Origin of the sequence: Bradyrhizobium jicamae, from assembly GCF_018130215.1 — a bacterium.
Classification (GTDB): Bacteria; Pseudomonadota; Alphaproteobacteria; order Rhizobiales; family Xanthobacteraceae; genus Bradyrhizobium; species Bradyrhizobium jicamae_A.
Map to the genome: position 1 here is coordinate 1 of NZ_JAFCKQ010000009.1, position 115,343 is coordinate 115,343.

The window sequence follows — 115,343 nt, forward strand, 5'->3', positions numbered from 1 at the left end:
CCCGCTTACGCAGATCATTGGAAATTGGTCGGACCATCGGATGCTGGCCTCCAGCCCAGCCAGCATCTTGAATCATATTCGTCCGAAATCGGGAATCCCTTCCGATTCAATCAAGCCGTGAACCGCTCTAGTGTGGCGAGCGTCTTGGCCCCATGCCCACAAACTGGCCCTTGATCAGGATGTCACGGCCCATGCCCTCGGTCAGCTTATCGAGGGCTTCCCTCGTTCGGCTGAGAGCATGTTCCACGACCACAAGCCGTTAAATGATCACGGTTTGAAGTCGTGCTGGATCTACCGGGGTACGCTCAAGATGGTTTTGACGCGACCATGACCCTGGGGCAGATGCCCCGGGTCGATTTTCAGTTCAACAGCATGCGTTAGCTCGTCAAGGCGCATCAGGAGCAGTTGCGCGTCAAATGATCTGACGACGTAGGTGCTCCCATTCACGCCGATTCAGGCCGGCGCTTTAGGCCTGCGCCTCGTTGCGACCTTGGATCCAGACGTGACGTGATCTCTCCAAATGTCGCTGCATCAGCGCGACCGCGCCGGCCTCGTCGCGCTTCGACAGGCAATCAAGTAGCTGGAAGTGCTCACCAGCCGAGTGAGTGATGTATTCGCCGCTCTTGCCGCCCTTAAATCCGTGCAGCCGGACCCGATCGCGGAGGGTCTCCACGAGGTCGGCGAGGGGCTTGTTGCCGAGCGTGGCGATCAGCTCGACATGAAACTTGCGGTCGGCTTCGAGAAACTCGATCAGATTGCCCGCATCGGCGGCGCGTTTGGTCACCGTCGCAAGTTCGTGCAATTGCTCCAGCTGCGCAGGCGCAAGACCGGCGCGTGCGATCTCTGCGATGCTCGGCACTTCGAGCATCGTGCGGATGGCGTAGATGTCCTTCAGCTCGTTTGGCGAGAGTGCGACCACGCGGAATCCGCGATTTCGCACCGCCTCAAGCAGACCTTCGCGCGCGAGGTCCAGTAGGGCCTCGCGCACAGGCGTCGCCGAGACGCCGAGCTCGGTCGCCAGCCGCGGCACTGAATAAAGCTGATCTGGCTGCATCTGCCCGGTGATGATCATCCCGCGGATCACCTTCCGCGCCTGCTCACGCAGGCTCGGGCCGGACACCAAGCTGAGTGCGCCGCCAAGTCTCTCATCCATGCTCAAGCCCTATCCATGATTCTGGTCAGAGTAAATGTCATATGTAACATATTACTCCTGACTGGCGCGGTGTGATGTGTGATATTTTACTCCAAGACCAGAACAAAGGGAGGTAAATCGTGGTAGATCGCATCCTCATGATCGTGTCCGACACCGTCCGTTGGGACATGCTCGGTTACAACGGGGGCGGGGTCAGAACCCCGAACCTCGACCGGCTCGCCGCCCGATCGATGGTGTTCGACCGTTATTATGCGTCGAGCTTTCCGACGGTCCCCGCGCGCTACGATTATCTCACCGGAAAACCTGCGTTCGCCGGCGTCGGTTGGGGCGCGTTGCCGCGCTCGGATCGCTCGATTGCCACCGCATTGACCGAAGTTGGCTACACCACACTCGGAGTGGTCGATACGCCGTTCTATCAGGTCAACGGCTATCAATATGATCGCGGCTTCAACTACTTCTACGACATGAAGTCCCAGCTTCTGGGAACGCCGCATTACAGTTCGTACAGCGCGCCCAACAAGACCAAGCGTCAGGGCGAGGGCAAGCTGCCGCAATGGCCGATCACCGGCAAGGTGAAACCCGACCCGCGCAGCGGCGAGATGGACTGTCCGGCGCCGCTCACAATGGTGCAGGCAGCGAAATGCCTGGAGCAGGTCTACGAGGACAAGTTCTTTGCGCTGGTCGACACCTGGGATCCGCACGAGCCGTGGGACCCGCCGGCCTATTACACCCGCCACTATCTTCCCGATTATGCAGGCGAACGTGTGCATCCGCCCTACGGGGAGTGCAAGAAGCACGGCATGACCGATCGCGACATCGCTGTCGCACGCGCTCTCTACAGTGGCGAGCTCGAGCTTGTCGATCGATGGATTGGGTATCTGCTCGACCAGCTCGTCTATCTCGGCATCCAAGATTCGACCGCGATCATCTTCGTCTCCGACCACGGCTTCCTGTTGGGAGAGCATGGGCTCATGGGCAAGATGGTTCGCCGCGCGCCCGGCGAGGCCACATGGATGCGATCGCCGCTCTACGAGGAAATCGCGAGGGTGCCGTTGTTGATCCACGTGCCCGGCGCCAAGCCCGGACGAACCAACAAACTTGCCTGTGCGCTCGACATCGCGCCCACGATCTGCGACATGGCCGGCTTGCCGCGTCAGCCAGAGATGCAGGGTCTCTCGCTGCTTCCGGGTGTGCTTGGCCAGCCCTTCGAGGGGCGCGACCATGTCCTGACCGCGCTGCCGCTCGCCAATCCCGGCGATACAGTCGAAGTCGTCGACGATCTGATGCGGACCGTGGTCGAGTGGCAACCGGTCACGATCACGACGCAACAATGGTCGCTGCTCTATGCGACCTCGAGCGAGCCGGTCGAGCTCTACGACCTGCGTACCGATCCGAAGCAGACCACCAACGTCGCGTCCAGGCACCCCGACGTGATCCGATCCCTGCTGGAGCTTTACGCGCAAGACCTGCGCCGCGCCGGCGTTACGAAGAAATATGCAGATCCGCGCCTCGCCAGTTCGCTCGAACCTGCATCCTAGTCTTCTTGGCTGCCGAAAGAGCGTGGCTGGCTGGAATCTCGATCGATCTGATGGAGAAGAGGCATGAGGGCGGACATCTCGCGAAGGCAATTCCTCGGCTCCGCTGGGATTGGAGTTGCCGCCCTCGGCTACGGTTCGGGCTTTCCCGCCTTGGCCGCAGATGATGAGGCGTCGGCGCCGAAGCGCGGCGGTGTGCTCACAATCGGCCAGGACGAGAACCCGATCGGGCTCGATCCGCACAAGACAGCGGCATTCTCGACAGATAACATTGTCGAGCACATCTATACCTGCCTGCTGAGGTGGGACGCGACGGCCAGCCAGGTCGAGCCTGATCTTGCCGTCGCGTGGGAGAGCCCGGACCCGCAGACCTTCGTGTTCCATCTGCGTGAGGGCGTGAAATTCCATAATGGCGACGCGCTCGCGAGCGAGGACGTCAAGTTCACGTTCCAGCGTCTTGTAGATCCCGCGACGCGCTCGCCGTGGGTGTCGATCTTCTCGGTCATCAGCGCGATCGAGACGCCCGATCCACGGACGGTTGTTTTCCGCCTCGCCAAGCCTTTCGCACCATTCCTCAACTATCTCGCCACTCTCAAATATGCCGCGATCGTCAGCCGCGAAGACGTCAAGCGGCGAGGTGACCTGATCAAGGGTGGCGTTGGCACCGGGCCATTCATGCTGGAGGATTTCCAGCCGGATTCTCTCGTGAGGCTGAAGCGCAACCCCGACTATTACGAGCTCGGATTGCCTTACCTCGACGGACTGGATTTCCGAATCATTCCCGATGAAGGCAGCCGCATGGCAGCGCTGCGAGCGGGCAGCGTCCAAATGACCTGGCTCAGCTCGCCAGACTCGGCGGCGCAAATGCGTAGCGTGAGCAACATCGTCGCGCCCGAACCAGAAGCGTTTTCGAAGCTGCTGCTGCTCGAGTTCGACCAACGTGGTCCACCCTTCAACGATGTACGCGTGCGGCGCGCCTTCAGCCTCGCTCTGAACCGGGAGCTCATCATCAAGGTGGTCTGGCGTGGCCGCGCCGGCTTGGCTGCAGCTTTGCCGCCGGTGCAGTCACCCTTCGCGGTTCCGAGCGGCGACGTCCTTGGTTTGCCCTATACCAAGGAAGACGTCGCCGCGGCCAAGGCGCTCATGGCGGAAGCCGGATATGCCGCCGGCTTTGACACGACCTTCGCGGTTTCCCCATCGAACTATGGCGACGTCCAGATCGCGCAGATCGTCCAGCAGTTGGTCGGACGCATCGGCATCAGGATCAAGATCCTGCAGAAGGAATGGGGCAATCTGGTCACTGATTTTCAGTCGACGGAATCACCGATCTCGATGGCCGGGTTGGTCTGGGGTCCCGATCCCGACACCAATATTTCGATACGTCTCGACTCGCACTCCACGGTCAATCCCGGCAAGACGGCCGATCCAGTGCTGGACGATATGCTTGCCAAGGCGCGGCAGAGCTACGACGCCGCGGAGCGAGTGAAGCTTTATCGCGCAGTTCAGCAGCGTGTTGCCGATATGGCCTACGTCATCACGCCCTGTGCCTCCGCGCTGCGATGGGAGATGTGGTCGAACAAACTGCAGGGCTATCGCACATTACCATCGACGCAGCGCGTCTATCTTCGCCAGGCCTGGTTCCAATAGCGCACGCAACGGATTCGAATGGAGTCGTCGATGCTCAGATATGCCGCCGGGCGCATCGTTCTCACCGCCCCAGTGCTGATCGGCGTTTCGCTCATGAGCTTTGCGATCATTCATATGATCCCGGGCGATATCGTGAGCGTGCTCGCCGGCCCCGCTGTGGCGCTCGATTCCGAAGCTGCGCAAAATATTCGTCATGCGCTTCATCTCGATCAGTCGTTGCCGGTACAATACGGTATCTGGCTCGTCAGCGCGCTTCACGGCGATTTCGGCAATTCGCTGGTGATGGGGCTGCCGGTCGGGCCGCAGATTGCTTCCCACCTTCCGGTGACCCTCGTACTGACGGCATTTTCCCTGGCCTTTACGATCCTGATCGGCTTGCCCGCAGGCGTTGTCGCCGCGACAACGCGCGGACGCTGGCCCGATTTCGTCATCCGTGGCGCTGCACTGATCGGACTCTCCACGCCTGCATTCCTCGTCGGTGTGGCTGCCGTGCTGCTGGTATCGATCTATATGCCGTCCTTCAAAACCCTTGGCATCGTCGATCTGCGCAATGATCCGCTCGGCGGCACGCAGATGCTGCTGCTACCGGCCTTCCTGCTGTCGCTGCCCTCGGCGACGACAGTGATGCGCTATACCCGCGCCGCCATGCTGGAGGTGCTGGCCGAACCTTACATGGCAACGGCGCGCGCCAAGGGTGCCGGTCGCATCCGCGTTCTGATCCGGCATGGTCTTCGCAACGCGCTGTTGCCGGTGGTCACTGCACTGGGCGTCACCGCTGCCCAGCTGGTTGCAGGTGCCGTCGTGATCGAGCAGGTGTTCGGCCTGCCTGGCGTTGGACAGTTGATGCTCAATGCCATCTATCACCGCGACTACACCCAAGTGCAGGCTACGGTGCTCGTCGTCACGACACTTGTGGTCTTGATTAACATTGTGGTCGACCTCAGTTACTACCTCCTCGATCCGAGGATCCAGCATCATGGCTGACGCGCACGCGACAATGATCGACGCGCCGGACAGGTCAGGCGTGCAACTGAATGACCCAGCGGCAGGCGACCAAACTGACGTCGTGTCCGGCCGATCACGACTTCGCCTAAATCTCCCGCTCGTCATCGGTGCCGCTATCGTGCTGTTGTCGATCGGGCTCGCGCTCGCAGCGCCCTGGATTACCGCGCATGATCCCTTGGAGATCGCCGACGCGTCGCTCTCGCCGCCCTCAAGCCAGTATCTGCTGGGGACGGACCAGCTAGGGCGCGACGTCCTGACGCGCATTCTCTACGCGGCGCGCACTTCCCTGGCTGTGGCCTGCCTGAGTGCTGTGCTCGCCTTTGCGTCCGGAACGCTGATCGGACTCCTCGCGGGGTGCTCGAGCGGACTGATCGATGGCTGCCTGATGCGCATTCTCGATATTCTGCAGGCCTTTCCCGCGCTGCTATTGGCAATTGCACTCGTCGCCGCGCTTGGAGCGAACCTGCCCAATCTTGTTCTTACGATGGGTCTCCTGTTCATGCCGAGGTTCGCCCGCGTCGCGCGCGCCTCGACGCTGTCGGTGCGGGAGCGTGACTACATTATCGCGGCGATCGGGCTCGGTGTGTCGCGGATGCGGACGATGTACCGGCACGTACTTCCGAACGTCGCCGCGCCGCTGATCGTCGAGACCTCGCTGACGGTGACGCTTGCCATCCTGACCGAGGCCTCGCTGTCCTTTCTTGGGCTCGGCGTGCAGCCGCCTGATCCGACCTGGGGCGGGATGATTGCCGAATCAACCTCGGTGATGGCGCTCGCGCCATGGCTCGCGCTCGGCCCGGGATTTGCAATCGTGTTCGTCGTCGTCGGCTTCAATCTCATCGGCGATGGCCTGCGCGATGCGCTGGATCCGCGAGGTTGATCGATGCGGAAAATACAAGAGGTGACGCGATGACCGACCTGTCCTCGGATCTCCATTGGGCACCCGGCTGGCAAATCCGCGAGGCCATCATGACGCGACGTGTGTCGGCGACCGAAGTCGCGACCCGTTTCATCGAAAGGATCGAGGCGCTCGATCGGGGCCTCCACGCGTTCTTTACGCTATCGGCGGACGTCGCTCTCGGCCAGGCCAGGGCGATTGATCGGCGGATCGATCGCGGCGAGCCTGTCGGCGCGCTGGCGGGTGTTCCGGTCTCGATCAAGGATCAATTCTGGACCAAGGGCATCCGCACCACCAGCGGCTCGCATATCTACGCCGACCACGTACCGGAGGAGGATTCGCTACACGTCGCGCGCGTGAAGGCGGCGGACGGCCTAATCATCGGCAAGACCGCTACGCCCGAATTCGGGACGTTCTGGCGCACCGCCGGCCGCGTCGCGCCCGAATGCGTCAATCCTTGGGATTCCCGACGCACGTCTGGAGGATCGAGCGGAGGGGCGGCGGCGAGTGTCGCAGCCGGCTTCGGCCCATTGGCGCTCGGCAGCGATTCAGGTGGATCGATCCGGCTGCCCTCGGCGATGTGCGGGGTGCTTGGCGTGCTGCCGAGCAACGGCCGGGTGCCGAATCACGGCTCGTTCGGATCCACGCTGTTCCTTTCCCGTGTGGGCCCGATCAGTCGCGACGTCCGCGATGCTGGCACGCTGTTGCAGCTACTGGCACGACCATCAGTCGACGATCCCCTGTGCCGGCTGGATGAGCCGCCCGACTATCTTTCCGGACTCGATGACGGCATCGCGGGACTGCGGCTCGGATGGTGGGAGGATCAGAGCATTTCGGGGCAGGTCGATGCCGCCGTGATCACCGCGATCAAGAAAGCTGCGTGTGGTCTTAGCTCGCTCGGCGCAGACTTTGTCGATGACGCCGTGACGTTCGACACGCAGGGTGTGGACGAAGCCTGGCGGGTGCTCGACTTCGTCGATCGTTACGCCGAGCTCGGCGAGTCGCTCTATACTGACCCGCTGGCGCGGCGCAAATTGACCCCATATGCGCGGGAGAGATTTGCCTGGGCCAAGCGGGTGAGCGGCGCTGAGTATTCGCGCGCGGTGCGCCGGCGCGCCGAATTCATCCGCTCGTTCGAGGCGGCTTTCCGCAGTTGTGATCTGGTGCTCTCGCCGACACTGGGCTTTACCGCGCCGGTCATCGAATCGGTCGGCCCCACCCAGCGGATTCCGACACTCGTCGCCTACACGCTGGCCGTGAATCTCGCCGGCTTCGCGGCGGCTTCAATTCCATGCGGCTTCGTCGGGGGCATGCCGATAGGGTTACAGGTCATCGCACCACCCAATCAGGAAGCTCTCGTGCTGCGCGCCGCCCGTGCCTTCGAGCAGGCCTGGCCATGGGTCGAACGCAAACCCGCGATATGAACGAGAGGACGCGACAATGCCGCTGCTCCGGGTCAGAAACCTGCGGACGCATTTTCACACCCGAATGGGCGTGATGAAAGCCGTTGACGGCGTCGACCTGGAGGTCGGTGAAGGAAAGACGCTCGGGATCGTCGGCGAGTCCGGCAGTGGCAAGAGCGTCACTGCGCTCTCGATCATGGGCCTGATTGAGAGCCCTGGACACGTCGTCGAAGACAGTCGGATCCTGTTCGATGGACGTGATCTCGCAAGGTTGCCCGAACCGGAGATGCAGGCGATCCGCGGCAACGCAATCTCGATGATCTTCCAGGAGCCCATGACGTCGCTCAATCCCGTCTATACCGCAGGCAATCAGATCATCGAAGCCATCCGGCTGCATCGGAAGATCGGAGCGAAAGAGGCTCGAGAGTGTGCGATCGAGCTCCTGAGGCTGGTGGGCATTCCCTCGCCCGAGCAACGCTTCTCTGCCTACCCGCACCAGTTGTCCGGAGGGATGCGGCAGCGCGTGATGATTGCGATGGCGCTTGCCTGCGAGCCGCGCCTGCTGATCGCGGACGAGCCAACGACGGCGCTCGATGTGACCATCCAGGCGCAAATCCTCGAACTGTTACGCGAGCTTCGCCAGCGGCTCGGCATGTCGATGATCCTGATCACCCATGATCTCGGCGTAGTCGCCGAGATATGCGACGACGTCGCCGTGATGTATGCCGGACGGGTGGTCGAGCGCGGCCCCGTCAGCGCGATCTTCCGTAACCCGCAACATCCCTACACCGAGGCGCTGCTCCGCTCGATCCCGCTGCTGGGGATGACGCAGGCAATGCCGCTCAACGTCATTCCGGGTAAGGTTCCGAGCCCGCTCCACTGGCCGCGGGGCTGCCGCTTTGCGGCGCGTTGCAACTATGCCGTCGAGCGCTGCCGCTGCGAGGAGCCGGCTCTTGCCGAGTCAGGAGAGGGGTGGGCGGCATGCTGGCTGCGCGAGCAGCGGCCGCGATCGAGATCCGAGGGAGCGCTTCATGCGTGAGCCGCTGCTCAGTGCCCGCAATGTCGTCCGTCATTTTCCGGTGCGTCGCGGATTGTTGCAGCGCGTTGTTGGGCAGGTACGCGCGGTCGATGGAGTAAGCTTCGATATCCTGCCCGGCGAGACCCTCGGCGTTGTCGGCGAATCAGGCTGCGGCAAATCCACCCTCGGCAGGGTTCTGGCTGGCCTGCTTCGAGCAAGTTCGGGCGAGCTCTGGTTCGAAGGAAAGAGCGTTGACGCGCAAACCGGCGCGGAGCTGAAGCGGCTCCGGCGTGACATGCAGTTCATCTTCCAGGATCCGACCAGCTCGCTCGATCCGCGCATGACCGTGCGGGACATCATCGCCGAAGGGCTCGATGCCCAAGGTATCGCGACGGGGCGCACCAGGGAGAAGCTGGTGCACCACATACTCGACAAGGTCGGGATGCAGCAGGACACGGCACAGCGATATCCGCATGAATTCTCAGGTGGACAGCGTCAACGCATCGGAATAGCGCGTGCGCTGGTGTTGCGACCGAAACTGGTCGTCGCGGACGAGCCGGTGTCGGCGCTCGACGTATCGGTCCAATCGCAAGTGCTGAACCTGCTCGTCGAGCTCAAGCGGGAATTGCGACTCACTTATGTTTTCGTCGCGCATAATCTCGCCGTCGTCAGCTACATCAGCGACCGGATCGCGGTGATGTATCTCGGCAGGATTGTCGAAATCGGTGAAGCCGCAACGCTCTATCGCAGTCCCCGTCATCCCTACACGAAGGCGCTGCTGTCGGCGATGCCGCAGCCGCTCCCTGGCAACAGGCCGGAGCGCATCGTTCTGCGCGGAGATGTTCCTTCCCCGATCGATCCGCCTTCGGGGTGTCGTTTCCGGACGCGCTGTCCGATCGCGCGGGAGATCTGTGCGAAGCGAGAGCCATCGCTCGAAAGAGCGAGCGAGACAGCGGAGCACTTCGTCGCCTGTCACTTCGCCTGAGGTTTGCCCCGAACCGGATCGTTCGACCTTCAAATCCTTGATCGGCCTTGTCGGCGCAGTCAGCCGATGCGGATTACCATGTCGCCGACCCCGTTTCGTTTGCTGGTCGACAGCCGCGGACTGCGGTCGATCATGTTGGATCAGATTGGTTCGGATGTTGAATTCTTGGGGGCGACCCCGGCGCGCGTGAAACCATCGTGGCGCATGCTTGGGTGAGTTTCACAATGGAAGCTTCGGAGGCGAGGTAAGGGTTGGTCCTATCTGCGCTCAATCAATGCCGTGTGCGACCGACCCTTCTTGCGATCGCTTTTTTTCCCGCGCTGGCGTCAACGATTTGGTGTGGGAGGCGCGGCTGGTCGCGGTTTTATTTTGAATGGATGGAGGATGAGCGCGAGTAATCGTGCTTTGCTCTCGCGACACACGCAGCCTGCCATAAAGCGCGGCCATGACGGCCTCAAGGCTGTCCAGCCGCATTCGACCGAAGAGGTGGTCCGACACGCGCAGCTTCTTTCTGTCCTTCGTCAATGGAAGCGCAGCGGTTGGGAGAAGGAAATAGTCTTGAATGCAGTTATTGCCGTGGTCCATTCGAATGAGAAGCGTGAGTGCGGCCTTTTGGTACTTGAGCTTCCGCACTTCCCATCGACGAGCCCTGACGTCACCGTCCGAAACGGAGCGCGCCACTTTCGCGCGCTTCAGGCTCTTGAGCATGACCGACGACAGGCTGCCATCGTTCTCAAACTCATCGGCACAATAGTGAACCTGTATTCCAGCTCGTTTGCAGATGAATTCGTAGTAGGCGCTTTCGTCGGTGTCCTGAAAGCGCCCCCAACGGCTCGCATCGAAGACGAGGACACAATCAAAACCTGGCTGCCCGCTCTCGACGTCATTAATGAGTTGCTGGAGACCCTGAGGGCGAGCAATGGTGAGACCGCTGCGTCCGGGATCGGAATAGTTGCGAACGATTTCTATGCCTCGGCGCGCTGCATAGGCAGCGATGGCGGCGGCCTGAATTTCAATCGAGTATTGTTGGGGATTGGACGACATCCGTACATATTGTGCAGCGCGTAGCATCGAAGGCTAATGCTGATCCGCTTGCACCGTGGCGGTGTTTGCAGTCGTCCGATCGCGCGACACAATGGCGCGTTCTTTTTGCTTCGGTGAAGGTGATTGTCTCTCGGGCACTGTCGAAGACCTGTGATATCGCCGCAGGCGTGCAGCCGTCGCAGGTCGGTAATGCCGAGCATGCCCCTGTGGTTCCCTGCGGAACTAAAGTCGTTATAAAGGGTTGCCAACGTGGTGATTGACGACGCGGAAAACACCATCCCCCAAAAAAGTGCGCCAATACCTCGATTATATCACAGATTGTGCAAGTCGAAGTATGGCCTGCCTTACTCTTGAGGGCCGGGACGGCTGCCTCGCTACTTGCCGTCGACGAGCTTGACGCCGATTCTGTCCGCGAGAGTGACGAGGTCTGCGTACACGGCGTCAACTTTCAGCAGGTCCAGCGGAGCGCCTACGGACGATAGATCCGCGGCGGCGACACGGTCGCCGAAGATCACGATCGCCAAAGCACGATCGTCCTGGCGAGACACCCAGCAAAGTCCCTCAGCATGTGAGCAAGAAGCGTGGATAGCTTCTGCCCATTTCCGGGTGTTCGGATACTCGCTCTTTTCGGTATCGATGAGCTGACTGCGTTGAATCCCGAGCCTTTTGAGTGGCGTCACGCTGAGGTCGACGAGTTTGAGGTCTCGTTTCGGCGTCACTTGCGAATAAACGTGGCTGGCCAGCTTTTGCTTGTCGAAGGTCTTTAGTCCGGCGACAAACGGCACGTCATGAAAGACGGCTTCCATGGCCGCGCATTCGAACGCCGTGCCGCCATAAATAGTAGGGATGTTCGCGCCGCTTGAAGCCTTGATTGGACTGAACCGGGCACTGCCATGCGGGCCCGGATTAAATTGGCTGCTGCCATAGGCCTTGGGGTGGATCCGATGAATGACCTGGCCTTTCGGCCAGGTCGTCATGTTCACCAGATTGGCAAGGCCGGCGGGCGGAGCCGGTACGACCGGGGACGGGGAAGGCGGGGCTGGCCGCGGCTTGGCGGCCTTCGTCCGGGCAGCCGGGCGGCGTACGCCGGCCTTCTTCTTAGCCATGGAGCACGCCGGCTACCTCGTCCTCGGCCGCTGCGACAACGCGATCGGGCTCGCTAATCAGCAAGTCCTGCGGCCGCTTGCCACCGAGGAAGCTGTTGACCGACGCAAACCAATAGGCAAGTCCCCAATCGTCCTTCTTTCCGCGGAAGACCACCAGCACTCGTGCCAGGTCTTTCGCCGGCCGATAATCCGTCGATGGACCGAAAGCATAGCCCGGAAAATAGTCGACCCCGTGGTGGCGCACGGCGAAGATCTGCCCATCCTTTTTCCATTTGTTCGGTTGAGCGCTGGGATTGCTTGCACTGAACCCCGCCATCTCCGCAACCTCAGCTGCCGTCATCCATTCGCCCGTTTCCAGCACGCCCTTGCGGGCCTCGGCTGTCATCCGGGCCTCAATCAGCTTGTGTTGGGGCATCGGAACGTCGGGCACGATAGCCTCGATGATCGACCGGTATTTAGCCTCGTGACGGCGCTCAATAATGCTGGGGATCAGCGCAGCGAGGCCGGCAACCGCATCTAGAAGCACGTGAGCAAGCGCTTTGTTGCTATGCTGCAATGTCAAAGCGATAACTTGATCCACCGGCAGATGGGCAAGTTTTTTTCGAACTTCGTCGGGGGTCCCGGTAACGGTTCCGACACCCGAGCGCTGAAGGGCTTTTTCTGCGGTTGTCATGGCTTCATTCCGGTTATCTCGGTTATCAATATAATACGATAACCGTCATAATCAAGAGCATTCGACCGCAGCGCCGATCCCGTCGCGGAGGGCACTTTTCGCCTTTTGGACCTCTTGAACGCCTCAGCCAATTGGGAAGCCAAGGATCAGAGCGCACCGCTAACTGGTTTTGCCGCGAGCGCTCTAATTCTATCCTCAATCATGTCGGCGTCGGCGATGCCCGTCGCGTCGCCTGACGCGGTGGGAGGCTCGGACAATGCTGCCGTCATTCAAGTCAAAGGTGGGCATGGTCATGGACACGGCTGGGGTCATCACGGCGGCCGCGGCCATCACTACGGATGGGGTCGTGGTCATCACTACGGTTGGTGGCACCATCACCACTGGTGAGGCGTTCAACCTAGTACGTATCGTACGTGATGGACGCGTGAGAGTGCCGCTCATCGTCTGCTGGCGGAAAACTCCGTTGGGCAATCCGGACATGCGCCGGCTTTTCGCTCACCCTTCCAAGCCAGAAGGGCCGCGAGCAGCAACGCCGTGACGACCAGCTTGGCCAAAGTGTCGTTGCTCAACAAATGTGCTCACCCCCGCTGTTGCAGAGGTTACTTTTCACGTTCAGTCCGATCTCGACAAGGTGACGGATTGCCTCGGGTTTGGACCGCATCACCAGTCAAGAAACAAACACAGCGATCCGATTACGAGAGAGGCGACGACGAAGAGGACAAGGCAGAAAAGAACGGTCCGCCGCCGTGATGGGTTGCGCTGTAACGACAGCTCCAGCTCTCCCGGGATAACATGAAAGCGGAGTTGGTCGTGGCGGATGTTTTCGCGCTCAAGCATTTCGCGAATCCGCATTCGCCGCTCGTCAGTCCAGAATTCGTCGTTGTCGTCTTCCATCAGCCACCGCTAAGCGCCGGTTCGTCCGACAACTTCAGCCTCGTCCCCCAAAAGAAGCGGCCCCGTGATGTGGGGGACAAACGCGGGGCCGCAGGAAAGGTTGGTGACTTACCGGATCATAGGCCCGGCCGGATTGCCCCGCTTCGTCCCTGATGGAGTATCACTGAAGTGATACGGGAACTTTTCCGGGGTTGGGGCACAACCCTATTGACCAGGATTTTGCCACCACCCTATTGGGCTGGCCCAGCGCCGCCCGCTTGAAATCCCGCACGCGGGCGGCGTTGCTGTTGTCAGGTAATCCGGACAGCAAAAGAGCCTCGACGGGCGGCCGGCACGTCGAGGCCCTCACGCTTTCATCCCATCATGAACAAGCCTACGCCGACGACCAGCGCGACCACGGCCACGCCCGTACATACGATGAAAGCGAACTCTACGCTGTCGAACTCCACCATCCAATCAACACTAGGGCCGGCCCAGAAGCGCCGCATTCAAATATGAAAGCCAGCGAGGGTGTCCTAATTTGAAGGGACGGGTATCCTTGGCGGCGGCTAGACCACGCGATACCCCATGCCACCGATCGGCCCCTTGATGTCCCAGTTGAAGTTCGGCCTGACGTCAGCGCCGCGCTTACCGCAGGCGCTGCAGACCAGGCGGGGTTCAATGTCGGACAGCCGCTGATCATCACTCCAACGGTCGGCCATGATCGCAATCGAATGGCTGCAACCGCAGTCGGCGCAGTAGATCAAGACGCCGTGAGCGCCTATCGAGCGCATGTCGCCGAAGGTGATTTTTTGGGGGCGCGTCATGATCCATGATTGCGCCAAACGAGTGTCGAATGAAGCCGCTAGAAACTGGGCCGGTCGCAGGTGCCGAAACCCACGGATTGGTCAAGGCCGCGCCGAGAGGCCGCCAACTGAGGCACCCCTTACTCTATGGATGTCGGCTGGTGGTCTGCTTGCAGACGCGCCTCTAGCCAATCAGCGAGAACCTTGTACTCGCGCTCCATCTTTTCGAGTTCTGCTCTCGTCTCTTTGTGCGAAGTGATGGCGGCTTGGAGACGGCACTCACGCTCCAATGCGCGGTACATACAGGGCGGCATCGTCCTGATCCCGTTGTCCGCGAAGCCTAACCGGTGTTCCCAAGTCTGGGCATTTAACTATGTGGGTCGCCTGAGGGTGGTTTCTTCTCTTTTGGGAAAGGTTCTCGTGTTTTCCGCCCGATGAAAGTGTCGGGCATGGGAACCCGGTTCAGGAGTTCGGCAGCTTCACTGGCGTACTCTCGCAGGATCTTCAAGTTGTCAGCATCTCGCTCGGATGGACGATAGATTCCGTGCTCTAATCGCATGGCTGCGCTCCCTGATTATGTAGGCGGGAGCACGCTCGGTCTCTCAGCCACCGACGCCTACGGACGTGTCTCGTGATGCAAACTCAATAGCAGTGCGGCGGGATTGTTCCGAGGACGCTAGGAAACCACGACGCTGCGGCCTTACTGTTCCTGATACGGAAGGGGAACGGAATCGTGGTTGGCGCGCCCAAGGAAGGTGTCCGGAAGTGGCTGCTTCAGCACCTCGGCGGCTCTCGCAAGCACTTCCAATGCCTGTGAATGACACTCCGCGATCTCGAACGCCAGATCGTGGACTCGGTATATGTGGCGCTGGAGATCGGGGGCTCGCATGGCATCATAACGCTTGGCGAGGGAACCCAGTTCCGGCCATAGATTAATTTCAAACTGAGGCATTACCGACGACGAACGGTTATCCCTGTTCAGAGCGCATGCTGTACCGTTGGCAGCACAGCGCTAGGCTCTATCTCGGAGATAAAACGGGGCGGCCAAGCTCAAACGCTTCCCCCGGCGCATCTCCTTCTCTCTCATGCACACAGAGAGAGCGAAGCCGCCTTTCGACAGGGGCGGCTTCGTCATGTATGGCGGAGAATGACGCGCCAACCTTGTGCAAAGTCTCCTTACTTTCTTGCCTGGCTAGTTCCTCAAGCTCGTCCAAAGGCCGGCGCGCCGCCCGAAAGAAGCGGCCCCAGCGGTTGGAGGGCGCTGAGGCCAAAGGTTGCAACAGGGAACCGTCCGTGCGGGTGCCTAAATCAATACGGCCCCAGTCCTTGCGGGCTGAGGCCGGGGGCAGCCGTAGGCTATGGGAAAGATTCAGGACACCCCGGACATTTCAGTTAAGGCCAAACGGGGGACGCGGCATTTGCATATGTTAGGTCAGGTCATGAACCTTCGGGGTGCCGCGCCGACTTATCAGAGCCAGGATTTTGCCACGACCTTCCTGGGGCTAGGAAACGACGCCGTCCGTGTGCGTATATTTCGAGCGGGCGGCGTTGTGTTGTCTGTGTTGCTACTTCGCACCCAGACGAAAGTAGAGCGCGCCGAAGCCCGTGAGCGCTGCAACAACTTTTAGAGTATTCGGGTCGCTTGCTACGAGACCGATTGAGCCGCCTCCGCGATCAGGTCCGTGACTTCCTTCGGACGGGACGCCAGTGACGCATGGCTCGCGTCGAGCGTGATGACCTTCTTCGGGTTTAGACGTGCCGACATCATTTTTTCGTTCTCAGGGTTGATCATGCGATCCTGACTTGAGATCTGATACCAGCTCGGCTTGCTCTTCCAGGCAGGTTTGCTGATTGCATCGCCAAAGGTGGTGCCGAGAGGTGCTTTCTGCGTGACGGCCATGACGAGTGCTTCATCCTCGGTCAGGTCTTGACAGAAGCTTTCGTGATACTTGTCAGCCTTGATCCAAAGATAGCCGTCGTTGTCAGGAGCGATATTTGCGAATGCCGCCGGAGGATTTTCCTGCGAGATGCTGCCAGGGCTTTCGCCCGCATCGGGGGCGAACGCAGCGATGTAGACGAGGCCGACCACATTCGGCTCGTTCCCGGCCTGCGTGATTACCGCGCCGCCGTAGGAGTGGCCGACCAGCAGCACATTGCCCCTCTGTTGCGCGATCATTTTCTTTAGTCGTCCGGCGTCATCGGCCAGCGAAGTTAGCGGCATTTCAACCGCATGCAGGTCCGAATAGCCACGTTTCGCGAGCTCGGGAATCGCCTTGGCCCAATGTGCCGCGCCGCCCCAGAAGCCATGGACGAGAATGATTGCAGGCTTTGTCATGAGAACTGTCTCCCTCGAAATCGTTCAGCGGAGTCTGCATTACATCCAGAAGCCAACGTTTCAGCTCCCCTTGCTTCAGCAAAGGGCCGACAACGAACTCATGCGCTGGAATAGAAACAGCTAGGGCGACGGTGACACAATAGTAACGACGATCCCGGCGGCGATGATACCGTATTCGATGCGACCCGGGAAGCTCTTGGACGAACGCAAAAAGTAGTGCGCCTTCAGTCGGCGGCATTACTCATTTTGAAGTGAAGACCGAGTCGGCATCGCGGCCGCCGTCCGAGCCATTCAGCATTGTGCTGTTGAAACGGACGAGCGCGGCGGTTGCAATGGCCTCCTTTATTTGAGCATCGGTCGCGCCAGCGGCTTTTGCCGCCTTAGTGTGACCATAGACGCAATACGTACAAGGAATTTGGGCTGCCACAGCGAGGGCAATGAGGTGCTTGGTTTTCCCGTCCAAAGCTCCCGTGGGATTCATCACGGCCAGCTGTTCGTCCCAATGCGGTTTCAGTGCCTGGTCAGGAAGTGTCTGTTTCATCCATCCAGGGGCCTCCTGAGCGCTCACGCTTGGTTCCGTTGCCAAGGCCAACAACAGCGCTAGACCGGCACTCGCTAGTAGCGTTCTCATGACTGATCTCCCTAAAAATAAGATGCCTTAGACCAGAAAAGCGAAGCCTGCTGAAAGCTGCCGATGCCTGCTGGCGGAAGAGCAGACATCTCTCAACCGCTGCGTAGGCCCAATCGTGGCATCATGCTCGGCTGACGGCGCACCGTTGTAATGCGGCCCCGCTATCGCTCCACTGGATCAAGCGCGTGCTTCGAAGATTAGGTTGAAGGGCGTCTCGGTTGCCCGCCGGAAGCGCTTGAAGCCTGCCTCAGTTGCGACCTGCCGTAGTCTGCGTTCGCCCGCCTGAGCTCCAAGTCCGAGCCCAACTTCCTGGGAAAGCGACGCAGGCGTGCAAATGAAGGTCGAGGCGTGATAGTAAACGCGGCCCACCGGGTTAAGGTTGTCTTTCAGGTCGTCACAAGCAAACGGCTCGACGATCATCCACGCCCCGTCAATTGCCAACGTTTCCTTTACATGTTTGCCGGCGCCAACGGGATCACCCATGTCATGCAGGCAATCGAAGAATGCCACGAGGTCATAATCTTGCCCCGGAAAATCCTTGGCGCTTGCCTGTGCGAAGGTGATGCGGTCGCCAACGCCCGCTTCTTGCGCCAGGAGTTTTGCGCGCTCGATTGAAGGCTTGTGATAGTCGAAGGCGAAGAACTCAGAATTCGGATAAGCCTGTGCCATCACGATCGTTGAAGCGCCGTGGCCGCACCCTACGTCCGCGACTTTTGCGCCGGCCTTCAGTTTCGCCTCGACGCCGTCAAGCGCGGGAATCCAATTCGGTACCAGATTGGCATTGTAACCGGGCCTGAAGAAGCGTTCGGTGCCCGAGAACAGACACTTTGAATGCTCATGCCAGCCAACCCCTTTGCCCGTCCGGAATGCTTCGGCGACCTTGGCTTCGTCGAGATAAGTGGATTGCACCACGTCGAAGGCACCGGCGAAGAACGCAGGCGATCCTTCTTCGGCAAACGCCATAGCCTGCTCTGGCGAGAGCGAAAATGTATCGTTCTCAGAATCATAGTCGATATATCCGGACGCAGCTTGACCGGACAGCCATTCGCGCACATATCGCTCGTGTAGATCGGTCTTCTTCGCCAGTTCGGATGGAGTAGTCGGCTTGCCCTGTGCCATTGCTTTGTAGAGCCCAAGGCGGTCGCCCAGCAGTATACTTGCGCCGCCAAGCGCGATGCCGAGGTCTCCGACCAGTTTCCCGACGAGCGCGTTCAATCTTTCAGGATTTGGTTCACGCATTGCAGCCTCCTTTGGTTGTCGCGAGTGCGCACTGTCTTTCAGACATTCCACTAATCGACGGGGCCAACTCGATTGCGCCGGCCGCCCGCGATCGAGGCAAAGGCCGGTATGATGGCCGCAAAGGTCTGCCGGAGGCGACCCGGCGAGCGATCAAACGTCAGGTTATCGAGTAGCGCCGGGCACATTTGAGTCCGTCGGACCCAGAAAAACGGCGGTTGGGAGCCTCAGATTAGTCGAAATACCAAATAGAAGGTTCAGCGCTTCGAGGTCGTCGGCTTGTCAATCCAGGACGTTCGAGGGGCATGTGCGTCGTTTCGAGCGTACGCGGCACGTCCGAACTGACGGTCATCGCTCCCCGGTCACCACACCGACGGCGGGTTCATCGCCGAAATCTTGTTGGTTCGTAGGGTAACCAGATGGCTCCCCTTGAACGGATGCCCGGTCCGCCGCGAGCAATCCTTGCAGCGCATGTACCGCTCCAGCCGCAGCGCCGCATCGAGCAAATCCCCCATGGCCAAACCGCTCAAGCGATTCCAAGCGCTGGCGTGGCGGCGGCTTTGTTCGAAGCGTAACGGGCGTGCTATTAGCTGTCGATTGGGCCGATGTCCGCAGCGGGGGTCAAACCCGCCGGCGGCCGTCAGTCCGACCGCTATGCTAGAATTTGAGGCTCCAGGAGAAGGGAGGGCGACATGCCAAAGGGCTATTTTCTGAGTGAAGTCGACGTTGCAAACACAGAAGCTTACGAAGCTTATCGCACGCGAGTGCTTCCGACCGTCGAAAAGTTTGGCGGACGCTTTCTGGTACGAGGTGGCCAGCCCCAGGCGATCGAGGGCGGAGGATTCGCCAACCGTGTCATCGTCATCGAGTTTGACAGTCCAGAACAAGTGATGGCTTGGTATAATTGCTCCGAATATCAGGCGATTGTGCCGATCCGGCATGCCAACGCGATAACGCGTGCGGCCTGTCTGATAGGGGCCTGATCCGGAGAGGCCGTCGCTCAGTTGGGTCATCTGAGGCGTCGTTTTGCATGCGGGCGGTCCAGGCTTGGCAGGCTATGGCGTCGGCCTCTCTGCGCGCATCCGTGGCCCGTTCGGCGAGGTGCCGGACGGTAGCGCCGAATAGATGCTCGCGTGATTTGGTGCCCATGTGCCGACTAACGCGGGCGTCCGCCGGCTGCGCAAATCGTCCAGATATTGGGGGAGCGGATGATCTCGGGCCACTTGAGGTGGCATTCGGATCATCAGTAGTTCTCTAGACAGTGTTGGTTACGCGATCATGCCCGCGCGAGCTAAGGGCACCACCATGGATATTGGAGATTGGCTGAGGAGCCTTGGTCTCGGACAGTATGAGGCTGCCTTCCGCGAGAACGAAATAAACGAACAGGTCCTTCCAAGACTCACGCAGGAGAACTTGAAGGAGATTGGTGTTGGCCCTGTCGGCCATCGCCGCATCCTCCTCGAGGCTATCACTGCGCTGCGCGAAGAAAGTAGACCCTCCAATGCAGCGGCGGCGTCGGGCTCCGGCAAGCGTGATCCCGGTGTGGATGCCCCAAATGCAGACATCAAGGTTGCATTCGATGGCTCGATGGAGCCGTCTTCTGCATCGAAGGCAGCGCGGACAGGGAATTCATCCAATTGGCGAGTTGCTGGCGGCCGGTAGTGAGATCGCCAAGCCCGCGTTTACGCGCAACATCAAGAGCCACGGCGAGAATCAACTGGGCCATGTTTGGCGCTCCTAGGATCACCGGGTCGGCCATTCGTCCCTCAAATACATCGGCCATGCGTTGGGCTCGGGCTACCTCATGCGCCAAAGTAGTCGGCGAACGCTCGCCTGCGGGTCGAGCCATTTCACGTACCCACACGCAGATCCCTTCGCACATGTTGCGCGCCGCGAACTCAAGCCGTTGGTAAGCCCAGTCCGTTTGGCGGCGGGGGTCGTGAAAACGAGGCTTACCGTCCAGGTTGTCAAGATAGGCACAGATGAGTTGGCTATCCTCCATGCCAACGCCTGAATCATCGATAAGATACGGTACGCGCCCAGATGGATTGACTTGATAGTAAGGACTGTCAACGGCACGCGTTTTTGCCGCGATGATCTCTACGCGATCCTCAAGCGCCTTTTCCAGCACGAGAATGCGTGCCAGCCGCGCGTAGGGTGAGGTGAACGTGACATACAGCTTCATCGAAAACTCTGGCATGAAGGCCGAGGGTCCCTACCTGAAGAAATCGATCCTATCAGTGCATGAGCGACCCAGCCATCACTTCCGAGGCGTTATGGGTCAAGGCGATGCGATGCCCTGAACGCCGGATACCGCTACCTCGAGGTCAATTGTGTTGGCTGCGAGACCTACCAAACCGTCGCTCTCGACATCGCACGCCGACCGAAGTGGACGCCGGTTCACGAGCTGGAGCGCTATAATGCGGCAAACGACAACTCCCGCGAAAGCTCGACAGCATTCCGTATTGCTCCGGCGCTCATCGCGACCGTTGCGTATTCCCGGTCCGATGCGCCAACGCCATCAGTATTTGCTTGGCTTCCATTGATTTAGATCAATCGCCGAATATCCTGACAAACTTACTGGCAAAAGGCTTGTTCAGGTCTTTGGAGGAAACATGAAATACATGCTCGAGTACACTGTACGCACAGCAGGTCTTTCCCATGACCAAAACTTTGCCGGGTCGCAGTCTCTTCTCACCGCGTTCAGTAGATGGAAGCCAGACGAAGAGAAGGGTTTGACGATCCACGCCTTCGTCGCAAACTTGAGCGGACGGGGTGGTTATGTCTTGGTAGAAGCCAACGATCCCAAGATCATTACCACGTTTGTTTCGAAGTACAACTTCTGGAATGACATCAGTGTTGTTCCTGTCATCGATATTGGCGAGTCGGTGCCGATAATCGCGAGTTCGCTCGCGTGGGCGCAGAGTGCGTCCAAGAGCTGATACGACGCGCCCCGATAAGGTAATCGGGGCGCCTTTTTCTGATCCTGCCAAGGGCGTGATAACATGAGTAAGGTCCTTTCATAGCCGTTTCCGTCGTGACAGGCGCCTGCCGAATGTCTGGTGTAGGGGGTGAACCGGACTGTCACGGTTGCAGGTTCTGTGCTTCCGAGTGTGACCTTGTCCTCCGTTCAGCGATCTGGAATCGCGAAGGTCCAATCATTCGGCTATTGTCTGAAGAACGAGTTTATCGCGTTCCGGCAAGATAGCGAGGACGTGCCATGGTGCCTGAGATTCGCTATGCGAAAAGTGGCGGAGTTCACATCGCCTACCAAGTCTTTGGAAGTGGTCCTGTTGATTTAGTCATCATCCCTGGCTTCATCTCGAATATTGAACACTATTGGGACTGGCCCGAAGCAGCCAACTGGCTGAGCTATTTGGCAGGCCGCGCACGAGTCATAATATTCGATAAGCGCGGTACGGGTCTTTCTGATCGGCTCGGCCAGTTACCCAGCCTTGAACAGCGCATGGAAGATGCACGAGCCGTGATGGATGCCGTGGGAGTGCGGCGTGCGGCCGTCATGGGTTTTTCCGAGGGCGGATCGCTGGCCGTGCTCCTTGCCGCGGTTCATCCCGAGCGCTGTTCGGCGCTCGTCCTCTACGGTGCTTTTGCACGATTTTCGGACTGGTTCCCGACCAAGCAGAAGTTTGAGGCGTTCCTTAACTACGTCGAGACCTCATGGGGGACCGGCGAGAGCTTCGCAGCGTTTGCCCCCTCGAAAAAAGACAACGTTGAATTCAAGAAGTGGTGGGGGCGGTGGGAAAGGCTGGGCGGCAGTCCATCCGCTGTGGCGAGCCTGATGCGGTTGAACAGCGGCATCAACATTGACGGCATCCTTCCAACGCTTCGCGTCCCTACTCTCGTGCTGCACCGAACTGAGGATCCGACCGTCAGCATCCAGGCCGGACGGTTCTTGGCGAAGAACGTTCCGCACGCGGCTCTGGTCGAGTTGGAAGGGGCCGACCATATGTGCTGGTTCGGGGAAAATGCGATGCAGATTGCCGATACGATCCTCGATTTCATCGTGACGCCGGGCGGCGACACGCGAAACACCGTGAGTTCGAGGCGAGTCCTGGCGACTATCCTATTCACGGATATTGTCGGCTCAACCGAGCGCGCCCATAAGCTCGGCGACAGAAGTTGGCGGGAGCTGCTCCAAGCTCATGATGCAACCGTCCGGCGGGAGATCCTGCGGTTTCGCGGTAACGAAGTGAAATCGACTGGCGACGGGTTCCTGGCCGAGTTCGACGGTCCGGCGCGCGCCATCCGTTGTGCCGTGGCGATCACGGAAGCGATGGCACCCCTTGGCATTCATGTCCGGGCGGGACTGCATGCTGGAGAAGTGGAGCGCAGCGATACTGACGTGCATGGGATCGCCGTTCATCTTGCCGCGCGCATCATGGATACGGCACCCCCAGGCGGAGTTGTTGTCTCCCGAACCGTGAAGGACCTGATAGCCGGATCAGGCATCGAACTCGAAGCGGCCGGCGAGCACATTCTGAAGGGATTGCAAGAGAAGTGGGAGCTCTTCAGAGTGAAGTCCGTAGCGTAGCGCGCCAACTGCCCAAGCGTAACGCTTGTCGCACGAGAAGGGAGACTACCCATGTGGCAGCCGGACGGATGGGGTTGGCAGGCGCGAATAGGCCTGCTGACTCCGCACGCAGACATTTGTCCGGAGTCCGAATTCCGCGCTATGGCGCCGGAAGGCGTCTCGATTCATGCAACGCGGGTGCTACTCGGCGTCTACTCTCCAGGTGGCATCATGGATCCAACGATTGCAGCTGGTCCTGTACGCGCTTTCGCCGATCCGCCGGAGGTTGACGATGCAGCCGAGCTGCTGGCGGCGGCCCCGTTGGATGCAATTGTCTACGGCTTTACCAGTAGCAGCTATGTGCGGGGCGCGGCCGACGATGCCGTCCTGATGCGCCGCCTGGAAACACGCACGCGCGGTGTTCCCGTGGTCGTACCGTGTGCAGCTGCTGCCGAGGCGCTGACTGTGCTGGGTGTCAAGGCGCTCGCCCTGATCAACCCCCCCTGGTTCTCTGCAGAGCTGAGCGGGCAAGGCGCCAGTTACTTTGAAGGGCTGGGATTTGAGGTCGTTTATCACGGCCCCGCCGGGCTGCCATCAAATCAGCAGGCGATTGAACCTGCCGAAGTTTATGAATGGGTCAGACGGCATACGCCGGTGAATGCTGACGCGGTATTCATTGGAGGTAATGGATTTCGCGCTGTGGCGACCATTCACGCTCTGGAACGGGACCTTTCGCGGCCCGTGTTGACGGCAAATCAGGTGGCATTTTGGCATGCCCTGCGCGTTTCGAAAAAGCGTATCACCGTCACCGGCTACGGCAGAATTTTCGATTCGCAACGGTGACCAGCGCAAGAGCGATCCAACATCTTCAGTTTCAAGGGATTAACCGGCCGCGCTGCAAGCCCGGGCGGAAGGGGGGATCGAACAGAGCGTTCGTTGCGACCAAGACGGTCGAGCAGCAAAGCAGCCCTGGCAACCGGTGTCCTTGCCTTCGAGTGTGCCTTCAGCTCCTTGACGTCGTTCTTAGTCCATTACCGCCGTTTGACGCGTTTTTTCGTTACTGTCTTTGCCATCATGGCTCCTCTTGGTTAGGGGCGGCCAATCGATCATTGCGCGTTTGTGCCGCAGCGGCATCAAGCGCAAACGCCGTGGAGGATCGGAGTGACCATTCGCTCCCGTTGGCTCGCAGTGCCCAATGGGTGATGCTACCAAAATCGCGGCTCAGCACTCATGCCTCCGTCGCTGCTTCCGGGATCCTTGCCGTGTCCGCAGTGTCGTTCATGTCGCTGCTTCTCGCCGGCGGATCCTGGGCATAAATCAGTTGCCGAAGTTCACCACAGGTGCCAGATTTTGCTGCTGTATCGAATGTGTCGATAGGACAGAGAGCAGGCCGTCAATTACCGCATTGTCCAAAATGACATATAGCTTCAGCACCGGTGCATCCGGCCGCATCGGAGGCTGTTGCGCTATCTAAAACCCCGCCACGCTAAGGAAGCCCGCGTATGAGCACCACACGGCCCACCATCATCTACACGCTGACCGATGAAGCCCCGGCGCTCGCGACGGTAGCGTTCTTGCCGATCGTGCGGGTATTCGCGACGGCGGCCGGGATCAACGTTGCTACCAGCGATATCTCGGTAGCAGCTAGGATCCTCGGTGAATTTCCCGAATTCCTGACCGAAGAGCAGCGTGTGCCTGACAACCTGGCCGAGTTGGGCCGGCTGACGCTGTTACCCGGCACCAACATTATCAAACTGCCAAATATCAGCGCTTCGGTGGCGCAGTTGATGGCGGCGATCAAGGAGCTCAAGGGTAAGGGGTACAATATCCCGGACTATCCCGAGAACCCCACGTCGGACGAACAGAAGGCGATCCGAGCACGTTACGCCAAATGCACCGGCAGCGCAGTAAACCCGGTGCTGCGCGAGGGCAATTCCGATCGCCGCGCGCCGCTGGCGGTGAAGAACTATGCGCGCAAGAATCCGCACACCATGGCCGAATGGAGCCAAGCCTCGCGTTCACACGTCTCGCACATGCACCATGGCGACTTTTACCACGGCGAAAAATCCATGACGCTGGACAAGGCGCGCGACGTGAAGATGGAGCTGATTACCAACAGTGGAAAGACGGTTGTGCTCAAGCCCAAGGTGACGTTGCAAGAGCGCGAGGTGATCGATTCGATGTTCATGAGCAAGAAGGTGCTCCTGGAATTCTACGAGCAACAGATTGAGGACGCGCACAAGACTGGTGTGATGTTCTCGCTGCACGTGAAGGCCACCATGATGAAGGTGTCTCATCCAATTGTGTTCGGCCACTGCGTGAAGATCTTCTATCGCGATGCCTTCGCCAAGCACGGCCAATTGTTCGACGAGATAGGGGTGAACGTCAACAACGGTATGGTCGACTTGTACAACAAGATCGCGAGCCTGCCAGAGAGCAAGCAGGACGAGATCAAGCGCGACCTGCATGCGTGCCATGAGCATCGGCCTGAGCTTGCGATGGTCGACTCGACCAAGGGCATCACCAACTTCCATTCGCCCAATGACGTCATCGTCGACGCATCCATGCCGGCCATGATCCGCAATGGCGGCAAGATGTGGGGGGCCGACGGGCGCCTGAAGGACGTCAAGGCCGTGATGCCGGAAAGCACCTTTGCCCGCATCTATCAAGAGATGATCAACTTCTGTAAATGGCACGGCGCGTTCGATCCGAAGACCATGGGCACCGTGCCCAACGTTGGTTTGATGGCTCAGCAGGCCGAGGAATACGGCTCGCACGACAAGACGTTTGAGATCCCCGAGGACGGCGTGGCCAACATCAGCGATCTTGCCACCGGCGAAGTGCTGCTCAGCCAGAACGTCGAACAGGGGGACATCTGGCGGATGTGCCAGGTCAAGGACGCGGCGATCCGGGACTGGGTCAAGCTCGCCGTCAACCGTGCCCGCAACTCCGGTATGCCGGTCCTGTTCTGGCTCGACCCGTATCGTCCGCACGAGGCGCAGCTCATCACGAAGGTCAAGATGTACCTGCATGAGCACGACACCACCGGCCTCGACATCCAGATCATGAGCCAGGTGCGCGCCATGCGCTATACGCTGGAGCGCGTCATTCGCGGCCTCGACACGATCAGTGCCACCGGCAACATCCTGCGCGACTATCTGACGGACCTGTTCCCCATCATGGAGCTGGGCACCTCGGCCAAGATGCTGTCCATCGTGCCGCTAATGGCGGGCGGTGGCATGTATGAAACCGGCGCTGGCGGCTCTGCACCCAAGCACGTGCAGCAACTGGCCGAGGAGAACCACCTCCGTTGGGATTCGCTGGGTGAATTTTTGGCGTTGGCCGTCTCCCTCGAAGACCTTGGCCTGAAGACCAGCAATCAGAAGGCGAAGCTGTTGGCCAGGACGCTCGATGCCGCGACAGGCAAGCTGCTGGACAACAGGAAGTCGCCATCGCCGCGGACTGGCGAATTGGACAATCGGGGCAGCCAGTTCTACCTGGCGATGTACTGGGCTCAGGAGCTTGCTAGTCAGTCGGAGGATCCGGCCCTGCAGGCGCTGTTCGGTCCGCTGGCTGAGACGCTCGCCCGCAACGAAGAGAAGATTGTCGCTGAACTTGCGGCCGTCCAGGCCAACCCCGTGGACATCGGCGGCTATTACCTGCCCGATCCAGCGAAATGCGAGGCGGTGATGCGCCCAAGCGCTACGTTCAACGCAACACTGACGCGAATGGGAGGCTCATAGGGCGCTGCGGGGGGCACCGCGGGCCTGGCCAGCGGTCGGCGAGCCATCCGATGACGAGGCAACCGCTGAACGCGCCTAGATTGAGCATGACGACCGACTGAACCGCGTCCTCGATTGTGAGCCAGGCTCGTGCCGCGACGATCGGGATCCAGTTCAGTTTGGGCGGGATGGCCGCGGCCGGTCATCCGGGTCGACAAGACGATCGCGTGCGGGACTGACACAAGCAAAAGGCGGAGCGCGGGCCTCGGCCCTGCGTTCACGCCATGGGCTGAGGCTTCTGCGCCGCTTCCTCGGCTTTGACTGATACGGCAGGTTGTTCACCCTGGCTTTTGGGCCCATGCCTTTCAGGCGCCGCCCGCAGAACCGGCTGCACGCGCCTGGCAGCCCACCGCTGTTCGCACTTCCTTTCGATGTCCAGAGGGACAATAGACATGACCCGACCTCCGGGTTCGCGGTCCTGCCCGATGTGGCCGGGTTAACGCTTCGCGGACGTTAAAGCTCCCAAACGGTCGATTGGAAAACACAAAATTCAACGCGACCGTGGCCCGCATTCTACGTGCGATAGACGGGACCGGCTGGGCCTGTGAGGCCAAGCGTCGTGGGTGTGGAAGACTTGCGGTCCCTAAGCGGGACCGTCGCCTTTGCGTCTCGCTGCGGTGCGCTCCTTGATATACCTCACGACCATTCGCGCCCGCCAATTATGACCTTAAACTTCGATCGCTTTTTGCGCACGACCTCGTCTCTTGCCTTTACGGCGATTGCGCTTGCTAGCCGCCAGGCTTCGTCCTCGGATAACCCGTAGTACATTGCTCGCTCAACAAGGTCGCGAGCGGCCTTTATGCAGTCGTCGATTTGAGCTTCCGTAGCTTTGGTCACTGCTTCGCTCTCGGTGGTGCCAATCAAATTGTGCGGCTCCACATGCCGGGCGTAGCGCCCGAGCCGATTCTCCGGCGTTTCTTTTGGCACTTATCCTCCGCCGATGCTTTTCTCAAACAAATGGACCGCAAAAGATCCTGGGCGAGACCGCCGCTTGCTCTGCGGGCGGAGCGGCGGTCCCTTATCGGGCGATACGCTTGGTCGAGGTTGGAGGGCTACGGCCAAGTCCGCACGACTGCCGAGCACGCTAAAGCTGAAATTTGTCCGGGAGGAAGGCAATATCGGAGCAGAGGCTCTGGCCCGTTGTGGGTAGCTCATGGGGTGAGTAGAACGAATTCCGAGTTTCCTAAATGCTCCCATCACTGCCGAGGCTTGCCAGGCTTCGATGGCTGAGAAACCGAGCCTGCGTCGGCCTGCATATTGAGGGCATCCGTCAACGCCTGCTTTACCTGTTCAGCCTGCTCTCTCGTGAGATTTTGGGCGAAGCGGCCATCTTTTTTTAGCTGCGCGGGACCCTTGCGCTCTCGATCATAAACCATCCAGTCGGTGCTTCCCCTCCGAACGAGAAACCTGGCCGGCGGAGGTGCTTTGCTGCTCAACGATAGATCCCCGGGTTGGTCATGTCTCAAAAAGGCACTGCCTAGCGACGTTTATCCTGAACTGGGACACCGATATCTCCAGCAGCAAGTCAACTGCACTACTCATGCCAGCGGCGAGACATGGGATCGCCACCTGTGATGCGGCTCTCCTTATGGGGTGATTTCTGTTGATGGGTATGCGCGAGATGGTCGAGGACTTAGATCGTTCCGCTGACCACCAGTGCGGTCGCGACGATCGAAAACAGGGCACGCATCGCAGTGGATCTCACTTCTTCGCCTTTGGTCAGGACGCTCATGCCGCGCAGATCCTTCACGGTGCCGTCCCAATTTGGACACTGATAGATGCGAACCCGGACATTCGCGGCGGTGTGGTGAAACGGCCTCGGCATGGCCCCGCTGGGGCCGTTTCCTTTTGCGTGAGACACCCACCCTGACATGCGTATGTGAATGTGCGCGATCGATCTCGGGGCGGAATCTGTGATCATGTTAAGTCAGCATCGCACGGACGGCGTAGAGCGCGCCTGCATTGTCTTCGCAGCGGCGTCCTTTGTTGCGCTCATTGTCTGCATGAGCCGGCTTTTCACGACGTAGGCACGGAGAAAGAAATTGCTCTTGGGGTCTAGACCTCAGATTTGATCCGTTCCTCCCGCAGCCCCAGCACCGGTCCCCCGCGCTGGGGCCGCTTTCAATTGGGTGCTGAGTACACGGCAACGCCGCCCGCTCGAAACGCACGCGGACGGCGTTGGCCCTAGCCCCAGGAAGGTCGTGGCAAAATCCTGGCCGCGAAGCGTAGCACCGCAGGCTGACACCAACCTTTCATAACCTTTCACGGACTGTGACAGAGCATACGATCGAGAATTGAAAGACGCTTTGGCCTTCTGGACGCAATCAACGTTGAAAACTCTCCATGCACAACCTGTTATCGCCTGTCTCGCATGCAGGTGCGGCGAAGCCAGAGCGCGATATCATCGCGCGCGCTTGATCTTTGCACTCGATCGATAGCGTCAGATCGGCGTGAGATCACGCGGCATCAAGGTTTTGCGGCGTTATTGAATCTGGCCCTTCGAGAGGCTCCACGGTCAGATCGCCAAAGATTGAGCGCGAAGCCGGCCGCCGCCGCGCGTCCAGCCTTTGCTGCCATAAGGTGTGCCCCCGGAACAGCGAGCCGTGCAGGTGGTACGCAAGGAGAAACAGGCCGATTACTATGCTGCCGCTAAGGTAGGACAGGTCCATGTCCAGACAGTGCCGCTGGATCTCGGTTCCGGCAAATCACCAACTCGTAGATTTTCGCGCGCAACTTGGCGATTACGGAGTAGACCGTAAGTCGGGATCTTCCCCCGGCCGCCATCACCTGATCAACGCAACCCTGTGTATAACGGGGATTATGGGGACAGCGCTTTTTCGGACCTCAGTTCGCCCAGATGATCGCTCGACAGTCAGGGCAGCGATACTTTCATTTTTTTGTATTTACCGACCCAGTGCCAATCTCTGATTTTGCGGGTGCAGCATGGACCAGTTGAATCGTTTGAACGGCGTAGAGTGCGCGTTCCTGTCCTGCGCAGCGGCCTCCTTTATCGCACTCATCCTCAGTGTGAGTTTGCTGCTGGGTGCGTGAAGCGAACCGTTGTGCGTATTTTTCCGGCGGGCGGCGGTTTGTTGTCGGCATCCATCTGGGCCACTTGAGCAGACTGACAAAAATGGCGTGTTCTCAAATGGTTAGATCGTTTGTATTTGATAATACGATCTGAGGGCGTAGCTTTAGGTGGCGCGAGGATCACGCGTCATGTCACTGGCTGCTTACAGTCACGTTACGGGAGGGGCATGCCCCAGGATCGCGCCGCAATCCATCCACGCGCAGATTATGGTTCAGTCTGAGGACCCGTCCCGCCGGTTAGATCGCCGCACAAGCCCAGCGAGTCCCACCGAAACCCACACCACGCCACCCGCTATGAGCAGATAGGCAGAGATTTCGGCCGGACTCATTTTTTTGCCTTCAACCCGATCTCGACCAGCCTACGCAAACTTATCGCGCCGAAGTAGGCAAGCGACCCCAGCAACCACTATTCGGGGTGAGGAGGCCGTTGCGGGGGCCACCCGCCAGGCCCGGTTTGGACGCGGGCCAAGTGCGCCGGCTACCAGACAAAAAGCGCGAAGCCGACAAGGACGACCGGGCTGAACCCGAGCAACACGATGCAAACGCTCTCAAGTAGGTCACTGCCCATGACACAACTCCTGCGTTGGAGTTGAAGTCTACGCTCGGTGGAACCTGGCAGGCTAGTGCAGACTGACCTTCAGCAATAATAAAAAATGCCGGTCCAACAAAACGCCACCGGCGTAGATCAAAAAAAGACGGCCTCAGCGCGTCACAGCACCGAGGCCGTTAGACGTGGGGTGCTCTGTCGCTCCAAATGGAAGCCGGTTGACAGAGCAACGTTTAGTACCAGTCCAGGCTTACATGCACCTTACAGTCTACTGCCCGCCCTGAATGGTGGTGAGCGTTGCGGAGTTGCCGTTGGCGGTGATGCGATTGTTCATATAGGACAACGCCTGCTCGCCGCTGTTGCTGACACCGATCTGGTTACTCTTGATATGATCCATTGCACTTTCCAGCGACAGTTTTCAGGAGGCTTCAATGAAATTGCGTGTTAGCCTTTGCGTTGTTTCCTTTCTCTCGAGCACCGGACTAGCGATTGCCGAACCGATCGGTAGGTACGAATGCAGCATTGTCGGACAAGTGAACCAACAACCTGTCGGGGATAAAGAAGGGCACCGGTTAGTCGACCTACTATCCTCTTGCGTTGGTGTGGACGGTCTCTTTAAGGGGGCAACCTACAGCGCTTCCTCGGTAAGCGAATGGGACGGAATGAAAGGAACGTATGTGGGAGGAACCGGCGTCGTGCGTTCACCCGGCGGTCTCGCAGTCAACCAAATCACTGAAGGCGTGGGATCCGTTGTGATGAAAGACGGCAAACCAGCTGGGAGCGAGGGGTCGGGCAAGGGGCTTTTCAAATTTGCTTCCGGTACACTTGCGGCGCTTTCAGGAAAGTCTGTTAGGTGGGAAGCCAGACCAATAGGCTTCAATCGATATAGCCTAGAAGTCACGACTGACAAATAGCGTAAAGCGGCACAGTAGCTCGTGAGACTGGTTTAAGCTTGGCGGCGTCGCGCGGCCACGCTGGCGGGATCTCGAGGGCTAAGCTCTAAGTTAAGTGGCGCGATACCCGTGCCACCGATCGGCCCTTTGCGAACTCGCGGCTGGAGGATCGAGCGGAGGTTGAAGCGAAACAGAACAAAGAGGCGGGCCTTACTCTTTTGCCCTGGCTAATTCGGCGACGCCTGAACGTTCGGCGGCCAAAAGATAGCGAAGGATAGGTCGCAGTTCTCGATTGCCGATTTACGCAACCGTAAGAGTTGCCCAGGCAGAGTTTCGGAACGGGACGGGCGGGTGTCTAGCCATTTGCATTGGTAAGGCCATCTCACATGAAACTCTGCGTTGCCTTCCTGAACGACGAATCTGCGGCGACCGCCATCGAATACGGCCTGATCGCAACCGGCATTGCCATCGCCATCATCGCCGCCGTGAACGGCGTCGGCGCGGCACTGAGCTCGACCTTCAGCTCGATCAGCACCTCGTTGAAATAGATCGACGGCGTGCCAGGGTGGGTCCATGCGGGGCCGCGGCGCTCGACTATTGAAATCTCTTATGGGTCCGAAAGTTGTTCACGGTCGGAGAACACCGGAGTGTCCCATTTGGGCCTTGTGCGTCTGGCACAAACTGCATGGTAGAGTCGCTCCCGTAGATGATCCGTAACCATACGGGTCAACGTCATGAACCTTGGCCCTTTTTGTGCGGACACAGAGGCGTCAGGATTTTTGCCACGACCTTCCTGGGGCTAGGGCCAGCGCCGTGCGCGTGTATTTCAAGCGGGTTGTGCGCAAAGGGGCAGCCATGGGCAACCTAATGTACGCGTGCATCGTGCTGCTGGGGCTGAGTCCTCTCGTCATTATCGGGATTATCATGTTCATGGAGTAAGGGCGCTCAGGGGCATTCACTGGGATCGTGATCGAGATACCCCCGCGATCCTCGTGCTCATCGCTCTGGTCATGCCTGCTCGGAACAACCTCCTCACATGGACGGCATCTCAAAAGTCAAGAAACAAGCACAGCGATCCGATTACGAGACAGGCGCCGACGAAGAGGACAAGGCAGAAAAGAAACGCCCGCCGCCGCGGTGGCTTGCGCTGTGACGACGGCTCCAGCTTTCCCGGGAAAACATGAAAGCGGAGTTGGTCGTTGCGGATGTTTTCGTGTTCAAGCATTTCGCGAATCCGCATTCGCCGCTCGTCGGTCCAGAATTCGTCGTTGTCGTCTTCCATCAGGCACCGCTAAGCGCCGGTCGGTCCGACAACTTCAGCCACGTCCCCAAAAGGAAGCGGCCCCGTGATGTGGGGGACAAGCGCGGGGCCGCAGGAGAGGTTAGTACTCCCTCGATCCTAGACCCTGGTTAGGCATTATCCCGGGCTCCTTCGGAGCACCGGAATCATACGGGCACAAGATCGATTTGGGGACATGAACCTTGGCCCAGTTCGTGCAAGAAAATACCCATCAGGATTTTGCCGTTTCCTCCTGGGGCTAGCTAACCGCCGTCCGCGATAGATTTAAGCGGACGGCGTTTTTGCTTTGACCAGATAGCGAACGGCCTCGACACGGAGGCGTAAGCGCATCGAGGCCTCTCTACCGACAAGTCTAGTGAGCACGGCGCGACGACGCCGCACTGTGCCAATTTGGTCCAGCGTATGTCCCTGAACAAGAAGCATTTGGGCCAATGCCTGCGCGACGTAAGGTCGCGTCGCGCACCGCGCGACCTGATCAGGAGACCGGAGAGACGGAGGCTCATCGAAATCCCATGCCGCCGATCGGCTCCTTGATGTCTCAATTGAAGTTTGGACGGATATCAGCGCCTCGCTAGCCGCAGACATTGGAGGCGGGATGGCAGGTCGCAAGAACCCAGCCGACCACAGTTGCTGGCGTTCTTGCCGTGCTCCGGTTTGCGAACGAGTTCGAGGACGCCGGAAACGAATGGCCCAATACAGACACGCTCGGACCCGACCGCTGGCACTACCAGTTCAGGGCAACAATCGCCGAGGCGATCGAAACCATCCTCAGCAAGCGTTCGGAGGGCTGAGCCATGGAGAAGATCACCACGCTGCCGGTTAAACGGCCCTGGGACAAGAAGTACGCCGAGGCGTATCGCGAAATGGAAGGCCCTCTCTGCGATTGCGTTCAGATGGCTCGGATTGCGGCGGACCTAATGAACGACACCGATAACGGTACGAACCCCAAGCTGGTCTTTGCCGTGTTTCACCTGCGAGACATGATGGAGAGCTTGGAGCAGCGGTATAGGGCAGACTTCGGCGAGGGCGGCACATGAAGCGCCGTCGGCGATCGCACCGGAAGCGCAACCGCCAGCGCTGGCGGCGCGTGCTCGCCGGCTGAGGCGGCAGGCAGGGCGCAGCGTCGCTAAGACTTGCGTTCATGGTGAGAGGAGCCGGCTGTGGGGGGCCTAGCCTTGCGCCAGCTCCTCTCCGGAAACGTGACCGTGCGGTATCCCCATCGGTCCCGTCCCACGAGAAGCCTGCGCCGATAGGGTTGCTGATTTGCTAAGGCGGCGGTGCCTTATCGACGAAGCCCCTCTGCTAAGATTGCGTTTAGCAATCGCGGCTACGATCAGGCCACCGGCCCCCAGGACCGGCCCGCGAGCGTTGAGTAAGAAAGGCCCCGGATTCAGCCCCGGGGCCTTTTCTTTACATGCCGCGAAACAATTTTCGGGCGGCCACGACATAGGACCGAAACAAACCGGTCCTAGCCTCCCACGATCCAGCGGTGGCTTCGTCTGCCCCGTCACTTCCCCGCTGGATTATTCAGGGCCTCGGCGCGCCCCCTGCGTCGGGGCCTTTTCTTTTACATGCGAGGAGGGCCCGGCAGCGTCAAGACGGCGTTCAGCAATCGCAGTTAAAGTCCTTGACATCAGGCATTCTTCCAGCCCCTGCCTGAGCGTTGGTAAGGAAGGCCCCGGCCAAGCCCCGGGGCCTTTCTATTTGCAGCGTCAGCGGGCGAGACGGTCGCGGTCATCCGGGTCGACACGACCGATGCATGGGGTGAGGCTTTCGGTCCCGTTCAGCCGTTCGAGACCGGCGTCGTGCGCGCTATCCACGTTCGCGACGGCCAAGCCGTCAAGGCGGGCGAGGTGTTGATCGAACTTGATCCCACCATGAATAAAGCCGAGCTTAAGCATTTTCAGAGTGATCTGATGAGTGCCGAGCTCGATGTGGCGCGGCTGAATGCCGCGCTGAGCGACGATCCACAAAGAACTTTCGCGGCACCGCCGGGGGCAAGCCCCGATGAGGTCGCAACGCAACGCCAGTTCCTCGATCGACAACTTGAAGAACAGCGTGCCAAATGCTCGTCGTTGGAGCGCCAGAGGGCACAAAAGGAGGCAGAATTTGCAACGGCGACAGCATCAATCAACAAGCTTGAGGCGATGCTTCCAATTCTTGATCAACGGGTCGAGATTCGTCGCGAACTCTATAACCACGAAATAGGCTCGAAGGTGAACTACCTTGAAGTCATGCAATCCTTTGTTGAGACTAAGCAGGAGCTGCTGGTCCAGCGAAGTCGGGCGGACGAAGCAAAGGCAGCGCTGGCGGCTCTCATCGAATCGGAGCAGCAGTCAAGAGCGGAATTCCAGCGAACTCTGTACGGAGAGCTGACTGAAGCTAAGCGAAAGGCGGCAGGGCTTCGCGAGGATGTGGTCAGGGCGACTCAAAGGACAGAACTGCGGTCCCTGATCTCGCCGGTCGATGGCGTTGTGCAGCAACTAGCCGTCCACTCTGTGGGGGGCGTGGTGACGGCTGCGCAGTCCTTGCTAGCGGTCGTTCCGGCCGACAGTGGCCTCGAAATTGAGGCGATGGTCAAGAACCGAGACATCGGGTTCCTGCATGTCAGGGCAGGGCGCCTCAATCAAGATCGATACGTTCGACTTTACTCGTTACGGACTCCTGCACGGGGAGGTCACCAGTCTGTCGCGAGACGAAATCATTAAGGATGATCCGCAGACGAAGGAGGATGGCAGGGTCGTCTCTGGTCCGAGCGGTGGAAGCGAACCCAAGGGGCAAGAGCTAATGTATGCTGCTCGGATTTCGCTCGACCGAACTGAAATGCAGATCGAAGAAAATCTGATCAAGCTCTCTCCGGGCATGGCGGTCACGGTTGAGATCAAGACTGGATCACGCTCGGTGATCAGTTATCTCCTGTCGCCGCTGTTCGCTATCGACACGAGAGCCTCAGAGAGCGCTGAACAACCGAGTCGAGCGGGGTGACTTGAGCGTCCGCGAACTTTAGGGAATGAACTTAAAAGAAGCAGAAACCCTGAATGCGATCGAAAGTAATGTCGGCTTTGACCCAAACCGGTAATTCCGGGGCCTCTGGACAGGCAGTCTCGCCAGGGGGATTATGCTCTGCAGCAGGCGAACTGGGGCGCCGTCATGGACGTCGAAAGTTGGCTACGGAGGCTGGGCCTCGACCAATATGAGGCGGCATTCCGCGAGAACGAGATTGACGAGACGGTCCTCTCAAAACTGACGGCAGAGGACCTTAAGGATCTCGGCGTCTCCATTGTCGGGCACCGCCGCAAACTCCTCGAAGCAATCGCTGCTCTGGGCGCCGATGGGGCCCGTAAACCTTCCTCCGTTGATGAAGCAAGTACATCTTCCCGGTCACGTCTGGGCACCGAGGACCGAGCCGAGCGCCGTCAGGTCACCGTGATGTTTTCGGACCTAGTCGGCTCCACGGCATTGTCCGGGCGCATGGACCCGGAGGATTTGCGCGAGGTCATTTCGGCCTATCAGAGCTGCGTCGCTGAGACGGTGCGTCGGTTCGGAGGCTTCGTCGCAAAATATATGGGCGACGGCGTTTTAATCTACTTCGGTTACCCCCAAGCTCACGAAGACGACGCAGAGCGCGCGGTGCGCGCTGGGCTCGAATTGGTTGCGGCGGTAAGTCGCCTAAACAGTCATGCACCATTACAAACCCGTGTCGGAGCCGCAACGGGTCTTGTAGTTGTCGGAGACCTGATTGGGTCGGGTGCTTCTCAGGAACAGGCAATTGTAGGCGAGACGCCAAACCTTGCTGCGCGATTGCAGGGCGTTGCGGAGCCTGACAGTGTCGTAATTGCGGACAGCACTCGAAGACTCATCGGCAATCTTTTTGAGCTTGCTGACCTTGGGACACAGGATCTCAAGGGTATCGTGGAGCCGGTCCGGGCTTGGGCAGCTGTTCGACCGAGTTCAGTCGAAAGCCGATTCGAGGCGCTGCACGCGAGCGGCATGACGGCACTTGTCGGACGGAAACAAGAAACCGACCTACTACTGCGGTGTTGGTCCAACGCAAAGGCGGGTAAAGGCCAACTGGTTTTGCTGTCCGGCGAGGCAGGCATCGGCAAATCTCGACTAACAGCGGCGCTCCTAGACCGTCTCACCAGCGAGCCGCACACGCGATTGCGGTATTTTTGTTCCCCCCAGCGCACCGACAGCGCTTTGTATCCAATCATCGGTCAGATGGAACGGGCTGCCGGATTGCAACGTGAGGACACCTTACCGGCGAAGCTTGATAAACTTGACGCTCTTCTTGCGCTGACCTCGACCTCTCGAGAAGACGTGCCCCTCCTTGCCGAGATGCTGTCACTGCCGAATGACGGGCGCTATCCAACGCTCGATCTGACGCCAGAGCAACGCCGCGAACGAACGCTTGAGGCTCTGACCAGCCAACTGACGCGATTGGCAAGCCAGCGTCCGGTGTTAATGATCTTCGAGGACGCGCATTGGATCGACCCAACGAGCCTAGAAACACTGACGCGACAGATACGTGAAATCAAAGCTGTTCCAGCTTTGCTGATTGTAACTTCCCGCCCCGAGTTCGTCGCTCCCTGGGTGAGGCAATCTCAAGTGACCAGCATAGTACTCAATCGTCTTGGAGAGCGCGATGCGGCCACTATCGTCGCAAGCCTCGCCGGTGAGAAAGAACTGCCGGCCGATGTGTTGGCGGAGATCGTGGACCGTACCGACGGTGTTCCTCTGTTTGTGGAGGAAATGACGAAGGCGGTGCTGGAAGCTCAAAGCGAAGGCGACGCACGCAAAACTGCGGCTGCCGTTCCATCGACCGCGGCTGTTCCCGCCAGCTTGCATGCCTCATTGATGGCGCGACTTGATCGGCTCGGTCCGGCCAAAGAGATAGCGCAGATCGGAGCAGTGATTGGGCGGGAGTTCTCCTACGCGCTGCTGGCTGCGGTGGTAAGTGAACCCGAGGCCGAGCTCTTGTCGACGTTGGAGCGACTCACTGCTGCTGGCCTGCTGCTGCAGCAAGGTGAGCCCCCGGGTGCAACATATCTGTTCAAGCATGCACTGATACAGGATGCTGCATACGGGACCTTGCTGCGCGGGCCGAGGCGCACGCTGCACGCGCGTATCGCCGAAACCTTCGAAAACCAATTTGCAGATATCGCCGAAACGCAGCCTGAACTTGTGGCCCGGCACTGCACCGAAGCTGGGCTGATCGAAAAGGCTGCCGGGCTGTGGGGGACGGCCGGACGGCGGTCGGTCGAACGCTCGGCACTTCTTGAGGCCGCAGAGCAGCTCACACGCGCTATCGCACAAATCAAAACCCTGCCCGCCACGCCGGCGCTGCGACGCGAAGCAATTAAGCTACAAGTGGCATTTGCGACCGTTCTGTTTCACGTCAGGGGCTATACAGCCCCCGAAACAATTGCGGCCTTTGAGCGCGCCGATGCCATGATCGAAGAAGCCGAAGCGTTAGGTGAGCGCTCGGAGGACGTGCTGCTTCGTTTCTCCGTTCTGTATGGGCAATGGACGGGCAACTTTACTTCAGGAAACCTGGAGCGCGCAGCCGCAATAGCAAAGCATTTCCTTGCGGTGGCGGAAAGACAACAACTTTCTGCAGCATTAGTAATGGCCCACCGCGTGATGGGGGGTAGCTACCTTTTTTTTGGAGAGTTGCAGACCGCCAAATCGCATCTCGATCAGGCCATTGCTCTTTACAGGCCTACGGAACACAGGGCGCTAGCAACCAGATTTGGTCAAGATATCGGGGTTGCTGCTCTGGCCTATCGCGCATACGCTCTTTGCCGCTTAGGCTATCCCGAACGCGCGCTCGCGGATACCGAACACGCTTTCCACTCTGCCCAAGACCTCGGCCAAACCGGTACCCTGGCGTATGCGCTATTGGAGGAGAGCTGGGTGAATTTCTTGTGCGGCAGGTTTGTGGTTGCTGAAGCACGAGCGCAGGAGCTATCTGACTTATCGCAAAAACATCGGTTGTCTTATTGGGGGACGTGGGGTCGGTTATTTCTCGGCTGGGTGTTTGCTGTAACCGGCAGGGGCGACGAGGCCGTCGAACTGATTTCCTCCAGTTTATCGGGGTTCGCCAGCGCGCGGACCACGCTATTTTCGCAATCCAGCCTCATCTGGCTAGCTCGTGCGCACGCATCGTGCGGCCGATTTGCCGACGCAGAAGACACCATCTCTCGAGCCGTCAGTTCCATAGAGGAGACCAATGAGAGATTGGATGAAGCCGAGATCCTTCGAACTGCCGGAGAGATCGCTAGAATGGGGCCGCTACCAGATGCAGTTAAAGCCGAGGCGTATTTCAATCGTGCACTGGCGGTAGCTTGTCAGCAGCAGGCAAGGTCATGGGAACTGCGTGCCGCGATGAGTATGGCGCGGCTATGGCGGGACCAGGCGAAGCCACAACGGGCTCTCGAATTGCTAGCTCCGGTTTACGGCTGGTTCACTGAAGGTTTTGAGTTGCCCGACCTCATGGAGGCCAAAGCGCTACTCAACGAGTTGCGGTGACCTTGAGCGGTCCTCGCGCAATGCGACGAGGGTCTAGGGAGACATTCACGGCCGATCTGGCGAAATTCAAGGAGCGACGTCATGAGCGAAGCCATCAAATTCATTCTCCCCGACGATAAACTTCCAAAGCATTGGTATAATATTCTCGCCGATCTGCCGCAACCACTGCCTCCAGTTCTCAATGCGGCAACTGGTAAGCCGGTCGGCGTGGAAGAACTCGCGCCTTTGTTTCCGCTGGAACTCATCCAGCAAGAAGTCTCAACCGAGCGCCATATCGAAATCCCCAGGCCGATTCTTGAGGTGTATAGATTGTGGCGTCCGACGCCGCTGCGACGCGCGCGATCACTCGAGCGGCTCCTAGGTACCCCGGCACGCATCTTCTACAAGGACGAAAGTGCGGCACCGACCGGCAGCTTCAAGCCCAACGAGGCAGTTGCCGAGGCTTTTTATATCCGCGAGGCAGGCGCCAAAAAGCTAGTAACGGTCACTGGTGCAGGGCAATGGGGATCGGCGATCGCGTTTGCCGGAGCGCTTTTCGGTCTTCAAGTCAAGGTTTTTATGGTCAGGGTTAGTTATGAGCAGAAGCCCTATCGGCGCGTGTTGATGGAAACTTATGGCGCAACGTGCATCCCCAGTCCCAGCAAAGAAACTGAGGCTGGCCGGCGCACGCTTGCAGCTGATCCAACTTCCTCCGGCAGCCTTGCCATCGCGGCGTCAGAAGCCATCGAACTTGCCGCAACAGATCCAGATGCGCAACTTGGGATGGGAAGCTTACTCAATTATCCGCTCTTGCATAATACGGTCATCGGGCTCGAGGCGCTGGAGCAGATGGAAATGGCGGGTTACTGGCCGGACGTCATAATCGGCTGTGTCGGCGGGGGATCTAATTTCACGGGACTGGCGGCGCCGTTTCTTGGCAAGATGCTTCGAGAGGGGCAAAAGGTGCGGGCTATAGCGGCCGAGCCTGCGGCTTGTCCATCGCTCACTCGTGGCCGGTACGCATACGATTTCCTTGACGCCGCTCACATGGGCCCAATGGCGAAGATGCATACCTTGGGGTCGAGTTTCATGCCGTCTGGAATCCACGCGGGTGGCCTCCGATTTCACGGAATGGCGCCATTGGTCAGTCATTTGAAAGAGATTGGAATTATCGAAGCAGTCGCCTTTCCACAGACGGGATGTTTCGAGGCCGGGATCATGTTCGCCCGTTGCGAAGGCATTTTACCAGGGCCTGAATCGAACCACGCGATACGAGCGGCCATCGACGAAGCGCTCAGGTGCAAGCAAGAGGGGACGGCGCGAACGATCCTGTTCAACCTCTCTGGGCATGGTAATTTCGACATGCAGGCCTACGCCGATTATCTCGCCGGCAAGGTTGATGATCGCGAACTCGACCAAAAGACCCTCGACGCCGCGTTTGCAAACTTGCCGAGCGTGCGGCCGCACAATGTGAAATAAGGGAGGGTGCCACCGCAAGCATCGTAGCAGACGAACTGTTTGCTACCGACCACAAGCTGCAAGGGATCCGACCTTGGGAGAATCGGGAGGGTGATACGTGGAAGTCGGGCAGCCGACCACCTTTTGAGTGGTCGTCAATGGCCGCCACGGCATCGATATTCTTCCCACACTTTTTGCTCTGTCAGTCATCGAAAAACGCTATATTGTGCTGCGCTGCATGAACCCGGAATTGGCCCTTTCCGACCGACCCCAACACCCGCCTGCATGTCGGCTACCAGGACGCGGGTGTAGTCGCGCCATGCCGGGCCTGAGCCTTGAGACGCTCCTGGGAGTGGGCGTCCAAGGTCCGCTGTCTGCAATGTCAAAGACCTGTTCGATTAACGATCACGCTCGCTGCGCTCGTCCGACGCAAACGATTGACCTGCCCACCAGCCCGCAAATTGCGTTCCGTTTTTCAGCGTGACCAACAGCCATTCACCTCGCGCCCGCGAAAACTTGTAGTCCCACGCGCTTGGGATGGAGTGAGCAGGGGTCAGGCCGGCGTGGTGGAGCGCCTTTCGAAAATAGTCGCGCTGGTTACAAATGCCCATTGCGGCACCTGAGACTCCTGGGATTGCTATGATCACCAAGATCCAGGCGCCCGCTTTGAAAGGTATGTTTTCGCTGTATTTGTAGACCACGTAGATGATCCAACCCCAGAGCGCAAAAGTTACTCCGCTTAGCGTGACGTAGGTGAGAAGTTGGTCTTTGCCGAGCCGACGAACTGATTTCGAATCGTCGGGAAAACGAAGCCCGGCACGATAAAGACCAGCGCTACGTAGATCTTTACCAAGCCTTCCACGAACTAACCTCATGCCCCGCTGATTCGTCTTTTCTCACGGGATAGCATGCGAGAGTCGACCGCACCAATCAACGCCGGCCAGTCGTGCGGCAACGCGCGTCACCTAACAACCCGTAAATGGCCGCTCGATCGAGCCCACAGTGCATCGCGGATGGGGAGCATTGATCGAGACAGCGGTGAGCAGCACGAACAAGCTAGCCAAAACGCAAATCGCTAAAGCGCGCATGGCACTTCTCCGTGTGTGCAAAATGCGTGCACACGGAGAATTGAAGGTTTGTCGGGAGAAGGTTCTTGGCCGTAAGTACTTGAATTTCTTTTGAGCGCGGAGGGACTCGAACTCTCGACCGCATGATTCAAAGTCATGGCCGCGCGTGCGCCGTGGTCTGAACTCCCATAGGAGCGCCGCGATCGCCCTGTTTGCGCTACGGGAAACACCACAACGTTCTCAATGGGGTTTTATCCGTTAGATTAGTCTTAAAGCCATTGATGGAGTGAGTGACTGGGAGGACGCTTGATCAGCCGGGTTCAGGTTCGAGCCCTGGTGCGCCTACCAAGCGGTCCCTTGATCTCGGATCAAGCTTGTCCTCACTGACGAAGAATGGAGGATGTTTGCCCGTCATCGCTTCGCACGTCTGCCTTCCAGTAGGGGGCTCGCAAATCTCGCTTTAAAACCTTGCCCAGAGTATTGCGCGGGAGCAAGCCCCGAACTTCGATGCTGCTCAATCTCTGGGTCTTTCCTAGCTGGCCGTTTGCCCAATCCAGGATGATTGCGGGATCGACCTGATGGCCTTCTCGCAGCACGACCAATCCGAGAGGACTTTCACCCCATTTGATGCTGGGTATGCCGATCACCGCAGCATCGCTGACAGCGGGGTGCCGACAAAGCACGGCTTCGAGGTCGGACGCATAAACATTGAACCCACCCGAGATGATCATGTCCTTCTTGCGATCAGAAAGGTGCAGGTAGCCCTCACTATCGAACCAGCCGATATCACCGGAGCGGAAATAACGTTGTCCGTCGCTGTCATTCCAAACTATGGCGGCGGATTCCACAGGACGGTTGTGGTACCCCCGCATCATGATCGGCCCACGGCCGACAATCTCTCCCACCTGGCCATCGAGGAGTTCGTTCCCAGCGTCATCAATGATCTTGATAACGCAACCGAACGCCGGCTTTCCAACCGTGTCCAACTTTCCCGCATCGGCCTTCACATCAAGGGTGCAGATGCCGCCACCCTCTGTCAATCCGTACATCTCAAGTAACGGACCGGGCCACCGGCGTACAATCTCCTCTTTCAAACGGGATTGCATCGGCGCCGATGTGGTCATCTTGAACGAGAAGGAGCGCAGATCAAATTCGTTGAACGTGGGCTCCGCAAGTATCCGCTGGTACTGGACCGGGACGAGAATGGTGTGCGTCGCGCGCTCGCGTTCAGCGAGTTCGAGATAGTCTCGCGCATTGAACTTGGGCATCACGATAACTGCGCCTCCGAGACCGAGTGTCGGCAACCAGGCGGCCAGGGTTGTATTGGAATACAGCGGCGTAGCGACGAGACTTCGACAACCGGGACCGAATCCGATGTCCTTGAACCGATCGAGCGTCGTCGTTCGGGTCGCATGGTTGTGCATGATCCCCTTTGGCGCGCCTGTCGTTCCGGATGAATAGATGATGTTGAACAGCATCCCCGGATCGATCTGTACATCTGGCATCTCGTTACTGGCGCCGATAACCAAATCGCCGTAGTTCACAAAGCCGTCCGCCGTGGCATCGAAGAGGATTGCTGCGCCGGGCAACAGAGAACTAGCAGCCGCCAACCGCCGCCCCGTCTCGATCATGTCCATCGAAACGAAAAGCACTCTGGCCCCAGAGTCAGCGACCATCAGTTCGAGCTGCTCTGGAGATGCCATGGGCGAAAGGGGACACACGCAGCCACCTGCTCGCAACGCTCCAAGAAAAGCTTGCAAGTAGGCAGCCGATGGCGAGGCCAGAATCGCGACGCGGTCTCCGGCTTCAACACCCAAGGCCCTTAATGCATTTGCGCAGCGGGTCACCGATAAGTCGAAATCGCGATAGGTGAACCGGCCGCTGTCCGCAACAACCGCCTCGGCGTCAGGGGTAGCATGTGCAAACCGCGAAATCCGGGTGCTAATGTCGATGAAGGTCGAGTCCTGCTCTTGCTCCATGTGGGTCCTCTCGCGTTCCCCGCCGCTTTTTTCTTCTGAACCGCTCGGCTATCTTTCAGGCGCGCCGCGCAAACGCTGCGGCCACCCGGATCAGCGCGCTGCTCCCCGCGGTCCGCATGACCTTATGCATTGCTTATCGCAAAGCTCTAAAGCTCGGGCGAGAGGTGAGCCGCCTCAAGCGCTCTGTTCTTGGCAGCTTCGATATCGTAGCGCCCTCTGGTCACAATTCGCTGCGCGTACAGGCCGCCTCCCGATTGCAGCATTGCGATTGACCACCAGGACCCATTGGCGCCGGCCGTAAAGTCATAGATCGCGTGAAAGAGCTTCGTCCGGTAGCTGCCGTCGACTGACTGCTTGGTTCCCATGTACTTGCGGATCAGATGTCCGACTTCCTCGTTTTCCAGATCAGCAACCGAGGGCGCGGTTTGAATCGAACCGCCTGCAATATCGTGCAAATCTCGCACCATCGTATTGAAATTATAGGCTCCGAAATACTTCCCGGCGTTTGTGTAGAGCTCGTCAGGGAATGCCGATCCATCCGAGCTATACCCGCACTTATCGATCGCCGCATCCAGGCATGCTCGCACGATCGTGGCGTTGATGATCATCGTCGAGATTTTTTCCTTGATATGGGCGATCTTGTCCAGGCCGTTTGCCTCCGCAACCAGCTGAGCGAAGCCGACCATTTTGTCATAGCCGTTCGCCATCGCGGCCAGTCCGCCAATCCGCTCCCACAACCCGAGAGAGTGCGCGAATACAGCCGCCAGCTCGGGGTGACCATCCAGAAAAATACGCTCGTTGGGAACGAAGACGTCGTCGAAAATGACGAAACTGTCCGGCGTATGTTTGCGGCTCGAAATGGGAAAGCGACGCTGGTCGACGTGCCTCGGTGCGTAGTCGACGTCGACGATTCTTACTCCCGGCGCATTCACGGGTACCATGCAGGCGATTGAATACTCGTCCTCACCCGCTTTCATGGACTTGGTTGGGATTGTCATCAACTCGTGGGCAATCGAAGCCGCCGTGATGTGCAACTTGGCGCCCCGAATGACGACGCCATCCGGCCGTCGCTCGACAACATGAACGTAAGCGTCCGGGTCGTCCTGTTGACTTGGCTTTCGTGAACGATCGCCCTTGCCATCCGTAATGCACTGGGCGATGCGAACGTCGCGCGCTTGCGCATCCTTTACCCATGCGCGGATGCGCGCGGCATTTTCCGGTAGCGCCGATTCGATGCGTCCCGCTGCGGTGAGAAGGGTCATCATCGACGCACTCGTCACCTCGAGCAGGATGTCATCCTCCTCGAGCTTGGTTGCGTGATGACGCAAATCTTCGGTCGACCTCAGTATTCGCGTGGTTGCGCGAACGGCGTCCGGGTTTGGATCGTAACCGCGGTCATACAGTTTTGCAGAAACCTCAACCGGCACCTTGAAGACCGGATGGTTCGCCATGTCGGTAACGAGCGCCCCCTCGATAAAAACTCGTCTGCCGTCGTTCAGCGATTGCTTGTATTGCTCGCCGGTCATCATCATGCTGCTGATCTCCCATCTCAAATTGTTCTAGCAATAAGTGGCAGCCCTGGCGGGGCCAGGCAGAAGCCGGCGGCGCTTGCAGAGCTCAGATCGGTGTCGCGAGCGAAGCTCTTGCGCTCTCGACAGTCGCCGGCAACATGGCGGAAGTTCCGGTAAACCCGGAAAGGCCGCTATGTGTTTCTCGTGTGCCATGGGGCCTTGGTCGCGCCAGAGGAAACCATAACTTGTGTTATCTTATATCGGAAGGGAAAAACCGTTTCAATTGCGAAGTCTGCCGGCGCGACGAACGCGGGGTGTCGTTCTCAGGCCTTTGGCGCGATCATGCGTGCGACCATGTCACCATACTGGTCCCCGAGTTCCTCGGGCAGCAGCGGACCAGCGGCCGAGAACCAGGTCGCGACCGAAACGCACAATGACATGATCGATATGCGGATGACCCTTTCGTCCTCGAAATCAAACTGGCCGCGCGCGCGACCGGCAAGCAGGCATTCAATGAAGATCTTGTTGACCTGGTGGCGCAATGCGACGATCACCTGCTGCTGATCAGGTGATAACACATCGAACTCGAAAGTCGCGGCGTGCACCGCTGTATGCATGCGGGCGCTGCACCGGGCGTAGCTGGAGACCAGGGCGCGCAGTTTCTTGGTCGGATCGATCTCAGTGGCGGCGGCCCGCTTGAGATCCACCAGCATCGCAGTCGCCAATGCTACCGTGAGCTTGAACAGGAGCTCCTGCTTACTACGAAAGTGTACGTAGAGTGCTGCGGGCGACATGTCAGCAGCGCGCGCAATATCGCGGGTGGTGGTGCCGTGAAAACCTCTGGATGCAAAGCTTTCGACGGCTGCGATCAGCAGTTTGCGCACCGAGTTGCGCTTTTGGTCATTGCTGAATTCCGCGGAAATGCCCTGATTGATCGATTCGGCGAAGGCAATGATTTCGGCGCCCGAAAATCGACGGTTGCTCGCGGGAGTAGTGAGCGCTGCGGCCGATTTGGCCGACACGCGCGCATGCGCCGCATCCGGCCTCTGTTGGCGGCGTGGCGCGATCGTAACTCCCGCCTTGGCGCCGGTCTTGGCTTTCGATTTGGTCTTAGCCTTTTGCACGTTACACCCCCGCTTGACACCCTTGGAAACATGGCGCCAAATTGAACTAAGCAAGCGCTTAGTCATAGAGCGTGACAATACCTTGGGTTGGGCCGGGGGAAAAGGGTGCGGAGACGCCGATGACCGTCGCATCGTGGATTGCACGCAATGCTGGATGGCGGCCAGACAAGCTCGCGCTCGTTTCCGGTGATCGAAGATATACTTACTCGCAGTTCAACAGCCGCGTGAACCGTCAGGTCAATGGCCTTCTGGCTGCCGGATTGAAAAAGGGCGACCGCGTCGCCGTGCTCGCCAACAATACCTCCGAAGCGGTCGAGGCGGTCGCGGCGGCAGCGAAGGGCGGGTTTGTCCACGTGCCAATCAGCTTTCGCCTGTCGCCGCGCGAGGTCGAGCAGATCCTGCGGCATAGTGGCGCGCGATTTCTGTTTCTGGAGCAGGAATTTGCGGAGACTGTGAACAAGATCGGCCAATGCCCGGATCTTGTTCGGATCGTCAGACACAATCCTGCGGATGCGGCCACCTCGGAGCACGAGGCCTGGCTCGCGGCCCAGGACGATGCCGAACCCGCGGTCGACGTGACGGGCGACGACAACTTTCTCATTGTCTACACGAGCGGCACGACAGGATCGCCGAAGGGGGCGCTGTTTCAGCAAAAGCACAGTGTTGCCCATGCGCCCGTGCCCGTCATCCTCTACGACATCAAGGAGGATAGCCGTCTGCTGATGGTCTATCCGCACAATTCGATCGCCTCGATCAACATGTACTACGTACCGGCCTGGCTGGTCGGTGGAACCATCGTTCTGGCCGATGCGCGCGGGTTCTCCGCGGAGCGCTGGCTTTCGCAGGTGCAGGCGGAGCGGATCACGCACTGCCATCTCGTGCCGACGATGCTCATTCGCGTTCTCGAAAGCGGCGCTGTCCCATCCTATGACGTGTCGTCTCTGGAGACGATCGGATACGGGTCCGCGCCGATGCCCCGTGAGCGCGTCGAGCAACTGGCCGCCACTTTCGGAGACATTCTCGTCCAGGGCTACGGCATGACCGAAACGTCTTCGCTGGCAGCCGTTCTGACTAAAGCCGATCATCTCAAGGCGCTCGCCGGGGACGGCCGGCAGCTCGCCGCCTGCGGGCGACCCGTGTTCGGGACGGAGCTGCGGGTCGTGAACGAGAACGGTGACGAGGTCAGCGGCGAGGAGGTCGGCGAGATCATCTTTCGCGGCCAGTACATTACTCCCGGCTATTGGAACGATCCGGAACGAACGGCGCAGGCAATACGCGACGGCTGGCTTCATTCCGGCGATCTCGCGCGCGTCGATCAGGATGGATACATCTATGTCGTGGACCGCAAGAGCGACATCATCATCTCTGGCGGCTACAACGTCTCGTCCAAGGAGGTCGAGGAAGTGCTGTGCTGGCACGAATCGGTACGCGAGGCGGCCGTCGTTGCGCGGCCGGACCCCGAATGGGGTGAGCGTGTTCACGCCTTTATCGTGCCGCGTGAAGGCCACAACGCCGACCAGGCTACGCTGATCGACTTCTGCCGACAGAAGCTGGCGCGGATGAAGTGTCCCGATCGCATCGAATTCGTAGCGGAATTGCCGCGCAATGCCTTGGGGAAGCTCGTAAAGGGCGAACTGCGCGCTCGCGTTTCTCGTGACACGTTGCAGGCAGCGCGAACCTGACTTTTATTTGCGAACACGCCGGCGAAGATCGGCGGACAGGACATGATCGGGAGGATGGGATGAACTTGAGGATGTTGAGAGCACTGGCAATCTGCGTCGGCGCGGTAGCCATGATTGCTGGTTCCGCGCGCGCGCAGGACGCGCCTGTCAAGATTGGCGCGGTGCTGAGCCTCAGTGGGCCGGCTGCAGTATTCGGCATTCCGGAGCGCGACGCGATCCAGGCGATCGTTGCCAAGATGAGCTCGACGACCAAAGGCGGCCGCAAATTCGAGATCTCGTTCTATGATGACAAGAGTAATCCGACGGAAGCGACACGAGCGGTCAATCAGGCGATCAATGACAAGGTTGTCGCGATCGTCGGGCCAAGCACCGGCTCCGGCATTCTTGCCGCCGGTCCGATCGCGCAAAGGCTATCTACGCCACTGATTGGCCCGGCGGGCACATTGGCGATCACCGATCCAAAGAACGAATTCTACCCGTGGATCTTCCGCGCAGCGCCGAGCGACGCTTCCGATGTGCGCGCGATCCTCCAGGATATGGCCAAGGGTAATGCGAAGAAGGTAGGCATCTTTTATCAAGAGGATGCCTACGGAAAGACCGGCGTCGATCTCGCGCGCGAAGTGGGACCATCGCTCGGGCTCAATGTCGTGGAGACGGCGAGCGCTCCCTACACGGCGACCGATCTCACGGCACAGGCGACAAAATTGCGGAACGCGGGGGCGCAGGCCGTTTTCCTGCAGATTTCCATTGCCGCCCTCGGATCCTCGTTCGTCAAAGCTGCGCGGCAGGTCGGGTTGTCCGTGCCGATCTACGCAAATGCCGGGTTGGCGCAACGGTCATTTGCCGAGAACGTCGGAAATGAAGTCGAGGGCCTGCGGATCGTCAGCATCGGCAATCTGCCCTACGATCCGACTCCAGGCGAGGCTGAACTCGCCAAAATGCTGGAGGCGGCCGGCAAGCAGCCGCAGGGATGGGGTGAGCTTACGGGTTCTAATGCCCTGATGGCTGCGCTTGGCGCCATCGACAGGCAGAAGGGCAAGGATATCACCGGCGCAAGCATGCGCGAGACGCTCGAAAGCCTTTGCGACTTCGACAAATTCGCGCGCGGACGCGTCTGCTATTCGGCCAAGGACCACGACGGATGGCACGAGGATGCTCTGGTCATCACGGAAGTCCGCAACAAGCAGTTCCGCAGCGTGCCTTGATGAGGGCGGCGTGATTCATTTTGTGGAATATGTGCTCAGGGGTGCGCTGGCCGGCGCGATCTATGCGTTGCTGGCCGCACCCATGAGTCTTCTGTTCGCCACCGCACGGACGATCGACTTTGCGGTCGGCGCCTATGCGCTGATCGCCGCAGCTGTCGCGGCCACGATCGGCGGCATCGCGGGAGCTGAGGCCGGGCTCGCCGCAGCGATGCTGAGTGCGGCAATCATGTCTCTGATTTTCGTCGGCTTGAAGCGGCTCGGATGCGAGGACGGCATCGTCTTTGCTCTGGCAAGTTTCGGACTGTCCGCGGTCATCGAGTCCTTCGTTCTCTGGTATTGGGGGGCAAGGTCTTTCATCGTCAGTTACGTCGCCGCATCGTGGTCGCTAGGCGGTATCCGTCTGGATCAACAGGGGTTGTTCAACTTGCTGATCGCTGCGATCGTCGTGGTCATCCTGCATGTCGTGGTGCGGCACTCCTCGCTCGGCCGCATGATGCGCGCGTCCGCTGTCAACGCCGTTGGCGCCACCCTCGCGGCGATCCCCGTGGAAGGGTTGCAGATGGGCGTCTACCTGGCCGGCGGTTTGCTTGCGGGACTCGCGGGCCTCCTGGTGCTTTACAGCGCTGGAATTGACTTCACCGCGCCGCTCGGATTGACCTTGAGCGGCTTTGGCGCGGCGATCGTTTTCGGCGTGGGCAGTCCGTTGCGCTGTCTGTTCGGTGGGATCGCGATGGGCGTCGCCCAGGCCTTGGCATCCGGCTATCTCTCCGAGGCCTTGTCCGCCATGACGCCGTTCCTGTTCATACTCCTGGTGCTTTCGATGAGACCCGCAGACACCGAAGCGCTGGCGGGAGGACGGCCGTGAGTTTTGTTGCACGACGCGGGAACACGCTGGTGCTGGCGATATGCGTGTTGATCGCGCTGCCCGTCGTAACGCGGAATGCGGTCTGGACGGACAGTGCAGCCTTGCTTGGCATCTATGCGTTGCTCGCACTTTCGGTCGGCCTGAGTTACGGCCAGGCCGGCATTCTGACTTTGTCGCAGGCGGCGTTTGCCAGTCTCGGTGCCTATGCGGCTGCGATTTGCACGGTTCGTTGGGGCTGGCCGCCGCTTGCAGATCTTCCGGTCGCCCTGTTACTTCCGGCGCTGATCGCATTTCCGGTCGCGCGGCTGGTCGCGCGGCTGTCGCCGTTGGCGACGGCGCTGTCCACACTGGCAATCGGATCCATCATCGCCATCGCGATCCGCAGCGCTGACGACTTCACCGGCGGATATATGGGAATTGCCGGCGTTCCGAGCATCGGCTTTGTCAAAGCTCCCGCGAGCTATGCCTGGCTCATCTGGGCGATGGTCGTCATCGTCGTCTTCCTGTACGAGAATCTCTGCCATTCGGCCTATGGTCGCGCCCTCAACGTATTGCGCTTCGATCAGGCGAGGGCTGCCGCCGATGGTGTGAACCCGCCAATGCTGGTCAGCGCGGCCTTCGCAATCTCATCGAGCATCGCAGGCGTGTCAGGCTGGCTCTATGCGCACTACATCAGCTTCGTCAGTCCGGAATCCCTCGACGCTCATCTGTCCATTTCAGCGCTGCTGATGGCTGTGGTGGGCGGCGCCGAATTCATCCTCGGTCCAATCCTGGGAACCTTGCTGCTCGACGGCCTGACCCGTCTTCTGCCGGCTGCCGAATTGCAGGGCGTCTATTACGGCATAGCGCTCATTGTGATCTTGCTGGTCGCGCGGCGGGGAATCTTCGGCCTCATCGAAGGCGGCCTGGCCCAGGTCAGGCAATTGAGACGGTCTCGCTCAGGCGAGGTGACGGCGCTCGAAATCGAGGCGAGCCGGCCATGAGCGGAGGGCTTGTCGCAAAGGGAATGGAGGTATCTTTCGGTGGCGTCCGCGCGCTCCGTGGAGTGGACATCGTGGTCTCGCCGGGCGCGGTCATGGGTTTAATCGGCCGAAACGGCTCCGGCAAGTCTACCCTGTTCAACTGCATCACGGGTTTCGTGCGACCGAGCGGCGGTCGGGTTTCGGTCGACGGTAAGGATATTACGGGGATGCGGCCGCATCAGGTGGTCGCGAAGGGCGTAGGGCGCACATTCCAGACACCGCGGCTTGAAGCCCGGACGTCGGTTTTGACCGCAGTGACCTGCGGGCTCTATGCCTCGGTCCGGTCCTCCCTTGTCGGCGCGCTGTTCGGTTCGCCCTGGGCCATGCGCGAGGAGCGACTGCTGCGCGAACGCGCCGAAGCGGAGATGGAGCGACTGGGACTTGCCAATCTGCGCCACGTCGAGGTCGGCAAGCTGTCGCTGGGCCTCCTGAGGCTTGTCGAAGTCGCTCGCTGCCTTGTGTCCGGAGCACGCTTCGTCATGCTCGATGAGCCTGCCGCCGGTCTGACCTCGGTCGAAAAGGACAAGCTCGCAGCCGAAGTCCGTGCCGTCGCGGCGCGAGGTCTCGGCGTCCTGCTGGTCGAGCACAATATCGACATGGTGCGTCAATTGTGTCGGTCCGTTGCCGTGCTCGAGACTGGAAACGTGCTGTGCCAAGGCACTCCCGACGAGGTCCTGCGCAACGATGACGTCATCCGCTCCTATCTGGGAGCGCTTGGGGACATCGAGGACGCGGCAGGAGGTTGGCAATGACCCTGACCGCGACCTCCCTCAGCGCCCACTATGGTCGGCTGCAGGTCTGCCACAACATCGACCTGTCCGTCAGTGCGGGAGAATACCTGATCGTGCTCGGTGCCAATGGTGCCGGAAAGAGCAGCCTGCTCGGCGCACTCGCGGGAATTGTCGCGTCATCGGGAGGCATCACCCTTTCGGGGCGACGCCTCGACCAGGCCTCGGCGCGCGTCCGTGCCGGCAGTGGTCTCGTACTGGTGCCCGAAGGGCGTGGCAACCTGTTCGCGCCGCTCACGGTCGAAGAAAATCTCGCAATCGCGCTTCGTCATCTGCCGGGTGCGGAACGTCGCGAGATATTGTCTGAAGTCCTCGCGCTGTTCCCGATTCTTGGCGAGCGCGGTGCGCAACCGGCGGGGATGCTGAGCGGCGGCGAGCAGCAGATGCTTGCGCTGGCGGTCGCGTTGGGCCGCCGTCCGAAGGCCTTGCTGCTCGACGAACCCTCGCAGGGGCTGGCGCCTGTGGTACTGGACGAGCTCATCGCTGCGATCAACCGGCTCCGCTCGCTGGGCATGGCGCTCCTGATCGCAGAGCAAAACGTGCGCTTTGCTGCAGCACTCGGTGACCGCTTCGTTCTGTTGCGCGGTGGCGAAATCATTCACGAGGGCGCGCCCGCCGAGCTTGCCGATCGCAGGGGAACCGCGTTTCGCCTGATGGGAACACATTGATGTCAGTCACGACAATGCTTGGGAATGAATGGAGGCCGGAATGCTTGATGTAGCGATCACGGGAACGGGAATTGTCTCTGGGCTCGGCTGCGGCTCGCGCAAGTTTCACGACGCCATGATGGCTGGCGAGATCGCGATCCGGGAGGCGCCCTGGCACAAGGGCGAGTCGGGACGGCCGAGTTGGTGGGCCATTGTGAGCGATTTCAACCCGCGGGACTGGATGGACGAGAAGATCGAGGACGGCACCGACATGTTCTCGCAGTTTGCGCTCGCTGCCGCCAAACAGGCGATCGGCGAGGCCGGCCTGGGCACATTCGACCCGCTTCGCGCCGGCGTGGTGCATGGCACGAGCATGGGCGGCACGCGCGCGTTGATGAAGGCGCAGCACCTCCTCGAGACAAATGGGCCAGGATCGGTGCCGCGCAAGACCGAGATTCAGATCTATCCCAACATGGCGGCATCGCAGATCGCAATGCAGTACGGCCTGCACGGCCCGAGCCTGACGGTCACCACAGCCTGCGCTTCGTCACTCGATGCGATTGGAACGGCGGCTCATATGATCGCGAGCGGCCGCGCGGACGTTCTGATCGCCGGCGGCACCGATGGCGGCCTGGCGCTGCCGGGTGGCTTGCCCGATCATGATTTCGTTCCAGCGCTCTACTACACCAGCACGGCCTACGGCATGGTCGCCCCGTCAAACGATCCACGTCGCGCGATGATGCCGTTCGACATCAAACGCAGCGGCATTGTGGTCGGTGAGGGGTCCGCGATGTTTGTGCTCGAACGCGGCGATCATGCGCGTGCGCGAGGAGCCGATATTCTGGGCTATGTGCGCGGCTATGGCTCGCTCGCGGATGCCTATCATCCGTCCGCGCCGGATCCATCCGGAAAATGGGAAGCGCGCGCGATCGAGATGGCACTGGCCGATGCGGGCATTGCCGCGGAGCGCGTCGACGCGCTCGTTGCCCATGCAACCGGCACGCCGAAGGGCGACACTGCCGAAATCCAGGCCATCAACCGCGTGCATGGCGATCGCAGTCGCAGGCTGCCCGTCGCTTCCGTGAAAGGTCATCTCGGCCACAGCGGCGCATCTTCCGGCGGCATGGCGCTGATCACGGGGCTGCTCGGCATGAGGCAGGACAGGTTCGTCTTCACGGCCAACACCGATGAGCCGGATCCGGAGGCGAGGTTCGATATCGTCATCTCCGAGCCGCGCAACATGAAGGTCGAAACCTTGCAGATCAACGCGTTCGGCTTCGGGGGCCAAAACGCCTCGATCGTCGTGACCCGAACGTGACGGCAATGGAAGTAACCCAACAAGGATCGCGAGCGCCGATGAAACTCGCGGAATTGCAGCAGCGGATCGGCCAGGAGACCGGCATTTCCCGATGGATCGTCGTCGACCAGAAGCGCATCGACGGCTTTGCCGAAGCGACGGGAGACCATCAGTACATTCATGTCGATCCAGTGCGTGCAGCCAACAGCCCGTTTGGGACCACCATCGCGCATGGCCTTTTGACGTTATCGCTGATGGGGGAAATGAAGGAAGTCTTTCCGGAAGTCTCTGACCTCGAGATGGGCGTGAATTACGGCTTCGACAAGATTCGATTTCTTGCACCCGTAAAGTCGGGCGCTTCGATCCGGGCACGGTGCAAACTGGTGGAGATGAAGGAGCGGGCGCCGAATTCCTGGCTTTGCCGATACCTCATCACCATCGAAATTCAGGATTCGGATCAGCCTGCTGTTATTGCCGATTGGCTGATTTTGAATGTCGCACGAGACCAAGCCGATAGGAAACACGCCGGATCGTGATGAAAAAAAGACCATTTTGCGGATGGTCCCATCTGGCTGCGGCTGACCGCCGAAGCAGCGTCGAACCGGTGGTGGAGGAAACATGAAATTCACGATAGCGGAACAGCTCGAAGTTGTGGCCGGCGCCTTTCCTGACCGCATCGCGATCGAGATCGTGGGTGGAAGGTCGTATACGTATCGCGAGCTTGTTGCGAGGATGTATGCGCTCGCCGCTGCACTTGGCGAGGTGCCGCCCGGCCGTAATGGGCGGATGGTCGCCGTCCTGCTGCCAAACGGCGTCGACTCGCTTCTGTCCTATTTGGCCTGCCAGCTTTGCGGTGTCGCCACAGTGCCGATCAACACCCGCCTCGCGCCCGCGGAGATGGGATACATCTTGAGGGACTCGGATGCCACCGTGCTGCTGTCCGGCGGCGACCAGATTGAGCGCGCCAGATCGATCGGAAGCGAGTATGGCCCGCGCTGCCTGGATTGCGATGCAGTCCCCGATGGGGTGGCCGCGGACTTCAAAAGAACACCCCTGAAAGGGTCCGACATTTCGGTGGTCTTCTACACATCCGGGACGACCGGATTTCCCAAGGGCGCCGCCGTTACGATGGATTGCTGGGTTGAGCGGTTGATGTGGTGGGGATGGGAGTTCGACGTCGCATCGCACGACGTGATGCTCGTACCAGGACCAACCTTCCACATGAGCTTCTGTTCACTGTCCCTCTGTGCCCTCTATCGTGGGGCGCGGCTGCGCATTGTCGAGCGCTTCGATGTCGCGGCCAGCTACGACGAACTGCGTGAACGATGCTCATGGTCGTTCCTGGTGCCCACGATGTCCGCGATGATGCTGGAGCTGTGGCGCGAGCGCGGACGCGAGCCCTTGTTGGGCCCGCGTAGCATTCTCAGCTCCGGCGCCGCGCTGTCACCGTCGACGCTTGAAGACATGATGGAGATGTTTCCCAACGCCCGGATCTTCGAAGCCTACGGCTGGACCGAGGGGGGCTGGGTGACCAGCGAAATCAAGCGGCGCGGTACGATCGTCCCGCACAGCGTCGGCTGGTCTGCGTTCGGCTGCGAGGTTGTCGTGCTCGACGGGAATGGCGAGCCCTGCGCGACCGGTATCGTCGGCGAGGTCGCTGCGCGCACGCCGATCCCGTTCTCGCACTATCTGAATAACCCTGAAGCGACGCGGAAGGCATGGGCTGGTCATTATCAGAAGAGCGGCGATGTCGGATTGTTTCTCGACGATGGGCGGCTGAAGCTGCTCGATCGTCGCAACGACATGATCGTGACCGGCGGCGAGAACGTGTATTCCTCGGAGGTGGAGCGCGTGCTGCACGATCACCCCGATGTGCTCGAATGTGCTGTCGTGGGCCAGCCCGATCCGCGCTGGGGCAATGCCGTCGTTGGAGTCGTCGTGCCTCGTCCCGGCAAGTCGATCGATGCGGACAAATTGCGCGCGCACTGCCGCAACGAGTTGGCGGGCTACAAGTGCCCCAAATCATTTATCGTGATTGATGCCCTGCCGCGCAATTCGATGGGCAAGGTCGAGAAGTTTCGCGTACGCGAGCGCGTGGCGGAGGCGGCGCAGGAGAAGAAGTCAGCGTGAACGATTGCACACCCGGAAAACAAACAAGGGGTAGCGAACCAAAGGAGGAATCGAATGAGCGGAATGAGGTGGAAGGGTCTTGTTGCCGGCGTGCTGACGTTCGCGCTCGCGGGATCGGCGGCCTTGGGCCAGACGGCTGGTGTCGTCAAGCTCGGTTATGTTGGGAGCCTGACTGGCCCTCATTCCGGCTGGGACGTTCCCGCGCTTGAAGGGATGCAGATGGCGGTGACCGAAATCAACGGGGCAGGCGGCTTCAAGGTCGGCGGCAAGGCCTACCGCATCGAAATCGTCCAGGAGGACGCGCAATCGAAGCCGGATGCGGCTGCGACGGCTGCGCAGAAGCTCCTGAGCGACGAGGACATTCACGTTGTCATGGGCGTGCTGACCAGCGTCCCTGGCGTGCCTGTCGCTACTCAGATGGCCAAGGCCAAGGTCATGTATATCGGCGGGTTCACGGCGATGGATGGCATCGTCGGTAAGCCAGGCAATGAGTTGTCCTTCCGGGCGCTCGATACCGACGACACGGTCGCCAAGGGTTTCGTTCCGGTCGTGGTGAAAGAACTTGGGCTCAAGAAGGTCGGAATTCTCGTCCCGAACGACGACGTCTCCAAGACCTTCGTCAAGGCCTACCAGCCGCTATTCAGCCAGGCTGGTGTCGAGGTTTCGATGGTCGAATTCTTCCAGCCGGGAACGACGGATTTCGCGCCGGTCCTGCGCAAGTTCCAAGGGAAGGGTCTCGACGGCATGTTCATCGGCTATGCCGACCCGGACGCTGAAGCGATCATTCGCCAGAGCCTCGAAGTCGGCGATCTGCCCAAGAAGTTCGTCTATCGCGGCGGCTCGGGCGCGCCCGCAGTCAAGTATGCCGACAAGATCGATGGTTTTGTCTGGCAGATCCTGACGCGCGATCTCGCCTCGTCCAGCGACGAAAAGGTCAAGGCCTGGATCGACCGGTACAAGGCCGCCACGAAAAAGGACATCGTTGCCAACACCTATTGGGCGCTGACCTTCTATGACGCGGTTTTCATGCTGGGCAAGGCGATGGATGCAGCCGGGACGACGACGGATCAGGCCGCGATCGCGGCGAAGCTCAAGGGCATGGTGTATGACGGCGTGAGACGGATGAGCTTCGACAAGGACGGTCACGCAGTCACCGACGTCGACATCGGCATCATCAAGGGCGGCAAAACCTATTCGATTCCCGAAAAGGTTCTCTGAGGCCTCATGCTGCTCGATATCATCCAGACTGGGCTTGACGGTGTCATGGTCGGCAGTCTGTACGCGATGGTGGCGCTGGGCATCACGCTGGTCTTCGGTCTCGTGGGCATCCTCAACTTTGCCCACGGCCAGAGCGTGATGCTCGGCGCCTATGTCTGCTTCTTCCTGGTGAGCGCTGGCCATTCCTTCTGGGTCGGCGCAATCGTAGCGACGCTGGCCATGGGCGTGTTCGGAGCCCTGCTCGAACGCGCCGTGTTCCGCCGCACGCTTGGTGATCCCTTCGCGGGGCTGGCTGTATCGCTGGGCCTCATCATGATCATCGAGAATGTCGCCGCGGCGGCGCTCACTCCGGACCCCCGCTTCATGGACGCTCCCGTGTCCGGCAATTTTGCGGTGGGGCCGCTCCTCCTCTCATCTCAGCGTTCGCTGGTGTTCGTGATTTCATCGGCCTTGATTTTGGGCTTCTGGCTGTTCCTGCAGTATTCGACCCTTGGCAAGGCGATCCGCGCCATGTCGCAGAGCCGACAGGGAGCGGCACTCGTCGGCGTGCGGGTCGATACTGTGAGCCGATCCATTTTCGCGGTTGGGAGCGCTCTTGCCGGGGCCGCAGGTGCTCTTTACGCGAGCCTGTTCGCAGTGACGCCGTTCATGGGGGCGGCGCCGCTCACCAAGGGGTTCATTCTCGCCGCGCTCGGCGGTCTTGGTAGTGTTCCAGGCGCCATTGCCGCGGGCTTCCTGCTTGGTCTCGCCGAGAGTTTTGGCTCACGCTATCTGTCGGCGTCGTTCCGGGACGGGTACGGCTTCATTATCCTGATTTTTGCCCTGCTGTTTCTGCCGACGGGCCTTTTCGGCGCCGGAAAGGCGCGCGTATGACGGGCGAGGTTTCAAGCGCTCGCGCGCCGGCGGCGGATGTCCCGGGCCGACAATCGCGGCTCGCGGCTTCGATGCTGCTGGCGCTGGCCGGCTGGCTCGTGCTCGCGCTCCTGCTGTCTGTTCCCGTTGTCTACCATTCGCGCTACATCGTCTATCTCGGAACCCTGCTGGCACTGCAGGCCGCGCTCGCAGTTTCGCTCAATATCGTCCTGGGCTTTGCGGGCCAGTTCGCGCTGTCGCAGTCGGCATTCTTCGGATTTGGCGCCTACGCCTCTGCGCTCCTCATCCGGGATCTGGATGTGGGATTCTGGACATCGCTGCCGCTCACGGCTCTCTTGACCTCCGTGCTTGCGGTAGCGGTCGGATATCCGGCGATGCGATTCACCGGAGGCATCCATCTTGCGCTGATCACGTTCGCTTTCGGCGAATTGTTGAGGCTCGTCACCGCCAACCTTCATGAATTGACCGGTGGTCCGCAAGGCATGCAGCTCGTCTACACGCCCGGGGTCGTCCTTGGAGTCGATTTCGGCTCGACGCGCGGCCTTTATTGTCTCGCAACCGGCTTTCTGCTGCTCTGTCTGCTGATTTCAATTCTCGTCCGCCGCAGCGATTTCGGTCGCGCGCTGTTCGCCATTCGCGACGACGAGACACTGGCTACCTCGCTTGGCATTGACGTGACGGCGCACAAGGTCGCGGCGTTCACGCTGGCTTCCACGCTCGCGGCGCTCGCTGGGGCCATCTACGCCGTCTTTACCAGCTTTATCTCGCCTGAAATGATGAACGCGTCGGATTCGATCGCGCTCGTCGGTATGCTCATCGTGGGCGGATTGGGCACGACGCCTGGGCCGATCCTGGGGACCCTGATCTTCGTTGGCTTGCCAGAATTTCTGCGCGTCGCCAAGAACTACCGGCTTGTTCTGCTCGGGATCATCATCGTCGTGATGGCACTGTATTCGCCAAAGGGCATTGCCGGTGCCGTCAATCGACTGATGACCGGCACCAGGCGGAGCGGGGCCTGAAAATGCTCCGGCTCACGAATATCAGCCATCGTTTCGGCGGTCTCGAGGTGCTCCGCAATGTCGAATTCAGCGTGGCGGAGGGTGAACTTCTTGGTCTGATCGGGCCGAATGGCGCGGGCAAGACGACGCTGTTCAACGTGATCACCGGTTTCGTGCGTCCCGGGGCGGGACGGATCTTTTTCCAGGACCGCGACGTGACCGGCTATCCCACGCACCGGCTCGCGCGGCTCGGTCTGGTGCGTACGTTCCAGGGCGCACGAAGCTTCCATAATCTCAGCGTCGAGGATTGCCTTCGGGTCGCCAGATATCGTCGCGTCGGCGATTCCGAGCGCGATCGCGAGCTCGAAAGGGTAGTCCGCCTCCTGGACCTCGAAGAGTTCGCGACAGAGGCTGCAAGCTCCCTTCCGGCCGGATTGGCCCGGCTGCTCGGGATCGCCATGGCGCTGTCGACAGGAGCGCGGCTCTTGCTGCTGGACGAGCCCGCCGCCGGTTTGAGTGCGGGGGAGACCGACGTCCTGCAGCAGTCCATACGGCGCCTGCAGCAAGCCGGAGTGACCGTCGTGGTCGTCGATCACAACCTCCATTTTCTCATGAACCTGGTGTCGCGCGCGATCGTGCTCGATGCGGGGCGGCTGATCGCCGACGGCCCGCCCGCGACCGTCACCGCGGAGCCGCGCGTCATCGAGGCCTATATCGGAGGGCGCGACCTTGCTGGAGATTGAGAATCTCTCGGTGAGCTACGGACGCAACGAAGCTGTTCGCGGCATCTCGTTTGCGGTCCCGGATGCCAGCATTGTGGCCCTGGTCGGCGCCAACGGCGCCGGCAAGACATCGACACTGAACGCGATAACAGGCCTCGTTTCGTCGAGCGGCAGGATCGTCAGCAACGGACGGGTCCTGACCGGGCTGACCACGGACAATCGCGTGCGTCTTGGCGTTGCCCAGGTGGCGGAAGGCAGACAATTGTTTCCGCTTATGTCGGTCCGCGAGAATCTCGAGCTGGGCGGCTATCTCTGCCGGGCCGCCGAAAGCCGGCAGCGACTGACAGTGCTGATGGAGCGCTTCCCGGTTCTTGCAGAGCGCGCAGATCAATTTGCGGGGACGTTGAGCGGCGGCGAGCAGCAAATGGTAGCCATTTGCCGTGCACTGATGTCGGCTCCGCAGGTCCTGCTGATCGACGAGCCTTGCCTCGGCCTTGCTCCCATCATCATCCGCAAGGTCACCGCGATTCTGCGTGAACTGCACGGCACAGGCCTGACAATCCTGATTGCCGAACAGAACGCGTCCTTCGCGGCGGCCGTCGCGGACAGGCTCATTCTGCTCGAAAATGGTCGGATCAGAGCCGAAGGTTCACCGAATGAGGTGCTTGGCCAGCCGCAATTCCGACAAGCGTATCTTGGCGTTTGACATGGCGGCTTGCTGGGTTGGCAGGCAGAAATCCTTGCAGGCGGTACGTCGCCCGCGATGGCTCTGCATCGGCGAGCTGGCGATGCAAATTGACGTGACAGCAGCGTTTGCGAGCCACGTCGTCTAGTGGACTGGATCGAGCACCACCACCGGGATCTCGCGCTCGGTCTTGAGCTGATAGTCGGCGTAGGGCGGCCAGAATTCCAATGCCTTTTTCCAGAGTCGGCTGCGTTCCTCGCCCGCCGTTGTCCTGGCCCGGGCGTTCATCTTCTTCGTCCCGACTTGGACTTCGATATTGGGGTTTGCGAGAATATTTCGATACCAGCCCGGGTGTTCGGGCGCGCCTCCCTTTGAGGCCACGATGAAGTAACTGCCGCCGTCCGTTCCGTAGAACAGCGGAAATATGTATTTGTCTCCGGACTTGCGGCCTGTGGTGGTCAGCAACAGCGCAGGGACCGTGAGCTCGCCTCGCTCGGGCACGTTGACCTTGTACATGTGCCCGTCTGCCCCGCCGCTGGAAAGATAGCGGTTCGCGTGCTCGAGCATCCAGTCCGGCAGATTCGGAGCAAGTTTTGCTTCAGACATCGTGGCCTCCTTGAGAGCTGCAGGGAACCATAGCATCGGGCGCTCGATCGGCCAATTCTGGATCCCGGAGAGTTCCCGCGATGGCTTGGCGGGAAGCCCTCGCGTGCTAGATTGCGGCGGCCATTCATCTGGAGTGCAGACGTGCTGCTTGAAACGCTTCTGCCGCTGGGCAAGGTCGACCCCGGCCTGCGCGCGCCGGAAATTCCGCTCGATCTCCATTCCATTGCCTCCGAGGCGCGCCTGCTGGAAGAGATCGGCTACGACGGGCTCGTGGTCGAGGAAACCAAGGACGATCCGTTCATCCTGCTGGCGCTGGCGGGCCAGGCGACGCGGACGTTGAAGCTTTGCACGTCGGTCGCGATTGCCTTTCCGCGCAGTCCGACCGTAACCGCGATGAGCGCCTGGACGCTGCAAAAACTGTCCCGTGGCCGCTTTACCCTTGGCCTCGGCACCCAGGTGAAGGCCCATATCGAGCGGCGTTTCGGCTTGCCGTGGACGCCCGCTGGGCCCTGGATGCGCGAATATGTGAGCGCGGTTCGCGCGGTCTGGGATTGCTGGCAGAACGGCACACCGCTCGATGTCAAGGGACCGCACTATAACATCAATCTGATGGTACCATTGTTCAATCCCGGTCCGATCGAGCATCCCGGCATCCCCATCCATCTTGCCGCGGTGAACCAGCTGATGTGCCAGGTGGCGGGCGAGGTCGCCGAGGGCGTCCGGCCGCATCCGGTCTGCACGCCGTCTTATATCGAGAAGGTGATGCTGCCGGCGGTGCGAGCGGGGGCAGAGAAGGCAGGGCGGTCGCTGGATCGTTTCCAGGTCTGCATGAAGCCGCTGGTTGCCACGGCCGCCAATGAGCAGGAGCTGGTGCCCAAGGTGCGCGACGTGCGCGCCCGGATCGCCTTCTACGCCTCCACGCCGCAATATCGAGCCGCGTTTGATCATCTCGGTCTGGGCGATCTCGCTGACCGGCTGAAATTGCTGTCGCGGGCGCAGCGCTGGGAAGAGATGCCACAGCATATCAGCGACGAGGTCCTGCACACTTTCGTGACGATTGCCACCTACGACACGATCGGCCGCAAGCTCTGCGACCGCTATGGCGGCGTGGTCACCAACTGCGAATTCTCGATCGCGGTGAAAAGCGATGCCGATCGCGAGCGGCTGCGCCAGCTCGCCAGGGACATTCAGTCCGAAGGGGACGCGCGCGCCCGGCGTACCATTCTCGGGGCCGCAGCCTGATCGCGGCCCGTTCAACCGGAGACCATGGACATGAAACTCGGACGCCTCGGCGTGTGGTACAGCACCGACAAGCTCGACGGATCGCAGCTGCGCGATTTCGTCCGTACGGTCGAGAACAATGGCTACGCAGCCCTCTGGTACCCGGAATCGCGAGGCTACGAGTCGATGTCGCTGGCAACCTATCTGCTGTCGTGCAGCGAGAAACTGATAATCGGCAGCTCGATCGCCAACATCTATGCCCGTGATTCCTACACAGCGCTGCGCGCCGTGATCTCGCTGAATGCGCTCTATGGCGGCCGCTTCATTCTCGGTCTCGGCGTCAGTCACATTCCGATGGTCGAAGGCCTGCGCGGCCATCGCTATGACAAACCGTTGGCGGCGATGGGGGCCTATCTCGACGGCATCAATAAATCAGCGCCATCTGGTGAACCGCTGCCGGTCATGGTCGCAGCACTCGGACCGAAGATGCTGGCGCTGAGCGCTGCCAAGTCGCGCGGCGCCGTCCCCTATAACGTGACGCCGCAGCATACGCGAGAGGCCGCCGCGGTTCTCGGGCCGTCGAAGTGGCTCGCGGTCGAGCAGAAAGTCACAATCGAGACCGATCCGGCCAAGGCGCGCGCGCTCGGGCGCAAGGAGCTGTCACGATACATGGTCCTGCCGAACTACCGCAACAACTGGCTGCGCCTTGGCTTCACCGAGGCCGAGCTCGCCGACGGCGGCAGCGACCGGTTCATCGATGCGATGGTGCTGTGGGGCGACGCCGACACCATCAAGCGCGGCCTGCACGCCCACTTTGAGGCCGGCGCAACGCATGTCTGTCTGCAGCCGGTTCACGCGGATGGCGATTTCGCCGCCCGCGACCGCATGCTGGCCGCGCTAGCCGATACCTGAGGCGCGCGTGGGGCTGCCCGCCGGCCTCAGAGCAGGTCGGCGACGGCGTTGCGATAGCGGCGCATCGCGTCGACATGGTCGGTCATGCTCCGGCCTGCCATGCGTTTGTGGTGGTATCCGCCAAAGGTATTATGCAGCGTGACATGCGTGACGCCCGCCTTCTTCCAGAAGATGAGTTCCTCGCGCCAGTCCTTTTCTGTGCCTGTGCCGGTCGAGGTCCAGACTTCGAGGCCAACCGAGGCAGGATCGCGTCCCTCGGCTTCCACCAGGCGGCGGAGCTTGTCGAATTCCGCGACGGCCTTGGGGCCCGGTGGCTCCGACAGCATCATCCAGCCGTCGCCCCATTTTGCGATCCGCTGCAGCGTCACGTCCATATGGCCGCCAAACCACAGTGGAATCTTGCGGCTGGGCGGCCGGGGATTGATGCCGGCGTCGGGGAGGTGGTGCCACTTGCCGTCGAACGTCACGTAGGGATCGGCCCAGAGCGCCTTCATCACCTGGACCTGTTCCTCGGACCGCTTGCCCCGGTTGTGGAAATTTTCGTTGAGGCCGACGAACTCCAGCTCATTCCAGCCCACGCCGACGCCAAACCGGAAGCGGCCGCCGCTGAGCACATCAAGACTGGCGGCCTGCTTGGCAACCAGCACCGTCTGACGCTGGGCGAGGATCAGCACCTGGGTGGAAAGTTCGACCTTTTTCGTGCAGGCCGCGATGAAGCCGAATGCCACGAAAGGGTCGTGGAACAGGCCGAGCCCGCCCGCCCGGCCGCTGGCGGGGTTTTTCGGGTTGCCCCCCAGCACATGGTCTGCCAGCGTCAGACCGTCATAACCTTCGGCCTCGGCGAGCTCGGCGAATTCACGCACGATTTTGCCATCGCCACCGATGTCGCCGAAGGGCAGGGCAAGTCCGAGATGCATGGTCGCTTCCTCGCTTTGGCTGGTTGCCGGCTTCCCGGTAGTCTATAGATTTCCGCGATCAGTACCACGGCATCCGAACTCGGGTTTACCCGAGTTCGGCAAATATCGATGGCCAAGGCGGCAACAGCGGACTTGGACCGGCAGTCAGGAGACATGAAGTGATCAAGCTCGGATACAAGGCATCGGCCGAGCAGTTCGCACCTGGCGAATTGCTGGGCTTCTCGTGCCTCGCCGAGGAAGTCGGCTTCGATTCGGTCTATATCAGCGACCACTTTCAACCATGGAAGCACATTGACGGCCATGCCCCCTTCTCGCTGACCTGGCTAGGCGCACTCGGTGCCAAGACCTCGCGCGTCGTGATGGGCACCAGCGTGTTGACGCCGACCTTCCGCTACCATCCCTCTATCGTCGCCCAGGCGTTCGGGACGATGGGCGCGATGTTTCCGGGACGCGTCGTGCTCGGCATCGGCACCGGCGAAGGACTGAACGAAGTGCCTTCGACCGGCCAGCCCTGGCCGGAATTCAAGGAGCGCTTCGCGCGCCTGCGTGAAGCCGTCACGCTGATCCGGACACTGTGGACGCAGGAGCGGGTCAGCTTCGACGGCCAGTACTACAAGACCGAGAAGGCGACGATCTACGACCGTCCCGAGACGCCGGTGCCGATCTATGTCGCAGCCGCAGGCGCCCTCGTGGCGCGTTACGCCGGTCGCTCAGGCGATGGCTTCATCTGCACCAGCGGCAAGAGCAAGGAACTCTACACGGAGACGCTGTTGCCGAAGGTCGCCGAGGGACTTGCGGCGTCGGAGAATCCGTCGCGGCCCTACGATCGCATGATCGAGGTCAAGGTGTCCTTCGACACCGACAAGGCGCGTGCACTCGAGGACACGCGCCACTGGGCGGCGCTGGCGCTGACGCCTGAGGAAAAGATGAAGGTTGAGGATCCCGTCGAGATGCAGCGCCTCTCCGAAGCGCTGCCGGTCGAGCGCGCCGCCAGTCGATGGATCGTGTCCACCGACGCCGACGAGCAGGTCGAGCGGATCGGTTATTATGTCGGTCTCGGTTTCCGCAATCTGGTGTTCCACGCGCCAGGACCGGACCAGGCGCGCTTTCTGAGACTCTATGGCGAGCACGTCCTGCCGCGGCTGCGCAAGCGCTTCGGCTGAGTGCGGCGAGATTGTTCGATGAAGCCTGTCAAGTCCGTCGAGATCCTTGCCGTCCCCGGCATTCCGCTGGTGCGCAAGGACGATGATCTTGCTCGCCTGATTGGCGAGGGAGTGGAGCACAGCGGCATCGTGCCCCGTGGCGACGACGTCTTCGTCCTGGCGCAGAAGATCGTATCCAAGGCCGAAGGGCGCATGGTCGATCTCGCGACCGTCGAACCCTCGGCGGAAGCGATCGAACTCGCCGGCAAGATCCAGAAGGATCCGCGCCTTGTCCAGCTGATCCTGTCGGAATCGGTGCGCGTCGTGCGGTCAAGGCCGGGCGTCCTGATCGTCGAGCATCGGCTGGGCTTCGTGATGGCCAACGCAGGCGTCGACCAATCCAACGTCGCCTCGCCCGATGAGCCGCAGCGAGCGCTGTTGCTGCCGATCGATCCCGACGGCAGCGCGGCGAGATTGAGGGAGCGCCTGTCGTCAAGGTTTGGCGTGCCGGTGGCTGTCATCATCAACGACAGTTTTGGCCGTGCCTGGCGACGCGGCACCTGCAGCGTCGCGATCGGGGCCGCTGGTCTCCCGTCACTGATGGATCTGCGCGGCATGCCCGATTTGTTCGGGCGTGAACTTCAGGTCAGCATCACCGGTCATGCCGACGAGATCGCCGCAGCCGCGTCGCTTGTGATGGGGCAGGGGGCCGAAGGCCTGCCTGTCGTAATCGTGCGCGGTCTGACCTGGCGCGGTCCCGACAATACTGCGTCCGAACTGGTGCGCCCGGCCGCGGAGGACATGTTCCGATGAGCAAACGGCTTGTCGTGGCGCTATCCGGCGGGATCGGCGGTGCCAAACTGGCACTCGGCCTGAGCCGCATCTTGCCATCAGACGAACTTCTCGTGATCGCGAACACCGGCGACGATTTCGAGCATCTTGGCCTCTGCATCTCGCCCGATATCGACACGCTGATCTACACGCTGGCCGGCATCAACAATCCCGTCACCGGCTGGGGTCGTCGTGACGAGACGTGGTCGTTTATGGAGAGCATCGGCGCACTCGGCGGCGAGGACTGGTTCAAGCTCGGCGATCGCGACCTCGCGCTGCATGTCGAGCGCACCCGTCGGCTGCGCATGGGACAGCCACTGTCCGAGGTGACATCAGACATTTGCCGCCGCCTCGGCATCGGTGCCCGCATCGTGCCGATGAGCGAAGACCGCGTGCGAACCCGCGTGCGCAGCGACGAAGGCTGGATCGACTTTCAGGACTACTTTGTGCGCCAGCAATGCCGGCCGGTTGTCCATGAGCTGGTCTTCGACGGCGCGCCGCTCGCCCGGCCGCAGGCCGACATCGTGGCGGCGCTGCGCTCGGGTGACGTGCGGGCCGTGATCATCTGTCCGTCCAATCCCTTCATCAGCATCGAACCGATCCTGGCGATCCCGGGCATGCGCGATGCTATCAAGGCGAGCGGCGCGCCTGTTGTCGCGGTCTCGCCCATCATCGGCGGGAAGGCGGTCAAGGGCCCGACCGCGAAAATGATGCGCGAGCTCGGACTAGAGGTCAGCGCTGCCGGCGTTGCCGCACGCTATGGCGACCTGCTCGATGGCTATGTCGTCGATTACGCCGACGCCGATGGGGTCGGCAAGATCGGCGCTCAGGTCACGCTTGCGAGCACCCTGATGACGACCCTGCATGACCGGGAGACGCTGGCACGCGCGACGCTCGAGGCGGCGGACGCGCTGGTCTCGCTGCGATGAGTGACATCTGGGCGGTCATTCCGGTCAAGGAGTTCGATGGCGCCAAGCATCGGCTGTCGAGCCTGCTGTCGCCGCCGGAACGCCGTCTTCTCGCCGAGACCATGTTGGCGGATATGCTCGATGCCGTTGCCGGCTGCCGGCTTCTCGCCGGCGTGATGATCGTGACGCTCGATCCGTACGCGACGGCTCTTGGCGAAAAGTTCGGTGCGCGGATCGTGACCGAAGGCGCGCGGGACGGACATACCGGCAGCGTCAACGTCGGCCGCCGGATTCTCGCGCGCGATGGGCGTGGCGGCATGATCACGATGCCCGGCGACATTCCAGCCACCCGCGCGGGCGAGATCGACGCGGTGCTATCGGCGCATCTCGCATCGCCCTCGTTCACGATCTCGCCGGCGCATGACGATCTCGGATCCAATGCCGTGGTCTGCTCGCCGCCGGAATCGGTGCCGCTTCGCTTCGGCGACAACAGCTACTTCCCGCACCTTGACGCCGCCCGCCGTCAGGGCATCGAGCCGACGGTGATCCGTCAGCCCGGCATCGCAATGGATATCGATCATCCCATCGATCTGGCGCTGTTCCTGCGCCTGCCGCAATCAATCGGCACGCGCACTCGCGCGCTGCTCGACGAACTCAACGTGCCCGTGCGATTGTCGGAACAACGTATCGGTTAGCCGACCGCCGCCTTCTTGCGCGGCGGCGTGAGCACGATCGGTTCCAGTTCGGCCGCGATCATGGAGGCCGTGCGACGGTCTTCCGGCACGGGCCGATAGAGCGTGTCGCGTTGCATGGGCTCGCGGCCAATTGAGCGGATCAGCGCTTCCATGTCGCGAGGCGGAAACTCCTGGCCGTGCTGCGTGCCGGCGGCGCGCGAGATGCTCTCGTTCATCAGCGTGCCGCCGAGATCGTTGGCGCCGGACTTCAGGCAGATGGCGGCGCCTGCCGGCCCCATCTTCACCCACGACGTCTGGATGTTCGGGATCAGCGGGTGCAGGGCTAGCCGCGCAACTGAATGCATGAGCACGGCTTCGCGGAAAGTCGGGCCCGGGCGCGCTGTGCCGAGGCGGTACATCGGCGCTTCCATATGGACGAAGGGAAGCGGCACGAACTCGGTGAAGCCGCCGGTCTCAGTCTGCAGGTCGCGCAGCGCAAGCAGATGCTTCGCCCACGAGCTCGGGGTCTCGACGTGGCCATACATAATGGTCGAGGTGGTGCGCAGTCCCGCCTGGTGGGCGGCGCGCTGCACATCGAGCCATTGGGCGGTGTTGATCTTGTCGGGGCAGATAAGGGCACGCACCTCGTCGTCGAGGATTTCGGCCGCCGTTCCGGGCAGGGTGGCGAGACCGGCCGCCTTCAGTTTCGCAAGGAACTTGGGGATCGGAAGCCCGAGCGTCGCGGCGCCTTGCGTCACTTCCAGGGCCGAGAAGGCGTGGATGTGCATCTTGGGGACGACCGCCTTGATCGCCTGGCAGATCGCTTCGTAGGTGGCGCCGGTGTAGTCGGGATGAATGCCGCCTTGCAGGCACACTTCCGTCGCCCCGCGATCCCAGGCCTCGATCGCGCGACGCGTGATTTCCTCGATGGCGAGATCGTAAGGCGAACCGCGCAGATCCTCGTGGGTACGGCCCTTCGAGAAGGCGCAGAACTTGCACCGGAAGTAGCAGATGTTGGTATAATTGATGTTTCGGTTCACGACGTAACGCACGACGTCGCCACTGACCGCGCGTCGCAGCGCGTCGGCGGCCTGCGTGACGTGGCGGTAGTCGGCATCGCGTGCCGCGAACAGGCGCACAATGTCATCAGCGGCGAGCCGTTGGCCCGAAGTCGCGCGCTCGACAATCCCTGCAAGGCCAGCGTCGACGCCGCGCGCGAGCACCAGTGGTACCGCCGGCGGCTTGGTGTTGCCCGGCGCCCAATCGTCGTCGCGCCCAAAACCTTCGGCGTCGCTCATGCGTCGCACGCGGGAGGCGATATCAGGGGCCAGCCACGTCTCGGCGGCGCGCACATAGGCGGGGTAGACCGGCAGGCGGTTCACCAAGAGCTTGCCGGCGCCCACGCTCTTGCGCGCGAGCTCGGCAATGGCAGGCCACGGTGCCTCGGGATTGACGTGATCGGGCGTCACCGGCGAGACGCCGCCCCAGTCGTTGAGCCCCGCGTCAACAAGCTTTTGATAAACTCCGGGCGACAGATTTGGCGGCGCCTGAATATTCATGCCCGGCCCGAGGATGAGACGCGCCACAGCGATGGTCCACAAGAGGTCGTCGAGATCGGGCTCCTCGGAATTGGCGAGCTTGGTGTCGGGCTTGGCCCGAAAGTTCTGAACGATGACTTCCTGGATATGACCGTGGACGGCGTGCAGATCGCGGATCGCTTCCAGCGCGTCGATCCGCTCGTCGCGCGTCTCGCCGATGCCGATCAGGATGCCGGTCGTGAACGGAACCTTCAGCTCGCCGGCCAGGCGCAGGGTCTCCAGCCTGACGGCGGGATTCTTGTCAGGAGAACCGTAGTGAACGCCGCCCTGCCGGCAGAGCCGCTCGCTGGTTGACTCCAGCATGAGGCCTTGGCTGGCCGTCACTTCGCGCAGGGCTGCGATCTCTTCGCGGGTCATCACGCCGGGATTGGCATGCGGCAGCAATCCGGTCTCGCGCAGCACGAGCGCGCACATCGCGGTCAGATAGGAGATCGTCGTCTCGTGGCCGAGCGCCTTCAAGGCGTCGCGCGCGGCCTGGTAGCGTAGCTCCGGCTTGTCGCCCAGCGTGAACAGCGCTTCTGTGCAACCGGCAGCCGCGCCGGCGCGCGCGATCGCGAGCACCTCTTCGGGCGAGAGGAAGAGCGGCTTGCCCGCGCGCGGCACTTCCGCGAACGTGCAGTAGTGACAAACGTCGCGGCAGAGCTTGGTCAGGGGAATGAAGACCTTGCGCGAATAGGAGATCAGCCGGCCGTGCGCGGAATCGCGCAAAGCGCCAGCTTCTGCTATGAGTTCTGCCAGCGGTGCCTCGAACCGTTGCCGCTTCGTCTGTCTATCGATCGTCGTCGTCATCCATCGTCTCCGCCCGCGGCGGGGCGCCTGCCGCCACGGGGATGCGCTTGCTGTCATCCCCGTGCTGCCGCATGGTGTCGCATCGAGGCATGCGATGCAATACAAGGGAGGACGCAACAAATGCTGATCGGCTTCAACGCACCGACCGCCGGACCCCTGTCGGCCGCGGACAACCTTGCGAAGATCGTGGTGGGCGCCGAGGCGATGGGCTTCGACTATGCGACGTTCAGCGACCATGTCGTGATTCCGACCTCGATCGCGGCCGAATATCCCTACAGTGCCTCCGGGGAGTTCCCCGCTGGCGCCCGTGCCGAGCGGCACGAACAGCTGACCGAGCTCGCCTGGATCGCCGCCAAAACAACGCGCCTGCGGCTCGTGACATCAGTCATGGTGGTGCCGCATCGGCCCGCCGTGCTAACCGCTAAAATACTGTCGACCGTCGACGTTCTCTCGGGGGGCCGGCTGACGCTCGGGATCGGCGCGGGCTGGATGCGCGAGGAGTTCGAGGCCGTCGGCGCGCCGGACTTCGATGCTCGCGGAACGGTGACCGACGAGTATGTGCGCGCTTTCGTTGAACTCTGGACCAAGGACGCGCCGAAATTCGATGGCAAGCATGTCCGATTCTCCAACATTCTCCTTGAGCCAAAGCCGGTGCAGAAGCCGCATCCGCCGATCTGGGTCGGAGGCGAGAGCGGCCCGGCGCTGCGGCGGGCTGCCCGCATCGGCGATGCCTGGTATCCGATCGGTACCAACCCGCAGAATCCGCTGGATAGCCTGACGCGTTTCAAGACCCAGGTGGCGCGACTGCGCAAGATGACCACCGAGGCGGGGCGCGATCCCAATGCGGTTGGTCTCAGCCTGCGCGTCACGGTGTTTGGCGAAACCGCGCCGGCGCAGGCCGATGATGGCGAACATCGTCTGTTCGCCGGTCCGGCCGCGATGATCGCCGCAGACATGAGGGCGCTGCGCGACATGGGCGTCAATTCCATGGATTTCGGATTTGGCGGATCGACAGCCGACGAGGTCCTGGGCGCTATGCAGAGATTCAAGGCCGAGGTCTTGCCGCTTGTGTAGCAGCGACCTGGGCCCGTCTACGCCAAGGCGCGCAGCATTTGGCGGCCTTCATGCTACAGCCGCGTCTCCCGCTAGCAGGTCATCGACCTCTTTAGCAAGATTGTCCCTTGCCTGCCGCGCAAACAGGCCGAACACATGACTTGAACCCGACCGCTCACCGAACGTCAGAGTCGTTTTGCCACGCGGGCGTCGTCCATACATGACCGTAAGTGGAATTGGGCCACCTGCCCTTCACGGAGCCTAACTTGGTGTCACGCCTGCGCGGCATAGGATTGAATATTTCTCGACAGCGTTTCCAACAGGCTATCACGTAAAGCATCACGCGAGTTTCTCATCCAGACAGCAGCCAAAGGCAGTCGACTTGCATTGGTTGACTCTTCGATCCGCAGGGGAAGAAAGGCAACGCCCTTGATTGCCATGCGAGACGTCCATCGCGGCACGATCGCGATACCGAGACCCGTCGACACCAAATTGACGATCGTCTGCTTTTCGTCCGCGACCTGCGCGACGCGCGGTTCATATCCGCTCTTTTCGAAAAGTTTGATTGTCAGATCGTGGCTGTGGGGCCTCGATCGCCGGTCCGGCACGATGAGTGGTTGATTCGCGATGTCCTTGACGCCGACTGTTGTTCGGCGGGCCAACGGATGCTTTGATGTCATCGCAACCACCGGCGTCTCATACAGGAGATGCCTGTACACGAGGTTAGGATCGCGGCCCTTAGGTGGTCGGACGAAAGCTAGATCGAGCCGGCCTGAAAGCACCCGTGGCAGAAGCCGAATTGTCTTGTCCTCGAAAAGCTGGACTGCGACCTCCGGCTGTTCTTTCCGGAAATCGTTGAGTAACAGGGGGAGCAATCCGGCTGCAGCACTGTCGATTGCGCCAACTCTGAGCTTCGCCGCCTTTGAACGAACGCCCTCCCGGAAGCGGGCATGGATTCCATCCGCAAGGGTAATAAGCTTGCGCGCATCGCGCAGCAATTGTTCTCCGTCTGCCGACAGCGCAACGCTGCGTGTCGTACGCAGGAATAGTTTCGTCCCCAAATCTTCCTCGAGAAGTCGCACATTACGGCCAAAGACCGACGGGAGGATTTCGAGTCGCCGGGCGGCCCGACCAAAATGAAGCTCCTCGGCCGCGACGACGAAACATCGCAATTGGTAAAGGTCCATGCGCCTTCTCCGTCGCTGCAGATTATAGCAATTCTTTATATAATCCTAGACTGATTGGCCGGAGCGGCGTCAGGTCGTAAATAGTTCGCACATCAATAAATGTGGGAACGGAGACGCCTTATGACCAGTTCGCTGGAACGGCAAGTCTTGCGCAAAATCTCCTGGCGCATCGTGCCGTTTATCATGCTGCTTTACTTCATATCGTTTATCGACCGCGTCAATATCGGCTTTGCGTCTTTGACGATGAACAAAGATTTAGGGTTTTCGTCTTCGGTTTTTGGGTTTGGCGCGGGCATCTTCTTCCTCGGTTACTTCCTGTTTGAAGTACCCTCGAACATTGTCCTTGATCGAGTCGGGGCCCGCCTATGGATTGCCCGCGTCATGGTCACATGGGGAATCCTCTCCGTGGCCTTCGCCTTTATCAAGGGCGAAAACAGCTTTTACGCGCTCCGCTTCTTGTTGGGAGTTGCCGAAGCGGGATTTTTTCCGGGTATCATTCTCTATCTTAGCTACTGGTTTCCGGCGCGACGACGGGCACAGGTGGTTTCGCTCTTCATGGCTGCCGCACCCATTTCCACGGTTCTCGGCTCACCGCTATCAGGCGCCTTGCTCGAAATGCACGGTATCATGGGCCTGAAGGGCTGGCAGTGGATGTTCATTCTCGAGGGAATTCCTGCCGTTCTTCTTGGGTTCGCGGTTCTCGTTTATCTGACGGATCGTCCCGAAAAGGCGACATGGCTCGCCAAAGAGGAGCGCGAGTGGCTCGTCAATACGATGAACGCCGAACATGCCGCAAAGGGAGCACGCGCGCACCACAGCATCTGGCGGGGATTGGCGGACCTGCGCGTCCTTGCGTTGTCGCTGATCTATTTTGGTACTTCGGCCGGTCTCTACACGCTCGGAATTTGGGCGCCGCAGATCATCAAGCAATTCGGTCTTTCGACCATGAATGTCGGCCTCCTCAATGCCGTGCCGCCAACGATCGCGATCGTTGCAATGATCCTTTGGGCCCGCCATTCCGACCGCACGGGTGAAAGAACGTGGCATGTCGTGATTGCGTGCCTCATCGCCGCCGTAGGTCTTGCGCTCGCCGGCATGGCCAGTTCTGTTGTGACGGTCGTGCTGGCTCTCAGTCTCGTCAATGTTGGCATCAGTTCGGCGAAGCCACCGCTCTGGAGCATGCCGACGATGTTTCTCTCCGGGCCGGCTGCTGCGGCCGGAATCGCAACGATTAATTCGATCGGCAATCTCGGCGGCTTTGTGGGCCCGTCGGCTATCGGCTGGATCAAGGACGCAACGGGAAGCTTTCTCGGCGGTCTCTACGTCGTCGCGGGACTCCTGTGCCTGTCAGCGGCTCTAACCCTGGTTCTCGCCGGCTCGCAGCGCAGGTCTCAAAGTGTCGCGGAGACCACAAACACCTAAGCTTGCTCATGAACTGACTCACTGCAACCCTGAAAAACTGATTCTTTCAAACAGGAGATCGACGATGAAAACGTACAACATTGCCGCAATGGGCGGCGACGGTATCGGGCCTGAGGTTGTTGACGCCGCTGTTGAGGCGCTGAAGGTTTGCGCCGAACGCGATGGTGGCTTCCAGCTGAAATTCCAGGACTTCGACTGGGGATCCGACTACTACAAGAAGCACGGTGTCATGATGCCAGAAGACGGCGCCGCCCAGCTCCGAAAGTTTGACGCGATCCTGTTTGGTGCCGTCGGTGCCCCCGATATCCCGGATCACATCACGCTGTGGGGTCTCCGGTTGGCTATCTGTCAGCCGCTCGATCAATACGCTAACGTGCGACCGACCCGCATTCTGCCTGGCATCACCAGCCCGCTGCGTCATGTGTCGGGCCCGGAGCTCGATTGGGTCATCGTTCGCGAGAATTCGGAAGGGGAATATTCCGGCGTCGGCGGCCGAGCACACCGGGGACTTCCGATCGAAGTGGCACAGGATGTGTCGGTGATGACGCGGCCCGGCGTGCAGCGCATCATTCGTTATGCGTTCAAACTGGCACAATCGCGTCCACGCAAGCTGCTCACGGTCGTCACAAAGTCGAACGCGCAGCGGCACGCGATGGTCATGTGGGATGAGATCGCGGCCGAAGTTGCGAAGGAATTTCCCGATGTGACCTGGGACAAGATGCTGGTGGACGCCATGACGATGCGCATGGTGATGAAGCCACAGACGCTCGATACTATCGTAGCGACCAACCTTCACGCTGACATCCTTTCGGATCTCGCGGCGGCCCTGGCGGGCTCGCTCGGTATCGCGCCGACCGCAAACATCAACCCCGAGCGCGACGCGCCCTCGATGTTCGAACCGATCCACGGATCGGCCTTCGACATCACTGGCAAGGGCGTTGCCAACCCAGTCGCGACCTTCTGGACTGCGGCCATGATGCTGGAGCACCTCGGCGAGAAGCACGCAGCCGACCGCCTCATGAAGGCTGTGGAGCGCGTGACGGCGGATCCGAAGCTCCACACGCCCGATCTTGGCGGCAGCGCGACCACCAAGCAAGTGACCGAGGCCGTCTGCGAGGCGCTTCGGACCGCTAACGACTAAAGTGTATGAGTGCGAACCTCGGCAGCAGCCTCGCGCTGCTCGCGGAGGCCCTCCTTGGGAGAAGGCGAAGGCAAATGACAATTGCGCCACGTGAATTACTGAGGGCCATGTTCGATGCGGCGGTGGACGCCGCGTCGCCTTCGCTGCGCATTCCGGCTCATTTGCCGCCGCCGCCCAAGGGTCGCACCATTGTCGTCGGCGCCGGCAAGGCGTCGGCGTCGATGGCCAAGGCTCTGGAGGAGAATTGGGCGGGACCTCTGTCGGGTCTCATCGTCACGCGGGATCACCATAGTGTGCCGTGCAATCGTATCGAGATCGTCGAAGCCGCGCATCCAGTCCCGGATGCGCGCGGCCTGAAGGCGGCCGAACGCATACGAGCGATGGTGCAGGGATTGGGTCCGGACGATCTCGTGCTTGCCCTGATCTCGGGGGGCGGATCAGCGCTTCTCACGCTTCCTGCGCCTGGTCTCACACTGGAGGACAAGCAGGCCGTGAACGCCGCGCTACTGCGGTCGGGCGCCTCGATCGGCGAAATGAACGTTGTGCGCAAACATCTGTCCGCCATAAAGGGTGGACGTTTAGCCGCAGCGGCCTATCCCGCTCAGGTCATCACCCTCGTGATTTCCGATGTGCCGGGCGACGATCCGGGGTTGATTGCGTCCGGGCCGACAATTGCCGACCCCTCGACATTCGCCGATGCCGCCGCAGTATTGCAAAAATACGACATCACTGAACCAAAATCGGTGATCGACCATCTGAGGCGCGCGCAGGAAGAAACCCCAAAAGTCGACGATGCACGGCTGGCGACAGCGCGCACAACGACGATTGCGACGCCGCAGCTGTCACTTGAGGCAGCTGCTGAAGTCGCCCGAAAAGCCGGTTTCACGCCGCTCATTTTGGGCAATGCGCTGGAGGGCGAAGCGCGCGATGTCGGCCGCGTGATGGCGGGCATCACGCGTCAGACCGTCGAATGGGCGCAGCCCGTGCGGCCTCCAGTCGTCCTGTTGTCGGGCGGCGAAACGACGGTGACGATCAAGGGGAACGGTCGCGGCGGTCGCAACGTAGAGTTCTTGCTCTCTCTCGCCCTCGAGCTCAATGGCCTGCCGAACGTCTTCGCGCTCGCCGCCGACACAGATGGCGTGGATGGGGCTGAGGAAATTGCCGGGGCAATCGCGACGCCGGATACGCTCGCGCGTGCGGCGGCATTGGGAATCGATGCCAGGGCATCTCTGGCCAACAACGACGGTCACGGCTTCTTTGAAGCTCTGAATGATCAGGTCATCACTGGTCCAACACGTACCAATGTCAACGACTTCCGCGCCATTCTGATCACCGCGGTTAACCAGGGGACGGCCAAAAGGCCGCAATAGCGATGCGCCGACAACGCAATGCCAAGATCGTCGCGACCCTGGGTCCGGCGAGTGGGACCCCGGAGATCATCCGGAGGCTGGTCGAGGCCGGCGCAGATGTGTTCAGACTGAACTTCAGTCACGGGACGCACGAGGATCACCGCAAGCGCTACGATATTATCCGCTCGGTCGAAGAAGAGACGGGGCGGCCGATCGGGGTGCTGGCCGATCTGCAAGGTCCGAAATTGCGGCTCGGAACCTTTGCCGAAGGTCGAGTTCAGCTTGCCACTGGCGATACGTTCGCCCTTGACCTGAAGGGCGGTCCCGGCACCCGGCAACGGGTCAGCTTGCCTCATCCCGAAATCTTTCAGGCGCTCGCACCCGGTGTGCAGCTGCTTCTCGATGATGGCAAAGTGCGCCTCGAGGTAGAAACGTCAGACGGAGAACGCGCTCAAACGCGGGTCGTTGTCGGCGGGCCATTATCCGATCGCAAGGGCGTGAGCGTCGTCGGGGCCGTATTGCCGTTGTCGCCTCTCACACCGAAAGATCGGGTCGATCTCGATTATGCACTTGAGCTCGGCGTCGATTGGATCGCGCTGTCGTTTGTCCAGAAACCGGAAGACGTCGAGGAGCTTCGGAGCATTGTCCGTGACCGCGCCGGCATCATGTCAAAGCTGGAAAAGCCCGCTGCTATTGAACATCTCAACGCCATCGTGGCGCTGTCTGATGCCGTAATGGTCGCGCGCGGCGATCTCGGGGTCGAGATGGCACCTGAACAAGTCCCGCCGATCCAGCGCCGAATCGTCCGCGCCTGCCGTCAGGCCGGCAAGCCGAGCATCGTCGCGACTCAGATGCTGGAATCGATGATCGGTGTTCCCACGCCTACGCGCGCGGAAGTCTCGGACGTGGCCTCGGCGATCTATCACGGCGCCGATGCCGTAATGCTATCGGCCGAGTCGGCGTCGGGCCAATTTCCTTTGGAGGCGGTAACGATGATGAACAGGATCATCACGGTGGCCGAGAATGACCACGATTATTACCGGCCCATGAGCGACGCGGCCAGGCCGGCACCGGGTGCCACGATAGCGGACGTGATTTGTGCGGGGATACGCGAGGCAACACGGTTGCTGCCGATTGCGGCTGTCGTCACCTATACGACGTCTGGATCAAGCAGCCTGCGCGCTTCACGTGAGCGACCGGCGGCATCGATCCTCAGCATGGCTACCAGCAGGAAAATTGCGCGGCGCCTGACGCTTGGATGGGGACTGCATTCGGTTGAAGCGGCTGCGGTCGCATCGGTCGACGAGATGAGCATCCGGGCGTGCGAGGCTGCAATCCGCGAAGGCTTCGCCAAAACGGGCGACACCATCGTTGTCGCAACGGGAACGCCAGTCGGAGTGTCGGGTACGACAAACACTCTTAAGATCCTCACCGCCTGAACGCACAAAGAGGCAACGATGACTGCAATTACGTCGGTTCGAGCCCGCGAAATCCTTGATAGCCGCGGCAATCCCACGGTCGAGGTCGATGTCGTGCTGGAGGATGGGTCGGTCGGCCGCGCGGCGGTGCCGTCGGGTGCCTCGACCGGTGCGCACGAGGCGGTCGAGCTGCGCGACGGCGACAAGGCGCGCTATCTCGGCAAGGGCGTGCAGAAGGCGGTCGCCGCCGTCAACGGCGAGATTTTCGAGGCGCTCAACGACCATGCGGTCGAGGACCAGGTCGCGATCGACCAGATCATGATCGATCTCGACGGCACGCCGAACAAGAGCCGGCTCGGAGCCAACGCCATCCTGGGCGTCTCGCTCGCCTGCGCCAAGGCGGCGGCCGAATCCTTCGACATGCCGCTGTATCGCTACGTTGGCGGCACCTCGGCGCGCACACTGCCGGTGCCGATGATGAACATCATCAATGGCGGCGTGCATGCCGACAATCCGATCGACTTCCAGGAGTTCATGATCCTGCCCGTGGGCGCCAAGAGCTTCGCCGAAGCACTGCGCTGCGGTTCGGAGATCTTCCACACGCTGCGCGGCGAATTGAAGAAGGCCGGCCACAACACCAATGTCGGTGACGAGGGCGGCTTCGCGCCGAACCTGCCGTCGGCGGACGCCGCGCTCGAATTCGTCATGAATTCGATCGGCAAGGCCGGCTACAAGGCGGGCAGCGACGTCGTGCTTGGCCTCGACTGCGCCTCCACCGAATTCTTCAAGGAGGGCGCCTATGTCTATGGCGGCGAAAACAAGACCCGCTCGCGCTCCGAGCAGGTCAAGTACCTGGCCGACCTCGTCTCGCGCTATCCGATCGTCACCATCGAGGACGGCATGTCCGAGGACGACATGGAGGGCTGGAAGGAGCTCACGGATGCGATCGGCAGCAAGTGCCAGCTGGTCGGCGACGACCTGTTCGTCACCAACGTCACGCGGCTTGCCGACGGCATCAAGAACGGCCGCGGCAACTCGATCCTGATCAAGGTCAACCAGATCGGCACGCTGACCGAAACGCTGGCGGCCGTCGAACTCGCCCACAAATACGGCTACACTTCCGTGATGTCGCATCGCTCCGGCGAAACCGAGGATTCGACCATCGCCGACCTCGCGGTCGCTACCAATTGCGGGCAGATCAAGACCGGATCGCTGGCGCGTTCGGACCGCACCGCCAAGTACAACCAGCTGCTGCGGATCGAGCAGCAGCTCGGCAAACAGGCGAAGTATGCCGGCAGGTCGGCCTTGAAGGCGCTGGCCTAGCCCCCAACTGTTCGAGGCCAGCAAGCCAAGGGTAAAACCAAAGGGAGGTCGGGATGAGTGACGGCAAGAGCGGTCTGCAGCTGCGTTCGCTGCTCAAGAAGAACGGCGAGCTCGAGCTATCCCTGGTCAATGTCCCGACCCCGGAGCCGGGCCCCGACGAGGTCGTGGTCCGGGTCGAGGGAGCGCCGATCAATCCATCCGATCTCGGCCTCCTGATCGGTCCGGCCGACATGACAAACGCAAAGGTCTCGGGCACGCGGGACCTGCCTGTCGTCACCGCCCGGGTCCCGGAAGCCGCGATGGGTGCGCTGGCGGCCCGGCTCGATGAATCGATGCCGGTCGGCAATGAGGGCGCGGGCGTCGTGATCCGGACCGGATCCTCCGATGCCGCCAAGGCGCTGATGGGCCGGACGGTCGCCATGATCGGCGGCGCGATGTATGCGCAGTATCGCACGCTCCGGGTCAACGAGTGCCTGCCGCTGCCCGCAGACACCACGCCCGCCGAAGGCGCCTCCTGCTTCGTCAATCCCCTGACCGCGCTCGGCATGACCGAGACGATGCGGCGCGAAGGTCACAAGGCGCTGGTGCACACGGCGGCGGCTTCCAATCTCGGCCAGATGCTCAACAGGATCTGCCTCAAGGACGGCATCGGCCTCGTCAATATCGTGCGCAGCAAGGAGCAGGCCGACATCCTGCACAGGATCGGCGCCAGGCACATCGTCGATTCCAGTGCGCCGGGCTTCATGGACGATCTCACGGCTGCTCTGGTCGACACCGGCGCCACCATCGCCTTCGACGCGATCGGCGGCGGCAGGCTCGCGGGCCAGATCCTGGTCGCGATGGAAACCGCGATCAACAAGACCGCGAAGGTCTACAGCCGCTACGGCTCGAACACCCACAAGCAGGTCTATATCTATGGCAGCCTCGACACTCATGCGATCGAGCTGCCGCGCGGCTTCGGCATGGCCTGGGGCGTCGGCGGCTGGCTGCTGTTTCCGTTCCTGATGAAGGTCGGTCCGGAGACGGGCAACAAGCTGCGCCAGCGCGTGGTCGCCGAGTTGAAGACCACCTTCGCCAGCCACTACACCAAGGTGGTGTCGTTGCAGGAGGCCCTGCAGCTCGACAACATCGCCATCTACGGCAAGCGCTCGACCGGCGAGAAATTCCTGATCGACCCCAACAAGGCGATGTGAGGAAACGGCGTATTCCCGATCGGACCGCCCGGCGGTCCGATCGGGGTGCGGTCAAGCGAAGATCCGCGAACGCTGCGTTTCAGGAATAGAACAATCCATGCACTTGCATGTTCCTCCGCGCGTCGGTAGGTGAAGGCCACCGGTTTCAAACGCAACGCCCGAGGAATCTGCAATGCCCTATAACATCGTCGTCATCGTCGGCAGCCTTCGCAAGGAGAGCTTCTCGCTGAAGATCGCCAACGCGCTCGCTAGCCTTGCGCCCGCGTCGCTCAAGCTCGACGTCACCAGGCTCAACGGCATTTCGTTCTTCAACCAGGACCTCGAGGCGGCGCCGCCGGCGGATTGGCTGGCGTTCCGGGAGAAGATCCAGAAGTCGAACGGCGTGCTGTTCGTGACCCCGGAGTACAACCGCGCGATCCCGGGTGTGCTGAAGAACGCCATCGACGTCGCCTCGCGCCCCTATGGCAAGAGCTCGTTCCTCGGCAAGCCCATCGGCATCATCTCCAACTCGCCGGGGCCGCTCGGCGGCGTCAGTGCTGCGAAAACCCTCCAGAACATCCTGCCTGGCATTTCCGGACCGATCCTCGGCCAGCCGGAAGCCTATCTTAATGCCGTGGGCGATGCGTTCGACGAGAAGGGTGAGCTGACGAAAGAGTCGCTGAAAACCGTGTTGCAGCAGTACCTCGATGCGTTTGCGGCTTTCATCGAGAAGCAGCACCGCTGAGCGATTTTAGCATTCCATTAACTCCCATGGCCGCATGCTCGTGGCCATGGTTTCCCGCACACGTCTCAAATCGATCCTGACCGGGCTCGCCCTCTACACGATGGCGGCCATGATGGTCGGTTATTTCGGCGTCAATGCCTATACCGGCAAATACGGCCTCAATGCGCGACAGGAGCTCGATCAGGAGATCATCGCGCTGACCTCGGAATTGGCCCGGCTCAAGAAGGAGCGGGCGGAGGGCGAGCAGCGGGTGTCGCTGTTGCGGTCGGACCGCGTCGATCCTGATATGCTGGATGAGCGTGCGCGCTTCCAGCTCGACTACGTCAATCCGCGGGATCTCGTGCGGATCAACAAGCCTAACTGATACGTTCGCAAAATTTCAAAATGTCTTCGCGCGCCATCACAAAAATGTCGCGCCGCGTTGCAGTGCGGCATAGCAAAATTCCATTCGGCGAACGCAATCCTTCCAAGGCGATTTGAGTTGGGTTAGAGAGGGTTTATCGACTTCTCTCATCCGGAATTGCCATGGCCGCAGCACCCAAGAAAAGCGTCGCAAAGGAAGCAGGGCAGGAGAAGGCTAGCTCTCCCCCTGAATTTACCAGGGATCAGGAGCTGCAGGCGCTGCGCGACATGCTCCTGATACGGCGCTTCGAGGAGAAGGCCGGCCAGCTCTATGGCATGGGTGCGATCGGCGGCTTCTGCCATCTCTATATCGGGCAGGAAGCCGTCGTGGTCGGCATGCAGATGGCCTTGAAGCACGGCGACGAAGTCATAACCGGATACCGGGATCACGGCCACATGCTCGCCTGCGGCATGGAGGCCAAGGGCGTGATGGCCGAGCTCACCGGACGCCGCGGCGGCTATTCCAAGGGCAAGGGCGGCTCCATGCACATGTTCAGCATGGAGAAGCACTTCTACGGCGGTCACGGTATCGTCGGCGCGCAGGTGTCGCTCGGCACCGGCCTTGCCTTCGCCAACCGCTATCGCGGCAATGATAATGTCAGCGTGACCTATTTCGGCGACGGCGCCGCCAACCAGGGCCAGGTCTACGAAAGCTTCAACATGGCCGAGCTGTGGAAGCTGCCGGTGATCTATGTGATCGAGAACAACCGCTACGCCATGGGCACGGCGGTGGCGCGCGCCTCGGCGCAGCAGGATTTCTCCAAGCGCGGCGCGTCCTTCAACATCCCGGGCAGGCAGGTCGACGGCATGGACGTGCGCGCGGTGAAGGCTGCCGCCGACGAGGCCACCGCCTGGTGCCGCGGCGGCAATGGTCCGATGATCCTGGAGATGCAGACCTATCGCTATCGCGGCCACTCGATGTCCGACCCCGCGAAGTACCGAACCCGCGAGGAGGTCGAGAAGGTTCGCCACGACCAGGATCCGATCGAGCAGGTGCGCAACCGTCTGTTGGCCGAGAAGGTGAGCGAGCAGGACCTCAAGGCGATCGACGCCGAGGTGCGCGACATCGTCAATGCGGCGGCCGATTTCGCCCAGCATGATCCGGAGCCTGATCCGTCCGAGCTCTACACCGACGTCTACCGCTGATCCCACCTGCGCAGAAGAATCCAAGACCGATTTGAAGACCGATTATCGGGAGCCGATATGCCCATTCAAGTGCTGATGCCTGCGCTGTCGCCCACCATGGAGAAGGGCAACCTCGCCAAATGGCTGAAAAAGGAAGGCGAGACCATCAAGTCCGGCGACGTGATCGCCGAGATCGAGACCGACAAGGCGACGATGGAGGTCGAGGCGACCGATGAGGGCACGCTCGGCAAGATCCTGATTCCGGAAGGCACTGCCGACGTCGCTGTCAACACGCCGATCGCGACCATCCTCGCCGACGGCGAGAGCGCCGCCGACCTCGCCAAGGCACCGGCCGCTCCTGCGCCGACGAAGGCCGAGGCGCCTGCCGAAGCCAAGGCCGAAGCGCCCGCGCCGAAGCCGGAGGCGGCGCCCGCGGCTCCGGTCGCCGTTGCCGCGCCCGATCCCGAGGTGCCGGCCGGCACCGAGATGGTCACCCAGACCATCCGCGAGGCACTGCGCGATGCGATGGCCGAGGAGATGCGCCGCGACGGCGACGTCTTCATCATGGGCGAGGAGGTCGCGGAATATCAGGGCGCCTACAAGGTGACCCAGGGCCTGTTGCAGGAATTCGGCGCACGCCGCGTGATCGACACGCCGATCACCGAGCATGGCTTTGCCGGAATCGGCGTCGGCGCGGCGATGGCCGGCCTGAAGCCGATCGTCGAGTTCATGACCTGGAATTTCGCCATGCAGGCGATCGACCAGATCATCAACTCCGCCGCCAAGACGCTCTACATGTCCGGCGGCCAGATGGGCTGCTCGATCGTATTCCGCGGCCCCAACGGCGCCGCGGCGCGCGTCGCTGCCCAGCATAGTCAGGACTATGCCGCCTGGTATTCGCAGGTGCCCGGCCTGAAGGTGATCGCGCCGTATTCGGCCGCCGACTACAAGGGCCTGCTGAAGGCGGCGATCCGCGATCCCAACCCGGTGATCTTCCTCGAGAACGAGGTGCTGTACGGCCACACCGGCGAGGTGCCGAAGCTTGCGGACTTCGTGGTGCCGATCGGCAAGGCGCGAATTGCGCGCGCCGGCAAGGACGTTACCCTGATCTCGTGGTCGATGGGCATGTCCTATGCGCTGAAGGCTGCCGACGAACTCGCCAAGGAAGGTATCGAGGCCGAGGTCATCGACCTGCGCACCATCCGCCCGATGGACACCGAGACCATCATCAGCTCGGTGAAGAAGACCGGCCGGGCCGTCACCGTGGAAGAGGGCTGGCAGCAGAGCGGCGTCGGCGCCGAGGTCGCCGCGCGCATCATGGAGCACGCCTTCGACTATCTCGATGCGCCGGTCACGCGCGTCTCCGGCAAGGACGTGCCGATGCCTTATGCGCACAATCTCGAGAAGCTCGCATTGCCGTCCGTCGCCGAGGTGGTCGCGGCCGCCAAGGCCGTGTCCTATCGGTAAGACCATGTCCGGTCCCAAGGAGCAGCCGCTGCCGCCTGACGTGATGGGCCGCGACGATGCCATCGAGGTGCTGCGCGCCTTCGTCGTCGATGGCGGCCTGTCGATTGCGTTCCAGCGCGCCTTCGAGGAGCCGGACATGTGGGGCCTGATGCTCGTCGACATTGCCCGACACGCCGCGCGCGCCTACGCGCGCGAAAGCGAATACACCGAGGACGAAGCGCTCGCGCGCATCGTCGAGATGTTCGAAGCCGAAATCGCCCGGCCGACCGACATGGGCAAGACCATGCCGCGGTCGCAACAAGGTCACTGACAATGCCGATCAACATTCTCATGCCCGCGCTGTCGCCCACGATGGAAAAGGGCAACCTCGCCAAGTGGCTCAAGAAAGAGGGCGACAAGGTCAAGTCCGGCGACGTCATCGCCGAGATCGAGACCGACAAGGCCACGATGGAAGTCGAAGCCGTCGACGAAGGCACGATCGCCAAGATCCTGGTGCCCGAGGGCACTCAGGACGTTCCGGTCAATGACGTGATCGCGGTGCTGGCCGGCGACGGTGAGGATGTGAAGGCGGCGAGCGCCGGAGCAGGGGCTGCGCCCGCCCCGAAACCCGCGGAAGCACCGAAGCCCGCAGCGCCAGCTGCGGCTGCCGCACCGGCGGCTGCGCCTGCCGCTGCACCCGCACCGAAGCCTGCCGCACCGGCGCCGCAGCCGACTGCTGCTCCGGCGGCACAGGCCAACGGTCACGCCCGCATCTTCTCGTCACCGCTGGCGCGCCGGCTGGCCAAGGAAGCCGGCATCGAACTTGGCCGCATCGCCGGCACCGGTCCGCATGGTCGGGTCGTCGCGCGTGACGTCGAGGACGCCAAGTCCGGCAAGGGCCTGAAGGCGCCGCCGGCCGCGCCGTCCGCAGCCGGGCCGAGCATCGCGCCGTCGATGTCGGACAAGCAGATCCTCGCGCTGTTCGAGCCGGGAAGCTACGAGGTCGTGCCGCATGACGGCATGCGCCGCACCATCGCGCAGCGCCTGACCGCGTCGGTGCAGAACGTCCCGCACTTCTACCTCACCATCGACTGCGACATCGGCAAGCTGCTCGCCGCGCGCGAGGAGATCAACGCCGCGGCGCCGAAGGACAAGGAGAAGAAGCCGCTCTACAAGATCTCGGTCAACGATTTCGTCATCAAGGCGATGGCGGTCGCATTGCAGAAGATCCCGAACTGCAATGTGAGCTGGACCGAGGGCGGCATGCTGAAGCACAAGCATTCCGACGTCGGCGTCGCGGTGGCGATGCCGGGTGGCCTGATCACCCCGATCATCCGCAAGGCCGAGACCAAGACGCTCTCGACCATCTCCAACGAGATGAAGGATTTTGCGGCGCGCGCGCGGGCCCGCAAGCTGAAGCCGGAAGAATATCAGGGCGGCACCACGGCCGTGTCGAACCTCGGCATGTACGGCATCAACCACTTCACCGCCGTCATCAATCCTCCGCATGCGTCGATCCTTGCGGTCGGCACCTCGGAGGAGCGCCCGGTGGTGCGCGGCGGCAAGATCGAGATCGCGCACATCATGAGCGTGACCCTGTCCTGCGATCATCGCGCGATCGACGGTGCGCTCGGCGCCGAGCTGATCGGCGCCTTCAAGCAGCTGATCGAGAATCCCGTGATGATGATGGTTTGACGAGAATCGGCCATGTACGCGATCTACGGTCCGTACGTCCTCCTCGCCGCCATCGCCATCGCGTTGCTCGTCGCGGTTAACCGCGACCTCATATCCACGATCCAGTTCAGGATCATGATCATCGGGACCGGCGCGTTCGCGCTGGTTTGGTCCGTGCTGCTTGGCACGGTCTGGCAGGAGTACAGGTAATGGCCGATACATCCTTCGACGTCGTCATCATCGGCTCCGGCCCCGGCGGCTATGTGACGGCGATCCGCGCCGCGCAACTCGGCTTCAAGACCGCGATCGTCGAGAAGTCCTATCTCGGCGGCATCTGCCTGAACTGGGGCTGCATTCCGACCAAGGCGCTGCTGCGGTCGGCTGAAATCTACCACTACATGCAGCATGCCAAGGATTACGGGCTGTCGGCGGAGAAGGTCTCCTACGATCCGAAGGCGGTGGTGCAGCGCTCGCGCGGGGTGTCGAAGCGGCTCAATGACGGCGTCGGCTTCCTGATGAAGAAGAACAAGGTTCAGATCATCTGGGGCGCGGCCTCGATCGATGCGCCCGGCAAGATCACGGTGAAGAAGTCCGACGTCGATGCGCCCAAGGGCGCGCTCGGCGAGGGTACCTATCAGGCCAAGCACATCATCGTCGCCACCGGCGCGCGGCCGCGCGTGCTGCCGGGGCTCGAACCCGACAAGAAGCTGGTCTGGACTTATTTCGAGGCGATGGTGCCGGAGCGGATGCCTAAATCGCTCCTGGTGGTCGGCTCGGGCGCGATCGGCATCGAGTTCGCCTCGTTCTTCCACACCATGGGATCAGACGTCACCGTGGTCGAGGTGCTGCCGCAGATCCTGCCCGTCGAGGATGCCGAGATCGCAGGGCTCGCGCGGAAACGCTTCGAGAAGATGGGCATCAAGATCCTGACCTCGACCAAGGTGACAAAACTGGAGAAGAAGGCCGACAGCGTGGTCGCGACCATCGACGACGGCAAGGCACAGCAAGCGGTTGAGTTCGAGCGCGTGATCTCGGCGGTCGGCGTGGTCGGCAATATCGAGGATCTCGGGTTGGAGAAGCTCGGCGTGAAGACCGATCGCGGTTGCATCGTGATCGACGGTTACGGCAAGACCAACGTTCCCGGTATCTACGCGATCGGCGACGTCGCCGGTCCGCCGATGCTGGCGCACAAGGCCGAACATGAGGGCGTGATCTGCGTCGAGGCGATCAAGGGCCTGCATCCGCACGCCATGGACAAGAACCTGATTCCGGGCTGCACCTATTGCCACCCGCAGGTCGCCTCTGTCGGCCTCACCGAGGCGAGGGCGAAAGAGGGCGGCCGCGAAATCCGCGTCGGACGCTTCCCCTTCGTCGGCAACGGCAAGGCGATCGCGCTCGGCGAGGACCAGGGCCTCGTCAAGGTGGTGTTCGACAAGAAGACCGGCCAATTGCTGGGCGCGCACATGATCGGCGCCGAGGTCACCGAGCTGATCCAGGGCTACGTCGTGGCGATGAACCTGGAGACCACGGAAGAAGAGCTGATGCACACCGTGTTCCCGCATCCGACGCTGTCGGAAATGATGAAGGAAGCGGTGCTCGACGCATATGGGCGCGTGCTGAACATCTGATTCCGGCGTCATTGCGAGCGAAGCAGTCCTTCTACCGCTCGTCGCGCCATGGATTGCTTCGTCGCCGGCGATCCTCACGATGATTCAGGAAATGCTGTTGGCAAAACAAGAAAGACAAAAGCCGTGAAAGACAACGACAACCTCACCATCGAACGCCCGACCTTCGTCACCCATCTCGAATGCGCGATGGAAGGCGATCACTATCCAGCCGACCAGGTGCACAACCTGTCCAAGGCCGGCAAGCCGCTGCTGGTGCGCTACGACCTCAACGGCGTGAAGAAGGCGCTCACCAAGGATTCGCTGGCCGAGAGGCCGGCCGACATGTGGCGCTACCGCGAGTTGCTGCCGGTGCGCAAATGCAAGGATATCGTCAGCCTCGGCGAGGTGACGACGCCGCTGATCCGGCTGCCGAAGCTTTCAGCAAGACTCGGTGGCGGCGAGATCATCGTCAAGGATGAGGGGCGGCTGCCGACCGGCTCGTTCAAGGCGCGTGGCCTGGTGATGGCGGTGTCGATGGGCAAGGCGCTCGGCATCAAGCATATGGCGATGCCGACCAACGGCAATGCCGGCGCGGCGCTCGCGGCCTATGCCACCTCGTGCGGCATCAAGACCACGATCTTCTGCCCTGCCGACACGCCGGAGGTGAATGTCAGCGAGATCGAGCTGCAGGGCGCGACCGTCTACCGCGTCAACGGCTATATCGACGATTGCGGCAAGATCGTCGGTGAGGGCAAGGCCAAGGTCGGCTGGTTCGACACCTCGACGCTGAAGGAGCCGTACCGGATCGAAGGCAAGAAGACGATGGGCCTCGAGCTCGCCGAGCAGCTCGGCTGGGAGGTGCCCGACGTGATCTTCTATCCGACCGGCGGCGGAACCGGCCTGATCGGCATGTGGAAGGCGTTCGATGAACTCGAGACGATCGGCTTCATCGGTTCGAAACGCCCGCGCATGGTCGCGGTGCAGGCCTCCGGCTGCGCGCCGATGGTGCGCGCCTATGACGCCGGTACCGAGCATGCGGCTCGCTGGGAAGACGCCCACACCATCGCGTCCGGCATCCGCGTGCCGCAGGCGATCGGTGACTTCCTGATCCTGCGCGCGGTGCGCGCGAGCAAGGGCTTTGCCATTGCGGTCGACGACGACAAGATCTCGGCCGCGCTGAACGAGGTTGCGCGCGAGGAAGGCCTGTTGCTGTGCCCCGAGGGCGCCGCGACCTACGCCGCCTACACCCAGAGCCTCGCCGACGGCCGGGTGACGAAGAACGATCGCGTGATGCTGTTCAACTGCGCAAGCGGTTTGAAGTACCCGCTGCCGCCGGTCACCCGCGCGCTCGATCGCCACAAGCCGATCGACTATTCGCAGTTCTAGGCAGTGATCGCCGATCGTCATTGCGATCGCAGCGAAGCAATCCAACGTGCCATGCGCGCGGAAGCATGGATCGCTTCGTCGCCTGGCTCCTCGCAATGACGGCGGTCGAAAATCTCGGAGGGCGTGATGCGGAAGCTGGTTCTGGCCGTGTTGGCTGCGGTCCTGGTCGTTGCCAGGCCGGCGCTTGCCCAAATCTACCCCTCGCATCCCATCACCATCATCGTGCCGTTCGCCGCCGGCGGGCCGTCGGATGCGGTGGCGCGCATCCTCGGCGAGCGCATGAAGCGGTCGCTCGGCGAGGTGCTGCTCGTCGAGAACGTGACGGGGGCGGCGGGCTCGATCGGCGTCGGCCGCGCCGTGCGCGCCAAGCCGGACGGCTACACCGTCTCGTTCGGCCATCTCGGCACCCATGTCGCGAACGGCGCGATCTACAAGCTCGGCTATGACCTTGTCGCCGACCTCGAGCCGGTGGTGCTGCTGCCGAGCAATCCGATGATCATCGTCAGCAAGAAGGATGTGCCCGCCAAATCGCTGAAGGAGCTGTTGGCCTGGCTGAAGTCGCGGCCGCAGCCGCCGACCGCGGGCACCGCCGGCGCCGGCAGCGGCAGCCACATCGCCGGGCTCTATTTCGAGAAAGTTTCGGGCATCAAGCTGCAATACGTGCCGTATCGCGGCACGGGGCCGGCGCTGAACGACCTCGTCGCGGGCCAGATCGACATCATCGTCGACCAGATCTCGAACTCGATCAACCAGGTCCGCGCCGGCACCATCCGCGCCTACGCGGTCACCGACACCAAGCGGGTCGAAAGCGCGCCCGATATCCCGACCGTCGATGAGGCAGGGCTGGCAGGATTGCACATGACCCTGTGGTCGGGCCTCTGGGTGCCCAAGGGTACGCCCAAGGAAATCGTGGCCAGGCTCAATGCCGCGGCGGTCGAGGCGATGAGCGATCCAGCCGTGAAGAAGCAGCTGGAGGATCTGGGCCTGCAGATCCCGCCCAAGGACCAGCTGACACCCGAGGCGCTCGGCGCCTGGCAGAAGGCCGAGATCGCGAAATGGTGGCCGATCATCAAGGCCGCCAATGTGAAGGTGGATTAAGGCGCGATCCATCCACGGCGTCGTCCCGGCGAAGGCCGGGACGACGTGACGATCTACTGCGACGGCGCCGCATTCGTCTCCTGCCTCATGGCAGGTTGATCGCTCTTTGCCATCGCTGCGCCGGCGTCCTCGAACCGCGCGCGGTACACCGCAAAATTCTCCATCACGCGCTGCACGTAGTTGCGCGTCTCCGAGATCGGAATCCGCTCCACCCAATCGACCGGATCGACGTTGGGATCACGTGGATCGCCATAGGCCTTGACCCAGTCGCGGACGCGGCCGCGGCCGGCATTGTAGCCGGCGAAGGTCATGATGTGGCAGCCGTGATATTCCGACAGCAGCGCGCTGAGCTCCGCCGCACCCATCTGGGTGTTGTAGACGGGATCTGACACCATGCGATCCCAGTCATAGCTGACGCCGAAGCGCTTTGCGGTGTCGCGCCCGGCTTCCGGCGTCACCTGCATCAGCCCGACGGCGTTGGCCGATGACTTGTCGCGCTGGTCGAACGCGCTTTCGGTGCGCGCCACCGAATAGGTCATGCTGCGCCCGATATCGGGGGCGATCGGTGAATGCTTGGGAATGCCGATGATCGGGAAGGCGTAGTGGTCGAAGGCGAGGCCGCGCCCGAGCGCGATCTTGCCGAGCTGCAACATGGCGCGGGCGTCGTTGTGGCGGCCGGTGAGCTCGCCCAGCGCCTCGAGCATGGCGACGTCGGAGCTTTCCTCGGCAAGGTCGGCGACAAAATAGAGCACCACGTCGGGCTCGCCGATGGCGTAGAGCATGTCGGCGGCGCGGACCCGCTCGTCGTCCGCGCCGTTGCCGGCGATGGCGGCCGGCGAGGGCGCATGCAGGACGACCGCGTCGCGCCCGAGCTTGGTGAGCGCCAACTGGCCGTAATAGGCGGTCGGATAGCGCGCGGCAGCCTCGTAGTTGGCGCGCATCGCGGCAGTGTTGCCGAGCGCCTCGGCGGCGCGGCCGCGCCAATAGGCGGCGCGCGACAGCACGGTCGGATTGCTCTGGCCCTCATCGATCCGCGCAAAATGCGCGGCGGCGGTCCTGGCATCGTCGAGATAGCGCAGTGCGATCCAGCCGCTCATGAAGTGCATGTCGGAGCGGTAGTACGGATTGTCGGGCGCGGCCGCAGGGCGGATCACGTCATAGGCGGTCTGGTACTTGCCCTCATCGAGCAGCTTGCGGGCCAGCAGGCGCCGATCACGCCACCACTGGTCGGTATCCTGCTGCGCCATCGTCTCCGGCGCTGCCGCGATGGTTACGCGGGCCGCGTCATCGATCCTGTTCTTTGCCAGCAGCCACTGGATGCGGCAGAGCGTGTAGCCGAGATCACGGCGGGCGTCGGCCGGGACATTGTCGAGCGCGTCCTCCGCCTTGCTCGACTGGCCGCGGACCGCGGCGCAGGCCTTGACGATTGCGAGTTCGTCGCTGCCGAGCAGCTTGGCGGCGCGCCGCGCACCGGCGAGGTCCTTGGCGCCGATCCGCTTGTCCATGCGCGCGCGATCGTCGTCGCGGGTCAACAGGTCCTTGAACGCGTCAAGGGCGTCGCTCTCGCTGCGATCGGACAGGTCCTCCGACCGCCAGGCCTCTCGCACCAGCCGCGTCGCACCATCGCGGTCGCCCTCGGCCAGCAGCACGCGAGCGAGCGCGAACTTGCCCTTGGCGCTGGCGGGCTGATCGAGCGTGAAGCCGTGCACCGTGGCGGCGTCGCTGCGCTCCTGCCACATCCGCGCCTCCGCGCGCCGGCGCAGCATCGCGACGCTCGGCCAATCCGGATTGGCTGAAATGAACGCGGCGTAGCGACTGAAGGGGGCGTTCGACTCGGAGTGGCGCAGCAGGTACCACTCAACGAGCTTGCGGCCGACGGGATCGGTGATCCGGTACTGGATCTCCGTCGCGTCGCCGGTCTTGCCCTTGCGGGCGGCGATGATCGCGTCCTTGACGGCGGCGAGGTCGCCGGAGAGTTCGGGAGCGGGCGCTTCGTCCGTCGCCGGAGATTTCCTGGACTCTGCCGATTTGGAGTCCGACGACTTTGATTTCGCGGACTTGCGGCCACTACCACCGTGCTTCGCGTGCCGGCGCTTGCCGGATGCGGCCTCGCGCGCGTGGTGCGCCGCCTTCGTGCCCGCGGCTTTCCTGTCACTGCCCTTCTTGTCAGGGGCGTGCGCGCTCTTCGTCTGGTGATGGGATTTCGCAGCTGCCTTGACCGGCAGCAGGGCAAGCGCGGCGACTGTGGCGAAACACGCCAGCGGACGTAGGCAACGGTTCATTCCCTGGTCCCCCCTGCGAAACCATCAGGCACAAACAGATCGCATCATACGCGGCACAACGGACCGCAGTTTATCGCACCCTTGATTCGCAACCGTTAAAGCGGACGCAACTCAACAGGGAAAAGGCGGCGAAATGTGGAACGCAAGCTGTGGAACCCCAAGGGAACCGCGCGGAACCCGAAGGGAACCCGCAATCTTGCAGGCCCGTTCCTGCGCTATCCGTGGCATCAGACCGGATGTAGCCTTGGCGCGTTGCCGATCGGGGAATTGCCGATGTCGTGGATTGATCTGTTGACGCCGTGCTTGCCCATCGTCCGGCTCGCGATTTATGGTTTCCGGTCATGACGGCGGCTGCAATGAAAACCATCCATGATGGCGGCCGCTATTTCGAGGGACCGCGCTGGCACGACGGGCGGCTATGGTTTGTCGACTGCATGGCGCGGACGCTGCTCAGCGTCAGTCCGGCGGGTGAGTTGCAGCAGCATGCCGAGGTGACAGACGATACGCCGTGCGGCCTCGGCACGCTCCCTGGCGGCGACATCGTGGTGCTAACGATGTTCAGGAAGCGGCTGCTGCGATTTTCGGATGGCAAGCTCTCCCTTTACGCCGACCTTTCGCAACTCGCCAAGGGCACGATCGACGACATGATCGTGGACGGGCAGGGCCGCGCCTATGTCGGCGATCTCGGCTTCGACCTGCCGCCGCCTGAGGGCCGCGGCGCCGTCGGCCGCATCATCCTGGTGATGCCGGATGGCAGCGCGCGTGTCGTCGCTGACGGCTTGCGTTTTCCGAACGGCATTGCCGTCTCTTCGGATCATCGCCGGCTTGTCGTTGCCGAAATGGATGGCGCGTGCCTGGCCGACTACGACATTGCGCCCGACGGTGGCTTGCACCTTCGTGGCAGGTTCGGCTGCATGAACGCTCCCGACGGCATCTGCCTCGATCGCGACGGATCCACCTGGGTCGCATCCTTTACCGAGGACGCCTTCATCCGGGTCGGCAGCGACGGCGGCGAGCGTGAGCGGATCGCCGTGCCCGGCCGGCGCGCGCTGGCCTGCGCGCTCGGAGGGGCGGACCGGCGGACGCTGTTCTGCCTGAGCGCGGCGACGTCGTTTGCCGAGTTGCGGAAGGGCAAGTCGGTATCGCGGATCGATGTGGTCGAGGTCGAGACGCCGGGCGACGGATATCCCTGACACTCATCTCGTCATCCCGGTGTCGCGCGACCGGAATAAACCGGCGTAGCTCCCGGTATCGATCTGGAGATACACCCAGAAACAAGTTGGGACGCGCGGCAACGCCAAAAATTGGTATGCAGCCACCGCGAGACCCTGCGGGAGGCTGAATGACTGTTGCCGAAAACATCTTGCGCGAGGTGCGCTCAAACCCCGGCCAAACCGAGGATCAACTCGCCGAGCGCCTTTTCGGGCGCGAAGGGGCGACCCAGCAGCGGGTCAATCCGACGTGCCGCAAGCTCGTCGCGAAAGGCTGGCTGCTAAGGCGCGGAAAGGGCGGCCCGTCCGATCCATACACTTACCATTTGCCGGAGCGGATCTGAGCGAGTTCAGCTCGGCCTGCAACTTGAGAGAGTGCTTTCGGCTGGATTGCAATTTCATATCTCATCTGTCCCGACGCCCATAAGGATTCATAATAGATGGTTGCCTGGCGGCCACGATTGTGATCCCGTCGCAACAGTTGCCGACATTTAACCTTAAAAACAGGTAGCCAGCATTCACGCCGCTTTTTGGCCACACCCAGCCGTGAAAGGATGTTCATAAAGCTGAATTGCCAGCGCTCGCGACGACGGGAGAACTTTTGCTCCTTCCCGCGTTGTGAGAAGGGAGGCTGGAGACAGGTTCGCGATGGACGCCAAGACGAACATCAAGGGCAGGCTGCCGAGCCGTCACGTGACGGAGGGGCCCGAACGCGCGCCGCATCGCTCCTATCTCTATGCCATGGGGCTGACGACAGCCCAGATTCATCAACCGTTTGTCGGCGTTGCTTCATGCTGGAATGAAGCCGCGCCCTGCAACATCTCGCTGATGCGCCAGGCGCAGGCCGTGAAAAAGGGCGTGGCTTCGGCCGGCGGCACGCCGCGCGAGTTCTGCACCATCACCGTTACCGACGGCATCGCGATGGGCCATGACGGCATGCGCTCGTCATTGCCGTCGCGCGAATGCATCGCCGATTCGGTCGAACTCACCGTCCGCGGCCACTCCTATGACGCGCTCGTCGGGCTCGCCGGCTGCGACAAGTCGCTTCCGGGCATGATGATGGCGATGGTCCGCCTCAACGTGCCCTCGATCTTCATCTATGGCGGCTCGATCCTGCCCGGCAACTTCCGCGGGCAGCCGGTCACTGTGCAAGACATGTTCGAGGCGGTCGGCAAGCACTCGGTCGGCGCCATGTCGGACGAGGATCTTGACGAGATCGAGCGGGTGGCATGCCCCTCGGCCGGTGCCTGCGGAGCCCAGTTCACCGCCAACACCATGGCCACCGTCTCGGAGGCGATCGGGCTCGCGCTGCCGTATTCGGCCGGGGCTCCTGCGCCTTACGAGATCCGGGACTCCTTCTGCGCCGCGGCAGGCGAGAAGGTGATGGAGCTGATCGAGAAGAACATCAGGCCCCGTGACATCGTCACCCGCCAAGCCCTTGAAAATGCTGCGGCTGTGGTTGCAGCCTCAGGTGGTTCGACCAATGCCGCGCTACACCTGCCGGCGATCGCGCATGAGTGCGGGATCAAGTTCAATTTGTTCGATGTTGCAGAAATCTTCAAAAAGACTCCTTACGTCGCGGATTTGAAGCCGGGCGGCCGTTATGTTGCCAAAGACATGTTCGAAGTTGGCGGCATTCCGCTGTTGATGAAGACGCTGCTCGATAATGGCCACCTGCACGGGGATTGCTTGACCGTCACGGGCCGAACGATCGCTGAAAACCTCAAAGGCGTGAAATGGAATCCGCACCAGGATGTGGTGCGGCCCGCTGACAAGCCGATCACCATTACCGGTGGCGTTGTCGGGTTGAAGGGTAATCTCGCTCCGGAGGGTGCGATCGTGAAGGTCGCGGGCATGTCCAGTCTGAAGTTCACCGGTCCGGCCCGGTGCTTCGACCGTGAGGAAGATGCCTTCGAGGCCGTCCAGAAGCGCACCTACCGGGAAGGCGAGGTCATCGTGATCCGCTACGAGGGCCCGAAGGGCGGCCCCGGCATGCGGGAGATGCTGGCGACCACGGCTGCGCTGACCGGGCAGGGCATGGGTGGCAAGGTCGCCCTGATCACTGACGGACGGTTCTCGGGCGCCACCCGCGGCTTCTGCATCGGCCATATTGGGCCGGAGGCGGCGGTCGGCGGGCCGATCGCCCTGTTGCAGGACGGCGACATCATCGAGATCGATGCCGACGCCGGAGTACTTAACGTAAAATTGAGCGACGCAGAGCTCGCAAATCGTAAGACCAAATGGGCCCCCCGCGCGACGAACCATACAACTGGTGCGCTGTGGAAGTACGCCGAGCAAGTGGGGCCGGCGGTGGATGGCGCTGTCACCCATCCGGGTGGCGCGCACGAGAAACAGTGTTATGCGGACGTTTAGGCGTACGATATTGGCGTTGGCGTTAGGGGCCATTCCGGTGGCGGGCCCCGGATTCGGATTCGACGGAGCCCCTGTCAACGCCAAGGACACCGCGCTTCCGGTGGTGTCGCCGCAGCCCGGCACGGCCGGGGCCCTCAAGCGGACCGCAGCCCCGGCAACCTCTGCCTCGGCCGACCCGGCTGACGCGATCCCGAACTCCACCGTGATGTCGCTGGCCGAAAGCGGCCATCCGATCGCGCAGTGGAAGCTCGGCAAGATGTATGCCGATGGCGACGGCGTCGCCCAGGACGACCTGCGCGCATTCGAATATTTCAGCCGAATTGCCAATGCGCACGCCGAGGACAACCCTATGGGGCCGCAAGCCTCGGTCGTGGCCAACGCCTTCGTCGCGCTTGGCCGCTACTATCTCAGTGGCATTCCAAACTCCAAGATCAAGGCCGACCCCGAGCGCGCGCGGGAGATGCTCTCCTATGCCGCATCCTATTTCAGCAATGCCGACGCTCAATACGACCTGGCACGGCTGTACCTGAAGACGCCGGACGCCTCGCGGGACGATTTCCGTTATGGCGCGCGATGGCTCAACCTGGCCGCCCAGAAGGGCCAGCACCAGGCGCAGGCGCTGCTCGGCCAGATGCTGTTCAACGGCGACCGCCTGCCACCGCAGCGCGCGCGTGGCCTGATGTGGCTGACCCTGGCGCGTGACAGCGCGACGCCTGAAGAGACCTGGATCAAGGAAAACTACAACCGGGCCGTCGCGAAGGCATCCGAGGACGACAAGACCATGGCGCTCCAGATGCTCGAGCACTGGGTGCAGGGTCGCCGCGACTGATCCCCGACGCGGCAGCCACCGCGTTGCCGTATGTCCTGTGGTCCCTTCAAATCACGCGCCGAGCAGCGACTCGATGCTGCAATCGAGCAGGCGCGGATCGATGCCGGCCTCCAAGCAGCCGTATCAACGGGACACCTGCAATCAAGAACATGGACCCGCTCGACGCGGGCTCCGGGAGGACATCGCGATGAAGATCACCTCGATCGAGACCCTGCGCACGGATGAATTCGCCAATGTGATCTGGGTTCGGGTACATACCGACACCGGGCTGATCGGGCTGGGCGAGACCTTCTACGGCGCGGGCGCGGTCGAAGCGCAGATCCACGACACCTTTGCCGGCCGGTTGCTCGGCCGCAATCCGCTCCACATCGAGGCGATCCATCGCGACATGCTCAATCTGCCGATGGCGCAGTCCTCGACAGGCGTCGAGTATCGCGCGGCGTCGGCGATCGACATTGCGCTGTGGGATCTGTTCGGCAAGGTCTGCGGACAGCCGGTGCACCAGATGCTCGGCGGCCTCTGCCGCGACAAGCAGCGCATCTACAACACCTGCGCCGGCACCAAATATGTCCGCTCCACCAATATCCGCCCGGTGTCGAACTGGAACCTGGGCGAGGCGCAGGGCCCCTACGAGGACCTCGACGCCTTCATGACCCGCGCCGATGCGCTCGCCGAAAGCCTGCTCGAGAGCGGCATCTCGGCGATGAAGATCTGGCCGTTCGATCCGCCGGCGCAGGAGAACAACGGCCTCTACATCACTGCGGCGCAGATGAAGCAGGCGATCGAGCCGTTCGAGAAGATCCGCAAGGCGGTCGGCGACCGGATGGAGATCATGGTCGAACTCCACTCGCTGTGGAACCTGCCGACCGCCAAGCAGATCGCGCGTGCGCTCGAGCCCTACAAGCCGACCTGGTACGAGGATCCGATCCGGATGAACTCGCCGCAGGCGCTCGCGGAATATGCGCGCTCGACCGACGTCTGGGTCTGCGCCAGCGAGACACTCGGCTCGCGTTTTCCTTACAAGGACATGCTCGACCGCGACGCCATGCATGTGGTGATGGCCGATCTGTGCTGGACCGGCGGTCTCACCGAAGGCCGCAAGATCGCGGCAATGGCGGAGACCTATCACCGGCCGTTCGCACCGCATGACTGCATCGGGCCGGTCGGCTTCATCGCCGCGATCCACATGTCGTTCAGCCAGCCCAACACGCTGATCCAGGAATCCGTGCGTGCGTTCTACAAGGGCTGGTACAACGAGCTTGTCACCACCATGCCCGTGATCAAGGATGGCTACGTCTATCCGATGGAAGGGCCGGGGCTCGGCGTCGACCTGCTTCCCGCGGTGTTCGACCGTTCCGACCTGACGGTTCGCCGCTCCAACGTGTGAGGACCTTTGCAATGAGCACCGCACTGTTCGATCTTTCCGGCCGCACGGCGCTCGTGACCGGCTCCTCCCGCGGCCTCGGCCGTGCCATCGCCGAGGGCATGGCGAAGGCCGGCGCACGGCTGATCATCAACGGCGTCGATCCTGACCGGGTCGAGAAGACCGTCGCCGAGTTTCGCGCCGCCGGACACCAGGCCGACGGCGTCGCCTTCGACGTCACCGACGAGCCGGCGGTGGTCGGTGCCTTCGAGCGTTTCGATCGCGAGGGCATCGCCGTCGACATCCTCGTCAACAATGCCGGCATCCAGCGCCGCAAGCCGCTGGTCGAGTTCACCACGGAGGAATGGCGCAAGGTGATCGAGACCAACCTGACCAGTGCCTTCATCGCCGGGCGCGAGGCGGCCAGGCGGATGATCCCCCGCAAGCGCGGCAAGATCATCAACATCGGCTCGCTCGGCAGCGAATTGGCGCGGCCCACCATCGCGCCTTACACCGCGGCGAAGGGCGGCATCAGAAACCTGACGCGATCGATGGCTGTCGAATGGGCGCAGAGCGGCATCCAGGCCAACGCGATCGGTCCCGGCTACATGCTGACCGACATGAACGAGGCGCTGATGTCGAACCCCGAGTTCAACAACTGGCTGATGTCGCGCGTCCCGGCCAAGCGCTGGGGCAAGCCCGACGAGCTGGTCGGCGCCGCAATCTTCCTGGCGTCGGAGGCGTCCAACTACGTCAACGGGCAGACCATCTATGTCGACGGCGGAATGCTGGCGGCGATGTGATTGAAGCGTTCCGGTCGGCCATCAACCGAGGGATTGAATCCATGCGCGCCGTCGTCATCCACGCCCCGCACGATCTTCGGATCGACAATTTCGAAAATCCGGCGCCGGCGCCGCATCAGGTGCGGGTGAAGATCGCAGCCGGCGGCATCTGCGGCTCGGACCTGCACTACTATCACCATGGCGGCTTCGGCACGGTGCGGATCCAACAGCCGATGGCGCTCGGGCATGAGATCTCGGGGACCATCGCCGATGTCGGCACCGGTGTTGCCGATCTGCGTCCGGGGATGCGGGTCGCGGTCAATCCGAGCCTGCCCTGCGGACAGTGCGCCTATTGCCGCGAAGGCATGCGCAACCAGTGCACCGACATGCGCTTCCTTGGCAGCGCGATGCGTTTTCCCCACGTGCAGGGCGGCTTTCGCGAGTTCATCACGGTCGACGCCACGCAGGCGATCCCGATCGCCGACCGCCTGTCTTTCGCCGAGGCCGCGATGGCCGAGCCCTTTGCCGTCTGCCTGCATGCCGGTCGCCAGGCTGGCAGCCTGCTCGGCAAGCGCGTGCTGGTGACCGGCTGCGGGCCGATCGGGGCGCTGATGGTGGTGGTCGCCCGCCATGGCGGTGCTGCCGAGATCATCGCGACCGATATCGCGGAGGCGCCGCTTGCGACTGTCCGCACGCTCGGCGCGACGCGTGCGATCAACAGCGCGACGGAAACCACGGCGCTCGATCCCTACAAGGCCGGCAAGGGCCATTTCGACGTGCTGTTCGAGGCCTCGGGCAACCAGGCTGCGCTGCGGTCTGCGCTCGATCTGCTGCGGCCCGGCGGCATCATCGTGCAGGTGGGGCTCGGCGGCGAGGTGATGCTGCCGATCAACACCATCGTTGCCAAGGAGCTGCAGCTGCGCGGCACCTTCCGGTTCGACCCCGAATTCGAGCTGGCGCTGCGGCTGATGGGCGAGGGGCTGGTTGACCTCAAGCCGCTGGTGTCGGCGTCCGTTCCGTTCGAGTCGGCGGTCGATGCGTTCGAGCTCGCCAGCGACCGCTCACGCGCGATGAAGGTACAGCTGACCTTCTGACGAAGCCCTATGCCGTCTCGAAATCGAGGTCGGCCCAGACCGGGACGTGGTCGGATGGCTTCTCCCAGGCGCGTACATAGCTGTCGATGCCGACATCGATCAGGCGGTCGCTCGCCTGCGGGGACATCAGCAGGTGATCGATGCGGATACCCCAGTTCTTCTGCCAGGCACCGGCCTGGTAATCCCAGAAGGTGTACTGGCCGGGCTCGTCGTTGACCGCACGCAGGGCGTCGGTGAGGCCGAGGCCGAGCAGCGACTGGAAAGCTTCGCGGGTCTGGGGGCGGAACAGGGCGTCGTCGATCCAGGCCGCCGGATTGTAAACGTCGCGCGCCGCCGGAATGACGTTGAAGTCGCCGGCAAGGATCAGCGGCTCCTCGGTCTTAAGCCGCTCCTTCGAGTATTCAAGAAGCCTCGACATCCATTTGAGCTTGTAAGGATATTTGTCGGTGTTCGCGGGGTTGCCGTTGGGCAGATAGAGGCAGGCGACCCGGATCACGCCGTGCTTCAGCGTGACGACGCCCTCGAGGAAGCGGGCGTGGGCGTCCTCGTCATCGCCGGCCAAGCCCGATTTGGTCTCGTCGAACGGCAGCTTCGAGAGCAGCGCGACGCCGTTGAAGGTCTTCTGGCCGTGGGTGACGACGTTGTAGCCGAGCGATTCAATCTCGAGCCGCGGGAACGCCTCGTCGACGCACTTGATCTCCTGCAGGCAGACGATGTCCGGGGAGCATTCCTTGAGCCAGCTCATCAGATGTTCGATCCGCTGCCGGATCGAATTGACGTTCCAGGTCGCGATGCGCAAGTGTTTCTCCAAGATATTGATTTTGTTGATGGTTCATTGCGGAAGTTCGGGGTGTTTCAATCTTGTGTCCGGATATCGATTTCCTTGGTGGTGTATAGGACAGCAGAAGGCGCGCGCATGATGCCGTGCTGCCTGCGTGTCGGGCAGTCTATCGAGCAGCCGGCCGCGCGGCTACTCGCTGTCTGCTCTGGCGTTCTCGGCGGCCTGATGCGTGCCGTCCGGCACCGGCTTCAACTCGGCCGCGACCGTGATCCAAGTCTCGTCGCGCACGCCGCGTTGCTTTCTCTGACGACGCATCAGCATTTCCGTCTCGTTCGTCATCTCGATTCACCTTTTCGGGGAATTGCGACTTGAGATCGCGCGGCGTCGAATTGGCGCAAGCAGTCCAGTCGCTCACCAGATTCCACCAAAGGGAGACGAGAGATCATGAGCCAAGCCTCGTACGAGAGTTTTGAAGGCCAGCCGAATCTGGAGCGTCGACGGCTCTTGAGCATCGCCGCTCTTGCGGGCGTCGCGGGGCTGGTCCTGCCAGCAGCATCGCGTGCGGCCGCCGCGGGGCCGTCTGAAAAAGTCGATGTGGCCGACATTGCCTACCTGACGGCGGGCGAGGCGATCACGAGATTCAAGGCCAAGACGCTATCGCCGGTCGAACTGTTGCTTGCGCAGATCAAGCAGGTCGAGGCGTGGGAGCCGACGCTCAAGGCGCTGACGTACACCTATTTCGACGAGGCGCTGGAACAGGCTCGGGTTGCGGAGCGCAAGTACGTGCGCGGCGAACCGGTCCGCCCGCTGGAAGGCATAACGTGTGCCATCAAGGATTATCACTCCGTCAAGGGCAAGATCACCACCTACGGCTCGCGGCTCTACAAGGACTTCGTTCCGGACCAATCCGCGCCGACGGTGGAGCGTCTTCTCGCCGCCGGAGCGATCATGCATTGCCGCACGACGACACCGGAGTTCGCGCATTCAGGTGTGACCGCGTCCTTACTCTGGGGCGTCACGCATAACCCCTGGAACCCGGCATATACCCCCGGCGGCTCGACAGGCGGAGGCGGCGCGGCCCTGGCCGCCGGCTACACGACCTTGTCCGACGGAACGGACGGAGGCGGCTCCATCCGCATCCCGGCTTCGATGAACGGCTTGTACGGCTACAAGCCGCCATGGGGCCGCAACCCGAACGACCGCGAACACCCGAACGAGTGGCTGATCCACTATGGCGAACTCGCCCGCAGCGTCGGCGATTGCGGGCTGATGCAGAACGTCACATCCGGCCAGCATCCGGCCGACATGTCGTCGCTGCGCGACAAGGTGGTCATCCCGCCGACCTTCGCCGGCATCGCCGGGATGAGGATCGCGCTGTCCATGGACCTGGGCTATTTCGCGGTCGATCCCGAGGTCGAGAAGAACACGCGCAACGCTGCGTCGGTCCTGCGTTCGCTCGGCGCCGTGGTCGACGAAATCGATATCGGCTGGACCAAGGAAATCGAAGAGGCATGGAACACCCGGTGGGAAGGCGTCTTCTATGCCCTGGCGGGAAGCCTTCTGACCAAGTCGAGGAACGACGTAGACCCCTATGTCATCAAGATCCTCGAAGCAGGCAAGAAAGTCGATGTATCCAAGTTCTACGGCCTGAACCTCGTGCGCCAGAAGATGTACGCGTCATTGACAAAGATCTTCGAGACCCACGATGCACTGATCTGCCCGACGACCGCGACGACGAAGATCGTGGCCGGGCGCAGCAGCGAGGAACCGCTCGCCATCAATGGGAAACCGGTGAACCCGTTCATCGGTTGGTTCATGACGTATCCGTTCAATCTTGTCGGCACTTGTCCTGTCATGTCGGTCCCGACGGGGTTCGACGCGCAAACAGGCGTTCCCACGGGGATGCAGATCGTCGGTCCGGCCTATGACGATCTGAAGGTGTTCCGCGTCGCGTCCGCGCTCGAAGGCGCCACGCGCCCCTGGCAGGATCGCCGGCCAAAGTTGAACGCCTAATGCACCTGCCTTGACACGAGCCGGTCACGGGAGAACGGTTGGAGGTGCCTGCGGCGGCCCTGGCTGCAGAAGGGAGGTGATCCATGACGTCTCTCGTGCCGGTAGGTGCCGCCTCCGTGCAGGACGGCTCGACGGGAGGCCTGGCGGCGAATCTCGAGCGGGCCACGAATCTCGACTCGGCTCTGGACGCGCTGCATCAAGCCCTGGTGGACCTTGGCTTTTCTTCATTTGCCTATGGCCGGACTGCCATGCCGAGGCTGCCGGACGGAAGCCTCGCATCCCCGCTCGTGAAGACACGCGCTTTCCCAAGCCGCTGGGATCGGCACTGGAGCCACCTGTGTGACCCCTATTACAGGTTCTGCCTCAACACGACGCTGCCGCTGAAATGGATTGATGTGCAGACAGGCGAACGCCTGAGCGCCGGGGAGCGCGCATGCGTCGAGCATCTCAATGACAAGAATCTGCACTACGGCATCACGATTCCCTTGCACATGCCCAACGGTTCGTTCGCGTTCGTGAGTGCGATCTCGGAAAACTCGACCACGTACCAAGACGGATCGTCACCGCCGGCAGTCAATGCGCTATTCACCTTGTGCCACCACTTTCAAAACACGTTGCTTCGAAAGTGGCCGTGGAACGACAGTACGGCCACGAAGGCGTGGCTCAGCGCGCGCGAAAGGGAATGCCTGTCCCTCGCCGCACAGGGGAAGACTTCGGACGACATCGCGCTGATCCTGGGCTTGTCCTGCGAGACGGTGCGCTCCCACGTGAAGCGTGCGATCATGCACCTCAACGCCTCGAACAGAGCACATGCGATCGCGAAGGCGATCCAACTCCGGTTCATCGACGTGCCGTTCGCCTAGACCAGGTGACGGGGCGCACGCGTTCATCGGCAGACGTTTCGCTTACGCCAGGCGTTTGCGCATCTCGATGTGCGGGATGCCGGCCTCCTCGAATTCCTCGCCGACCCGCTCGAACCCGACGCGCGCGTAGAATGGCTCGGCGTGCGTCTGCGCGTTGAGGATCAGTTCGCGGTAGCCGAGTTCGGCCGCCTTGGCCATCAGCGCGTCCAGCACGCGGGCGCCCGTGCCCGTGCCGCGCGCGGCCTTGAGGACCGCCATTCGGCCGATATGGCCGTCCGGCAGCAGCCGGCCGGTGGCCACGGGCGTGCCGTCCTCGGCAAACGCCAGCGCGTGCCAGCTCGACGCGTCCATGTCGTCCCACTCCAGTTCCACCGGCACGCTTTGCTCTTCGACGAACACGCTGTGGCGGATGGCGCGCGAGCGTTCGCGCGCTTCCTCCCAAGTGCAGACGAGGACGGAGGCAGACATGACGTCTCCACCGCAAGCTTCCGCGGAAGCTCGAACGGAATGCTGAGAGAAGACTTAGATCGAGAAGCTGGTGCCGCAGCCGCAGGAGGCCGTGGCATTGGGGTTGACCACGCGGAACGAGGCGCCGATGAGATCGTCGACGAAATCGACCTCCGAGCCGGCAAGGAACGGCACCGAGGCCGGATCGACCAGCACCACGGCATTGTCGCGCTCGATCACGAGATCGTCGTCGGCCTGGGTGCGCTCGACATCGAACTTGTACTGGAAGCCGGAGCAGCCGCCGCCCTCGACCGAGATGCGCAGCTTGGCGCCGTCACCCTCTTTGCTGAGGATTTGCCCGATCCGGCGGGCGGCCCGTTCGCTGACGGTAATGGCAGCAGTCATGGTCAGTCTCCGGTCGACGGCGTCATACCCTATTCATTTGGTATCCCGCCCATCACATAGTTAAGTGCGTCGCACCGTGGAATCAAATGGATAAGGACTAAAATACCGTGTCGGTCGGAATGGCTGCCCCCCGCGCGCACTATGCCTGCGACCCCGATCGCAGCCGGGGCCGGCTGTGCACGGAGCCGCCAAGCCGGACCCGCAGCCCGTTCCGGCGCGACTGCGACCGGGTGATCCATTCCACCGCGTTCCGTCGCCTCAAACACAAGACCCAGGTGTTCATCTTCCATGAGGGCGATCATTACCGCACCCGGCTGACCCATTCGCTGGAGGTGGCCCAGATCGCCCGCGCGCTGGCGCGCCAGCTTGGGCTCGACGAGGACCTGACCGAGACCCTGGCGCTGGCGCATGATCTCGGCCATCCGCCGTTCGGGCATGCCGGGGAGCGGGCGCTCGACGGGTGTCTGAAGGCGCATGGCGGCTTCGATCACAACGCGCAGACGCTGCGGGTCGTGACCTCGCTGGAGCATCGCTACCCCGAATTCGGCGGGTTGAACCTGACCTGGGAATCGCTCGAGGGCATCGTCAAGCACAACGGCCCGCTGACCGGGCCCAGCGGCGCGCCGGTCGGGCGCTATCGCGAGAGCGGCATTCCGGTCGGCATCGCCGACTACAACACGACCTATGACCTCGAGCTCTGGAGCTATGCCTCGCTGGAAGCGCAGATCGCGTCATTTGCCGACGACATCGCCTATGACGCCCACGACATCGACGACGGGCTGCGAGCCGGCCTGTTCGTCGTCGACGATCTCGAGGAGATGCCGCTGACCGGGGCTATCATCGGCGATATCGACCGGCACTATCCCGGGCTCGACGAGGTGCGGCGCGGCGCCGAGTTGGTGCGCGAGCTGATCTCGCATTTCATCGGGGCGGTGTCCGCGGAGACGACGAGGCGCCTTGCGGCGGCGCAGCCGCAATCGGCCCATGACGTGCGCCATCACGACGCGCCGCTGGTCGGCTTCCCGCCCGAGGTGGCCGAGCAGGAGGCCGCGATCAAGGCCTTCCTCTATCGGCGGATGTATCGCCACCCGCGGGTGATGCAGATCATGGGTGATGCGGAACAGGTGGTGCGCAACCTGTTCGAACGTTACCGTCAGTCGCCGGGCGACCTGCCGGCGGAATGGGTCGAGGGCACCGAGCAGGAGACCGAAGCCGAACGGAGCCGCCGGATCGGCAATTTCATTGCCGGAATGACCGACCGTTTTGCCCTGATCGAGCACCAAAGGCTTTTTGACTCGACCCCGGATTTGCGTTAGGCGGCGGCCATGGCCGATAGTCCTGCTTCACCACATCTTTTCGCCGGCGTGCTGGCGCGCGTGCACGCCATTTGTGCCGCCATTGCTGCCGAGGACAATTGGCCCGTCGGGGTCGACCTGTCCCGCGTCGTGGTCGAGCCGCCGCGCGATGCCAGCCATGGCGACATGGCGACCAATGCCGCGATGGTCCTGGCCAAGGACGCCAGGGCGAAGCCGCGTGAGCTGGCTGACAAGATCGCCGAGCGGCTGCGTGCTGACGCGCTGGTGGCCTCCGTCGACGTCGCCGGACCCGGTTTCATCAACCTCACCTTGAAGCCGCAGGTCTGGGCCGACGCGCTGCGCGCCGTGCTGGCCGCGGGCTCGACCTACGGGCGGAGCGGGATCGGCAAGGACGAGAAGGTCAACGTCGAATACGTCTCCGCCAATCCGACCGGGCCGATGCACGTCGGCCATTGCCGCGGCGCCGTGTTCGGCGACGCGCTGTGCAGCCTGCTGCAATTCGCCGGCTTCGACGTCTGCCGCGAATACTACATCAACGACGCCGGCGCCCAGGTCGACGTGCTCGCGCGATCGGCCTTCCTGCGCTACCGCGAGGCGCTCGGCGAGGACATCGGCGCGATCCCGGAAGGGCTCTATCCGGGCGACTACCTGAAGCCGGTCGGCGAGGCGCTCGCCAGGGAGCATGGCGACAAGCTCGTGAGCATGCCTGAGCAGGGCTGGCTGCCGATCGTGCGCGACAAGGCGATCGCCATGATGATGGAGATGATCAAGGGCGATCTCGCCGCGCTCAACATCCATCATGATGTGTTCTTCTCCGAGCGGTCGCTGACCGCGTCTGGCAACAACCAGGTTGCCGAGACCATCGAATTCCTGCGCGCCAAGGGCGACATCTATGAGGGCCGCCTGCCGCCGCCGAAGGGCAAGCCCGTCGAGGACTACGAAGACCGCGAGCAGTCGCTGTTCCGCGCCACGGCTTACGGCGATGACGTCGATCGTCCGCTGATCAAGTCGGATGGCTCCTACACCTACTTCGCCTCCGACATCGCCAACCACAAGAACAAGTTCGATCGCGGCTTTGCCAATCTGATCGACGTGTTTGGCGCCGATCACGGCGGCTACATCAAGCGCATGCAGGCGGCGGTAAAGGCCGTAACGTCAGGCAAGGCTGATCTCGACGTCAAGATCGTGCAACTCGTCAAGCTGCTGCGCGACGGCGAGCCGGTGAAGATGTCGAAGCGCTCGGGAGAGTTCGTCACGCTGCGCGAGGTGGTCGACGAGGTCGGCTCCGACGCGGTCAGGTTCATGATGCTGTTCCGCAAGAACGACGCGGTGCTCGATTTCGACCTCGCCAAGGTGATCGAGCAGTCCAAGGACAACGCCGTGTTCTACGTGCAGTACGGCCACGCCCGCGGTCACTCGATCTTCCGCAATGCGCGGGAGGAGGCGGTTCCGGATCTCCCCGAGACCGACGAGGCCCGGCTGGCTTACCTGCGGACGGCTGAGGTGGATCGCCTGACCGACCCGGCCGAGCTCGACCTGCTCAAACGTCTGGCGCTTTTTCCGCGGATGGTCGAGGCGGCGGCGGTCGCGCACGAACCGCACCGAATCGCTTTTTATCTGTATGATTTGGCCAGCGAATTTCATGCGCTTTGGACCAAGGGGCGCGATTTGCCCTATTTACGCTTCATTATCAATAATGATGCACAAATCACGAGGGCGCGACTGGCAATGGTTCAGGGCGTCGTCTCGGTTCTGGCATCGGGCTTAGCTGTACTAGGCGTCCACGCCCCGACCGAGATGCGGTAGGCAGGGGCAAGTGGCCCGCACGAGTGGGGATTCGTGAGGGCATCTGGCAGGGGCCATTTTCGTTCGTACCGGCTGTACCGGCGATTTTGGCGCTGTCCCGAAGGGGATGCATCATCACGATGGCTGATCGATATCACGACCGACCTTTTCCCGCCGATGACTATGATCGGGGGTACTCCGACGCGGACGACAAGTCCGAGGGCGACCCGCTCGCCGAACTGGCCCGGTTGATCGGCCAGACCGAACCGTTCAGCACGGCAACCAAGCCCGCGCCGCATCCGCTGCAGTCTCGTGCCAATGTGCGGCCGCAGATCTACCAGCCGCCGGAGGAAGACGACGATGCACCCCCGGCGGGCCCGCCGTCCTGGATGCAGCGCGCGCGGCAGGAAGCCCTCGCACCGCAATTGCCGCCGCAGGAGGACGACGAGGAACCAGAGCCGGACTATCAGCCGAGCCCCGTTCATCCATTGCACCGCTACGCGTCCCGGCAGGCGCAGCCTGCGCCGGAGCCGGTGCAGAGCTATCAGCCGACCCAGACCTACCAACCGGCCCAGGCGTATCAACCAGCCCAGGCGCATCAGCCGGTACAGACCCATCAGCGGGCCGAGGCCTATTACGACGAGCAGCCGTTTGATGACGTAGGTCAGGACGGCGACCCGTCGCGCTACGACGACGCACTCTACGGGCAACTGGAACAAGGTGAGCAGGACTTGCAGCGCGAAGCGGCCTATCCGGACGATCCCTATGCCTATCAGGGCTACGAAGACGAACCCGAGCCGCGCAAGCGCTCCAGCGGCCTCATCACGGTCGCCGCGGTGATGGCGCTTGCCGTGTTCGGGGTCGGCGGCGCCTATGGGTACCGCAACTATGTCGGCGCGCCGCGCACCGGCGAGCCGCCGATCATCAAGGCCGACAACACCCCGACCAAGGTGGTCCCGGCTGCGGCCGACGCGCCGGCCAAGACACCGGACCGCATGGCTTCGGGTGACGGCACCGAGAAGATCGTGTCACGCGAGGAAACGCCGGTCGACGTCAACGCCAAGGCGGGTGGCCCCCGCGTGGTGTTTCCGGCGCTGAATCCCAATACGAACCCGCCGCCGGTCGCGAGCGTGCAGACTGCGGCGCCGGTTCCGCCACCGCCGGTCACGGCCAACGGCACGATGCCGAACAACGAGCCCCACAAGATCCGCACCCTGTCGGTGAAGGGCGATGCCCCCGATGGCACTTCTACAGCGGCGACTGCGCCTGCGCCGGCCAGGCAGGCTGGCGCCAAACAGACGGTGTCGCGCGGTAACCCGGCCTCGGCCAATGCGAGTGCCAACCAGCCGCTCGCACTCGCCCCGGGGGGGCAGCCCGATGCCGCTCCGGCGGAGCCCCCGACCCGGGTGGCATCGACGTCAACAGCGCCGGTCAGCAGCGGCGGGTATCTGGTTCAGGTGTCCTCGCAGAAGAACGAAGCTGACGCGCAAGCGTCCTTCCGTTCGCTGCGGAACAAGTTCCCGGGCGTGCTGGGTTCGCGCTCTCCGGTCATCAAGCGGGCGGATCTCGGCGACAAGGGCGTCTATTACCGCGCCATGGTCGGGCCGTTCGGCTCGCCGGAGGAGGCCTCGCAGTTCTGCGGCAACCTGAAATCTGCCGGCGGACAATGCGTCGTCCAAAGGAATTGATGGCCGTTTCCTTGACCCGTCCGGTACATGCGGCCTAATCGGCCGCATGACGAACCGCGCCTTCATCACCGGCATATCCGGACCCGTCCTCAACGACGCCGAGCGCGATTTCCTTCGCGCCGAACGTCCATGGGGCTTCATCCTGTTCAAACGCAACATCGAGACGCCAGCACAAGTCGCTGCCCTGGTTGGGGAACTCCGTGCTGCGACGGGCGATTCGAACGCTCCGGTCCTGATCGACCAGGAAGGCGGCAGGGTGCAGCGGCTCGGTCCGCCGCATTGGCCGGTCTATCCCCCGGGTGCGAGCTTCAGTGCGCTCTACGACGTCGATCCGAATCTTGGTCTGACGGCGGCTCGGCTAAGTTCCTGCCTGATCGCAGCCGATCTGGCCGATCTGGGGATCTCGGTCGATTGCCTGCCGTTGGCCGATGTTCCGGTCGCCGGAGCCGATGCTGTCATCGGCAACCGCGCTTATGGAACCGAACCGGGAAAGGTCGCTGCCATCGCCCGGGCGGTCACCGAGGGGCTGGAACAGGGCGGCGTATTGCCGGTTCTCAAGCATATCCCCGGGCATGGCAGAGCCACGGCCGACAGCCATTTCCGGCTTCCGACGGTCGATACCGCCAAAACCGAGCTGGAGCGCACCGATTTCGCGGCGTTCCGGCCCCTGGCGGACCTGCCGATGGCCATGACCGCACATGTTGTGTTTAGCGCGCTCGACCCCGCCCAACCGGCGACGACTTCTGCGACAATCATCGAGCAGGTGATTCGCGGCCTGATCGGGTTCCATGGTTTGTTGATGAGTGATGACGTGTCGATGAATGCGCTGGCCGGGTCGATCGCCGAAAGGACCGCGGCCATCTTCAGCGCCGGTTGCGACATCGTCCTGCACTGCAACGGCGACATCGATGAGATGCGCGAGGTTGCGCTGGAAACGCCGGAATTGGCCGGTAAGGCATTGGAGCGCGCCAACCGGGCGCTGGCCGCACGCAGGCTGCCGGCGCCGCTCGACCGCCGGGCGGCACGGGCGGAACTGGATGCGTTGATGGATCGGGTAGGGACGGCATGACCGCTGAAATTCTATCGTTTGAGACGGGACGGCCGGCCGATCTCGCAGAAGGCGAGCCGTCGCTCGTGGTCGATGTCGAGGGCTATGAGGGTCCGCTCGACCTGCTGCTGACGCTGGCGCGCCAGCAGAAGGTCGATCTGGCGAAGATCTCGATCCTGGCTCTCGCCGACCAGTACCTCTCGTTCATCGAGGCCGCCCGCAAGATCAGGCTCGAACTCGCGGCTGACTATCTGGTCATGGCGGCCTGGCTTGCCTTTCTGAAGTCGCGGCTGTTGTTGCCTGAACCACCGAGTGCGGAGGGTCCGAGCGCCGAGGAAATGGCGACTGCGCTCGCCAACCGGCTGCGCCGGCTGGAGGCGATTCGCGAGGCGGCGAACCGGCTGATGAACCGGCCGCAGTTCCAGCGCGATATCTTCCCGCGCGGCAATCCGGAATCGATCGCCGAGATCAAGCATCCGAAATTCACCGCGACGCTTTACGACCTGCTCTCGGCGTACGCGACGCAGCGTCAGGCGCGCGTGCTCACCTCCGTGCATCTCGCCAAGCGCACCGTCTGGTCGCTTGCCGAAGCGCGCGCCTCGCTGGAGCGGCTGGTCGGCATCGCCGAGGACTGGAGCTGCCTCGACGAATACCTGATGAACTACGTCGCCGATCCCACGCAAAAGGCGACGGTGTTCGCCTCGAGCTTCGCCGCGGCCCTCGAACTGGTTCGTGAAGGCGAGATGGAGATCAATCAGAAGCAGGCGTTCGCGCCGATCTATTTCCGAAAACGTCAGGCGCAGGCCGCGATGGCTGCTCCGGACCTTTCGGTCGAGTAAGTTGGAAGAAGGAGAGCGAGCCATGGCAAGCCTGGCGGAACGGCGCATTGAAGAGGTCGGGGAGGAGGTTTCTCCCGTGGATCCGATCGCGCGCCCCGAGGAGTTGCGGCTCCTGGAAGCATTGCTGTTTGCATCAGGCGAGCCGATCGATCAGGCGACGCTCGCAAAGCGGATGCCCGACGGCGTCGACATCAAGGCGGCGCTGGCGCAGTTGCAGGCGGAATACGCTCCGCGAGGCGTCAATCTGGTTCGCGTCGCCAACAAGTGGACGTTCCGTACCGCTGGCGACCTGGCCTGGCTGATGACCCGCGAGAGCACCGAGACGCGCAAGCTGTCGCGGGCTGCCATCGAGGTGCTCGCGATCATCGCCTACCATCAGCCGGTGACGCGCGCCGAGATCGAAGAGATCCGCGGCGTGGTGACGTCGAAGGGAACCATCGACGTGCTGCTGGAAACCGGCTGGATTCGTCCGCGCGGCCGCCGCAAGACGCCGGGCCGTCCGCTGACCTTCGGAACCACCGACGGATTTCTGTCGCAGTTCAGCCTGGAAGCGCTGGGCGACCTGCCGGGGCTTGAGGAACTGAAGGGCACGGGGCTGCTCGACTCGCGTCTGCCGACCGGCTTCAGCGTTCCCTCGCCGTCGGATGACGCGGCGCTGCGCGAAGACGAAGTCCCGCTCGAACCCGGCGACACGCTGGAACTGCTGCTCGCACCGGCTGTCGAGCCGGAGGCCGTCGCATCTGAATCCGCGGAGCCCGAGGCACGCAGCAGCGAGACTGGTCCTGAGGCCGCCGAAGGCGATGAGGCAAAGCCTGAGGGGCAGGACGACTAGCCGAAATATTCCCGGTTAAGGCTAGCAATATTACGTAGCCGCGACAGCGATTTGCCGCGGCGGAGGTCCTTGTTTTTGACACCCCGCGGGCCTACTTTCCGGGAAAGTTCAGGCCGGTTCGCCGGCCATTTCTGGAGGGTTGCAGGATGGGTTCGCTGAGCATTTGGCACTGGATCGTCGTGATCGCAGTGGTCCTGCTGCTGTTCGGGCGCGGCAAGATTTCCGACCTGATGGGCGACGTCGCCCAAGGCATCAAGGCCTTCAAGAAGGGCATGCAGGACGACGAGAAGGTCGCTGACAAGTCGGAGACGACCAAGGCCATCGACCACAATTCGGCACCGTCAGCCGCGCGCTCGGATGTCGGCAGCAAGGCCGTCTAAGGTCTTTGTACTGACGCATATTTCGACGTTTTTCTTTTGCGCGGACCGGTGACGCCGGCGCTCGAAAGCGCTATGGACGCCGGTTGAGAAAAGACGCCGACAGCCCCGGATCGTCTGGAATGGATGGGGCAGTTGCGGCGCGCTTAGGCGGAAAATTTCATGTTCGATATCGGGTGGAGTGAACTGGTCGTCATCGCGGTCGTCGCGCTGATTGCCATCGGCCCGAAAGAACTGCCGGGCGTGCTGCGCATGGTCGGGCAATGGATGGGCAAGGCCCGCAAGATGGCCGCCGAATTCCAGGGCCAATTCCAGGAAGCGATGCGCGAGGCCGAAATGGCCGACCTCAAGAAGAGCTTTGACGAGGTCAGGGAAGCCGCCACTGGGCTCACCAGCGGCGGCATCATGAGTTCGCTGACGAAGGACGTCACCGACGCGCTGCAGATCGACAAGCCTGTGGATGCGCAGGTTGCCTCCGCTGTCGACGCGCCGGTGATACCGACGACCCCGGCCACACCGACGCCTGAGACATTCGTCGAGGCCGAGACCCACGCCGCCGCCAGCGAGCCATTGGCGATCACGCAAGAGGCGCAGCCGGCGCCGCACGGCGTGACGGTGATGCAGCCCGCGCCGGCTGAGCCGCAGCCGGCCGAACCTGATGTGCTCAAGGACGCGAGAGCGTCATGAGCGACGAAGATATCGAGGCCAGCAAGGCCCCTCTGATGGATCACTTGATCGAGCTGCGCGCGCGGCTGATCAAGGCGCTGCTCGGCTTTGGAGTCGCGTTCATCTTCTGCTTCTTCTTCGCCAAGCAGATCTACAACGTGCTGGTCTGGCCCTATGTCTGGGTGGCGGGTGCGGCGAACTCGAAGTTCATCTATACGGCGCTGCTGGAATATTTCATCACCCAGCTAAAGCTGGCACTGTTCGGGGCCGGCTTCATCTCGTTCCCGATCGTCGCGACCCAGATCTACAAGTTCGTCGCGCCGGGCCTCTACAAGCATGAACGCAACGCGTTCCTGCCATATCTGATCGCGACCCCGGTCTTCTTCCTGCTCGGAGCGATGCTGGTCTATTTCGTCGTATTCCCGATGATCACCCGCTTTTCGCTGGGCATGCAGCAGATGGGCGGTCCGGAGACCGCGCAGATCGAGCTGTTGCCGAAGGTCGGCGAATATCTGTCGCTGATGATGTCGCTGATCTTCGCCTTCGGCATCGCATTCCAGCTTCCGGTGATCCTGACGCTGCTCGGCCGGGTCGGGATCGTCACCTCGAAAATGCTGAAGGACAAGCGGCGCTATTTCATCGTGATCGCCTTCATCATCGCGGCGGTGCTGACCCCGCCTGACGTGCTGAGCCAGTCCTCGCTGGCGATCCCCTTGCTGCTGCTCTACGAGGGCGCGATCATCGCCGTGCGCATGGTGGAAAAGAAGGCCGCCGCCTCCACCTCCTCGACAGGCGCTCCGCCGGCGGCCAATCCGGCCGAGTAGGGCCGTTTTCGCTGCATATTCCCGCGAATGCGGGGTATCCGGTACGCTGGGGCCTCTGAATTCGTCACGAACCTCTTGGAATACTGGTCCACCCGCTTTCGCGGGTGATGACGGACGTGGTAGTTGAGACGGCCCTTCAAGGCATCGATCCAGGAATTCAGCACCATGCACGACATCAAGGCGATCCGCGACAACCCGACAGCCTTTGACGCCGGCCTGAAGCGCCGCGGACTTGGCGCGCTGTCGTCGTTGCTGCTCGCGATCGATGAGCGCCGCCGTGCCGCGATCCTGGCATCGGAGCAGGCCCAGGCGCGGCGCAATGCGGCCTCCAAGGAGATCGGCGACGCCAAGAAGGCGAAGGACGAGGCGCGGGCCGCAACCCTGATGGCCGAGGTCGCAGAGCTCAAGACCACGATGCCCCAGCTCGAGACTGCAGCGAAGGCGGCCGATGAGGAATTGACGAAGCAGCTGTCCTCGATTCCCAATCTGCCGCTCGACGAGGTGCCTGACGGCGTCGACGAGCACGGCAACGTTCAGCATCACGTCTACGGCAAGAAGCGCGACTACGGTTTCGCACCGAAGCTGCACGACGACCTCGGTACTGCGCTGGGCGACATGGATTTCGAGGCGGCCGCAAAACTGTCCGGCGCGCGCTTCGTCGTGCTGAAGCGGGGGCTTGCGCGACTGGAGCGCGCGATCGGGCAGTTCATGCTCGATCTGCATACGGGCGAGCACGGCTACACCGAGATCAATCCGCCGCTTCTGGTGCGCGATGCCGTGATGTTCGGCACCGGGCAGTTGCCGAAGTTCGAGGATGATCAGTTCTGGGCGATCAAGGGCGAATTGCTTGCCGCGCCCAACGCCGATCTGCGCAGCGAACGTCTGGGTCTGATTCCGACCGCTGAGGTCTCCCTGACCAACCTCGCGCGCGAATCCATCCTCGATGAGAAGGAGCTGCCGATGCGGCTCACCGCGCTGACACCGTGCTTCCGCGCCGAAGCGGGGGCGGCGGGGCGCGATACGCGCGGCATGATCAGGCAGCATCAGTTCACCAAGGTCGAGCTGGTGTCGATCACGACGCCGGAGACCAGCAAGGACGAGCTCGAGCGCATGCTGTCCTGCGCCGAGCAGGTTCTGCAGAAGCTCGACCTGCACTACCGTGTGATGACGCTGTGCGCCGGCGACATGGGCTTCTCGGCGCAGAAGACCTACGACATCGAGGTGTGGATGCCGGGCCAGGGCGACGGCGGCGCCTATCGCGAGATTTCGAGCTGCTCGGTGTGCGGCGATTTCCAGGCCCGCCGCATGGATGCGCGTTCCCGCGGTCCCGACGGCAAGCCGCGGTTCGTGCACACCCTGAACGGTTCCGGCACCGCTGTCGGGCGTGCGCTGATCGCCGTGATGGAGACCTACCAGCAGCAGGATGGGTCGATCGCAGTGCCCGATGTGCTGCAGCCCTATATGGGCGGGCTCACGGTCATCGAGCACGGCATGTGAAGACGAGGCCAGTGCGATGCCACTCCATCGGGACATCCACTGGCTTGGTCGACAATGGGCCGTCACGGGCCACGGTCTGCAACTGATCAACCAGAAGCTGGAGGGCTTTTTCGACATCGAGGTCGCGCGACTGTGGGAACCCGGTGTGATCGAGGCGATGCAGTCGAAGGCCTGGATCAACCGGGAGGACTTCGACAAGGCCGTCGAGGTCGCGCGTGTCAGGTTTTCGGGAGCGGTGCCGGCAGGCGTGCCGCTTGTCGGGTCAAACGGCTCGCCCCAGCTGTCCGCACCGCCCGCCAGGCATGAGCCGGTCGAGCCGTCGACGGAGCCCACGCTCGAGGAATTGCTGGCGAAGCTGAAGGCGCGGTCATCGGCGATCACGCTTGCCGCCAAACCGGCCGAGGCGGCTCCGGCTGCGCCGCCCACGGTCGAGCATGTCGCCCTCGAGCCCACGAAGCCCGTGCTTCCAGAAGCTGAACCGCGCGAGACGGCATCGGCCACGCCAGCGGCTGCGCCACGGGAGACGCCGGTCATCTCTTTCGACGATCCGGCGCCCAGCCGATCAAAGCCGGTCTGGCCGGCCTTCGATTGCAAGATGACCACAAGCGCC

Annotated in this window: 105 protein-coding genes and 1 pseudogene (1 of these 106 running past the window's edge); 79 read left to right on the plus strand and 27 right to left on the minus strand. The window is 61.9% G+C overall.

The features are described 5' to 3' along the window. Window positions 1-466: 466 nt before the first annotated feature. Window positions 467-1,153 carry a GntR family transcriptional regulator gene (locus JQ586_RS13145; protein WP_212394994.1) on the minus strand — a complete coding sequence of 229 codons (687 nt, stop codon included), beginning with the start codon at window positions 1,151-1,153 and terminating at the stop codon, window positions 467-469. A 119-nt stretch (window positions 1,154-1,272) separates the two neighbouring features. Between JQ586_RS13145 and JQ586_RS13150 the strand changes: the two genes are divergently transcribed. From JQ586_RS13150 to JQ586_RS13180, 7 genes are all read left to right on the plus strand, one after another. Further along, on the plus strand, window positions 1,273-2,691 hold the full coding sequence (locus JQ586_RS13150; protein WP_212394995.1) for a sulfatase: 1,419 nt from the start codon (window positions 1,273-1,275) through the stop codon (window positions 2,689-2,691). A gap of 63 nt (window positions 2,692-2,754) precedes the next feature. Then, entirely contained in the window at window positions 2,755-4,335 is a 1,581-nt protein-coding gene (locus JQ586_RS13155; protein WP_212394996.1) for an ABC transporter substrate-binding protein, read from the plus strand. 30 nt (window positions 4,336-4,365) lie between these two features. Then, window positions 4,366-5,319 (plus strand): ABC transporter permease, encoded by a 954-nt coding sequence (locus JQ586_RS13160; protein ID WP_212394997.1) that lies wholly within the window; start codon window positions 4,366-4,368, stop codon window positions 5,317-5,319. After that, window positions 5,312-6,220 (plus strand): ABC transporter permease, encoded by a 909-nt coding sequence (locus JQ586_RS13165; protein WP_212394998.1) that lies wholly within the window; start codon window positions 5,312-5,314, stop codon window positions 6,218-6,220. The genes JQ586_RS13160 and JQ586_RS13165 overlap by 8 nt, the downstream gene beginning before the upstream one ends. A 29-nt stretch (window positions 6,221-6,249) precedes the next feature. Continuing rightward, entirely contained in the window at window positions 6,250-7,662 is a 1,413-nt protein-coding gene (locus tag JQ586_RS13170) for an amidase (protein WP_212394999.1), read from the plus strand. A gap of 64 nt (window positions 7,663-7,726) precedes the next feature. Continuing rightward, the gene (locus JQ586_RS13175; RefSeq protein ID WP_249147567.1) at window positions 7,727-8,680 is read left to right on the plus strand and encodes an ABC transporter ATP-binding protein; all 954 of its coding nucleotides are present in this window, start codon (window positions 7,727-7,729) and stop codon (window positions 8,678-8,680) included. Further along, a complete protein-coding gene (locus JQ586_RS13180; RefSeq protein WP_212395001.1) occupies window positions 8,673-9,644 on the plus strand; it encodes an ABC transporter ATP-binding protein in 972 nt (323 codons plus the stop codon). The genes JQ586_RS13175 and JQ586_RS13180 overlap by 8 nt, the downstream gene beginning before the upstream one ends. A 267-nt stretch (window positions 9,645-9,911) precedes the next feature. On the opposite strand, the gene JQ586_RS41305 is transcribed toward JQ586_RS13180, so the two are convergent. The 3 genes from JQ586_RS41305 to JQ586_RS13195 all read right to left on the minus strand — a co-directional run bounded on the left by JQ586_RS41305 (window position 9,912) and on the right by JQ586_RS13195 (window position 12,467). Further along, the gene (locus JQ586_RS41305; protein WP_212395002.1) at window positions 9,912-10,715 is read right to left on the minus strand and encodes a recombinase family protein; all 804 of its coding nucleotides are present in this window, start codon (window positions 10,713-10,715) and stop codon (window positions 9,912-9,914) included. Window positions 10,716-11,062: 347 nt separating this feature from the next. Further along, complete coding sequence (locus JQ586_RS13190) at window positions 11,063-11,794, minus strand: RES family NAD+ phosphorylase (RefSeq protein ID WP_249147537.1); 732 nt, start codon at window positions 11,792-11,794, stop codon at window positions 11,063-11,065. After that, window positions 11,787-12,467: a hypothetical protein gene (locus tag JQ586_RS13195; protein ID WP_212395003.1), complete on the minus strand. Its 681-nt coding sequence runs from the start codon at window positions 12,465-12,467 to the stop codon at window positions 11,787-11,789. Before JQ586_RS13195 ends, JQ586_RS13190 begins: the two co-directional genes overlap by 8 nt. A gap of 256 nt (window positions 12,468-12,723) precedes the next feature. Between JQ586_RS13195 and JQ586_RS13200 the strand changes: the two genes are divergently transcribed. Continuing rightward, window positions 12,724-13,005 (plus strand): hypothetical protein, encoded by a 282-nt coding sequence (locus JQ586_RS13200; RefSeq protein WP_212395004.1) that lies wholly within the window; start codon window positions 12,724-12,726, stop codon window positions 13,003-13,005. 122 nt (window positions 13,006-13,127) lie between these two features. On the opposite strand, the gene JQ586_RS13205 is transcribed toward JQ586_RS13200, so the two are convergent. From JQ586_RS13205 to JQ586_RS13225, 5 genes are all read right to left on the minus strand, one after another. Next, entirely contained in the window at window positions 13,128-13,361 is a 234-nt protein-coding gene (locus JQ586_RS13205) for a hypothetical protein (RefSeq protein WP_212395005.1), read from the minus strand. Window positions 13,362-13,909: 548 nt separating this feature from the next. Further along, on the minus strand, window positions 13,910-14,167 hold the full coding sequence (locus tag JQ586_RS13210) for a hypothetical protein (RefSeq protein ID WP_212395006.1): 258 nt from the start codon (window positions 14,165-14,167) through the stop codon (window positions 13,910-13,912). A 1,624-nt stretch (window positions 14,168-15,791) separates the two neighbouring features. Then, window positions 15,792-16,481 (minus strand): alpha/beta hydrolase, encoded by a 690-nt coding sequence (locus tag JQ586_RS13215; RefSeq protein ID WP_212395007.1) that lies wholly within the window; start codon window positions 16,479-16,481, stop codon window positions 15,792-15,794. 241 nt (window positions 16,482-16,722) lie between these two features. Continuing rightward, on the minus strand, window positions 16,723-17,022 hold the full coding sequence (locus JQ586_RS13220; RefSeq protein WP_249147539.1) for a carboxymuconolactone decarboxylase family protein: 300 nt from the start codon (window positions 17,020-17,022) through the stop codon (window positions 16,723-16,725). A gap of 267 nt (window positions 17,023-17,289) precedes the next feature. Beyond that, entirely contained in the window at window positions 17,290-18,351 is a 1,062-nt protein-coding gene (locus tag JQ586_RS13225) for a class I SAM-dependent methyltransferase (protein WP_212395009.1), read from the minus strand. Between the two features lie 689 nt (window positions 18,352-19,040). Between JQ586_RS13225 and JQ586_RS13230 the strand changes: the two genes are divergently transcribed. Both JQ586_RS13230 and JQ586_RS41515 read left to right on the plus strand, forming a co-directional pair. Beyond that, window positions 19,041-19,331, plus strand: a complete 291-nt coding sequence (locus JQ586_RS13230; RefSeq protein ID WP_212395010.1) for a DUF1330 domain-containing protein — start codon at window positions 19,041-19,043, stop codon at window positions 19,329-19,331. A 322-nt stretch (window positions 19,332-19,653) separates the two neighbouring features. After that, entirely contained in the window at window positions 19,654-20,010 is a 357-nt protein-coding gene (locus JQ586_RS41515) for an SAM domain-containing protein (protein WP_212395011.1), read from the plus strand. On the opposite strand, the gene JQ586_RS13240 is transcribed toward JQ586_RS41515, so the two are convergent. Continuing rightward, complete coding sequence (locus JQ586_RS13240; protein WP_212395012.1) at window positions 19,913-20,533, minus strand: glutathione S-transferase family protein; 621 nt, start codon at window positions 20,531-20,533, stop codon at window positions 19,913-19,915. The genes JQ586_RS41515 and JQ586_RS13240 overlap by 98 nt on opposite strands. Window positions 20,534-20,963: 430 nt before the next feature. Between JQ586_RS13240 and JQ586_RS13245 the strand changes: the two genes are divergently transcribed. From JQ586_RS13245 to JQ586_RS13260, 4 genes are all read left to right on the plus strand, one after another. Continuing rightward, complete coding sequence (locus JQ586_RS13245) at window positions 20,964-21,290, plus strand: DUF3303 domain-containing protein (RefSeq protein ID WP_212395013.1); 327 nt, start codon at window positions 20,964-20,966, stop codon at window positions 21,288-21,290. Window positions 21,291-21,568: 278 nt separating this feature from the next. After that, entirely contained in the window at window positions 21,569-22,900 is a 1,332-nt protein-coding gene (locus JQ586_RS13250) for an adenylate/guanylate cyclase domain-containing protein (RefSeq protein ID WP_212395014.1), read from the plus strand. 51 nt (window positions 22,901-22,951) lie between these two features. Beyond that, window positions 22,952-23,722, plus strand: coding sequence for a hypothetical protein (locus JQ586_RS13255; RefSeq protein ID WP_212395015.1), 771 nt, complete (start codon window positions 22,952-22,954; stop codon window positions 23,720-23,722). Window positions 23,723-24,381: 659 nt separating this feature from the next. Continuing rightward, on the plus strand, window positions 24,382-26,622 hold the full coding sequence (locus tag JQ586_RS13260) for an NADP-dependent isocitrate dehydrogenase (RefSeq protein ID WP_212395016.1): 2,241 nt from the start codon (window positions 24,382-24,384) through the stop codon (window positions 26,620-26,622). 675 nt (window positions 26,623-27,297) lie between these two features. On the opposite strand, the gene JQ586_RS13265 is transcribed toward JQ586_RS13260, so the two are convergent. The 3 genes from JQ586_RS13265 to JQ586_RS41120 all read right to left on the minus strand — a co-directional run bounded on the left by JQ586_RS13265 (window position 27,298) and on the right by JQ586_RS41120 (window position 30,695). Beyond that, window positions 27,298-27,588 carry a hypothetical protein gene (locus JQ586_RS13265; RefSeq protein ID WP_212395017.1) on the minus strand — a complete coding sequence of 97 codons (291 nt, stop codon included), beginning with the start codon at window positions 27,586-27,588 and terminating at the stop codon, window positions 27,298-27,300. Window positions 27,589-27,857: 269 nt separating this feature from the next. Beyond that, window positions 27,858-28,097 (minus strand): hypothetical protein, encoded by a 240-nt coding sequence (locus JQ586_RS13270; protein ID WP_249147543.1) that lies wholly within the window; start codon window positions 28,095-28,097, stop codon window positions 27,858-27,860. A gap of 2,469 nt (window positions 28,098-30,566) precedes the next feature. Beyond that, the gene (locus JQ586_RS41120; protein ID WP_283815443.1) at window positions 30,567-30,695 is read right to left on the minus strand and encodes a hypothetical protein; all 129 of its coding nucleotides are present in this window, start codon (window positions 30,693-30,695) and stop codon (window positions 30,567-30,569) included. Window positions 30,696-30,729: 34 nt separating this feature from the next. Here JQ586_RS41120 and JQ586_RS13275 point away from each other — a divergent pair, with 34 nt between their 5' ends. Further along, a complete protein-coding gene (locus JQ586_RS13275) occupies window positions 30,730-31,212 on the plus strand; it encodes a hypothetical protein (protein WP_212395018.1) in 483 nt (160 codons plus the stop codon). Window positions 31,213-31,577: 365 nt separating this feature from the next. After that, a complete protein-coding gene (locus JQ586_RS13280) occupies window positions 31,578-31,739 on the plus strand; it encodes a Flp family type IVb pilin (protein WP_212395019.1) in 162 nt (53 codons plus the stop codon). A 500-nt stretch (window positions 31,740-32,239) separates the two neighbouring features. Here JQ586_RS13280 and JQ586_RS13285 read toward each other — a convergent pair whose 3' ends face one another. Continuing rightward, on the minus strand, window positions 32,240-32,473 hold the full coding sequence (locus tag JQ586_RS13285; protein ID WP_212395020.1) for a hypothetical protein: 234 nt from the start codon (window positions 32,471-32,473) through the stop codon (window positions 32,240-32,242). 662 nt (window positions 32,474-33,135) lie between these two features. Here JQ586_RS13285 and JQ586_RS13290 point away from each other — a divergent pair. The 5 genes and pseudogenes from JQ586_RS13290 to JQ586_RS13310 all read left to right on the plus strand — a co-directional run bounded on the left by JQ586_RS13290 (window position 33,136) and on the right by JQ586_RS13310 (window position 40,480). Further along, on the plus strand, window positions 33,136-33,282 hold the full coding sequence (locus JQ586_RS13290; protein WP_212395021.1) for a hypothetical protein: 147 nt from the start codon (window positions 33,136-33,138) through the stop codon (window positions 33,280-33,282). Window positions 33,283-33,285: 3 nt separating this feature from the next. After that, complete coding sequence (locus JQ586_RS13295) at window positions 33,286-33,528, plus strand: hypothetical protein (protein WP_212395022.1); 243 nt, start codon at window positions 33,286-33,288, stop codon at window positions 33,526-33,528. Window positions 33,529-34,227: 699 nt separating this feature from the next. Continuing rightward, window positions 34,228-35,419 (plus strand): annotated as a pseudogene (locus tag JQ586_RS13300) (hypothetical protein); the annotation flags it as partial. 222 nt (window positions 35,420-35,641) lie between these two features. Next, a complete protein-coding gene (locus tag JQ586_RS13305; RefSeq protein WP_212395023.1) occupies window positions 35,642-39,022 on the plus strand; it encodes an AAA family ATPase in 3,381 nt (1,126 codons plus the stop codon). 81 nt (window positions 39,023-39,103) lie between these two features. Beyond that, window positions 39,104-40,480 carry a TrpB-like pyridoxal phosphate-dependent enzyme gene (locus JQ586_RS13310; RefSeq protein ID WP_212395024.1) on the plus strand — a complete coding sequence of 459 codons (1,377 nt, stop codon included), beginning with the start codon at window positions 39,104-39,106 and terminating at the stop codon, window positions 40,478-40,480. A gap of 377 nt (window positions 40,481-40,857) precedes the next feature. Here JQ586_RS13310 and JQ586_RS13315 read toward each other — a convergent pair whose 3' ends face one another. The 4 genes from JQ586_RS13315 to JQ586_RS13330 form a co-directional block, all read right to left on the minus strand. After that, on the minus strand, window positions 40,858-41,334 hold the full coding sequence (locus tag JQ586_RS13315) for a DUF6338 family protein (RefSeq protein WP_212395025.1): 477 nt from the start codon (window positions 41,332-41,334) through the stop codon (window positions 40,858-40,860). A gap of 572 nt (window positions 41,335-41,906) precedes the next feature. Next, window positions 41,907-43,505, minus strand: coding sequence for a class I adenylate-forming enzyme family protein (locus JQ586_RS13320; RefSeq protein ID WP_212395026.1), 1,599 nt, complete (start codon window positions 43,503-43,505; stop codon window positions 41,907-41,909). Between the two features lie 146 nt (window positions 43,506-43,651). After that, the gene (locus JQ586_RS13325; protein WP_212395027.1) at window positions 43,652-45,037 is read right to left on the minus strand and encodes a 4-hydroxyphenylacetate 3-hydroxylase N-terminal domain-containing protein; all 1,386 of its coding nucleotides are present in this window, start codon (window positions 45,035-45,037) and stop codon (window positions 43,652-43,654) included. A 302-nt stretch (window positions 45,038-45,339) separates the two neighbouring features. After that, window positions 45,340-46,140, minus strand: a complete 801-nt coding sequence (locus JQ586_RS13330) for a TetR/AcrR family transcriptional regulator (protein ID WP_212395028.1) — start codon at window positions 46,138-46,140, stop codon at window positions 45,340-45,342. Window positions 46,141-46,259: 119 nt separating this feature from the next. Here JQ586_RS13330 and JQ586_RS13335 point away from each other — a divergent pair, with 119 nt between their 5' ends. The 14 genes from JQ586_RS13335 (at window position 46,260) to JQ586_RS13400 (ending at window position 60,293) form a co-directional block, all read left to right on the plus strand. Further along, complete coding sequence (locus JQ586_RS13335; protein ID WP_212395029.1) at window positions 46,260-47,822, plus strand: class I adenylate-forming enzyme family protein; 1,563 nt, start codon at window positions 46,260-46,262, stop codon at window positions 47,820-47,822. 110 nt (window positions 47,823-47,932) lie between these two features. Further along, a complete protein-coding gene (locus JQ586_RS13340; protein ID WP_249147569.1) occupies window positions 47,933-49,027 on the plus strand; it encodes an ABC transporter substrate-binding protein in 1,095 nt (364 codons plus the stop codon). Window positions 49,028-49,037: 10 nt separating this feature from the next. Beyond that, complete coding sequence (locus JQ586_RS13345) at window positions 49,038-49,892, plus strand: branched-chain amino acid ABC transporter permease (protein ID WP_212395031.1); 855 nt, start codon at window positions 49,038-49,040, stop codon at window positions 49,890-49,892. Then, window positions 49,889-50,875, plus strand: a complete 987-nt coding sequence (locus tag JQ586_RS13350; protein ID WP_212395032.1) for a branched-chain amino acid ABC transporter permease — start codon at window positions 49,889-49,891, stop codon at window positions 50,873-50,875. The genes JQ586_RS13345 and JQ586_RS13350 overlap by 4 nt, the downstream gene beginning before the upstream one ends. Continuing rightward, window positions 50,872-51,666 (plus strand): ABC transporter ATP-binding protein, encoded by a 795-nt coding sequence (locus JQ586_RS13355; protein WP_212395170.1) that lies wholly within the window; start codon window positions 50,872-50,874, stop codon window positions 51,664-51,666. The genes JQ586_RS13350 and JQ586_RS13355 overlap by 4 nt, the downstream gene beginning before the upstream one ends. Continuing rightward, the gene (locus tag JQ586_RS13360; protein ID WP_212395033.1) at window positions 51,663-52,370 is read left to right on the plus strand and encodes an ABC transporter ATP-binding protein; all 708 of its coding nucleotides are present in this window, start codon (window positions 51,663-51,665) and stop codon (window positions 52,368-52,370) included. The genes JQ586_RS13355 and JQ586_RS13360 overlap by 4 nt, the downstream gene beginning before the upstream one ends. 40 nt (window positions 52,371-52,410) lie before the next feature. Then, window positions 52,411-53,667 carry a beta-ketoacyl synthase gene (locus tag JQ586_RS13365; protein WP_212395034.1) on the plus strand — a complete coding sequence of 419 codons (1,257 nt, stop codon included), beginning with the start codon at window positions 52,411-52,413 and terminating at the stop codon, window positions 53,665-53,667. Window positions 53,668-53,705: 38 nt separating this feature from the next. Continuing rightward, the gene (locus JQ586_RS13370; protein WP_212395035.1) at window positions 53,706-54,182 is read left to right on the plus strand and encodes a MaoC family dehydratase; all 477 of its coding nucleotides are present in this window, start codon (window positions 53,706-53,708) and stop codon (window positions 54,180-54,182) included. Between the two features lie 82 nt (window positions 54,183-54,264). Beyond that, a complete protein-coding gene (locus JQ586_RS13375) occupies window positions 54,265-55,776 on the plus strand; it encodes a class I adenylate-forming enzyme family protein (RefSeq protein ID WP_212395036.1) in 1,512 nt (503 codons plus the stop codon). Window positions 55,777-55,830: 54 nt separating this feature from the next. After that, window positions 55,831-56,994 (plus strand): ABC transporter substrate-binding protein, encoded by a 1,164-nt coding sequence (locus JQ586_RS13380; protein ID WP_212395037.1) that lies wholly within the window; start codon window positions 55,831-55,833, stop codon window positions 56,992-56,994. Between the two features lie 6 nt (window positions 56,995-57,000). Continuing rightward, window positions 57,001-57,867 carry a branched-chain amino acid ABC transporter permease gene (locus JQ586_RS13385; RefSeq protein WP_212395038.1) on the plus strand — a complete coding sequence of 289 codons (867 nt, stop codon included), beginning with the start codon at window positions 57,001-57,003 and terminating at the stop codon, window positions 57,865-57,867. Window positions 57,868-57,938: 71 nt separating this feature from the next. Then, entirely contained in the window at window positions 57,939-58,886 is a 948-nt protein-coding gene (locus JQ586_RS13390; RefSeq protein ID WP_212395039.1) for a branched-chain amino acid ABC transporter permease, read from the plus strand. 47 nt (window positions 58,887-58,933) lie between these two features. Then, window positions 58,934-59,608: an ABC transporter ATP-binding protein gene (locus JQ586_RS13395; protein ID WP_212395040.1), complete on the plus strand. Its 675-nt coding sequence runs from the start codon at window positions 58,934-58,936 to the stop codon at window positions 59,606-59,608. 10 nt (window positions 59,609-59,618) lie between these two features. Further along, window positions 59,619-60,293, plus strand: a complete 675-nt coding sequence (locus tag JQ586_RS13400; RefSeq protein WP_312016965.1) for an ABC transporter ATP-binding protein — start codon at window positions 59,619-59,621, stop codon at window positions 60,291-60,293. Between the two features lie 123 nt (window positions 60,294-60,416). Here JQ586_RS13400 and JQ586_RS13405 read toward each other — a convergent pair whose 3' ends face one another. Continuing rightward, the gene (locus tag JQ586_RS13405; protein WP_212395042.1) at window positions 60,417-60,878 is read right to left on the minus strand and encodes a nitroreductase family deazaflavin-dependent oxidoreductase; all 462 of its coding nucleotides are present in this window, start codon (window positions 60,876-60,878) and stop codon (window positions 60,417-60,419) included. Between the two features lie 141 nt (window positions 60,879-61,019). Between JQ586_RS13405 and JQ586_RS13410 the strand changes: the two genes are divergently transcribed. Both JQ586_RS13410 and JQ586_RS13415 read left to right on the plus strand, forming a co-directional pair. Then, window positions 61,020-62,120, plus strand: coding sequence for a TIGR03617 family F420-dependent LLM class oxidoreductase (locus JQ586_RS13410; protein ID WP_212395043.1), 1,101 nt, complete (start codon window positions 61,020-61,022; stop codon window positions 62,118-62,120). Between the two features lie 30 nt (window positions 62,121-62,150). After that, on the plus strand, window positions 62,151-63,011 hold the full coding sequence (locus tag JQ586_RS13415; protein ID WP_212395044.1) for a TIGR03620 family F420-dependent LLM class oxidoreductase: 861 nt from the start codon (window positions 62,151-62,153) through the stop codon (window positions 63,009-63,011). Between the two features lie 26 nt (window positions 63,012-63,037). On the opposite strand, the gene JQ586_RS13420 is transcribed toward JQ586_RS13415, so the two are convergent. Beyond that, window positions 63,038-63,928 (minus strand): LLM class F420-dependent oxidoreductase, encoded by an 891-nt coding sequence (locus tag JQ586_RS13420; protein ID WP_212395045.1) that lies wholly within the window; start codon window positions 63,926-63,928, stop codon window positions 63,038-63,040. A 158-nt stretch (window positions 63,929-64,086) separates the two neighbouring features. On the opposite strand from JQ586_RS13420, the gene fgd reads away from it, so the two are divergent. From fgd to cofC, 4 genes are read left to right on the plus strand one after another with little or no spacing between them, the layout of a single operon-like run. Next, complete coding sequence (gene fgd / locus JQ586_RS13425; RefSeq protein WP_212395046.1) at window positions 64,087-65,091, plus strand: glucose-6-phosphate dehydrogenase (coenzyme-F420); 1,005 nt, start codon at window positions 64,087-64,089, stop codon at window positions 65,089-65,091. A gap of 18 nt (window positions 65,092-65,109) precedes the next feature. Beyond that, window positions 65,110-65,883: a coenzyme F420-0:L-glutamate ligase gene (cofE, locus tag JQ586_RS13430; RefSeq protein ID WP_212395047.1), complete on the plus strand. Its 774-nt coding sequence runs from the start codon at window positions 65,110-65,112 to the stop codon at window positions 65,881-65,883. Beyond that, window positions 65,880-66,830, plus strand: a complete 951-nt coding sequence (gene cofD, locus JQ586_RS13435; RefSeq protein ID WP_212395048.1) for a 2-phospho-L-lactate transferase — start codon at window positions 65,880-65,882, stop codon at window positions 66,828-66,830. Before cofE ends, cofD begins: the two co-directional genes overlap by 4 nt. Next, a complete protein-coding gene (gene cofC / locus JQ586_RS13440; RefSeq protein WP_212395049.1) occupies window positions 66,827-67,504 on the plus strand; it encodes a 2-phospho-L-lactate guanylyltransferase in 678 nt (225 codons plus the stop codon). The genes cofD and cofC overlap by 4 nt, the downstream gene beginning before the upstream one ends. On the opposite strand, the gene cofH is transcribed toward cofC, so the two are convergent. Beyond that, on the minus strand, window positions 67,501-69,870 hold the full coding sequence (gene cofH, locus JQ586_RS13445; protein ID WP_212395050.1) for a 5-amino-6-(D-ribitylamino)uracil--L-tyrosine 4-hydroxyphenyl transferase CofH: 2,370 nt from the start codon (window positions 69,868-69,870) through the stop codon (window positions 67,501-67,503). The genes cofC and cofH overlap by 4 nt on opposite strands. A gap of 120 nt (window positions 69,871-69,990) precedes the next feature. On the opposite strand from cofH, the gene JQ586_RS13450 reads away from it, so the two are divergent. Continuing rightward, window positions 69,991-70,944 carry an LLM class F420-dependent oxidoreductase gene (locus tag JQ586_RS13450; protein ID WP_212395051.1) on the plus strand — a complete coding sequence of 318 codons (954 nt, stop codon included), beginning with the start codon at window positions 69,991-69,993 and terminating at the stop codon, window positions 70,942-70,944. Window positions 70,945-71,195: 251 nt separating this feature from the next. Here JQ586_RS13450 and JQ586_RS13455 read toward each other — a convergent pair whose 3' ends face one another. Further along, complete coding sequence (locus JQ586_RS13455) at window positions 71,196-72,110, minus strand: LysR family transcriptional regulator (protein WP_212395052.1); 915 nt, start codon at window positions 72,108-72,110, stop codon at window positions 71,196-71,198. A gap of 120 nt (window positions 72,111-72,230) precedes the next feature. On the opposite strand from JQ586_RS13455, the gene JQ586_RS13460 reads away from it, so the two are divergent. From JQ586_RS13460 to JQ586_RS13535, 16 genes are all read left to right on the plus strand, one after another. Next, window positions 72,231-73,532 carry an MFS transporter gene (locus JQ586_RS13460; RefSeq protein WP_212395053.1) on the plus strand — a complete coding sequence of 434 codons (1,302 nt, stop codon included), beginning with the start codon at window positions 72,231-72,233 and terminating at the stop codon, window positions 73,530-73,532. Window positions 73,533-73,596: 64 nt separating this feature from the next. Beyond that, complete coding sequence (locus JQ586_RS13465) at window positions 73,597-74,673, plus strand: tartrate dehydrogenase (RefSeq protein WP_212395054.1); 1,077 nt, start codon at window positions 73,597-73,599, stop codon at window positions 74,671-74,673. Window positions 74,674-74,747: 74 nt separating this feature from the next. Further along, window positions 74,748-76,043, plus strand: a complete 1,296-nt coding sequence (locus JQ586_RS13470) for a glycerate kinase (protein ID WP_212395171.1) — start codon at window positions 74,748-74,750, stop codon at window positions 76,041-76,043. Between the two features lie 2 nt (window positions 76,044-76,045). Next, window positions 76,046-77,461: a pyruvate kinase gene (gene pyk, locus JQ586_RS13475; RefSeq protein WP_212395055.1), complete on the plus strand. Its 1,416-nt coding sequence runs from the start codon at window positions 76,046-76,048 to the stop codon at window positions 77,459-77,461. A gap of 18 nt (window positions 77,462-77,479) precedes the next feature. Continuing rightward, complete coding sequence (eno, locus tag JQ586_RS13480; protein WP_212395056.1) at window positions 77,480-78,763, plus strand: phosphopyruvate hydratase; 1,284 nt, start codon at window positions 77,480-77,482, stop codon at window positions 78,761-78,763. Between the two features lie 53 nt (window positions 78,764-78,816). Continuing rightward, window positions 78,817-79,956 (plus strand): zinc-binding dehydrogenase, encoded by a 1,140-nt coding sequence (locus JQ586_RS13485; protein ID WP_212395057.1) that lies wholly within the window; start codon window positions 78,817-78,819, stop codon window positions 79,954-79,956. A gap of 172 nt (window positions 79,957-80,128) precedes the next feature. Next, entirely contained in the window at window positions 80,129-80,680 is a 552-nt protein-coding gene (locus JQ586_RS13490) for an NADPH-dependent FMN reductase (protein WP_212395058.1), read from the plus strand. A gap of 46 nt (window positions 80,681-80,726) precedes the next feature. Further along, window positions 80,727-81,044 carry a septum formation initiator family protein gene (locus JQ586_RS13495; protein WP_212395059.1) on the plus strand — a complete coding sequence of 106 codons (318 nt, stop codon included), beginning with the start codon at window positions 80,727-80,729 and terminating at the stop codon, window positions 81,042-81,044. A gap of 161 nt (window positions 81,045-81,205) precedes the next feature. Beyond that, entirely contained in the window at window positions 81,206-82,228 is a 1,023-nt protein-coding gene (gene pdhA, locus JQ586_RS13500; RefSeq protein WP_212395060.1) for a pyruvate dehydrogenase (acetyl-transferring) E1 component subunit alpha, read from the plus strand. 57 nt (window positions 82,229-82,285) lie between these two features. Then, window positions 82,286-83,674 (plus strand): pyruvate dehydrogenase complex E1 component subunit beta, encoded by a 1,389-nt coding sequence (locus JQ586_RS13505; RefSeq protein ID WP_212395061.1) that lies wholly within the window; start codon window positions 82,286-82,288, stop codon window positions 83,672-83,674. A 4-nt stretch (window positions 83,675-83,678) separates the two neighbouring features. Then, window positions 83,679-83,984 carry a DUF5076 domain-containing protein gene (locus tag JQ586_RS13510; protein WP_212395062.1) on the plus strand — a complete coding sequence of 102 codons (306 nt, stop codon included), beginning with the start codon at window positions 83,679-83,681 and terminating at the stop codon, window positions 83,982-83,984. A 2-nt stretch (window positions 83,985-83,986) separates the two neighbouring features. Further along, window positions 83,987-85,348 (plus strand): pyruvate dehydrogenase complex dihydrolipoamide acetyltransferase, encoded by a 1,362-nt coding sequence (locus JQ586_RS13515; RefSeq protein ID WP_212395063.1) that lies wholly within the window; start codon window positions 83,987-83,989, stop codon window positions 85,346-85,348. A gap of 12 nt (window positions 85,349-85,360) precedes the next feature. After that, window positions 85,361-85,537, plus strand: a complete 177-nt coding sequence (locus tag JQ586_RS13520) for a hypothetical protein (protein WP_212395064.1) — start codon at window positions 85,361-85,363, stop codon at window positions 85,535-85,537. Further along, window positions 85,537-86,955: a dihydrolipoyl dehydrogenase gene (gene lpdA / locus JQ586_RS13525; RefSeq protein WP_212395065.1), complete on the plus strand. Its 1,419-nt coding sequence runs from the start codon at window positions 85,537-85,539 to the stop codon at window positions 86,953-86,955. The genes JQ586_RS13520 and lpdA overlap by 1 nt, the downstream gene beginning before the upstream one ends. A 123-nt stretch (window positions 86,956-87,078) precedes the next feature. Beyond that, complete coding sequence (locus JQ586_RS13530; RefSeq protein ID WP_212395066.1) at window positions 87,079-88,320, plus strand: threonine synthase; 1,242 nt, start codon at window positions 87,079-87,081, stop codon at window positions 88,318-88,320. Between the two features lie 126 nt (window positions 88,321-88,446). Then, window positions 88,447-89,418: a tripartite tricarboxylate transporter substrate binding protein BugD gene (locus JQ586_RS13535; RefSeq protein WP_212395067.1), complete on the plus strand. Its 972-nt coding sequence runs from the start codon at window positions 88,447-88,449 to the stop codon at window positions 89,416-89,418. 53 nt (window positions 89,419-89,471) lie between these two features. On the opposite strand, the gene JQ586_RS13540 is transcribed toward JQ586_RS13535, so the two are convergent. Next, the gene (locus JQ586_RS13540) at window positions 89,472-91,700 is read right to left on the minus strand and encodes a lytic transglycosylase domain-containing protein (RefSeq protein WP_212395068.1); all 2,229 of its coding nucleotides are present in this window, start codon (window positions 91,698-91,700) and stop codon (window positions 89,472-89,474) included. A 135-nt stretch (window positions 91,701-91,835) separates the two neighbouring features. Here JQ586_RS13540 and JQ586_RS13545 point away from each other — a divergent pair, with 135 nt between their 5' ends. The 8 genes from JQ586_RS13545 to JQ586_RS13580 all read left to right on the plus strand — a co-directional run bounded on the left by JQ586_RS13545 (window position 91,836) and on the right by JQ586_RS13580 (window position 99,352). Continuing rightward, window positions 91,836-92,045 carry a hypothetical protein gene (locus tag JQ586_RS13545; RefSeq protein ID WP_212395069.1) on the plus strand — a complete coding sequence of 70 codons (210 nt, stop codon included), beginning with the start codon at window positions 91,836-91,838 and terminating at the stop codon, window positions 92,043-92,045. Window positions 92,046-92,056: 11 nt separating this feature from the next. Then, window positions 92,057-92,893, plus strand: a complete 837-nt coding sequence (locus JQ586_RS13550; protein ID WP_212395070.1) for an SMP-30/gluconolactonase/LRE family protein — start codon at window positions 92,057-92,059, stop codon at window positions 92,891-92,893. A 149-nt stretch (window positions 92,894-93,042) separates the two neighbouring features. Further along, entirely contained in the window at window positions 93,043-93,255 is a 213-nt protein-coding gene (locus JQ586_RS13555; protein WP_212395071.1) for a helix-turn-helix domain-containing protein, read from the plus strand. Window positions 93,256-93,559: 304 nt separating this feature from the next. Beyond that, window positions 93,560-95,284, plus strand: a complete 1,725-nt coding sequence (gene ilvD, locus JQ586_RS13560; protein ID WP_212395072.1) for a dihydroxy-acid dehydratase — start codon at window positions 93,560-93,562, stop codon at window positions 95,282-95,284. Window positions 95,285-95,489: 205 nt separating this feature from the next. After that, on the plus strand, window positions 95,490-96,113 hold the full coding sequence (locus JQ586_RS13565) for a tetratricopeptide repeat protein (protein WP_409334521.1): 624 nt from the start codon (window positions 95,490-95,492) through the stop codon (window positions 96,111-96,113). Window positions 96,114-96,300: 187 nt separating this feature from the next. Next, on the plus strand, window positions 96,301-97,500 hold the full coding sequence (locus JQ586_RS13570) for a mandelate racemase/muconate lactonizing enzyme family protein (protein ID WP_212395074.1): 1,200 nt from the start codon (window positions 96,301-96,303) through the stop codon (window positions 97,498-97,500). 11 nt (window positions 97,501-97,511) lie between these two features. Beyond that, window positions 97,512-98,279 (plus strand): glucose 1-dehydrogenase, encoded by a 768-nt coding sequence (locus JQ586_RS13575; RefSeq protein ID WP_212395075.1) that lies wholly within the window; start codon window positions 97,512-97,514, stop codon window positions 98,277-98,279. Window positions 98,280-98,320: 41 nt separating this feature from the next. Continuing rightward, window positions 98,321-99,352: an L-idonate 5-dehydrogenase gene (locus JQ586_RS13580; RefSeq protein ID WP_212395076.1), complete on the plus strand. Its 1,032-nt coding sequence runs from the start codon at window positions 98,321-98,323 to the stop codon at window positions 99,350-99,352. Window positions 99,353-99,359: 7 nt separating this feature from the next. Here JQ586_RS13580 and xth read toward each other — a convergent pair whose 3' ends face one another. Together xth and JQ586_RS13590 are read right to left on the minus strand one after the other, a co-directional pair. Further along, the gene (gene xth / locus JQ586_RS13585; protein WP_212395077.1) at window positions 99,360-100,151 is read right to left on the minus strand and encodes an exodeoxyribonuclease III; all 792 of its coding nucleotides are present in this window, start codon (window positions 100,149-100,151) and stop codon (window positions 99,360-99,362) included. A 171-nt stretch (window positions 100,152-100,322) separates the two neighbouring features. Continuing rightward, window positions 100,323-100,472, minus strand: a complete 150-nt coding sequence (locus tag JQ586_RS13590) for a hypothetical protein (protein WP_212395078.1) — start codon at window positions 100,470-100,472, stop codon at window positions 100,323-100,325. A 105-nt stretch (window positions 100,473-100,577) separates the two neighbouring features. Here JQ586_RS13590 and JQ586_RS13595 point away from each other — a divergent pair, with 105 nt between their 5' ends. Beyond that, complete coding sequence (locus JQ586_RS13595; protein ID WP_212395079.1) at window positions 100,578-102,146, plus strand: amidase; 1,569 nt, start codon at window positions 100,578-100,580, stop codon at window positions 102,144-102,146. Between the two features lie 83 nt (window positions 102,147-102,229). Continuing rightward, on the plus strand, window positions 102,230-103,009 hold the full coding sequence (locus JQ586_RS13600; RefSeq protein ID WP_212395080.1) for a LuxR family transcriptional regulator: 780 nt from the start codon (window positions 102,230-102,232) through the stop codon (window positions 103,007-103,009). A 42-nt stretch (window positions 103,010-103,051) separates the two neighbouring features. On the opposite strand, the gene JQ586_RS13605 is transcribed toward JQ586_RS13600, so the two are convergent. Then, window positions 103,052-103,477, minus strand: a complete 426-nt coding sequence (locus tag JQ586_RS13605) for a GNAT family N-acetyltransferase (protein WP_212395081.1) — start codon at window positions 103,475-103,477, stop codon at window positions 103,052-103,054. A gap of 54 nt (window positions 103,478-103,531) precedes the next feature. Then, entirely contained in the window at window positions 103,532-103,861 is a 330-nt protein-coding gene (erpA, locus tag JQ586_RS13610; protein WP_212395082.1) for an iron-sulfur cluster insertion protein ErpA, read from the minus strand. A 107-nt stretch (window positions 103,862-103,968) separates the two neighbouring features. On the opposite strand from erpA, the gene JQ586_RS13615 reads away from it, so the two are divergent. The 11 genes from JQ586_RS13615 to JQ586_RS13665 form a co-directional block, all read left to right on the plus strand. Beyond that, window positions 103,969-105,177: a deoxyguanosinetriphosphate triphosphohydrolase gene (locus JQ586_RS13615; RefSeq protein ID WP_212395083.1), complete on the plus strand. Its 1,209-nt coding sequence runs from the start codon at window positions 103,969-103,971 to the stop codon at window positions 105,175-105,177. Window positions 105,178-105,186: 9 nt separating this feature from the next. Further along, window positions 105,187-106,983: an arginine--tRNA ligase gene (argS, locus tag JQ586_RS13620; protein ID WP_212395084.1), complete on the plus strand. Its 1,797-nt coding sequence runs from the start codon at window positions 105,187-105,189 to the stop codon at window positions 106,981-106,983. A gap of 119 nt (window positions 106,984-107,102) precedes the next feature. Next, the gene (locus tag JQ586_RS13625) at window positions 107,103-108,650 is read left to right on the plus strand and encodes an SPOR domain-containing protein (RefSeq protein WP_212395085.1); all 1,548 of its coding nucleotides are present in this window, start codon (window positions 107,103-107,105) and stop codon (window positions 108,648-108,650) included. A gap of 46 nt (window positions 108,651-108,696) precedes the next feature. Beyond that, window positions 108,697-109,719 (plus strand): beta-N-acetylhexosaminidase, encoded by a 1,023-nt coding sequence (nagZ, locus tag JQ586_RS13630; protein ID WP_212395086.1) that lies wholly within the window; start codon window positions 108,697-108,699, stop codon window positions 109,717-109,719. Beyond that, window positions 109,716-110,537: a ScpA family protein gene (locus JQ586_RS13635; RefSeq protein ID WP_212395087.1), complete on the plus strand. Its 822-nt coding sequence runs from the start codon at window positions 109,716-109,718 to the stop codon at window positions 110,535-110,537. Before nagZ ends, JQ586_RS13635 begins: the two co-directional genes overlap by 4 nt. Before the next feature lie 22 nt (window positions 110,538-110,559). After that, window positions 110,560-111,369, plus strand: a complete 810-nt coding sequence (gene scpB, locus JQ586_RS13640) for an SMC-Scp complex subunit ScpB (protein WP_249147548.1) — start codon at window positions 110,560-110,562, stop codon at window positions 111,367-111,369. Between the two features lie 146 nt (window positions 111,370-111,515). Then, a complete protein-coding gene (locus JQ586_RS13645; protein ID WP_212395088.1) occupies window positions 111,516-111,749 on the plus strand; it encodes a twin-arginine translocase TatA/TatE family subunit in 234 nt (77 codons plus the stop codon). A gap of 159 nt (window positions 111,750-111,908) precedes the next feature. Next, the gene (tatB, locus tag JQ586_RS13650; RefSeq protein WP_212395089.1) at window positions 111,909-112,433 is read left to right on the plus strand and encodes a Sec-independent protein translocase protein TatB; all 525 of its coding nucleotides are present in this window, start codon (window positions 111,909-111,911) and stop codon (window positions 112,431-112,433) included. Continuing rightward, window positions 112,430-113,236: a twin-arginine translocase subunit TatC gene (tatC, locus tag JQ586_RS13655; RefSeq protein WP_212395090.1), complete on the plus strand. Its 807-nt coding sequence runs from the start codon at window positions 112,430-112,432 to the stop codon at window positions 113,234-113,236. The genes tatB and tatC overlap by 4 nt, the downstream gene beginning before the upstream one ends. A 165-nt stretch (window positions 113,237-113,401) precedes the next feature. Then, window positions 113,402-114,733, plus strand: coding sequence for a serine--tRNA ligase (gene serS / locus JQ586_RS13660; protein ID WP_212395172.1), 1,332 nt, complete (start codon window positions 113,402-113,404; stop codon window positions 114,731-114,733). A 16-nt stretch (window positions 114,734-114,749) separates the two neighbouring features. Then, window positions 114,750-115,343, plus strand: the 5' portion of a protein-coding gene (locus JQ586_RS13665) for a hypothetical protein (protein WP_212395091.1). It continues 75 nt past the right edge of the window; the window shows 594 of its 669 coding nt (coding positions 1-594); it begins with the start codon at window positions 114,750-114,752; its stop codon lies beyond the right edge, outside the window.

Coding starts and splice junctions, on each gene's coding strand:
- serS (WP_212395172.1), top strand. CDS start 113,402: ATGCACGACATCAAGGCGATCCGCGACAACCCGACAGCCTTTGACGCC.
- JQ586_RS41120 (WP_283815443.1), bottom strand. CDS start 30,695: ATGGATCATATCAAGAGTAACCAGATCGGTGTCAGCAACAGCGGCGAG.
- cofH (WP_212395050.1), bottom strand. CDS start 69,870: ATGACGACGACGATCGATAGACAGACGAAGCGGCAACGGTTCGAGGCA.
- JQ586_RS13380 (WP_212395037.1), top strand. CDS start 55,831: ATGAGCGGAATGAGGTGGAAGGGTCTTGTTGCCGGCGTGCTGACGTTC.
- JQ586_RS13225 (WP_212395009.1), bottom strand. CDS start 18,351: ATGCGTGAACCAAATCCTGAAAGATTGAACGCGCTCGTCGGGAAACTG.
- JQ586_RS13385 (WP_212395038.1), top strand. CDS start 57,001: ATGCTGCTCGATATCATCCAGACTGGGCTTGACGGTGTCATGGTCGGC.
- JQ586_RS13635 (WP_212395087.1), top strand. CDS start 109,716: ATGACCGCTGAAATTCTATCGTTTGAGACGGGACGGCCGGCCGATCTC.
- JQ586_RS13365 (WP_212395034.1), top strand. CDS start 52,411: ATGCTTGATGTAGCGATCACGGGAACGGGAATTGTCTCTGGGCTCGGC.
- JQ586_RS13305 (WP_212395023.1), top strand. CDS start 35,642: ATGGACGTCGAAAGTTGGCTACGGAGGCTGGGCCTCGACCAATATGAG.
- JQ586_RS13320 (WP_212395026.1), bottom strand. CDS start 43,505: ATGGAGCAAGAGCAGGACTCGACCTTCATCGACATTAGCACCCGGATT.
- tatB (WP_212395089.1), top strand. CDS start 111,909: ATGTTCGATATCGGGTGGAGTGAACTGGTCGTCATCGCGGTCGTCGCG.
- JQ586_RS13250 (WP_212395014.1), top strand. CDS start 21,569: ATGGTGCCTGAGATTCGCTATGCGAAAAGTGGCGGAGTTCACATCGCC.
- JQ586_RS13230 (WP_212395010.1), top strand. CDS start 19,041: ATGCCAAAGGGCTATTTTCTGAGTGAAGTCGACGTTGCAAACACAGAA.
- JQ586_RS13170 (WP_212394999.1), top strand. CDS start 6,250: ATGACCGACCTGTCCTCGGATCTCCATTGGGCACCCGGCTGGCAAATC.
- JQ586_RS41305 (WP_212395002.1), bottom strand. CDS start 10,715: ATGCTACGCGCTGCACAATATGTACGGATGTCGTCCAATCCCCAACAA.
- JQ586_RS13255 (WP_212395015.1), top strand. CDS start 22,952: ATGTGGCAGCCGGACGGATGGGGTTGGCAGGCGCGAATAGGCCTGCTG.
- argS (WP_212395084.1), top strand. CDS start 105,187: ATGGCCGATAGTCCTGCTTCACCACATCTTTTCGCCGGCGTGCTGGCG.
- JQ586_RS13520 (WP_212395064.1), top strand. CDS start 85,361: ATGTACGCGATCTACGGTCCGTACGTCCTCCTCGCCGCCATCGCCATC.
- JQ586_RS13490 (WP_212395058.1), top strand. CDS start 80,129: ATGCCCTATAACATCGTCGTCATCGTCGGCAGCCTTCGCAAGGAGAGC.
- JQ586_RS13160 (WP_212394997.1), top strand. CDS start 4,366: ATGCTCAGATATGCCGCCGGGCGCATCGTTCTCACCGCCCCAGTGCTG.
- cofD (WP_212395048.1), top strand. CDS start 65,880: ATGAGCAAACGGCTTGTCGTGGCGCTATCCGGCGGGATCGGCGGTGCC.
- JQ586_RS13240 (WP_212395012.1), bottom strand. CDS start 20,533: ATGAAGCTGTATGTCACGTTCACCTCACCCTACGCGCGGCTGGCACGC.
- JQ586_RS13580 (WP_212395076.1), top strand. CDS start 98,321: ATGCGCGCCGTCGTCATCCACGCCCCGCACGATCTTCGGATCGACAAT.
- JQ586_RS13190 (WP_249147537.1), bottom strand. CDS start 11,794: ATGGCTAAGAAGAAGGCCGGCGTACGCCGCCCGGCTGCCCGGACGAAG.
- eno (WP_212395056.1), top strand. CDS start 77,480: ATGACTGCAATTACGTCGGTTCGAGCCCGCGAAATCCTTGATAGCCGC.
- JQ586_RS13375 (WP_212395036.1), top strand. CDS start 54,265: ATGAAATTCACGATAGCGGAACAGCTCGAAGTTGTGGCCGGCGCCTTT.
- JQ586_RS13335 (WP_212395029.1), top strand. CDS start 46,260: ATGACCGTCGCATCGTGGATTGCACGCAATGCTGGATGGCGGCCAGAC.
- cofC (WP_212395049.1), top strand. CDS start 66,827: ATGAGTGACATCTGGGCGGTCATTCCGGTCAAGGAGTTCGATGGCGCC.
- JQ586_RS13455 (WP_212395052.1), bottom strand. CDS start 72,110: ATGGACCTTTACCAATTGCGATGTTTCGTCGTCGCGGCCGAGGAGCTT.
- JQ586_RS13540 (WP_212395068.1), bottom strand. CDS start 91,700: ATGAACCGTTGCCTACGTCCGCTGGCGTGTTTCGCCACAGTCGCCGCG.
- JQ586_RS13180 (WP_212395001.1), top strand. CDS start 8,673: ATGCGTGAGCCGCTGCTCAGTGCCCGCAATGTCGTCCGTCATTTTCCG.
- JQ586_RS13220 (WP_249147539.1), bottom strand. CDS start 17,022: ATGAAACAGACACTTCCTGACCAGGCACTGAAACCGCATTGGGACGAA.
- JQ586_RS13280 (WP_212395019.1), top strand. CDS start 31,578: ATGAAACTCTGCGTTGCCTTCCTGAACGACGAATCTGCGGCGACCGCC.
- pdhA (WP_212395060.1), top strand. CDS start 81,206: ATGGCCGCAGCACCCAAGAAAAGCGTCGCAAAGGAAGCAGGGCAGGAG.
- JQ586_RS13515 (WP_212395063.1), top strand. CDS start 83,987: ATGCCGATCAACATTCTCATGCCCGCGCTGTCGCCCACGATGGAAAAG.
- pyk (WP_212395055.1), top strand. CDS start 76,046: ATGCGCCGACAACGCAATGCCAAGATCGTCGCGACCCTGGGTCCGGCG.
- JQ586_RS13450 (WP_212395051.1), top strand. CDS start 69,991: ATGCTGATCGGCTTCAACGCACCGACCGCCGGACCCCTGTCGGCCGCG.
- JQ586_RS13275 (WP_212395018.1), top strand. CDS start 30,730: ATGAAATTGCGTGTTAGCCTTTGCGTTGTTTCCTTTCTCTCGAGCACC.
- JQ586_RS13605 (WP_212395081.1), bottom strand. CDS start 103,477: ATGTCTGCCTCCGTCCTCGTCTGCACTTGGGAGGAAGCGCGCGAACGC.
- erpA (WP_212395082.1), bottom strand. CDS start 103,861: ATGACTGCTGCCATTACCGTCAGCGAACGGGCCGCCCGCCGGATCGGG.
- tatC (WP_212395090.1), top strand. CDS start 112,430: ATGAGCGACGAAGATATCGAGGCCAGCAAGGCCCCTCTGATGGATCAC.
- JQ586_RS13155 (WP_212394996.1), top strand. CDS start 2,755: ATGAGGGCGGACATCTCGCGAAGGCAATTCCTCGGCTCCGCTGGGATT.
- JQ586_RS13600 (WP_212395080.1), top strand. CDS start 102,230: ATGACGTCTCTCGTGCCGGTAGGTGCCGCCTCCGTGCAGGACGGCTCG.
- JQ586_RS13415 (WP_212395044.1), top strand. CDS start 62,151: ATGAAACTCGGACGCCTCGGCGTGTGGTACAGCACCGACAAGCTCGAC.
- lpdA (WP_212395065.1), top strand. CDS start 85,537: ATGGCCGATACATCCTTCGACGTCGTCATCATCGGCTCCGGCCCCGGC.
- JQ586_RS13645 (WP_212395088.1), top strand. CDS start 111,516: ATGGGTTCGCTGAGCATTTGGCACTGGATCGTCGTGATCGCAGTGGTC.
- JQ586_RS13200 (WP_212395004.1), top strand. CDS start 12,724: ATGCTGCCGTCATTCAAGTCAAAGGTGGGCATGGTCATGGACACGGCT.
- JQ586_RS13355 (WP_212395170.1), top strand. CDS start 50,872: ATGAGCGGAGGGCTTGTCGCAAAGGGAATGGAGGTATCTTTCGGTGGC.
- nagZ (WP_212395086.1), top strand. CDS start 108,697: ATGACGAACCGCGCCTTCATCACCGGCATATCCGGACCCGTCCTCAAC.
- JQ586_RS13295 (WP_212395022.1), top strand. CDS start 33,286: ATGGAGAAGATCACCACGCTGCCGGTTAAACGGCCCTGGGACAAGAAG.
- JQ586_RS13510 (WP_212395062.1), top strand. CDS start 83,679: ATGTCCGGTCCCAAGGAGCAGCCGCTGCCGCCTGACGTGATGGGCCGC.
- JQ586_RS13325 (WP_212395027.1), bottom strand. CDS start 45,037: ATGATGATGACCGGCGAGCAATACAAGCAATCGCTGAACGACGGCAGA.
- JQ586_RS13495 (WP_212395059.1), top strand. CDS start 80,727: ATGGTTTCCCGCACACGTCTCAAATCGATCCTGACCGGGCTCGCCCTC.
- JQ586_RS13590 (WP_212395078.1), bottom strand. CDS start 100,472: ATGACGAACGAGACGGAAATGCTGATGCGTCGTCAGAGAAAGCAACGC.
- JQ586_RS13460 (WP_212395053.1), top strand. CDS start 72,231: ATGACCAGTTCGCTGGAACGGCAAGTCTTGCGCAAAATCTCCTGGCGC.
- JQ586_RS13195 (WP_212395003.1), bottom strand. CDS start 12,467: ATGACAACCGCAGAAAAAGCCCTTCAGCGCTCGGGTGTCGGAACCGTT.
- JQ586_RS13625 (WP_212395085.1), top strand. CDS start 107,103: ATGGCTGATCGATATCACGACCGACCTTTTCCCGCCGATGACTATGAT.
- cofE (WP_212395047.1), top strand. CDS start 65,110: ATGAAGCCTGTCAAGTCCGTCGAGATCCTTGCCGTCCCCGGCATTCCG.
- JQ586_RS13565 (WP_409334521.1), top strand. CDS start 95,490: ATGTCGCTGGCCGAAAGCGGCCATCCGATCGCGCAGTGGAAGCTCGGC.
- JQ586_RS13405 (WP_212395042.1), bottom strand. CDS start 60,878: ATGTCTGAAGCAAAACTTGCTCCGAATCTGCCGGACTGGATGCTCGAG.
- JQ586_RS13210 (WP_212395006.1), bottom strand. CDS start 14,167: ATGACGCGCCCCCAAAAAATCACCTTCGGCGACATGCGCTCGATAGGC.
- JQ586_RS13175 (WP_249147567.1), top strand. CDS start 7,727: ATGGGCGTGATGAAAGCCGTTGACGGCGTCGACCTGGAGGTCGGTGAA.
- JQ586_RS13245 (WP_212395013.1), top strand. CDS start 20,964: ATGAAATACATGCTCGAGTACACTGTACGCACAGCAGGTCTTTCCCAT.
- JQ586_RS13215 (WP_212395007.1), bottom strand. CDS start 16,481: ATGACAAAGCCTGCAATCATTCTCGTCCATGGCTTCTGGGGCGGCGCG.
- JQ586_RS13165 (WP_212394998.1), top strand. CDS start 5,312: ATGGCTGACGCGCACGCGACAATGATCGACGCGCCGGACAGGTCAGGC.
- JQ586_RS13575 (WP_212395075.1), top strand. CDS start 97,512: ATGAGCACCGCACTGTTCGATCTTTCCGGCCGCACGGCGCTCGTGACC.
- JQ586_RS13485 (WP_212395057.1), top strand. CDS start 78,817: ATGAGTGACGGCAAGAGCGGTCTGCAGCTGCGTTCGCTGCTCAAGAAG.
- JQ586_RS13555 (WP_212395071.1), top strand. CDS start 93,043: ATGACTGTTGCCGAAAACATCTTGCGCGAGGTGCGCTCAAACCCCGGC.
- JQ586_RS41515 (WP_212395011.1), top strand. CDS start 19,654: ATGGATATTGGAGATTGGCTGAGGAGCCTTGGTCTCGGACAGTATGAG.
- JQ586_RS13285 (WP_212395020.1), bottom strand. CDS start 32,473: ATGGAAGACGACAACGACGAATTCTGGACCGACGAGCGGCGAATGCGG.
- JQ586_RS13390 (WP_212395039.1), top strand. CDS start 57,939: ATGCTGCTGGCGCTGGCCGGCTGGCTCGTGCTCGCGCTCCTGCTGTCT.
- JQ586_RS13340 (WP_249147569.1), top strand. CDS start 47,933: ATGATTGCTGGTTCCGCGCGCGCGCAGGACGCGCCTGTCAAGATTGGC.
- JQ586_RS13315 (WP_212395025.1), bottom strand. CDS start 41,334: ATGAGGTTAGTTCGTGGAAGGCTTGGTAAAGATCTACGTAGCGCTGGT.
- scpB (WP_249147548.1), top strand. CDS start 110,560: ATGGCAAGCCTGGCGGAACGGCGCATTGAAGAGGTCGGGGAGGAGGTT.
- JQ586_RS13310 (WP_212395024.1), top strand. CDS start 39,104: ATGAGCGAAGCCATCAAATTCATTCTCCCCGACGATAAACTTCCAAAG.
- JQ586_RS13205 (WP_212395005.1), bottom strand. CDS start 13,361: ATGGAAGACGACAACGACGAATTCTGGACTGACGAGCGGCGAATGCGG.
- JQ586_RS13470 (WP_212395171.1), top strand. CDS start 74,748: ATGACAATTGCGCCACGTGAATTACTGAGGGCCATGTTCGATGCGGCG.
- ilvD (WP_212395072.1), top strand. CDS start 93,560: ATGGACGCCAAGACGAACATCAAGGGCAGGCTGCCGAGCCGTCACGTG.
- JQ586_RS13535 (WP_212395067.1), top strand. CDS start 88,447: ATGCGGAAGCTGGTTCTGGCCGTGTTGGCTGCGGTCCTGGTCGTTGCC.
- JQ586_RS13260 (WP_212395016.1), top strand. CDS start 24,382: ATGAGCACCACACGGCCCACCATCATCTACACGCTGACCGATGAAGCC.
- JQ586_RS13370 (WP_212395035.1), top strand. CDS start 53,706: ATGAAACTCGCGGAATTGCAGCAGCGGATCGGCCAGGAGACCGGCATT.
- JQ586_RS13145 (WP_212394994.1), bottom strand. CDS start 1,153: ATGGATGAGAGACTTGGCGGCGCACTCAGCTTGGTGTCCGGCCCGAGC.
- JQ586_RS13550 (WP_212395070.1), top strand. CDS start 92,057: ATGAAAACCATCCATGATGGCGGCCGCTATTTCGAGGGACCGCGCTGG.
- JQ586_RS13360 (WP_212395033.1), top strand. CDS start 51,663: ATGACCCTGACCGCGACCTCCCTCAGCGCCCACTATGGTCGGCTGCAG.
- JQ586_RS13505 (WP_212395061.1), top strand. CDS start 82,286: ATGCCCATTCAAGTGCTGATGCCTGCGCTGTCGCCCACCATGGAGAAG.
- JQ586_RS13595 (WP_212395079.1), top strand. CDS start 100,578: ATGAGCCAAGCCTCGTACGAGAGTTTTGAAGGCCAGCCGAATCTGGAG.
- JQ586_RS13465 (WP_212395054.1), top strand. CDS start 73,597: ATGAAAACGTACAACATTGCCGCAATGGGCGGCGACGGTATCGGGCCT.
- JQ586_RS13420 (WP_212395045.1), bottom strand. CDS start 63,928: ATGCATCTCGGACTTGCCCTGCCCTTCGGCGACATCGGTGGCGATGGC.
- JQ586_RS13570 (WP_212395074.1), top strand. CDS start 96,301: ATGAAGATCACCTCGATCGAGACCCTGCGCACGGATGAATTCGCCAAT.